General features: G+C 45.4%; 71 protein-coding genes, 2 tRNA genes and 1 pseudogene. 27 read left to right on the forward strand and 47 right to left on the reverse strand.

The window, feature by feature from the left end:
- The coding region (locus QUA77_RS05870; protein WP_333449535.1) for a hypothetical protein at nucleotides 1-272 on the forward strand (272 nt) is incomplete at its 5' end.
- On the opposite strand, the gene urtE is transcribed toward QUA77_RS05870, so the two are convergent.
- The 6 genes from urtE to urtA form a co-directional block, all read right to left on the reverse strand.
- Nucleotides 251-949: an urea ABC transporter ATP-binding subunit UrtE gene (gene urtE, locus QUA77_RS05875; protein WP_333449582.1), complete on the reverse strand. Its 699-nt coding sequence runs from the start codon at nucleotides 947-949 to the stop codon at nucleotides 251-253. The two genes, QUA77_RS05870 and urtE, sit on opposite strands and share 22 nt — an antisense overlap.
- Before the next feature lie 206 nt (nucleotides 950-1,155).
- Nucleotides 1,156-1,902: an urea ABC transporter ATP-binding protein UrtD gene (gene urtD, locus QUA77_RS05880; protein ID WP_333449536.1), complete on the reverse strand. Its 747-nt coding sequence runs from the start codon at nucleotides 1,900-1,902 to the stop codon at nucleotides 1,156-1,158.
- A gap of 134 nt (nucleotides 1,903-2,036) precedes the next feature.
- Entirely contained in the window at nucleotides 2,037-2,759 is a 723-nt protein-coding gene (locus QUA77_RS05885; RefSeq protein WP_333449537.1) for a TIGR00266 family protein, read from the reverse strand.
- A 186-nt stretch (nucleotides 2,760-2,945) separates the two neighbouring features.
- Entirely contained in the window at nucleotides 2,946-4,088 is a 1,143-nt protein-coding gene (gene urtC, locus QUA77_RS05890) for an urea ABC transporter permease subunit UrtC (RefSeq protein WP_333449538.1), read from the reverse strand.
- A gap of 27 nt (nucleotides 4,089-4,115) precedes the next feature.
- Entirely contained in the window at nucleotides 4,116-5,270 is a 1,155-nt protein-coding gene (locus QUA77_RS05895) for an ABC transporter permease subunit (RefSeq protein ID WP_333449539.1), read from the reverse strand.
- A gap of 291 nt (nucleotides 5,271-5,561) precedes the next feature.
- Nucleotides 5,562-6,881: an urea ABC transporter substrate-binding protein gene (gene urtA, locus QUA77_RS05900; RefSeq protein ID WP_333140595.1), complete on the reverse strand. Its 1,320-nt coding sequence runs from the start codon at nucleotides 6,879-6,881 to the stop codon at nucleotides 5,562-5,564.
- A gap of 329 nt (nucleotides 6,882-7,210) precedes the next feature.
- On the opposite strand from urtA, the gene QUA77_RS05905 reads away from it, so the two are divergent.
- Nucleotides 7,211-7,390, forward strand: coding sequence for a hypothetical protein (locus QUA77_RS05905; RefSeq protein ID WP_333449540.1), 180 nt, complete (start codon nucleotides 7,211-7,213; stop codon nucleotides 7,388-7,390).
- A 16-nt stretch (nucleotides 7,391-7,406) separates the two neighbouring features.
- Here the strand turns inward: QUA77_RS05905 and QUA77_RS05910 are convergent.
- From QUA77_RS05910 to QUA77_RS05970, 13 genes are all read right to left on the reverse strand, one after another.
- Nucleotides 7,407-7,479, reverse strand: a tRNA-Ala gene (locus QUA77_RS05910).
- A gap of 120 nt (nucleotides 7,480-7,599) precedes the next feature.
- Nucleotides 7,600-8,328, reverse strand: coding sequence for an HAD family phosphatase (locus QUA77_RS05915; protein ID WP_333449541.1), 729 nt, complete (start codon nucleotides 8,326-8,328; stop codon nucleotides 7,600-7,602).
- 116 nt (nucleotides 8,329-8,444) lie between these two features.
- Nucleotides 8,445-9,344 (reverse strand): class I SAM-dependent methyltransferase, encoded by a 900-nt coding sequence (locus tag QUA77_RS05920; RefSeq protein ID WP_333449542.1) that lies wholly within the window; start codon nucleotides 9,342-9,344, stop codon nucleotides 8,445-8,447.
- Nucleotides 9,345-9,591: 247 nt separating this feature from the next.
- Nucleotides 9,592-12,150: an ATP-binding protein gene (locus tag QUA77_RS05925; RefSeq protein ID WP_333036468.1), complete on the reverse strand. Its 2,559-nt coding sequence runs from the start codon at nucleotides 12,148-12,150 to the stop codon at nucleotides 9,592-9,594.
- 301 nt (nucleotides 12,151-12,451) lie between these two features.
- Entirely contained in the window at nucleotides 12,452-13,177 is a 726-nt protein-coding gene (locus QUA77_RS05930) for a TVP38/TMEM64 family protein (RefSeq protein WP_333036470.1), read from the reverse strand.
- A 97-nt stretch (nucleotides 13,178-13,274) separates the two neighbouring features.
- Nucleotides 13,275-14,261, reverse strand: coding sequence for an arsenosugar biosynthesis radical SAM (seleno)protein ArsS (gene arsS, locus QUA77_RS05935; protein ID WP_333036472.1), 987 nt, complete (start codon nucleotides 14,259-14,261; stop codon nucleotides 13,275-13,277).
- Between the two features lie 201 nt (nucleotides 14,262-14,462).
- Entirely contained in the window at nucleotides 14,463-14,858 is a 396-nt protein-coding gene (gene arsC, locus QUA77_RS05940; protein WP_333036474.1) for an arsenate reductase, glutathione/glutaredoxin type, read from the reverse strand.
- Between the two features lie 64 nt (nucleotides 14,859-14,922).
- Nucleotides 14,923-15,582 carry an arsenical resistance protein ArsH gene (gene arsH, locus QUA77_RS05945; protein ID WP_333449543.1) on the reverse strand — a complete coding sequence of 220 codons (660 nt, stop codon included), beginning with the start codon at nucleotides 15,580-15,582 and terminating at the stop codon, nucleotides 14,923-14,925.
- Between the two features lie 7 nt (nucleotides 15,583-15,589).
- Entirely contained in the window at nucleotides 15,590-16,294 is a 705-nt protein-coding gene (locus QUA77_RS05950; protein WP_333449544.1) for an MIP/aquaporin family protein, read from the reverse strand.
- Between the two features lie 104 nt (nucleotides 16,295-16,398).
- On the reverse strand, nucleotides 16,399-16,740 hold the full coding sequence (locus QUA77_RS05955) for a metalloregulator ArsR/SmtB family transcription factor (protein ID WP_333449545.1): 342 nt from the start codon (nucleotides 16,738-16,740) through the stop codon (nucleotides 16,399-16,401).
- Nucleotides 16,741-16,879: 139 nt separating this feature from the next.
- The gene (locus QUA77_RS05960; protein ID WP_333449546.1) at nucleotides 16,880-17,995 is read right to left on the reverse strand and encodes an inorganic phosphate transporter; all 1,116 of its coding nucleotides are present in this window, start codon (nucleotides 17,993-17,995) and stop codon (nucleotides 16,880-16,882) included.
- Nucleotides 17,996-18,231: 236 nt separating this feature from the next.
- A complete protein-coding gene (locus QUA77_RS05965) occupies nucleotides 18,232-18,486 on the reverse strand; it encodes a hypothetical protein (protein ID WP_333330615.1) in 255 nt (84 codons plus the stop codon).
- Between the two features lie 177 nt (nucleotides 18,487-18,663).
- Nucleotides 18,664-19,338: a HEAT repeat domain-containing protein gene (locus QUA77_RS05970; RefSeq protein ID WP_333062888.1), complete on the reverse strand. Its 675-nt coding sequence runs from the start codon at nucleotides 19,336-19,338 to the stop codon at nucleotides 18,664-18,666.
- A gap of 259 nt (nucleotides 19,339-19,597) precedes the next feature.
- Here QUA77_RS05970 and QUA77_RS05975 point away from each other — a divergent pair, with 259 nt between their 5' ends.
- Nucleotides 19,598-22,057 carry a CBS domain-containing protein gene (locus tag QUA77_RS05975; protein ID WP_333449547.1) on the forward strand — a complete coding sequence of 820 codons (2,460 nt, stop codon included), beginning with the start codon at nucleotides 19,598-19,600 and terminating at the stop codon, nucleotides 22,055-22,057.
- A 224-nt stretch (nucleotides 22,058-22,281) separates the two neighbouring features.
- On the opposite strand, the gene QUA77_RS05980 is transcribed toward QUA77_RS05975, so the two are convergent.
- From QUA77_RS05980 to QUA77_RS06000, 5 genes are all read right to left on the reverse strand, one after another.
- Nucleotides 22,282-24,639 carry a polysaccharide biosynthesis tyrosine autokinase gene (locus tag QUA77_RS05980; RefSeq protein ID WP_333036492.1) on the reverse strand — a complete coding sequence of 786 codons (2,358 nt, stop codon included), beginning with the start codon at nucleotides 24,637-24,639 and terminating at the stop codon, nucleotides 22,282-22,284.
- Between the two features lie 1,040 nt (nucleotides 24,640-25,679).
- The gene (locus QUA77_RS05985; protein ID WP_333062894.1) at nucleotides 25,680-27,110 is read right to left on the reverse strand and encodes an MFS transporter; all 1,431 of its coding nucleotides are present in this window, start codon (nucleotides 27,108-27,110) and stop codon (nucleotides 25,680-25,682) included.
- Between the two features lie 213 nt (nucleotides 27,111-27,323).
- Entirely contained in the window at nucleotides 27,324-27,881 is a 558-nt protein-coding gene (locus tag QUA77_RS05990; protein ID WP_333449548.1) for a Uma2 family endonuclease, read from the reverse strand.
- A 59-nt stretch (nucleotides 27,882-27,940) separates the two neighbouring features.
- Nucleotides 27,941-28,495, reverse strand: coding sequence for a hypothetical protein (locus QUA77_RS05995; RefSeq protein WP_333449549.1), 555 nt, complete (start codon nucleotides 28,493-28,495; stop codon nucleotides 27,941-27,943).
- 115 nt (nucleotides 28,496-28,610) lie between these two features.
- A complete protein-coding gene (locus QUA77_RS06000) occupies nucleotides 28,611-29,288 on the reverse strand; it encodes an ATP-dependent Zn protease (protein ID WP_333449550.1) in 678 nt (225 codons plus the stop codon).
- Nucleotides 29,289-29,542: 254 nt separating this feature from the next.
- Here QUA77_RS06000 and rseP point away from each other — a divergent pair, with 254 nt between their 5' ends.
- The 3 genes from rseP to rpsN all read left to right on the forward strand — a co-directional run bounded on the left by rseP (nucleotide 29,543) and on the right by rpsN (nucleotide 31,947).
- A complete protein-coding gene (gene rseP / locus QUA77_RS06005) occupies nucleotides 29,543-30,643 on the forward strand; it encodes an RIP metalloprotease RseP (protein ID WP_333449551.1) in 1,101 nt (366 codons plus the stop codon).
- 177 nt (nucleotides 30,644-30,820) lie between these two features.
- Nucleotides 30,821-31,471, forward strand: coding sequence for an endonuclease III (gene nth / locus QUA77_RS06010; RefSeq protein ID WP_333449552.1), 651 nt, complete (start codon nucleotides 30,821-30,823; stop codon nucleotides 31,469-31,471).
- A gap of 173 nt (nucleotides 31,472-31,644) precedes the next feature.
- Nucleotides 31,645-31,947: a 30S ribosomal protein S14 gene (gene rpsN / locus QUA77_RS06015; RefSeq protein ID WP_006633844.1), complete on the forward strand. Its 303-nt coding sequence runs from the start codon at nucleotides 31,645-31,647 to the stop codon at nucleotides 31,945-31,947.
- A 132-nt stretch (nucleotides 31,948-32,079) separates the two neighbouring features.
- On the opposite strand, the gene QUA77_RS06020 is transcribed toward rpsN, so the two are convergent.
- The gene (locus QUA77_RS06020) at nucleotides 32,080-32,409 is read right to left on the reverse strand and encodes a hypothetical protein (RefSeq protein ID WP_333049991.1); all 330 of its coding nucleotides are present in this window, start codon (nucleotides 32,407-32,409) and stop codon (nucleotides 32,080-32,082) included.
- Nucleotides 32,410-32,455: 46 nt separating this feature from the next.
- Here QUA77_RS06020 and aat point away from each other — a divergent pair, with 46 nt between their 5' ends.
- From aat to leuS, 4 genes are all read left to right on the forward strand, one after another.
- Entirely contained in the window at nucleotides 32,456-33,052 is a 597-nt protein-coding gene (gene aat / locus QUA77_RS06025; RefSeq protein WP_445242200.1) for a leucyl/phenylalanyl-tRNA--protein transferase, read from the forward strand.
- A gap of 100 nt (nucleotides 33,053-33,152) precedes the next feature.
- The gene (locus QUA77_RS06030) at nucleotides 33,153-33,875 is read left to right on the forward strand and encodes a Uma2 family endonuclease (protein WP_333449553.1); all 723 of its coding nucleotides are present in this window, start codon (nucleotides 33,153-33,155) and stop codon (nucleotides 33,873-33,875) included.
- A 59-nt stretch (nucleotides 33,876-33,934) separates the two neighbouring features.
- Nucleotides 33,935-35,089, forward strand: coding sequence for an ISL3 family transposase (locus tag QUA77_RS06035; protein ID WP_333449554.1), 1,155 nt, complete (start codon nucleotides 33,935-33,937; stop codon nucleotides 35,087-35,089).
- Nucleotides 35,090-35,369: 280 nt separating this feature from the next.
- Nucleotides 35,370-37,928, forward strand: coding sequence for a leucine--tRNA ligase (gene leuS / locus QUA77_RS06040; protein ID WP_333449555.1), 2,559 nt, complete (start codon nucleotides 35,370-35,372; stop codon nucleotides 37,926-37,928).
- Between the two features lie 207 nt (nucleotides 37,929-38,135).
- Here leuS and QUA77_RS06045 read toward each other — a convergent pair whose 3' ends face one another.
- The gene (locus tag QUA77_RS06045; RefSeq protein WP_333449556.1) at nucleotides 38,136-38,945 is read right to left on the reverse strand and encodes an SAM-dependent chlorinase/fluorinase; all 810 of its coding nucleotides are present in this window, start codon (nucleotides 38,943-38,945) and stop codon (nucleotides 38,136-38,138) included.
- An 18-nt stretch (nucleotides 38,946-38,963) separates the two neighbouring features.
- On the opposite strand from QUA77_RS06045, the gene QUA77_RS06050 reads away from it, so the two are divergent.
- Nucleotides 38,964-39,812 (forward strand): DUF3598 family protein, encoded by an 849-nt coding sequence (locus tag QUA77_RS06050; protein ID WP_333449557.1) that lies wholly within the window; start codon nucleotides 38,964-38,966, stop codon nucleotides 39,810-39,812.
- A 100-nt stretch (nucleotides 39,813-39,912) separates the two neighbouring features.
- Here QUA77_RS06050 and QUA77_RS06055 read toward each other — a convergent pair whose 3' ends face one another.
- From QUA77_RS06055 to QUA77_RS06065, 3 genes are all read right to left on the reverse strand, one after another.
- Nucleotides 39,913-40,590, reverse strand: coding sequence for a GIY-YIG nuclease family protein (locus QUA77_RS06055; RefSeq protein ID WP_333036516.1), 678 nt, complete (start codon nucleotides 40,588-40,590; stop codon nucleotides 39,913-39,915).
- 142 nt (nucleotides 40,591-40,732) lie between these two features.
- Complete coding sequence (locus tag QUA77_RS06060) at nucleotides 40,733-41,596, reverse strand: aldo/keto reductase (RefSeq protein ID WP_333036518.1); 864 nt, start codon at nucleotides 41,594-41,596, stop codon at nucleotides 40,733-40,735.
- A 225-nt stretch (nucleotides 41,597-41,821) separates the two neighbouring features.
- Nucleotides 41,822-42,616 (reverse strand): ABC transporter permease, encoded by a 795-nt coding sequence (locus QUA77_RS06065; RefSeq protein ID WP_445242199.1) that lies wholly within the window; start codon nucleotides 42,614-42,616, stop codon nucleotides 41,822-41,824.
- 448 nt (nucleotides 42,617-43,064) lie between these two features.
- Here QUA77_RS06065 and QUA77_RS06070 point away from each other — a divergent pair, with 448 nt between their 5' ends.
- Nucleotides 43,065-44,138 (forward strand): radical SAM protein, encoded by a 1,074-nt coding sequence (locus QUA77_RS06070; protein ID WP_333036520.1) that lies wholly within the window; start codon nucleotides 43,065-43,067, stop codon nucleotides 44,136-44,138.
- Nucleotides 44,139-45,002: 864 nt separating this feature from the next.
- On the opposite strand, the gene QUA77_RS06075 is transcribed toward QUA77_RS06070, so the two are convergent.
- The 3 genes from QUA77_RS06075 to QUA77_RS06085 form a co-directional block, all read right to left on the reverse strand.
- A complete protein-coding gene (locus QUA77_RS06075; RefSeq protein ID WP_333036521.1) occupies nucleotides 45,003-46,592 on the reverse strand; it encodes a glycoside hydrolase family 57 protein in 1,590 nt (529 codons plus the stop codon).
- A gap of 540 nt (nucleotides 46,593-47,132) precedes the next feature.
- The gene (locus tag QUA77_RS06080; RefSeq protein ID WP_333449558.1) at nucleotides 47,133-50,306 is read right to left on the reverse strand and encodes an EAL domain-containing protein; all 3,174 of its coding nucleotides are present in this window, start codon (nucleotides 50,304-50,306) and stop codon (nucleotides 47,133-47,135) included.
- 407 nt (nucleotides 50,307-50,713) lie between these two features.
- Nucleotides 50,714-53,989 carry a PAS domain S-box protein gene (locus QUA77_RS06085; protein ID WP_333449559.1) on the reverse strand — a complete coding sequence of 1,092 codons (3,276 nt, stop codon included), beginning with the start codon at nucleotides 53,987-53,989 and terminating at the stop codon, nucleotides 50,714-50,716.
- A gap of 542 nt (nucleotides 53,990-54,531) precedes the next feature.
- Here QUA77_RS06085 and gatB point away from each other — a divergent pair.
- The 5 genes from gatB to QUA77_RS06110 all read left to right on the forward strand — a co-directional run bounded on the left by gatB (nucleotide 54,532) and on the right by QUA77_RS06110 (nucleotide 60,238).
- Nucleotides 54,532-56,034, forward strand: a complete 1,503-nt coding sequence (gatB, locus tag QUA77_RS06090) for an Asp-tRNA(Asn)/Glu-tRNA(Gln) amidotransferase subunit GatB (RefSeq protein ID WP_333449560.1) — start codon at nucleotides 54,532-54,534, stop codon at nucleotides 56,032-56,034.
- A gap of 359 nt (nucleotides 56,035-56,393) precedes the next feature.
- Nucleotides 56,394-57,560 carry a pentapeptide repeat-containing protein gene (locus QUA77_RS06095; RefSeq protein WP_333449561.1) on the forward strand — a complete coding sequence of 389 codons (1,167 nt, stop codon included), beginning with the start codon at nucleotides 56,394-56,396 and terminating at the stop codon, nucleotides 57,558-57,560.
- A gap of 43 nt (nucleotides 57,561-57,603) precedes the next feature.
- Nucleotides 57,604-58,179, forward strand: a complete 576-nt coding sequence (locus tag QUA77_RS06100; RefSeq protein WP_333449562.1) for a Uma2 family endonuclease — start codon at nucleotides 57,604-57,606, stop codon at nucleotides 58,177-58,179.
- An 80-nt stretch (nucleotides 58,180-58,259) separates the two neighbouring features.
- A complete protein-coding gene (locus QUA77_RS06105) occupies nucleotides 58,260-58,898 on the forward strand; it encodes a Uma2 family endonuclease (RefSeq protein ID WP_333449564.1) in 639 nt (212 codons plus the stop codon).
- Between the two features lie 107 nt (nucleotides 58,899-59,005).
- The gene (locus QUA77_RS06110) at nucleotides 59,006-60,238 is read left to right on the forward strand and encodes a pentapeptide repeat-containing protein (protein WP_333449565.1); all 1,233 of its coding nucleotides are present in this window, start codon (nucleotides 59,006-59,008) and stop codon (nucleotides 60,236-60,238) included.
- 79 nt (nucleotides 60,239-60,317) lie between these two features.
- Here QUA77_RS06110 and QUA77_RS06115 read toward each other — a convergent pair whose 3' ends face one another.
- The 12 genes from QUA77_RS06115 to QUA77_RS06170 all read right to left on the reverse strand — a co-directional run bounded on the left by QUA77_RS06115 (nucleotide 60,318) and on the right by QUA77_RS06170 (nucleotide 74,389).
- The gene (locus tag QUA77_RS06115) at nucleotides 60,318-60,509 is read right to left on the reverse strand and encodes a hypothetical protein (RefSeq protein ID WP_333449566.1); all 192 of its coding nucleotides are present in this window, start codon (nucleotides 60,507-60,509) and stop codon (nucleotides 60,318-60,320) included.
- A gap of 337 nt (nucleotides 60,510-60,846) precedes the next feature.
- Complete coding sequence (locus QUA77_RS06120; RefSeq protein WP_333449567.1) at nucleotides 60,847-61,116, reverse strand: response regulator; 270 nt, start codon at nucleotides 61,114-61,116, stop codon at nucleotides 60,847-60,849.
- A gap of 173 nt (nucleotides 61,117-61,289) precedes the next feature.
- Nucleotides 61,290-61,670, reverse strand: coding sequence for a response regulator (locus tag QUA77_RS06125; RefSeq protein WP_333449583.1), 381 nt, complete (start codon nucleotides 61,668-61,670; stop codon nucleotides 61,290-61,292).
- A 127-nt stretch (nucleotides 61,671-61,797) separates the two neighbouring features.
- Nucleotides 61,798-62,232 carry a hypothetical protein gene (locus QUA77_RS06130; RefSeq protein WP_333036536.1) on the reverse strand — a complete coding sequence of 145 codons (435 nt, stop codon included), beginning with the start codon at nucleotides 62,230-62,232 and terminating at the stop codon, nucleotides 61,798-61,800.
- A 116-nt stretch (nucleotides 62,233-62,348) separates the two neighbouring features.
- A complete protein-coding gene (locus tag QUA77_RS06135; RefSeq protein WP_333449568.1) occupies nucleotides 62,349-62,729 on the reverse strand; it encodes a response regulator in 381 nt (126 codons plus the stop codon).
- Between the two features lie 57 nt (nucleotides 62,730-62,786).
- Nucleotides 62,787-66,221, reverse strand: a complete 3,435-nt coding sequence (locus tag QUA77_RS06140) for a PAS domain S-box protein (protein WP_333449569.1) — start codon at nucleotides 66,219-66,221, stop codon at nucleotides 62,787-62,789.
- 74 nt (nucleotides 66,222-66,295) lie between these two features.
- Nucleotides 66,296-68,200 (reverse strand): response regulator, encoded by a 1,905-nt coding sequence (locus QUA77_RS06145; RefSeq protein WP_333449570.1) that lies wholly within the window; start codon nucleotides 68,198-68,200, stop codon nucleotides 66,296-66,298.
- A 269-nt stretch (nucleotides 68,201-68,469) separates the two neighbouring features.
- Nucleotides 68,470-71,805 carry a protein DpdE gene (gene dpdE / locus QUA77_RS06150; RefSeq protein WP_333449571.1) on the reverse strand — a complete coding sequence of 1,112 codons (3,336 nt, stop codon included), beginning with the start codon at nucleotides 71,803-71,805 and terminating at the stop codon, nucleotides 68,470-68,472.
- A gap of 195 nt (nucleotides 71,806-72,000) precedes the next feature.
- A complete protein-coding gene (locus QUA77_RS06155; RefSeq protein WP_333036544.1) occupies nucleotides 72,001-72,657 on the reverse strand; it encodes a glutathione S-transferase in 657 nt (218 codons plus the stop codon).
- 230 nt (nucleotides 72,658-72,887) lie between these two features.
- The gene (gene trhO / locus QUA77_RS06160; protein WP_333449572.1) at nucleotides 72,888-73,835 is read right to left on the reverse strand and encodes an oxygen-dependent tRNA uridine(34) hydroxylase TrhO; all 948 of its coding nucleotides are present in this window, start codon (nucleotides 73,833-73,835) and stop codon (nucleotides 72,888-72,890) included.
- A gap of 54 nt (nucleotides 73,836-73,889) precedes the next feature.
- Nucleotides 73,890-73,961 (reverse strand) — tRNA-Gly (locus QUA77_RS06165).
- 200 nt (nucleotides 73,962-74,161) lie between these two features.
- Entirely contained in the window at nucleotides 74,162-74,389 is a 228-nt protein-coding gene (locus tag QUA77_RS06170) for a hypothetical protein (RefSeq protein ID WP_333449573.1), read from the reverse strand.
- 882 nt (nucleotides 74,390-75,271) lie between these two features.
- Between QUA77_RS06170 and QUA77_RS06175 the strand changes: the two genes are divergently transcribed.
- Nucleotides 75,272-79,009, forward strand: a complete 3,738-nt coding sequence (locus QUA77_RS06175; protein WP_333449574.1) for a chemotaxis protein CheB — start codon at nucleotides 75,272-75,274, stop codon at nucleotides 79,007-79,009.
- Between the two features lie 423 nt (nucleotides 79,010-79,432).
- Here the strand turns inward: QUA77_RS06175 and QUA77_RS06180 are convergent, their stop codons facing one another.
- On the reverse strand, nucleotides 79,433-81,220 hold the full coding sequence (locus tag QUA77_RS06180; protein WP_333449575.1) for an efflux RND transporter periplasmic adaptor subunit: 1,788 nt from the start codon (nucleotides 81,218-81,220) through the stop codon (nucleotides 79,433-79,435).
- Between the two features lie 143 nt (nucleotides 81,221-81,363).
- On the opposite strand from QUA77_RS06180, the gene QUA77_RS06185 reads away from it, so the two are divergent.
- The 3 genes from QUA77_RS06185 (at nucleotide 81,364) to QUA77_RS06195 (ending at nucleotide 83,995) form a co-directional block, all read left to right on the forward strand.
- Nucleotides 81,364-81,531, forward strand: coding sequence for a hypothetical protein (locus QUA77_RS06185; protein ID WP_333449576.1), 168 nt, complete (start codon nucleotides 81,364-81,366; stop codon nucleotides 81,529-81,531).
- Nucleotides 81,532-81,631: 100 nt separating this feature from the next.
- Nucleotides 81,632-82,765: an AI-2E family transporter gene (locus tag QUA77_RS06190; RefSeq protein WP_333036556.1), complete on the forward strand. Its 1,134-nt coding sequence runs from the start codon at nucleotides 81,632-81,634 to the stop codon at nucleotides 82,763-82,765.
- A 162-nt stretch (nucleotides 82,766-82,927) separates the two neighbouring features.
- The gene (locus QUA77_RS06195) at nucleotides 82,928-83,995 is read left to right on the forward strand and encodes an ABC transporter permease (protein ID WP_333036558.1); all 1,068 of its coding nucleotides are present in this window, start codon (nucleotides 82,928-82,930) and stop codon (nucleotides 83,993-83,995) included.
- A 55-nt stretch (nucleotides 83,996-84,050) separates the two neighbouring features.
- Here QUA77_RS06195 and QUA77_RS06200 read toward each other — a convergent pair.
- A pseudogene (locus QUA77_RS06200) lies at nucleotides 84,051-84,242 on the reverse strand (ATP-binding protein); the annotation flags it as partial.
- A gap of 79 nt (nucleotides 84,243-84,321) precedes the next feature.
- Between QUA77_RS06200 and QUA77_RS06205 the strand changes: the two are divergent.
- A complete protein-coding gene (locus tag QUA77_RS06205; RefSeq protein ID WP_333449577.1) occupies nucleotides 84,322-85,662 on the forward strand; it encodes a tetratricopeptide repeat protein in 1,341 nt (446 codons plus the stop codon).
- A gap of 243 nt (nucleotides 85,663-85,905) precedes the next feature.
- Here QUA77_RS06205 and QUA77_RS06210 read toward each other — a convergent pair whose 3' ends face one another.
- On the reverse strand, nucleotides 85,906-89,319 hold the full coding sequence (locus QUA77_RS06210; protein WP_333449578.1) for a PAS domain S-box protein: 3,414 nt from the start codon (nucleotides 89,317-89,319) through the stop codon (nucleotides 85,906-85,908).
- A gap of 99 nt (nucleotides 89,320-89,418) precedes the next feature.
- Here QUA77_RS06210 and QUA77_RS06215 point away from each other — a divergent pair, with 99 nt between their 5' ends.
- The 5 genes from QUA77_RS06215 to QUA77_RS06235 all read left to right on the forward strand — a co-directional run bounded on the left by QUA77_RS06215 (nucleotide 89,419) and on the right by QUA77_RS06235 (nucleotide 92,563).
- Nucleotides 89,419-89,592, forward strand: coding sequence for a hypothetical protein (locus QUA77_RS06215; protein WP_333449579.1), 174 nt, complete (start codon nucleotides 89,419-89,421; stop codon nucleotides 89,590-89,592).
- A gap of 350 nt (nucleotides 89,593-89,942) precedes the next feature.
- Nucleotides 89,943-90,287: a hypothetical protein gene (locus QUA77_RS06220; protein WP_242721486.1), complete on the forward strand. Its 345-nt coding sequence runs from the start codon at nucleotides 89,943-89,945 to the stop codon at nucleotides 90,285-90,287.
- Between the two features lie 220 nt (nucleotides 90,288-90,507).
- Entirely contained in the window at nucleotides 90,508-91,533 is a 1,026-nt protein-coding gene (locus tag QUA77_RS06225) for an ABC transporter permease (RefSeq protein WP_333078405.1), read from the forward strand.
- On the forward strand, nucleotides 91,502-91,639 hold the full coding sequence (locus QUA77_RS06230; protein ID WP_333449580.1) for a hypothetical protein: 138 nt from the start codon (nucleotides 91,502-91,504) through the stop codon (nucleotides 91,637-91,639). The genes QUA77_RS06225 and QUA77_RS06230 overlap by 32 nt, the downstream gene beginning before the upstream one ends.
- Nucleotides 91,640-91,741: 102 nt before the next feature.
- Nucleotides 91,742-92,563, forward strand: a complete 822-nt coding sequence (locus tag QUA77_RS06235) for a hypothetical protein (RefSeq protein ID WP_333449581.1) — start codon at nucleotides 91,742-91,744, stop codon at nucleotides 92,561-92,563.
- Nucleotides 92,564-92,754 lie beyond the last annotated feature (191 nt).

Here is a 92,754-nt window from a genome sequence, read left to right on the forward strand (position 1 = left end):
AGCTTTTATCAACAAGGTATGCGGGCCGCAACCCTTATACAGTCTATCTCGTAGACCTCTTTGTCACCCCCCCAGCTCGAAATCAGAACAAGCAAATGTGTCCGCCGAGGAAATCCAAACTGCGATCGCAGAATACCAAGCGAACCCAGACGAATAAGCCATTTTTCAAATCTAAACGCTTGCCCTTCTTGCTCTTTGAGGCGATCGCTGTCATCGTCAAAATCCGTATCGTGCCTTCCTTCAATTCTATTCAAACAGCCAAAAACCTCTGAATCACCTCATCACTTAACTCGCTAGTGCTTCCAGAAGCCACAATTCCGCCTTTTTGCATAGCATAATACCAGTCAGCTTGCCGCACAAAATGCAAATGTTGCTCCACCAACAAAACAGCAATTCCCCTAGTCGCAACCACACGGCGCACCGCAGCTTCAATATCTAAAATAATCGATGGTTGAATCCCCTCCGTAGGTTCATCCAAAACCAGCAACTGCGGCTCACCCATCAAAGCCCTAGCAATAGCTAACTGCTGCTGCTGTCCCCCGCTCAAATCACCCCCCAGGCGATCGAGCATAGTTTTCAAAACAGGAAATAAATCAAAAATTTCATCAGGAACTTCAGGATTTTTGATTTTGGTTGGTTTCGCTTCCAAACCTAACAATAAATTTTCTTTAACCGTCAAACGTGGAATAATTTCACGCCCTTGAGGCACATAACCAATGCCTAATCTAGCCCGCTGGTGAGTCAACTTAGAAGCAATAGATTCTCCCCCAAAAGCAATAGTGCCACTGCGCGGTTGCAGCAACCCCATAATCGTTTTTAGCATAGTAGTTTTGCCCACACCGTTGCGGCCGATCAAGCAAACCATTTGCCCCGACATGACGCTTAAATCGACATCGCGCAAAATGTGACTTTCGCCGTAATAAACATTCAAATTAGAGACTTGTAGCATAGTTTTTAATTGGTAATTGTGCCTGAAATTAGTAGCAACTAACAAATAACTTCTTCCTTCTTCCTTCTTCCTGATATCCCTTACATCCGTTACATCCGTTACATCCGTTACATCCGTTACACAATCCGTTGCCGAACTTCCTTCTTCCTGATATCCCTTACATCCGTTACATCCGTTACACAATCCGTTGCCGAACTTCCTTCTTCTTACTCCTCCGGTTTTCCCAAATATACCTCAATTACCCGATCGTCATTTTGCACCTCATCCATAGTTCCCTCACACAAAACCGCACCCTGATGCAAAACCGTAACCTGCCGCGCAATTTGCCGCACAAACTCCATATCGTGTTCAATTACCAACACCGAATGACTTTCCGCCAACGAAATCAGCAACTCTCCAGTTAACATCGTTTCCTCATCCGTCAAACCAGCCACAGGTTCATCTACCAACAACAAATCAGGAGATTGAGCCACCAACATTCCTATTTCCAACCATTGCTTTTCCCCGTGAGAAAGCAAACCCGCCGAAATATCAGCTTTAGCAACTAAACCAATTGTTTCTAACAAACCGGAAACCGTGCGTTTTTCAGCAGCAGAAGCAGGCTTGAACAAAGTCGAAAAAACATTTTTATGGCGGCTGCAAGACAATTCCAAATTTTCGCGTGGCGTTAAATTCAAGTAAACTCGCGGCGTCTGAAACTTGCGACCAATTCCCAAGCGCGAAATCCTATCTTCGGACAGCTTACATAAATTCTGTCCCTTAAATAACACCCGGCCCTCTGTCGGCTGCACTTTCCCGGTAATCGAATCGAGAAAAGTTGTTTTGCCCGCACCATTGGGTCCAATAATAACTCGTAGTTCGCCCGCATCCATGCTGAAATTTAAACCGTTAATGGCTTTAAAACCATCAAAACTAACAGTCAAGTTTTCTATTTCTAATACTTTGCCATTCATAATTAGCAATTAACTCACTAATGGATAACAACTGATACCTTTTGTAGGTACGGAGAGAAAATTTCTCCTTGGTTTAGCAGATTTTATACCCTGCCGTAGCACCATACTTTATACTTTTTTTTAGCAGTTTCTTCTCAACTAAAACTGCTAGAACTGCTCGAAATAGGAGGTGGAGCAGCAGCTAAAATCCGTTCAGCTAACTTCGAGAGTGGCAAACTTTGCACATATACTTTTCCCGGCCCAGTCATCTTTGCCAAAAACAAGCCTTCACCTCCAAACAAAGCATTCTTAAACCCGCCAACAAACTGAATATCGTAATCTACACTCGCTGCAAAAGCTACTAAACAGCCGGTGTCTACTCGCAACACTTCGCCAACTCCCAAATTTTTCTCAACTATTGTTCCTCCCGCATGAACAAAAGCTAGCCCGTCACCCTGCAATTTTTGCAGAATAAAACCTTCTCCGCCAAAGAAACCGGCACCGAGTCGCTTGGTGAAAGCTACCTCAATTTCAATCCCGTTGGCCGCACAGAGAAATGAGTCTTTTTGACACAAAAATTTACCGCCAAGTTGGCCTAAATCGAGGGGAATTACTTTACCCGGATAGGGGGCGGCAAAAGCGACGCGGGCCTTGCGATTTCCGGCGTTGACAAAGGTGGTAATGAAAAAACCCGCTCCTGTCAGCATCCGTTTGAAACCTTGAAATAAGCCCCCGCCTGTGGATGTTTGCATTTGGATGTCGCCTTCCATGTATGTCATGGTTCCAGCTTCAGCCCTGACGCCTTCTTTGGGGTCGAGTTCAATCTCGATGAGTTGCAAATCGTCGCCGTAGATTTTGTAGTCAATAATATCTGCCATATGTTTCCCCTTAAGTTAAAAAACGAAGCTGTTTGCTAGGGATATCTAAGTAGGTGGATATATATATTGCGTCTCCTCCGATAGAAACGCAGCTTTTCCCCAGTCTATTGTGATTGCTTTGTTTGTCTCTTGCAAGTGAAATTAATTTATTTCCACCTACTTATAAAGTACACGATATTTTGGCACTCAATGTTCAAGTTCTTCTTTTTCGAGCTGCACTTGGGGGTCTTGTTCCAGGCTGGGGTAAGTAGATACGTACTTCGGTTTTCTGAACAAGCTGCGGATTTGGTCGAAACTTTGATCTTGCAGCCATCCGACTATGCCGTCGGGCAGGACTGTTACTACTATTAAAAATAGCGCGCCTTGGAAAAATAGCCACACTTCGGGAAATTGTTCGCTCAAAAAACTCTTGCCAAAGTTGACTAGCAGCGCTCCTAATATTGCTCCCGATAATGTGGCGCGACCTCCCACTGCGACCCAGATTACCATTTCAATTGAAAAGGCAATATCCATTGCTTTTGGTGAAATAATTCCGGTTTGTACGGTAAATAATGCGCCTGCAATCCCGGCTAAACCGGCAGAAATAGCAAAGACTAAAACTTTGTAGCCTGTGGGATTGTAACCTGAGAAACGCAGGCGCACTTCGTCGTCGCGAATGGCTACTAGCAGGCGGCCGAAACGCCCGCTGGTCAGCCATCTGCAGAGGGCGTAAGTTGCTGCTAGAAAGAGTATGGTGAGAATGTAGAAAATATATTGAGTATCTCGGTCATTTACTGTGGCTCCGAACAGGGTTTTAAAGTCGGTGAGTCCGTTGGTGCCGTTAATCAGTTTTTGCTGGCCGTTAAAGAAGTTGAAAAATACAATGGTTGCTGCTTGAGTGAGAATTGAAAAGTAAACGCCTCGAATTCGATTGCGGAAGACTAAATAACCTAAAAGTGCGCCCAAGATGGCGGGGATGAGAACTACTGCTAATGCTGAGAAAGGAAATGAATAAAATGGTTGCCAAAACCAGGGGAGTTCGGTAACGCCGTAGAGGTTCATAAATTCTGGCAATTGACTGCTGGCGGTTGGGGGAATTTGCAATTTTAGGTACATGGCGAAAGCGTAACCGCCGATCGCAAAAAACACTCCATGCCCTAAACTAAGCAAACCCGTGTATCCCCAAATCAAGTCTATGCCGAGGGCGGCAATTGCTAGTGCTAAAAATCGCCCCAATTGATTGAGCCGAACGTCGGGGAGTATTCCTGGGATGAGTAAGATGAATGTGAGGGCGATCGCGCTGACAATTATCGCTTCTTTTAGCCAGGGTTTTTGATGTGTTTTCTGCATTTTTCGGTACACTCGCAGTTGTAATTTTTAATTTTCTACCGTCCGCCCTTTTTGCGGGAAAATCCCTCCCGGCTTCACTTGCAGAAAAGCCATAATTAAGGCGAATACCATTACTTTTGCCATGCTGGTTGTGGCGAAAAATGTGAAGAAGTCGGCTAAAGGCTTGACGGGAGCGAACATTAATGCTAAGGTTCCCGAACCGATCAGGTAATTTGCAGTGCCGATCGCGATCGCAGCAACTACACTCCCCACAATCTTGCCGACACCGCCCACAACCACCACCATAAACGTATCGACTATATAATTTTGTCCGGTATTTGACCCTACCGAACCAATCAAACTAATCGCGCACCCAGCCACACCTGCCAACCCCGAACCCAAAGCAAAAGTCAGCGCGTCTACTTGTTCGGTAGGAATTCCCAAACACGCACTCATGCTGCGATTTTGTGTCACGGATCTAATCCGCAATCCCCACACAGACTTTTGCAAAAATAGGTAAATTCCCGCCAAACAAATTCCTGTCAGCACAATAATAAAAATTCGGGCGTAGGGCAACTGAAAATTGCCCAGCGGTATGCCGCCCCGCAACCATTGCGGTGCAGTTACATCCACGTTTTGAGCGCCAAACCAAGGTTGAGTTACTGCCAGTTTGTAAGTTTGCCCTAAAAAGGCGCTCACCGCCCAGGAAATACCCAAAGATAAAGGCAAAATTAGGGCGATAATTTTGCTGCGAATGCGATCGAAATCCAGGCGAGATTTCAGCAACCGCAAACCGCCAAAAAACAGCAAACAAAACACCGCAATCCCAATTACCAACACCCAACTAACGCTGCGGACAAACTGCTGCAAAATTAAACTTACACCCCAAGTTGCCAGCAGAGTTTCTAGCGGCCGCCCGTAAAGATAGCGAATCACTCCGCGTTCGAGAATTAATCCTACTAATGCAGCTACTAAAAAAGCTAGGGGAATTGCAAATAAAATATAGGTTTCAAAAGCAAATCCTCCGATACCTTTGAATACATTTTGCACCACGAAAGTTGTATAAGCCCCCAGCATCATCAACTCGCCATGAGCCATATTAATTACGCCCATCAGCCCGAAAATAATCGCTAATCCCAGGGCTGCAATTAGTAAAACTGCGCCGATGCTAATACCGTTAAATAAACCATCTAATATCGCCACTTTTGTTACTCCTGCATCAAGTGGGTTAACTTTGTTCGCGGATAATTAGGGGCGGATTTTACCCCGTTGGTGTCAACTTAAGCGTCAAGTTTTCTATAAATTATGCTTAGAGTGAGTCTCTCGATACCCCTAAATCTCCCTTAATTAGGGGGACTTTGAAGACTCCAGTTCCCCCTGATTAAGGGGAATAGGGGGTGACGCAAGAACGCTCTTTTCCCCCCCTTATTAAGGGGGGCTAGGGGGGATCGAAGATACGTTACCAACGTTAAAAAAATTGGTATTACCTACTTATCAAGCTTTGAATTTGCCACCTTTTGCGGGGTCTGACCAATCGCAAGCAAAGCCTTTTGTTTCAGCGACAAATTGATTCCAAGGCACCGGCTTCACTGCTTCTGGTGTAGCAAAAGCGATGTTAAATAAACCGTCGTCTCTCACTTCGCCCAAGCGCACAAATTTAGAAAGGTGATGGTTAACATCCATCGTTACTGTGCCCCCCGGTGCATCAAAGGTTTGACCCAAAGCTGCTGCCCGCACTTTTTCCAAATCGTCGGCTGTCCCTGCTTTTTCGACGGCTTGCTTCCACAGGTAAACCATGATATAAGCTGCTTCCATCGGGTCGTTAGTCACTCTATCGTTGCCGTATTTTGCTTTGAAAGCTTGCACAAATTTTGTATTAGCCGGAGATTCCACAGTCATGAAGTAATTCCAGGCGGCGTAATGGCCTTTAAGATATTCTACGCCGATCGCCTTTACTTCTTCTTCAGCAATACTGACGGACATTGACGGATATTTGTCCGGCCCCAAACCTGCACCCTGCAACTGTTTGAAAAATGCTACGTTGCTGTCGCCGTTGAGGGAATTGAAAATGACGCCGCCGTCTGGTAAAGCTGCCTTAATTTTAGTAATAATTGGCGTGACTTCTGTCCCGCCCAAAGGAATGTAATCTTCCCCAACTAATTCGCCGCCTTTGGCTGCTAGCTGTGCCTTGATAATGGTATTTGCCGTGCGGGGGAAAACGTAGTCAGACCCGACTAAGAAGAATTTTTTCCCTTTATTTTCTAGCAGCCAGTCAACTGCTGGTTCGATTTGCTGGTTGGGCGCCGCCCCGGTATAAAAGATGTTCTTGGAACACTCTTGACCCTCGTATTGTACGGGGTACCAGAGCATATGATTTTTTTCTTCAAATACCGGTAATACTGCTTTGCGACTAGCGGAAGTCCAGCATCCGAAGACGGTGACAACTTTATCTTGGTCGATCAATTTTTTTGCTTTTTCGGCAAAAGTCGGCCAGTCTGAGTTGCCATCTTCTACGACTGCTTCGATTTGTTTTCCGAGGACGCCACCAGCTTTATTAATTTCTTCGATCGCTAATTGTTCGGCATCGACAACGCTTTTTTCGCTGATTGACATCGTGCCGCTCAAGGAATGTAAAATTCCTACTTTGATCGTGTTTCCGCCCCCGGCTGCTGCTGGTGTAGTTCCTGTTGATGTGGGAGAAGCGGCGGGAGTTGCTGTTGGAGTTGGAGTTCTACAAGCTTTGAGAAATAAACTTGATGTTAGGGTAGCAGAACTGTATAAAATAAATTTCCGCCGATCGAATCGCTTTGTCATTTTTTCTTGTTACTCTTGAATAGATGAGTCAGATGATTGAGAATAATAACACATAGCGACTTGATATTAAGACTCGCTTCAGCAGACTGTTGTATTTTTAGCTACAAAACTTATTGTTTTTGAGAAAATGAATGTTTTGTGGGGATTGAGGGCAACTGCGGCCGAAACCGGAGTGATACCTTGTTAGATTTTAGATTGACTGATGACATCAGGGTGGGGATCACGGGCTTACCGGATTTTTTTGGGAAACCGGGTTTAGACACCAAAATACGTCTTTTCAGCAATTAGTGTGTAATTAGAAACTCGGTTTCTTTACATAAATTATCTTATTGATGCTACCAGTTAGGCAGCAACCGGGTCGATCGCACAAAATAGAAAGCGGGTTTCTCGCTCTCCACAGGTTATTGATGCTAAAACTTAGGCAGCAACTGAGTCGATCGCACACTCATAGGCGAGTATCAAAGCAGGTGACGATCGCACTTCGCTTTGAGTACGATCGTCACCTGTAGTAATGCCCCTGATTTATGGAGAATAGCGGACTCGAACCGCTGGCCTCTGCGGTGCGATCGCAGCGCTCTACCAACTGAGCTAATTCCCCTGATTGAGTTTTAATTTAGCATTTTAGATGCCGGATTGCCGAATCTAAAAGGCTTACAGGTCTTGCTGGCTCTCACGTTCGCAGACCGTCACTTACACTAGCACGTAACTGCTAAAAAGGTCAAGAGTTTTCTGCGGCCGGCTCAGTGGGGGCGATCGAGCAAAGTGCCGCCACTCTATCCAACTCTAAATCAGCAAAATAGTCCACCGTCCAATTAGCTTGGCGCTGGATCATGTGAAACGGGTAAGTGTGAGTCACACCCGCAACCTGAATCCCCGCTTTTTTCGCTGCTTCAATCCCCGCAAAAGTATCTTCCACCGCCAAACACTCCATCGGTTGCAGGTTAAAGTCGGGATATTTCTGGTTGAGAAGTTCCACAGCCAATAAATAGCAATCCGGTGCTGGTTTGCTCGCCGTCAAGTCGTCGCCTGCGACAATTAACTCAAAGTTTGCTGCCAAACCGGCCCGATCTAACACCAATTCTATATCGGATCGCATTGCCCCGCTAACTACGGCCATTTTCAGTCCGGCAACCCGAATTTTATCAATAAATTCTGCCAAACCGGGATAAATCGGCAGTTTCTCCAAAGTATCTATTTGAGCTTTGTAAGCTTCTGCCTTGCGCTGCAGCAGTCGATCGAGATATGTTTCTGTTAGATATCGTCCTCGGCGCTTGAGCAGTTCGGTAATGCAAGCGCGATCACTCCTTCCCAAACAAACTTCTCGAAACTCCCCACGTTTGAGCTGGAGATTTTCATCGAGCATCAATTGAGCGATGATTTTCTCGTGAATCGGCTCGTCATTAACAATCACGCCATTAAAATCAAATAAAACAGCTTTTAGAGTCATTAGTTAGGAGTTAGGAGTTAGGAGTTATTAGTTATTAGTTATTAGTTATTATTCAGTCCGCGAAGGCGGACTTTATTTGTGTAGCCCCGACTTCCAGTCGGTGGTTATTCTGTAAATCAAGCGGGAGCTGGAATGCCCGGTAAATCGCCATCAAAATCAGGAGTTCGATCGCCCCAATTCCACCCCCTCGCCACATTTGCCTGTTCCAAATCTTCCCCAGGCAAAGGTTTCACGCCCTGCGTCACCTGATTTACCCACCAGTGTTCGTGAGTTTGCACCGCCGCGAATCCAGCCGCCCCCGCCCAAGCATCGAGGCTGCCAGCCGCGTAAGACTTAATATAAGGCTCTTCAAAGATATCAGTCAGCCACTCTGTTTGCCGCAAAGTTTTTTGATTTCCGTCCAAAATTGCCACTTGTCCCCCAACCTTCAGCAGTCGGAAGCTTTCTCGCAAAATTGCCCGCGATACAGCAGGTGGCGTCTCGTGAAATAGCAAGGAAGCTGCGACTAAATCGAAGCTGGCATCGGGGAAAGCAACGCTTTCGGCATTTCCGTGCAACCACTGGATATTTAAGCCGGCTTTTTGCGCTTTCATGTCGGCAACTACCAGCATATAAGGCGACAAATCCAGCCCGACAACTTCCGCTGCGGGAAAAGCCTGCTTGAGCATGAGCGTTGTCGAACCGGTGCCGCATCCCAAATCGATAATTCGGCGCGGTTTCACCCGCACAGCGTCAATTAAGCCTTGCCTGACGACTGTTTCATGGGGAGGCAAAATATATTGCGTGATGGGATCGTAGGAAACGGCGGCACTGGGGTTGAGGTAGCCACGTTTAATGCCGTGAAAGTTTTGGCTGGTGTAATATTCGGGATAAACTAAATCGGGTTGTCGGTAGCGATCGCCCGCTGTTTCCCAGTCGATACCTTCGTATAGTCGTTTCAGTGCTTCTTCGTCGATCGCCAGTCGAACCAGGGGCGACAAAAAGCGCTCGAAAATTGTATCCTTGCCAACAGCCATAAAACACCTTTAACAAAAACTCTTCTAATTTTAGCCAACGGCCGTCAACTTAGCATTAATTAAAACTGTTTACCCCCTCTTCCCTCTTCCTTCTAGCCCTTACCTCCGTTACAAAATCCGTGGGCTTCCTTTCCACTTCCTTCTTATACCAGTTTTTCCAAAAAATGCAACTATATACCAGCTTAAAAAGATTGTTTGATCGGGCATTTTAAAATCTCAAATCTCAAATCTCCAATCTCAAATTGTATTACTTCTCGTTAGTAATAGGAATTTTTACCAAACACTCCGTACCCCCGCCAGGAGGTCGAGAAATTGTGATGCTGCCACCGTGTCCATCTACTACAATTTTGTAGCTAATTGCCAACCCCAAACCCGTGCCTTTGCCCACCTCTTTAGTAGTAAAAAATGGGTTAAAAATTTGGTCTTTAACGCTGTCGGGAATGCCGGGGCCGTTGTCGGCGATCGCCACTTTCAGAAATTTAGCGCCATGTTCCCGAACTACTCCCGTGGAAATAGTAATAATTTTATCCAGGCGATCGATCTCGTTCAAGGCATCGATCGCATTACTCAGCAAGTTCATAAACACCTGATTGAGCTGAGAGGGATAGCACTCGACTGAAGGCACTTTTCCGTATTTCTTGACTATATAAATTCTATTTTTAATGCGGTTGGAGAGCAGCAGCAAGGTATTTTCTATACCTTCGTGAATGTCCGCTAGCTTTTTGTCAGATTCATCCAGGCGAGAAAAGTTTCGTAAAGAAAGAACTATGCTGCGAATGCGTTCGGTTCCTATTTTCATAGAATTCAATATATGCGGCAAATCTTCCTCGATAAATTCTAACTCGATTTCTTCGCTAAAATCTGCGATTTCCTGGGGAACCTCTGGGAAGGCTTCTTTGTATAAACTCACCAACTCTAATAAATCTTTAGTATATTTGCTGGTGTGAGGCAAATTAGCTGAAATGAAGTTAACGGGGTTGTTGATTTCGTGCGCTATCCCAGCCACCATTTGACCGAGGGATGACATTTTTTCGTTCTGCACTAAATGAGTTTGAGTTTTTTTCAGTTCATTTAAGGCACTATTAAGCAGTTTTACTTGGTCTTGGGTTTGACTGTAAAGGTGAGCTTGAGTAATTGCGATCGCCAATTGGTCTGCTACAGCTTTTAACAGTTGGATTTCCTCCCGGCTCCAAAGCCAATGAGTAGCGTGGCTACAAATTAAATAACCCTGCGGTTGATTCTGAGTCTGGACAGGTACGGCTAAATAGCTATTAGCTTTAAGTTCGGGCGGTTGAGTTACACCCTTCGCCCAAGTGTCCATCGAAAGAATAATTGGTTCGCCTTGACCACTCCGTACTAACACATTTTCGAGAAAGTAAGGCTCAAACTTTATGCCTTGTGTGGGAGAATCAGATGGGCAACATTCCCATAGGATTTGTAACGTTTTTTCTTGCGGTTTATACCAACCAAAAGCCGCCAGTTCTAGGTGCAGCAAACTTACTATTTCTTCGACTGTACTTTGCACAATTTGGTCTAATTCTAGGGAAGCGCGAATGCGTCCGGCAATCCGGTTGAGCATGGCTTCTCGCTCCGCTTGAGCGCGATTGTTTTCGGACGAGTAAATTAGCCAAATTGCTGCTAGCATTGCCGGGATGAGCAGTCCGGCTACTACGGAGGTCAGCAAATTTAATGCTTGCAGTTGGGATTCAATATTTTCACGGGGAATTACTAAAGCCATTGACCAGTTAACTTCCTTGAGTGGAGCATAGGCCACATACACCCATTTGTTATCTATTTTTACCAGTTTGATGTTCGTCTGGCGGTCGATCATCTGCCGCGCAATTGTGGAGAGAGCGGGGTCTTTTGACTGTAAAAAGCTTGGGGCCTCCTGGTCGATATTTCCGATTAAGTTATTGTTGGGATGAACAATTGGCACTCCTTGTGAATTGAGCGCAAAAGCATAACTGTCGGAACCGTACAGCAAGCTGTTAGCGACAGATGTTACTCGGTCTAATTTAATGCTGCCTGAGAGGACTCCAATTACTTGATTGGGAGCGGGAGGTAAGGCCCAAATAGGAGCTGAAATAATAATCGTAGAAACTTTTGTACTGCGGCCGATCAGCGGATCGGAAACGTTGAGCTGCCCGGCCATTGCTTTTTGAAAGTGTTGGCGGTCTTTGCTGTTCGCGCGGTGGCCTAAAGTGTTGATAAATAAGCCGTCGGGTTGAGTTAATGACAGGACGAAATACTCTTTTAATCTGTATATTTCTCCTTGTAACCGGGGCTCGACTAATTGCCAATTGAGAGTGCCAACCGTAGGATCGTAAGCAATGGTTTCTATTTCTGCTTTGCGGCTGCTGAGCCAGCGGTCGATTTCATCGGTGCCTTTTTCTAGTTTTAATAGTGCTATTTGCTTTAAATTGTCCAGGATTAGTCCGCGTACAAAAAAATAGCTGATGCAAGCAGTTGTGCTAATGGTTAAAGCGGTGGTGCCCAGAATTAGCAGGGTCAGCAAATGGCGGCGCTGCCGTCTGTGCTGCCAAAGACTGTGCGCTTGCTGCCACTGCGATTGAGCAGAATTGCAGATGTTGTCCCAAAAGTGGCGCAGCTTTTTTGTTTGGTGTGGCGGCGGCGCAGACACAGATCCGGCTTGATTTGCTGGGTTTTGCATCATCAAATGTTCTCTCCGAATCAAATTCATCAAACGGTAATGGTCATTCGGCAGAATTAATATCAGCCAAGTCGTGAGAGCAGTTTCAGAAAAATAATGCAATTGTAGGGCGGTGTTCCCAACCCTGGTAGGCATCAGTCATTCCAATCTCAAATCTCAAATCTTACATTTAGAATGGTATGACTTGCATTCCTGACTGCAAACAATTCTTATTCCGATCGCACGCTTGCCTTCTATTTTGGCATCAGCTTTATATTTTGACCTTCGGTTTACCTAATTGAGGTAACAGCTTTACGATATCTTTAATATCTATCTCGTTTGTATAACAAAATAATTATAAATAACACAGAGAAAACACGGAGTTTTTTAAATTAGCCATGTATTATAAGGTAGAGGTAAATACTTATTGACAATTTTACTAATTTGCGCTGTGGTTTCAAGGGGAAATTTTTTCGTCTAAAGCTTTTTTTGCCAAGCGGGTTGCATAAACGGTGAGGGCGATCGTTGCTACCAAACCAATGCCGTAGAGAGTCCACTCAGCAGTAGTGCGCGATCGCCCGCTAGATCCGAGTGCAGCCAAACTCCCGGCCAGGGAACCGATATAAACATACATCACAGTTCCAGGAATCATGCCGATCCAAGATGCCAAAAAATAATCTTTTAAAGATACCTGGGTGACTCCAAAAGCATAGTTAAGCAAATTAAACGGAAAAATGGGAGAAAGTCGCGTCAGCAGCACAATTTTCCATCCTTCAGAAGCAACTGCGGAGTCGATCGCCTTAAATTTTTGATTGCCCTCTATCTGTTTGGAAACCCAGTCGCGCGTTAAATACCGCCCTACCAAAAAAGCGCAAGTTGCGCCTAAAATCGAGCCGATGGAAACACAAACAGAACCGCCAACGACTCCAAACAAAACGCCAGAACCGAGAGTCAGCAAAGAACCGGGGATAAATAGAACCGTTGCGACAATGTAAATTAGAATAAAAGCTGCCGGGCCCCAAGGGCCGAGACTCGCGATCGACTCCAAGGCATTTTTCAGAATTCCTTGAAAGTTAAAAAACCTGGTAGCTGCAATTAAAGCCACAGCTAAACCAATCCCTAAAATCAGCTTCCACCTGTTTGATGCTGGCGGGTTTTCACCGGGCGATCGCGAATCATTCATTACCTAAACTCCCCAGTCTAAATTGCATACACCCTAAGCTTGGCAGTTGCGCTTTAGCGCTGCAATACTCTGTAATAAAGCGCAACTTTCCCTTAAATTAAATCAAACTACCGCCGCAGCTAGAACCGCAACCTGCCGTACATCCATAACAATAAGCAGCAGTTTGCACCTCTTGAATCAAATCTAAACTCCCAGATTCGAGCAATTTAGCAGCCGTTATCTTTTCTCCGCGGCCAGTTTTCGCCGGCAGATTTTCCATTTGGTTAAAATCGCAGTCGTAGACATTGCCCAAATAGTCGATCGACAATTCGTTGCGACACATTAAATGTTCCAGAGTACCGGGATTAAAATTATCCTCCAAAAACCCCAGATAAGGCTTGTGGAGTTTCTTATGTTCCAAATGAAACTTAGTCCGTCCCACCGGCAAATTAGTAATCGCGAACAATTGATTAAAAAAAATCCCAAAATGTTCGGCTAAATAAATCTTGTAATCTTCCTCTAACTTGCCTTGTTCCGGTGTTAGCGAAAACTTCTCTGTTGCCGGCACTTGTGGATTGTACACCAAATCCAGAGTTAAATTTGGGTTTTTCCCGTATCCCAACTGATTTAGCTTTTGCAGCGCCCGAATCGAACTGTCAAAAACACCGTTGCCGCGCATTTTGTCCACATTGTCAGCTTGGTAGCAGGGAAGCGACGCCACAATTCTGACTTGTTGCTGCGCGCAATATTCGGGAATATCTTCAAAACCTTTTTCAAAGTAAATCGTCAAATTAGAACGAACAATTACCTCTTTACCTGCCGCCCTGGCAGCTTCCGCTAGCGGTTTAAAACCGTAAAGCATTTCGGGAGCACCGCCGGTGAGGTCAACAGTTTTAATTTGAGGAAAGCGGCGAATAATTTCAATTAATTGGTCGCAAATTTCCGGGGCAAGTTCTTCTGTTCGTTTCGGGCTAGCTTCTACGTGGCAGTGAGTGCAAGCGAGGTTGCAGCGTTTGCCGAGATTAATTTGTAAAACTGTAATCTGCTTTTTAGTTAAAGCTGAGTTAATTTTGTTTTTGAAAGGCGTGACTGCTGTCTGAATCATGTGCTCACCTTTTGGTCTGTGCTCGCAACGAATGTACAGGCGTTCCGGCGGAACGCCTCTCATAATTTAGCACTAATTCCCATAGTTCTGGACGCATCAAAACCCACGAAACCGGGTTTTGTGCCGTTTTTGCGGGATGTAAAGCGTCTTCTTAGAAAAAAACCCGATTTCTGACCACTCGTGCGTGTAGGACTATTAATCTTACTTTAGAGAGTCAACTAATGTTTCAACTCGTGCTTTAATTTCATCTCGAACGCGGTGAAAAGTTTCGAGGGGTTGTCCGTCGGGGTCGTCGAGTTGCCAATCTTCAAACAATTCTCGCAATACCCACGCTTCGGGTAAATTCACACCGCAGCCGCACAAAGAAATTACTGCATCGTAGTCTTCTGCATTGAATTCGCTTAATGGGTTTGATGTTTGATCTGTGATATCAATGCCGATTTCTGACATGACTTGAATTGCTGTCGGATGAACTCTGCTTGATTCTAACCCGGAACTGGTGACTCCAATCTTGCCGACTCCGATGGTTTTAGCAAATCCTTCTGCCATTTGCGATCGGCAGGAGTTTCTTTTGCAAACAAACATTACTTTTTTCATGGTTTTTGTTGGTTGTTAGTTGTTAGTTGTTGGTTATGGGTTGTTGTCGGGGTGTCGGCGGTTTCTAAGCGCCCGGTAATTCAAGGGCGCGATTTGCTAGGGCGATCGCCTCTTTAGCTGCTTGTTCCTTGCGTTCGCTGTAGCGATCGGTCAAATAGTCGGTTTGCTCCCGCAACAGCAAGGTAAACTTGTACAGTTCCTCCATCACGTCGATCGCGCGATCGCGATAAGGCGAATCCTTCATCGTCCCATCTTCATTAAATTCCTGATAAGCTTTCGCAACCGAAGACTGGTTCGGAATCGTAAACATCCGCATCCAGCGGCCCAAAATTCTCAAAGTATTGACAGCATTAAAAGACTGGGAACCGCCGCTGACTTGCATCACCGCCAAAGTTCTGCCTTGAGTCGGTCTGACAGCCCCAATGCTTAAAGGAATCCAGTCAATTTGATTTTTCATAATGCCGGTAATATTGCCGTGCATTTCTGGACTCGACCACACTTGACCCTCAGACCACAGGCTTAATTCCCGCAATTCCTGAACCTTCGGATGCGTATCGGGAACGCTGCCGTAAATCGGTAATTCTAGAGGATTAAAGAACCTAACATCTGCACCGAAATCCTCAATAATTCTCGCTGCTTCTTCCGCCAACAAGCGGCTGTAAGAACGCTCTCTTAACGAGCCGTATAGAAACAAAATTCTCGGTTTGTGCGTAAAATTTGCCATAATGCTTTCACTTAAAATCCCGAAATCCGTTAGATATTTCCCGATAAACTGCGACTGCTAATTGTGCCCCCCAAATAGGAGCAACCCAGTAAACCCAGTGGTGTTCCCAAATTCCGCCAACTAAAGCCGGGCCGAGAGAGCGTGCCGGATTCATACTCGCTCCGGTAATCGGCCCCATAAATGCAGCTTCTAAGCCTACAGTTAAGCCTATTGCTATCCCTGCAAACCCGATGTGAGCGCGCCTGTCAAGTCCTGAACCGAGGATAACAAACATTAAGATAAAGGTCAAAACTGTTTCTAAAATTAGAGACTGCAACCAGTTACCGTTGAGAGGGATAGTTGCACCGAGATTTGCTACTTTTCCTAGGGTAATTAGCAGCACTTGAGAAGCTGCGATTGCACCCGCACACTGCCCTAAAACGTAAGGTAAAACTTTATATTTTGGGAAAAAACCGCTCGCCCAAAACCCTAAAGTTACGGCCGGATTAAAGTGTGCACCGCTGATGTGTCCTAGGGCGTAAATCATGGCACATACTACTGCACCAAATACAAAACTGACGCCTAAATGAGTTACGGAACCAGCGCTAGTTTTGTTAACCATCACCGCACCGGTGCCTGCAAAAACCAAAATAAATGTACCTAGAAATTCCGCGATCGCCTCTCGCCTACAATCGGGGCGAGCACAAGCTAACCTCTGAGCTGTTGCATCCATCGCTCTCAACTAATTTGTTCCATTCCATCATATCAAGAAAACTTGATATGTCAATCTTCAAACAAGCGATATCAGTATTTGAGTGATTAAGAAATGTTGATGGGTTAACCCGCCTCGGAACAGGGGCGCGCCGGCAGGATCTGGCTGAAACGGCGGTATTCGGCGAGGTACTGTTCGAGGGCGACAAACTGAGCTAAATTGAGACTGTAGTAGATCCAGCGCCCTTCTTGGCGGCTGCGAACTAAACCGGCTTCTTTTAGGGTTTTGAGGTGGAAAGAAAGTTTAGGCTGAGGGACAGAAAGTCGATCGCACAAATCGCACACGCACAACTCCTGTTCCCGCAGCAACCCCAAAATCTGAAGCCGCAAAGGATCGGAAAGAGCGTGAAAGCCAGCAGCGATCGATTTATCTGCAACAGGCGGCGCGATCGTAGAATTTTTAACCATAAATTACCCTTAAATTTTTATTCAACAACTCCCGGCGCGATTTCTTGTTATTACCGTTAGATTTGATATGGTTATCCTTTGATGGCCATCCCAAATCAACTGCGAACTCTTTATCTTCTAGGACTAACGATTAATTCTCTTAGCGATGCAACACCCAGTAAGCACAGCCGCTGATTGCCGCAGCAATGGGCAAGGTCAAAATCCATGATAGTAGAATCTGATAGAAAACGCGCACATTAGCTTTTTTTGAAATCAATCCAACACCAAAAATTGAACCTACCGAAACATGGGTAGTAGAAACTGGAAGCCCATAACGACTGGCAACAATAACTAAAAATCCAGTCACTAAGTTTGCCACCAGCCCTTGACCAGTATTCATTGCTGTTAGCTTTTTGCTCATGGTTTCTGCAACTTTTTTAGCATTCAATAAACCGCCGATCGCCATTCCCAAAGCTACTGCCAAACTTCCCCACTGAACTGATATTGATTGACCGACTAACATCAGCGAAACAATTTTCGGCGTATCGTTCAATCCTCTGGCAAAACTGACGATTCCCGCACTCATAAAATGGCAAACATCCACTAACTTTTGGCTGGGGATTTGTAAGAAATTCCCCAGGTACCTTTGCGTGCATTTATCTAAAGAATCTACCGCGACATCAGCGGTTGTGATGCACTTGAGTATGTTAGTTGCATCGGGCTGGGGAATGGGAATAATTTCTTGAGTTTGACCAGCGCAAATACACCATTCTTTCTGGATTCCTAAATAAACTCGCAGGTAGCGAGACAGCCCATAAATTAAAGATCCTAATAAAATCGCAATCATGGGACTCAGCAACAAAGGCATTAGAAAATTTTTCTGCAAAGCAGTAAAATTAACTTGATTACCAATTGCTACTAAACCTGCACCAACAAGAGCACCTGTAAGACCGTGAGTTGTGGAAATAGGGAATCCAGTTAAGGTAGCAAGAATAACGGTTAAACCCGCAGCGATCGCGACTGCCAAATGAAAATCTGAGCCATTGGCGATCTCGTCTGGAACTAGCCCTTTTCCCGAAAAGCTTTTTACCAGCGTTTCTGCTAAAAAAATAGAAAATACTGAACCTGCAAAAGTTGTGATCGTTGCCCAACCAATTGCTGTTTTATAGTTCGTCGTCTGACTGCCAAACAGTGTCGCCACGCCTTTAAAATTATCATTAGCACCATTGGAGTATGCTAAAAAAAACGTGGCGATAAATAGGGCAATAAGTAACATTCTCTTACTCAGAATAAGTGTGGTTTATTTAAAACTGTTTTAGACCCGGGCCGCTACAGCACCGAATTTGATTGTATAGACACAGTTGCATCAAAAAAAATAAGGAAAATATTAAGATTTCTTTGGGACTAGGCGAGCGATCGCATCTTAATTTCGCGCCAGCAACATGGGCACGATATTGAACGATACTATAATTAAGGCTCGGCGATCGCTTCCGGTACGCTCAAGCAAGCGATTCACTTCGGAGTCTGTACCCTTGCCGGCACATCTGTCAGTCCCGCCTTCTGCATCAGCGAAATCACCCCTATAGATAGAATTCCCCCAATAATTGCCCCAACAACTACCAGGATGATAAAGACTTTTTGCAGAGTTTTTTTAGTTGCCGGGTGGTACTGTTTCGGCAATGCTTCACCTTGTTCGTCAACTTCTTGCTCCAAGGGGTCTAGCGGATTGGAGGGATTTGAGTTAAAGGGATTGGGCGCTTGATTCATGATTAGTTTGGGTTAAAGGAGATCGACAACTATTTTAACTTGCGATTTAGCCTCGCGGCTTAAATAATACATTCTGGTTTTACTGAATACTCTATAAATTTTATTAAGATTGCTAAAATACGGATTAACCCGGTTTATTGAATAAACCGGGTTTTTCAACATACTAAAAGTTTGAGGTCACGCTTCTGCTTTTGACAGGCGATCGAGAGAAATTGTTGCCGCCTTAGATACTTGAGAATTACTATCTTTTTCTAAGTATTTTAAAGCCGAAACGCTCTTAACACTCGGCAAATTGCCCAAAGCTTCAGCCAGCCTCTGGCGGATCAGCCAATCTTCTGACTGAGCAAAATTGAGGATGCGATCGATCGCCCCAATATCTTTAATTTCCCCCAAAGCCGAAATTGCCGCCTGCTGGATCACCACTTGCTCGCTGTCGAGAGCTTTCAGCAGCACATCGCGGGCCCGGGGATCTTTGAGATTTCCCAAAGAAACAGCAGCACTGAAGCGCACCAGCCATTGAGTATCTTCGTAAAAAGCCCGCACCAAAGCATCAAAAGCTCTGATATCTTCCAGATAGCCCAAAGCGCCGGCAGCGTCAGCGCGAATGCCGTAATCCGGGTCTGTTTCTAGCAATTTGACTAGAATGGGATAGCACTCTGCTGTCGGTTTTACCCCGAGAGCAAACACAGCCATCGATCGCACCTGCAAACTTTCGTCGTTCAACACCTTTTTAATCAAAGGCACCGCCTCTGCAGCAGGCACATTCCGCAAGTTGGCCAAAGCCACCATTCGATCGGCGGAATTTTGGCTTTCTAACTTGGCTGCAATTTGCTCTAAGCTTAAAGTTGTCATTATGGATAAATCTTGTAGTAAAACTTTACATTCGGGTTATTTTGATTATAGGCGAGTCTCAGGGGAAAAGCAGGCAGTAAAAACCGCCCAAGGATTTGAGGTTCCGGATTAGTGACACCATTAATCTAAAGCTCAGATTGTATAGAAATAATCAATTAGAAAGTCTATTATTTAAATCCCAAGCACAGGCGAGGTGTTTCTGCCGTTCCCTAAGGCTTTGCCCGATAGTTAGCCGCCCTCTGACAACCTGCAATCAACTATGCCGTTTTACCACCCGCCCTTTTACTCCTCAGCCTTAGAACAAGCGATCGATCGCTACCCCCTCACTGCCGGGCCAGAAACTTCCTTAGCAGCGGCGATCGCCCTGATGAGTCAGTTGCAAAACAGTTGTCCCCTAGTCAAAACACCTGTACCCTCAGACCGGGCGGCGATGACCGAAACATCCGCGCCGGAAAAGGTGCGGGCCCGCTGCGTGTTCGTCGTAGAGAACCAGCAGACTATTACCACAGGCAACTTATCCGACAACCCCAGCCGCGGACTGTTAATCGGCATATTAACCCCCGCCGACCTAGTGAGGCTGATAGCTTCTGGCACAATAGACAACCAGCACAAAGTAGCCCTGCACAAAATACCAATTTCCGAAGTGATGTCCCCGGTGTCGGTCTCCCTCACAGAATCCGATGACCAAGACGTGTTTACCGCCTTATCCTTATTTCGCCAGCACAAGATTCGCTATTTGCCGATCGTCAATCAATTTCGCCACTTGGTAGGAGTGCTGACACGGGAAAGAATTCGCCAAGTATTGCAGCCTTCAAACATTCTTAAATTGCGGCGGGTAGCAGAATTAATGACTACGCCAATTACAGCGCCCCACACCGCCTCGCTGCTGACCATAACCGAACTGATGTCAGAGCATCAAGTCAGTTGCGTAGTGATTACAAAAAACAAAGAATTAACAATGGAGAAGCCCAAAGATGACTATACCTCCATTTTTCACTATTCCTTTCACCAACCCCTGGGAATTATTACCGAATATGACATTGTGCAGGCACAGTTTCTCGAACTAAATTTCGAGCAAACCCCAGCTCAAAAAGTCATGAGAACTCCCCTGCAATTTCTTCAACCCTCCGATTCCCTATGGACGGCGCACAAAGAAATGCAGCAGCAACAAGTGCAGCGGTTGGTCGTGTGCGGGGGGCGCGGAGAACTGTTGGGAATTATTACTCAGACCAGCTTGCTCAGAGTCCTCGATCCCACCGAAATGTACCGAGTTGTCAAACAGTTGCAGCAGTCGGTTTATCAATTGCAAGCCGAAAAAGTGGAACTGCTGCAAAGCCGCAACGCCAAACTGGAACAGCAGGTGCGGGAACGGACTGCAAAACTCCACGAACAATTGCAGCGCGATCGGCTGTTAACTCACATTTCCTTGCGGATTCACCAATCCTTAAACCTCGAAGAAATTCTCAACGCCAGCGTTGATGAAGTCCGCCAGGTTTTGCAAGCTGACCGAGTAGCAATCCTGCATTTAGAGTCCAGCAATTACGGCATTGTAGTGGCAGAATCCGTTGCCGATAATTGGCCTTCAATATTGGGAGAAATCATGCCGGATAATATTTGGCAAGAATCTGCTTCCGTGATCGAACAGGAAATTTATGCGGTTCCAGACCTCGACCAAGCCTGTTTGAGCGCCGAAAAATATGCCCGGTTCCAGCAAGCGCAAATCAAAGCTTATTTGATTGTACCAATTTTGCAAGACGGCAATTTGTGGGGGATGATGTGTGTCCATCAGTGTTCCCAATCCCGTCAGTGGCAACCTTCGGAAGTGGATTTGCTACTGCAACTGGCAACTCAAATCGCGATCGCCATTCAGCAAGCTCAACTCTATCAGCAAGTCCAAAATCTCAACACCGACCTCGAACGCCAAGTCCAAGAACGCACCGCCGAATTGCAGCAAAAAGTTCACGAGCTCCAGCATTTAAACGTCCTCAAAGATGAATTTCTCAGCACCGTTTCTCACGAACTGCGGACGCCTTTAGCTAATATAAAAATGGCTATTCATATGCTGAGAATTTCTCCCACACTAGATCGGCGCCAGATTTATCTAGAAATTTTAGAAACAGAATGTACTAGAGAAACTGATTTGATTAATGCTTTGCTAGATTTGCAGCGGCTCGAAGCAGCAACTTGTCCGATCGACCTCGAACCAGTAAACTTAGAAGTCTGGCTGCCTACTATTATCGACCCGTTTTACACCCGAGCCCACGACCGCCACCAAGATTTGCGAGTAGAGTGCGATCGCCACCTCCCCACGATCAGTTCCAACCGCGCTAGTTTGGGACGAATTTTAGCCGAGCTCCTCAACAATGCCTGCAAATATACTGCCAATGACGGCGAAATTTTTCTGAAAGTTGAGTGCAAAAACGGAGACTGGGAACAAGAAGGACAAAGGACAAATTCGCGACAAGCAAGTGCTGTGGCTTCAGAAATCCAATTTACACTCAGCAATCAATCGTCCATTTCCATAGAGGAATTGCCTCGAATTTTTGAGAAATTTTATCGCGTTCCCAACGCCGATCCTTGGAAACAAGGAGGTACAGGTTTGGGTTTAGCTTTGGTTCAAAAACTTGTCGAACAGTTGCAAGGAAAAATTGAGGTTGAAAGCAGGAATGGCTGGACTAATTTTATCGTCACATTTCCTACCAACCCGGATGGAAATTAATCCGCCATCAGTCAATTTTAGATTTTAGATTTTAGATTTTAGACTTCGGCCTGAGAGGTTCGACTGAGCGCGAGGGTCAAGTCGCGCTCAGTCGAACGATTTTAGATTTTCGATTTACTCCACAGACGAATTTAGGAGATTGAACAAGAGTCTAAAATTTTGGGAGTTCCATGACTCCTGTCGGGAGCTGGTATCCTTTTTTTGGGGGTCATCTTTGTTGGGTCTCACTCTTTTTTGGGAGCTAGTTTGCGGATACGAGACGGTGCTGGTGTCAAATTCAAATATTCATTTTTATCTTCAACAACTGATGATCTTGATGCTGGATACTTCTTGCGTTTAGGGGCATGATTCGCAACTGTACCCAAGCATGGTATACCAAAATTTTCTAATTGACTGAAAACTTTTTTGACTTCAGAAAAAGGGACTTGGTGAATTGCTACAACCATCAGTATGCCATCGGTGCGCGCCGCTAAAAAATTCGTATCTTTACTGTCCGCCAGCGGCGGCGTATCGTAGATAACTAAGTCAAATTTTGCCTGAAGTTCTTCCATTAAATACTGCATCTGAGATGATGCCAGCCGTCTGGCAGTACCAGGATTCGGGAGACCGGCAGTTAATACAAAAAGATTATCTGCTAGATGCGATCGTTGGATAATTTCATTGGGTTCGTTTTTATTGTCGAGCAAGTTGCTCAATCCCTTGACATTAGGCAGTTCCAAGAGCAAGTGCAGGCTGGGCGAATGTAAATTCCCGTCTACTAGCAGCACTCGCTGACCCGCCAGCGCTGCCACGTGAGCTAAGTTTAAAGCAACAGTAGATTTGCCTTCGCCAACTGTAGCCGAACCAATTGCCAAAGAGCTAATCGTTCGATTTGAAGAAAGAAAGCGGATATTAGTATAAAGAGAGTCAAAAGCTTCTATAAATTCCGCAGCATTTTTCTTATTACCCTCTTTTCCTTCAAGATAAGCATAGGCATTAGCAATAGAAGGCGGCAATTTTCTAGCATTTTTGTCAAGAGGAATTGCTCCCAATAAAGGTGCATCAACCGCATCTTTAACGTCATCAGCACAGTAGAAAATATTGCGGAACTTTTCAATGAGGATAGCAGCTCCCAGACCCAAAACTAGCGCTCCAACAACTGCCATCACTAATTTGTTTTTAGCTTTCGATGGAACTGTCATCAGCTCGCCCTTCTCATCTCGCGGTATCCGTGGTTCAGAAATTATTTCCCAAGGTACTTGGCTTTGAGCGGCTTGGACGCGCAGAGTTTCCCGCTGGCTTAAAAGTTGATCGCGGGTGCGGGCGGCTACTTCTAATTGCTGTTGCAGTTCGTTGTAGCGGCGGGCTATGGTGGGGAATTCAGTTGCTTGCCTGTTTAAATTGTTTTTAGTTTGGCTGATTGCCTGAAGGCGAGCTTCTAAGACTTCAACTTGGTTAGCAGTATCAACCAATTGTTTAATCAAGCCTATGCGAATAGAATTTTGAAAATTTTGAACTTTAGAATTAGCTTGGGTGCCTACTAAATTTTGCCCCAAAATTCGATCAGTTTGCTGGTTGAGCAAAGCGACTAAATTTGCCCGCTTGCGCTCTAAAGCTTCCACTATAGGGTTAGCAGATTTAAAACGAGCTGTTTCTACAGCAATCTGACCTTCTACTTCCTTAACCTTGGTCAGCAACTCTTTATATTGAGGTTCTTCGCTTAAAGCGGAAGCGGCAATAGCTTCATTTGGTGTAAAATCTAATTGTTTTTGCAAGTTAGCGTACAGCGTTTTCTGTTCTTGCAGTAGCCTTTGAGTTTCTAACTCTAAAGTTTCTACGGTACGAACTTGCTCCATTAATTGCGCGCCTTGTTCTTGAGGATTGGTAATCTTTTGCTGCTCCTGTATCACCTGTAACTCGGATTTCAGCTTGTTTACGCGCTTATTGAGTCCCGGAAGCTGGTCTTCAATAAATTTAACACCTTCACCAATCCGAGTCTTGCGTTCATCAAGACTGTACTTTAAATATTTCTTTTTAGTTTCTTGTAAAACGAACTCAACTAATTTAGGATCATTCCCCATGAAGCGCACTTCCAAAATTTTAGTCAGCGTCCTCTCATCTTCTCCTATCCGCAAAACGACTAATTCTTTTTGAAGAATTTTCTCGGTAACTTCTGGATATCGTTTTTGGACTTGTTTAACAATAGCCGACAGCATCTGAGGACTCTGGAGAATTTGAAGTTGAGTTGCGTAGTCTAAACTAAAAAAATCTCGATTAGGTACTCCTCCCCCCTCGCTGCGATTTGCTAGGGCAGAGGGGTCAGCAATTCTTGCCTCCGTTGTCACAGGTTCCACTAGCATCCGAAAATCGCCTTGATATGTTTTCTTGCCTCCCTTGATCTGATAAACAGCTCCAGCGCCTACTATACCTATAATCCCAATAATGATTAGGGCTTGTCGCTGAAAAGTCCTCAACAACGGCTTGAGATTCAATCCTTTCTGAGGCTGCGCGCTTAACTCTTCTCCCTCGTCAACGGAAAATTGCTGCACCTGTCGGCTCTGGTTGCTAATGGGTACGATATGAGCGTCCTGTTCTCTTTCCATGTTGACCTCTTTGATATTTTGTGGGTAAAATCAGCTTTCTTCTGCGAGCCTTCAGGTTGATACTTTAAGCATTGGCTTAAGGATATCACACGAAATTATTGGTTGGTCGAGCCCACTTCCTTCTAATAGTTCTCACTACTTTGACATAGTATACAAAAATAACTAAATCCCTATGCCATGCCGGCAGCAAAAGTTCTTTTACAACTGCTGGAGAGTTATATCAGACTGCATTTGGCTCTGCTGCGTTGTGCTTGTATTTCGGGTTTCCGGGCGACGAAGCCAACTTTTTGAGGTGTTGCTCCGCTTCGCGACAGGCGGTGCAATAACTTTACCAAACTTTTACAATTGACCGTAACACCTCAGCCGCCGCTTGCGCTGGTATTGGTTTGTCCTCTATGCCTTTTTTCGGTTCAGAGTCAACTGCAGAAGCACTTGTTAACTTACGTGCTAACTGACCGGCTAAAAAGTTTTGCATTTCCCATGTAGATATAATTAGCCACCTTCTGCAGATTTTTTGGAACGGCAACTAATCGAATCAATTTCCGAGAAAAATCTGTTTCTTCTTTTAATTATAAACTTTTTGAGGAGTTGGATGAGTGAGCAAGTTTATATACTTAGTTTATCGTCGTAATTATATCACAAACTCATCTCTTTAGTGCGCGACAGACATAAAATTTAATAATTTGTGTTCTCAAGCTCGATCGACATCTCGAACAACTCAAGCATTCGGGGTTTGTCTACCGGGGCGGATGGCGCGGCGCGATTTATGTATTTTCGTAAAAAAAACTAGGTTTCTGCGTTCCGAGGCTATTACCCAAACTATAGCTTTGAGTTGCTCTCCGAGCAAACTATAGCAATCCTTTCGGGAAACGCGCAACGGGCTTTTTTTGAATTAACTGATGCAATCAGAAGATGACACATTGTTAAATAAAAAAAGAGTTCGCACAAGAGGGGAGGATTGCTATTAATCTCGCTCGACTCAGCTATTGGTAGTGGTTATTTTTCGAGTTGACTAATGACCAACTACTCCTTATTAAGGCTTACTGATTTTGTGCTTTTCTTTCTCGCAGTTTTAACAATATTTCTGCATGAACTTCGCGGGTTATAGGATAAAAATATGTAAGAATCATGCCAGCAATTAAAGCAATTGTGGGCAGTGGCCCGATCGCAACTCGAATCGCAAACAGTGCAGACTCTGGCTGTACGGGTGCCGGCTGTCCCGGAACTGTAGATAGAAATCCAGCTCCTTCTAATGCTTGGCCTACCAACCACAAACCCCCTGCCAATCCGATTTTTTGCAGCAGTACCATAAATGAATAGAAAACGCCTTCGCGTCTTTCTCCTGTTTGCAGTTCGTCGAGTTCGATCACATCCGGTATCATCGACCAAGGTATTAGATAAGCCGTGGAAACTCCGACACCTGCCATGACTGCTAATAGGTACATCTGCAATACTTGTCCGGGTTGGAGGAAAAACAGTCCAGCTTGGGCAATAATCCACAAACTCATGCCCATAAAATATACGGCTTTTTTGCCATATCTCTCGCTGACTTTACTCCAAACAAATAGCATGATTAATGCAGTGCCTTGAACTGCGATCGCCACCAAGCTAAAAACGTACTGTGGCTGTTGCATCCAGTTAACAACAAAATAGGGAATAATAGTAGCAGTCAACTGCACTCCCAGCCAAGAAAAAAGATAAATTCCAATAACGTACAAAAAAGGGCGATTGCTAAATGCAATCTGCAACTGTTCTTTCAGTGGCAACGATGTAGAATTATCTAGTTCTGCGTTTTCTAATAGTTGGGCTGCGACGTGCTTGCGAGTTCCCAAAACGCACCAGTACAAAGGCAAGACAGAGATAACTGCACAGATTGCACCTAATACTAAATATTGTTGATTCGGGTTCTTGTCAAATACAGCAAAGATAATTAGAGCTAAAATTAATGAAAAGATGCTGCCGCCAATTGAGAAAGCAAACCGAAAACTATTAAGGCTAGTGCGTTCGTTGTAGTCTTGAGTAAGTTCTGGAGTCAGGGCAGTGTAGGGAAGATTGACAGCCGTGTAGGCGGTGTTGAACAAAATGCTGATCGCAACATAGTACCAAAATAACACTGTGTGATCGGTGCTAGGTACAATCCACTGCAATAAGAAGAATATACCGAAGGGAATTCCACCATATATTATCCAAGGATATCGGCGGCCCCAAGGGTGAGAAGTGCGATCGCTCAAAACCCCCACAATCGGGTCATTTATGGCATCCCAAACCTTGCCAACTACCAAAATATTGCTGGCTAAGCCGGCAGGTAAACCAGCGACATTGGTAAAGAAAACTAGGAGGTAAAATGCCAAAACATTAGCGGTAATTGCCGGGCCGAGGTCGCCGGCACCGTAAGCTAATTTTGTCGAGAGGCTGAGTTTTTGTGTCGCGGGATTGTTGGCGGCTGGTTGAGGCGGGGAAGTGTTGCTCATAAACTTTGATTTCGGGATTTTTTGGCAGTCACAGTCTTTCCAGTAGGAGTATAACTCATGCTACGCTCTAATACTAAGTTTTTTGTAGCGATCGGGACGACCCAGAAGATTTGGTAATTTATAATTGGGTAATTGGTAATTGATAGGTTGGTGGGGAAAGGTTTAGGCGATTATTTGTCTTAGGCAATTATTCTTAGTAAAACCTGCCCCTACTTAAGGAAAAAGTTGCGAAATCTGAACTTTTATTTCTGGAAATGCCAGCATTGACAAAACATCATCTTCATTAAATACTGTTTCTTGTAGGTAGTTTGCCTCGCCCGGTTCGCGAAAAACATAAACTTGCCGCCTGTTAACATCAAGTATCCAATAATCAGTAATTCCCGCCTTAGCATAAGCCGGTGCTTTTCGCTTGCGGTCTGTTTCTAAGGTGGTATCAGCTATTTCTACTAATAAGAAAATGTTGGCGGGTGCGGGATGAAAATATTGGTACAGCCGGGGGTCGATTTGCACTACAGCAATATCCGGTTCTGGTTCTGAATTATAACTTAGAGCGATCGGGTCTTGAATGCGAATTAAAGCAAGTCTTGCCAGCAGATTTCTGAGATAGTCGGCTGCACAGAGGTTAGTGGCTGCGTGGGGAGGATTTTTTGCACTTATTGAGATAATTTGCCCGTCAATTAATTCGACTCGTTCATCGGGATTGAGAATGCCTGTTTCGGTCATGCGGCGATATTCCTCTACAGTCCACAAGCGTAAATCTGTTACAGTCATGGCACAATTTCCTGGGGCGATATTATCTATTATCAATTCACATTCTAGTTTTTATTGAATTACTCGGTCAACAATCTAGATTTAGCTGTAATTGCTCCCACACACCACAAAATAGCATTGATAATTTCCGATCGCTGAATATCTTCTGCGTCTAAAAAACTTGCAAACTCTTCCTCAATATTCAAATGGTCTGCAAAATCATAAAGTATGCGCTTGTATTCCGTTGGCATCGGTATTAAAGTAGCTTTCACTAAATCGAAAAGCGCGTTCAAACAGTTGAGGATAGTAGCTGACTCGTCAAAATCTTCGGCATCGAGCAAGTACAGCGTTTCTGCAATGTCGCAAATAGCGTCTATTTGTGTGGGTGGCTTTCCCACTTCACTGACATCGATATTGCACAATTGGAGAGCGTTAATCGCTAGTTCTGGACGGGTAAAAAATACAAGTTGACCGCCGGCTACTAAGGGCGGCTCTTGTTCTCCATAGACAATTAGAGTATATAGATTTGGTGTTTCGGTGCCGGGGTCGATCCGGAAACCGAACAGCCACAACAATTTTTCTGTATAGGGGTTTGCTGTTTGCAGTGTTGTTGGGAAAATTTTGGGTTCTGACATAAATTTTTAATCCTTATAATACGCTGTTAAACTCGGTTTATAGGCAAAATCTGGGTTTTAGTGATAAATCTATAAATAAACCGGGTTGATCAAGGTAAGAAGGCGTAACTTTTGTTTATAAATTTTGCTGGATTATCTCGCAGCACTCAGCGACGGTTGCTCTTTTTTCCATTGCTGCTACTAGGGCTTCGTAAGCTGATTGGTGGCTTTCGATCAGGTTTTTGGCTCGCAGCAAGCCCCAGTTTTGTTTGAGTTGAATTTCGGAACTTGGACGGCGCAGTTGTGTTAAAATAGCGCTAATTTTTGTGCGGTCTTCTGCTCCTCCTTGTGCGCTGCCGTAAACAAATTTTTCGGCGACTATTCCGGCCATCCACACGGTGCAGTATTGATCTAAAAGTTGGGCGGAAAGAGTGCCGCTTTGGAGTTGAGATGCTAATTGTTCGTCTTCAAATCGGACGCCGCCTTGGGCTGTTTGACCTTGTTTAAATGCTTCCCAAGCGTTGAGGGCGTAGCTGGTTACGGGAATTCCCAACAGGTGGGCGACTAGGAAGTGTCCGGCTTCGTGGTGAAGGATACGATCGCGCTTTTGTTTGGAAGTTCCCCCCAGCCAATCTAATAAAATAGTCCCGCCTTGACCTTGCCACTGGAAACTGTCAAGGGTGGCTAGCCCCAATAGGCAAAAAGTGGCGATCGCAGGTACGGCTTCTGGCAAGTTGAATAGGGGGCCTAACAATATTGAAACGGTGATGGCAAAGATAGAAATAGCGATAATATTCAAAGAAGTGTCTTTCATAATGGGGAATGGGTAACTGGGAATTGGTAATGGAAAATTTGTAATAGAGAATTGGTAATGGGAATTGGTTTTAGAGGTAAACTCAGGTACGATCGCGCGATCGGTTTGGCAGCGTCGGGTCGATCTCCGCGCCCCCGACTTCCGACAAAAACTCCACCTTCCAGTTTGACTGAAAAATGTCGCTCCCAAGCCACCGATCTTAAAAAGATATTAAAATAAATCAAAGTCAAGTAAAAGTGTTAGTGGAATCCTTCATGTCAGTTTTGGCAGCGATCGCAGTTTTAGGTATCTTGATTGTCGTTCACGAACTCGGCCACTTCCTGGCGGCGAGACTTCAACACATCCACGTCAACCGGTTCTCTATCGGTTTCGGGCCTATCCTCTGGAAGTACCAAGGTCCGGAAACTGAATATGCCCTCCGCGCCTTTCCCCTGGGAGGTTTCGTGGGTTTCCCGGACGACGATCCAGACAGTACAATTCCCCCAAATGACCCGAATTTGCTCAAAAATCGCCCCGTGCTTGATCGGGCGATCGTCATTAGTGCAGGGGTAATTGCCAACTTAATTTTTGCTTATTTCCTGCTGGTGGTGCAATTGACAACTGTCGGCGCGGCAGAAATGAACTACCTACCGGGAGTTAAAGTCCCGGAAGTCGCCGCAGAAGTCAGTTCGGCGGCGAAACAAGCGGGAATTCGATCGGGCGACGTTGTTCTGTCTGTTGACGGCAAGGAATTGGGCGCTTCCCGCGAAGCAATCAAATTATTGGTAACAGAAATCCAAGATCATCCCAACCAACCCCTAGCGTTGGAAATTCAGCGCCAAGAACAAAAATTTGTGGTGACAGTCACTCCTGAAGAGTCGCCCGACGGCAAAGGTCGCATTGGCGTGCAGCTAACTTCTAACGGCACTGTCGTGCGGCAGAGGGCAGGAATTGTAGAGGCGTTTAGCAAGGCCGCCAAAGAATTTGAGCGGATTGTGCTGCTGACTGTTCAAGGTTTTGGGCAGTTACTTAGCAATTTCAGCCAAACTGCCGACAAGTTGTCCGGGCCGGTGGCGATTGTGGCGATTGGTGCAGGGATTGCCAAATCGGATGCTGCGAGTTTGTTTCAGTATGCTGTGCTAATTAGCATCAATTTGGCTGTGATTAATATCTTGCCTTTACCTGCTTTGGACGGCGGCCAGCTAGCTTTTTTGTTAATCGAGGGACTCCGGGGTAAACCTTTACCGAACCGGATTCAGGAAAATGTGATGCAGACTGGTTTGGTGTTGTTGCTGGGTTTGGGAATTTTCTTGATTATTAGGGATACAGCTAATTTGGCTGGGTTCGATTTGATGGGCAATTTTCGGCAACAGTAAATTAAGGAATTGGGAATTGGGGAAAATTTAAAAGTATTAATTTTTTCTAATTCTCCGCCTTTTTTATTCTCGTATTTACCCAATGGGTAAGGTGCGCACTGCGCACCCTACATTTAGATTATGTGTGCAGTTTTCCCAATGGGTAAGATGTACAGTGCCAGCCCTTGATTTACATTAATGACTCGAAATAAGTTAAGTTTAAAACAACGATCGCTAGAAATTCTGATTCGCCTCAAACGCCTCTATCCAGAAGCTCCTTGTACTCTCAACTACGAAACTCCCGTGCAGTTGCTGGTGGCGACGATTCTCTCGGCTCAGTGTACGGACGATCGAGTAAATCTGGTAACGCCGGCTTTGTTTAAGCGTTTTCCCGATGCGGTTGCTTTGGCAAATGCTGATATAGAAGAACTCGAAAGTCTCGTGCGATCGACTGGTTTCTACCACAATAAGTCTAAAAATATTAAAGGTGCTTGTCAGGCGATCGTCAATAAATTTAACAATCAAGTGCCGCAGCGGATGGAACTGCTGCTAGAATTGCCCGGAGTTGCCCGCAAAACAGCTAATGTCGTTCTCGCTCACGCTTTTGGTATTAATATGGGCGTGACGGTAGACACTCACGTCAAACGTTTGACTCAGCGGTTGGGATTGACCGAACATACCGATCCTACAAGGATCGAGCGGGATTTGATGATATTGTTGCCGCAGCCGGATTGGGAAAATTGGTCGATTCGGTTGGTTTATCACGGCAGGGCAGTTTGTAATGCGAGAAATCCGGTTTGCAATATTTGCGAACTTGCAGATTTGTGCCCTTCTGCTAATATTTCCTAGGGTGCGTCAGCTCGAATTAGAGCAACTGTCGATCGCACAATATGAACTTACGGACTCTACAAATCAGATCAGTTGTTGTGTGTAAATAAAAATATTTAAAACTAAAGTTATCCAAAAAGACAAAAATATAGTAAAATAGTAGATTGTGATTTATCTAAGGATATCAACAGATTATGGCTAAGAAGAGCATGGTCGAGCGCGAGAAAAAGCGCCAGAGACTCGTAGACAAGTACGCCGACAAGCGGGAAGACCTGAAAGACCAGTTTGACCAAGCTAACAATCAGATGGACAAAATGGCGATTCACCGCCAACTGCAACAGCTACCCCGCAGCAGTTCGCGGACTCGCTTGCGGAACCGCTGCTGGGCAACTGGACGGCCCAGAGGTTACTATCGTGACTTCGGACTGTCTCGCAACATGATGCGAGAAATGGCTCACGAAGGTCTTTTGCCCGGTGTTGTGAAGTCTAGCTGGTAGCACGAAGGAAGAAGGAAGAAGGGAGAAGGAAGAAGGAAGAAAGAAGGAAAAAACTCACAATTAATCGGCAGGATTAGGTTTGGGGTTGATTTTTGTTTCAGACTTATGAGTTAAATTTTCCTCCTTCTTGCTTCACTGGCCGCAGCATTTATCGATGCCGAGACTTTCGAGTAACAAGTCGCTGACGGCATTGGCGATCGCAAATTCGCCGTAGAAGCTTTTAGAAAAATCATAGGCCTGCATTTCGGTGACGATCGCAATTACGAGGCTGCCCAAGTCGTTTTCGCCTTCCATACGCTGGCGGACATAGATTTGGGCAGCTCTTTTAGCTATTTGCTGGTTGGCTGCTTCTGGGATAAACTCGGAGTCTAGCCAGGCCAGCAGCGTTTGTTGGAGCCATTGGCCTTCTTGTTCGGGGTTTTTGGCGGGGGGTAAGGTAATAGGTTCAATGATTTCAGACATGATTATTCCTAATTGCTAATGTTGACTTTGAAAAGTTAACTGAGAAATGACAACTGATAAATATATGCAATATGATATACCGACAATTATACAAGGATACGCGCAAGGCTATTTCTTGATGGCCAATGACGGGGAGGAGAGTTTGGGGTGGTATTCGAGCCGGCAGCGGGCGCTGATTCCCCTGGATGAAAGATTTACCTATCCGAAATCCCTGCGTCGCCAAATCAATCAAAATCGATTTTCCGTGGCTGTGAACCGCGATTTTGGGGCAGTGGTTGAGGGTTGTGCCGATCGCGAAACGACTTGGATTTCTAAGGAGCTCAAGAAGATTTACTGGGCTTTGTATGAGGCCGGTTGGGCTTACAGCTTCGAGACTTGGTGCGGGGACGAATTGGCGGGCGGTATTTTAGGATTGTCGATCGGCGGTGCGTTTATTGGGGAGTCGATGTTTTACCGAATTCCCGAGGGTTCTAAGGTGGCGATGGTGAAGTTGGTGGAGAGATTGCGCGATCGATCTTATCTGCTTTTCGACGCTCAAATGAACAATCCACACTTGGAAAGATTCGGCGCTTATACTGTCAAGGAAAAACTGTACAACACTCTTTTGCAAGCAGCTTTGAAGCGCCGCTGCTCGCTATTTTGAATATTCGGTCAGTAGGGAAATGGCAATGTCATTTTCGGCTCGAATTGTTGCTTCAAACAATAGTATAATTAAGCTCAGATACTTCTCGGAGACAACCACAATGCAAGTCACAACCGAAGAAATTATTTATCCATCCAGCGACGGTCAACCAATGGCAGACAGCACAATACAATACAAATTAATTGTCACAATCAAAGAAGGTTGCGAATCGCTGTTTGAAGATGACCCCAACGTGTTTGTAGCCGCCGATTTACTGTGGTATCCGGTTGAAGGTAGACCAGATATTTCTCAAGCGCCGGATACGATGGTGGTATTTGGTAGACCAAAAGGCGATCGACGTTCCTACATACAGTCTCGCGAAGATAATATTGCTCCCCAAGTCGTCTTTGAAATTCGCTCCCACAACGATAATAACACAAAAATGAACAAGAAACTTTCATTTTACTATCGTTATGGAGTCGAGGAGTATTACCTTTACGATCCAGAAAGAAATCAGTTAGAAGGTTGGCAAAGAATTGAAGGAATCTTAGAACCCATTGAACCGATGGAGGGATGGATAAGTCCCAGACTGGGAGTGCGGTTTGAGTTACCAGAAGAAGGGTTAGAAATCTATCGCCCTGATGGAGAAAAGTTTCTTTCCTATTCCGAAATAAATGCAGAGCGGCTATTAGAGCGACGGCGCGCAGAACAAGAATTTCAGCGTGCCGAAGAAGCCTCGCACCGCGCAGAAGAAGCCTCGCAGCGGGCCGAACAAGAAGCTCAAAAAGCCGAACGTTTAGCAGCCAAACTGCGCGAATTGAACATCGATCCTGATAGCATCTAAGCTCGAACGGCTCTCCTGAGTTTATGGTGTAAAATGTACCTACTAATACATTTACTGTTATGAGCTTCCATCTAGACTATCTATTAGCCTTGCCTGGAGTCAGGGTTGAAACTTGTACTCAAGTTGAGGGAAAAATTTTCTTGGGACTGAGCATTTCATCAGAAGGAATTGTTTGTCATCATTGTAACAATCCTACCGAAAAACTGCATCAAAATCGACCAATTTTAGTAAGAGATTTGTCTGTTTTTGGTCGTCCTGTATATCTAAAAATCCCACGACGGCAGTTTTACTGTCCTTTTTGTCAACGGTATCCCACAGAAAAATTAGATTTTTTGGACGTTAAAAGACGGCATACTCAACGATATGAACAAGATATTTATGAGCGTGTAAAACAATCGAGCATGGAGCAAATTGGACGAGAAGAAGGACTGAGTTATGACGAAATAAAAGGAATATTTGAGCAGGTAAACACCCTCAAAATAAAACCGAATTGGCAACGGGTTAAACGAATTGGTCTCGACGAGATAAGTATGCGCTCATGTCAAGGAAATTTTGTGACTGTTGTGAGTGACCTGGGCGAAGGTAATTTAATTGAGATGATTGATTCTCATCGCTGTGAAGAAATCATTGAAGTCCTTATAGAACAACCAATTGAAGTTCGTAAACAAGTTGAGGAAGTCAGTGTTGATATGTGGGGAGGATTCCCTAAAGTTATCAAAAAAGTATTCCCAAATGCCAAAGTTATTATTGATCGTTTTCATGTTATGAAAGTAGTTAATAAAGACTTAAATAAGTTACGTAGAGCAGCCGGAATAACAGATAGGCAAAGTAAATATTTATTATTAAGTAATCGAGTAAATTTGAATCAAGACCAGATTGATAAATTAGAAGTGACACTAGGAAAATCCGGATGTTTGCGAATTGCGTATGAGATGAAAGAAAAATTTAGAGAAATATATGAGACTAATTTGACGATCCAAAAAGGGCAGAATAAAATCAAAGAATGGCTAAATCATGCACAAGTATTTTTTAGAGAAGCTGCATCAACAATTGAGAATCATTTTGAGGGTATTTGCAACTACTTTCTTCATCGCACAACAAGTGGAGTCATGGAAGGAATCAACAATCGAATTAAGTTGATAATGCGACAAGGGTATGGTTTTTCTAATTTTAATAATTTTAGGAATCGCGTATTAGCTTGCTTTTCTGATTAGATAAACTTATAACCATAAGTTCAGGAGAGCCGCTCGAACTAGGAGAATAAACCCGGTTTGTCAAAGAAATCGGGTTTCTGGGGATTGCAGTTATTTACTTTTTTCAGGGCGAACGGGAGTATTTGGTCGATCGCCCCCAGCTCAAATTACATATACTACAATATATAATACAGATATTCGAGCCAAAATCCTTGGAGCTCAGAAAAATCCTAATCGAGGCCCCTTGAATGTGCAAAAATATTCAAGCAAACATTAGTAAATTATACAAGGAGAAATTGTTGTGGATTCCAGATATAACCCCCAATCCATAGAAGAAAAATGGCAGCAGACATGGGCTGAGCAAAACTTAGACCAGATGCCAGAAGATACGCAAAAGCCTAAATTTTATGCCTTATCCATGTTCCCCTATCCATCGGGAAACCTGCACATGGGCCACGTCCGCAACTACACAATCATCGATGTAATTGCCAGACTCAAGCGAATGCAAGGTTATCGGGTATTGAATCCGATGGGATGGGACGCTTTTGGTTTGCCCGCAGAAAATGCAGCCATCGAGCGAGGAATTCCTCCTGCACAATGGACTTATCAAAACATTGCCCAAATGAAAGGCTTATTTCGCCGCTTGGGTATTTCTTTCGACTGGACAAAAGAAGTTACAACTTGTTCTCCCGATTATTATCGGTGGACTCAATGGATTTTCTTGCAATTTTTAGAAGCCGGATTAGCATATCAAAAAGAAGCCGCTGTTAATTGGGACCCCATAGACCAAACAGTTTTAGCAAACGAACAAGTAGATAACGAAGGTCGTTCCTGGCGTTCCGGTGCCAAAGTCGAGCGCAAATTATTGCGGCAGTGGTTCCTCAAAATTACCGATTACGCCGAACAGTTATTAAACGACTTAGAAAAATTGCCCGATTGGCCAGAAAGAGTCAAATTAATGCAAGCCAACTGGATCGGAAAATCAGTCGGCGCTTACTTAGAATTTCCGATTGTCGGAATGGATGAAAAAATCGCCGTTTTTACCACACGTCCCGATACAGTTTACGGCGTCAGTTACGTTGTTTTAGCACCGGAACATCCACTAACTAAGCGCGTAACAACCGAAGATAGAAAAACCGCCGTAGAAACCTTCATCAAAGAAGTTGCCGCCCAAAGCGAGATCGATCGCACAGCCGAAGACAAACCCAAGCGCGGCATCCCCACAGGCGGCAAAGCAATCAATCCTTTCAACGGCGAAGAAATCCCCATTTGGATTGCCGATTATGTGCTGTACGAATACGGCACCGGCGCAGTCATGGGAGTACCAGCCCACGACACGCGAGATTTCAAATTTGCCAATCAATATCAACTGCCAATTAAAGTAGTAATTGTGGATGATGATGAAGTTCCGCTGACGGAAGCTTACACAGAACCCGGGATTATGATTAATTCCGAAAGCTTCAACGGCATGGATTCAGTTAAAGGCAAAGCAGCGATTATTCACCATGCCGAAAATGCAGGTTATGGCAAAGCCCGAATCCAATACCGCTTGAGAGATTGGTTGATTTCTAGACAGCGTTATTGGGGCGCTCCGATTCCCGTAATTCACTGTCCCACCTGCGGCACAGTACCCGTACCCCAATCGGATTTGCCCGTATTGTTGCCGGAAAATGTAAAATTTACAGGCAAAGGTTCGCCATTGGCAAAGATGGAAGAATGGGTAAACGTTCCTTGTCCGACTTGTGGCACTCCGGCGAAGCGAGAAACAGATACGATGGATACTTTTATCGATTCCTCGTGGTATTTCTTGCGCTATCCCGATGCTCAAAATCAAGAGCAAGTCTTCGATACGGCGAAGACAAATGATTGGATGCCCGTAGACCAATATGTGGGCGGCATCGAACACGCCATCTTGCACTTACTGTATTCGCGGTTCTTTACCAAGGTTTTGCGCGATCGGGGTTTAATCAATTGTGACGAACCATTTAAACGCCTGTTAACTCAAGGCATGGTGCAAGCAATGGCATACAAAAACCCCGTTACTGGCAAATACGCTCCCCCAGCAGATATAGACCCCGCAAATCCAAAAGATCCTCAAACTGGCGAAGCTTTGGAAGTCTTCTACGAGAAGATGTCCAAATCAAAATATAACGGTGTTGACCCCTTGGAAGTTATGGGCAAATATGGGGTAGATACGGCGCGGATGTTTATTTTATTCAAAGCGCCGCCAGAGAAGGATTTGGAGTGGGACGACGCCGATGTGGAAGGGCAATTTCGCTTTTTAAATCGCGTTTGGCGCGTGGTGACAGAGTTTGCTGCCCGCCCCCCTGCTACCCCCGATCAAGGGGTAGAAAATGCTGAATTAAGTAAAATTGAGAAGGATTTACGGCGGGCAATTCACACTGCAATTAAGGACGTGAGCGAAGATTTGGAGGGCGATTATCAGTTCAACACTGCTGTTTCTGAAATGATGAAACTCAGCAATGCTTTGAATGATACTAAGTGTAAAGATTCGCCAATTTATGCAGAAGGAATCAACACTTTGATTCGCTTGTTAGCGCCTTTTGCACCGCATATTGCTGATGAATTGTGGCACAATACTGGTAACAGTGAATCGGTGCATACGCAAACTTGGCCGACTGTCGATCCATCTGCATTAGTTACCGATGAAATTACGCTGGTAATTCAAGTTATGGGCAAGACTCGCGGCACAATTCAAGTGCCTTCTGGTGCTGATAAAGCTGCTTTGGAAAAGTTTGCTCGGGAGTCGGAATTGGCTAAGCGTCACCTGGAAGGTAAGGAGATTAAAAAGGTAATTGTGGTGCCTGGGAAGTTGGTTAATTTCGTGGTAGCTGGATAAAGATGAGAAACCCGGTTTATTGAAGAAACCGGGTTTTTAATACTTGCATTTAAAAATTAGCCAGTCCAAAAATGAGTTATCTAAAAAATTCCCGACTATGACTTACGCACTCCGCCAAAGAAACCTGGTTTTTTACGGAATCTCCTGATTCCCACAAAGTATTTTCGTAAAAAACCAGGTTTCTGAGTACCCATTCGTAAGTCCTATCTAATTGTTAGTTTCATAAAGCAATTGCACGATCGCTCCGCATTCCAATTTTAAAACAGATTGAGCGCTGCCGCCATTAGCGGCAATTTCTACCCAACCGTCAGAACCAGTTATGGCAATTAAATCGCCCGGTTCGCTGTCGCTGTAGGTTTTACCACTGGGGATGCGAATTGCATCAGAACTCTTGCTAATTGTTACTGACCAATTGTTACCTATAATGCAATTATTGGGGATATTAGTAATTAGATTGCCGAAGCGATCGACATATTGAATGCAGCCCGCTGCACCTGTGGCTGTAACGGCAAAATTTGGTATCTCTAACTGCACTAAACTTGCAGGGTCGAGCTCCTCTCCCAAGTCTTCCAACGCCACCCCGTTGGCCAAGTGAGCGCCCACAGCAGCGAAAATATCGCGACCGTGAAAAGTGCTGCTGGGTTGAGGATCTCGCCAGTATTGAGAATTCGTGAGTTCGACACAGGCGATCGCACTTTCCCGACTCAACACCCCGCTAAACAAGCCGTTATCCGGCCCGACAAGAAAGCAATTAGCACATTGAATCGCAACTCCGCGTCTCTTGCTTCCCACCCCCGGATCGACGACAGCAACGTGTACGGTTTCCGGCGGAAAATAAGCAAAAGCCGTCATCAAACAAAACCTCGCCGCTGCAATATTTTGAGAAGGTATTTGGTGCGTAATGTCAATGACTTTTAACTGCGGGTTAATTTGGGCGATCGTACCTTTCATCACTCCTGCATAAACATCGCTTAATCCAAAATCCGTCAGTAGAGTTATAATTCTATTTTTAGACATATATCGAAAGGTAAGAATATGGTAGGGCAGTGGGAAAATTTTCTGCAAAACTTGGGAGAATGGCACGGTTCCTTCACTCAGCTATCAACGCGAGGAGAGGTACTTAAAGATATTCCTAGCATTCTTTCTCTCGAAGGTTTTAATGACAACAAAACTGTGCGATTGAATCTCCGTCGGTTTTACCCAAATTCTAGCGGTGTCGGCGAACCGGAAGTCAACGAACTTGTTCTAGAAATTCAAGCTTTAGGACGAGATACCCTATTTTTTGAGAATGGAGCTTTTTCTCTGGGTACTATTCAACTAGCGCCTTTTTCTGAGTGCGGTGCCGAGTTGGGTTTTATCTACAATTATCGCCGGTTGCGCTTCCCTATGATCTACAATACCGACGGCAATTTATCCAAAATTACCTTAATTCGGGAAAAGCAGCTTGATAAAAATGTCCCCGAACGTCCGCATTTAACTGTTGAGGATTTGCTGGGAGAGTGGCAGGGCGAAGCCGTGACAATGTATCCAGATGGGCGTTCTCCTGACATTTATTCAAGCAAAATGCAATTGCATTTAGAAAGTAGCGATCGCCTAGTGTATAAAATTATTTTTGGCAGTAATGCTACCGTTATCAGTTCTAGCGGCAGGATTGACGGTTCAGTTCTGCACTTTAACGAAGGTGCTTCACCCGTGCAAGTTTTGCTCCTTCCTGACGGCGGTTCTTGCACTTTACCTGTCAAGATTGAATTGGGAAAACCTATATTTTTCGAGGCAGGTTGGTTGGTAGAACCTGACTTGCGGTTTCGGATGATTCGCAGTTACAATGAGCGGGGTGAATGGGTAAGTTTGACTTTAGTTACTGAACGCAAAGTTAGTCATTAATTAGTAGGGGCTGGTTCACCAACACTCTTTAATTTCCACCAATAATCTACATAAACCCGCCCCCATTTATGGCGGACGAAAGTTTATGTAGCAGCAAATTTTATTCGCCGGACTTTGTTTCCTGGGTTTGCGATTGAATCACGGCACTCCAGTCATCATTGTTAACAGCCGCTTCCAAATCCTTAGCCCGATCGCCATCACTTTTGGTAGCGGTTTCTAACTCTTTGGTAAGAGTGGAATCAGCCATTGCTTTGCGTAATTTTAGCTTCTTTTCTTCATAAGCTTTTTGTTCCTCAGCAGACATTGCCGATCGCGCTGCTTGGCCTACCGTAGCCGCCCACATTTCGCTGTCAGCACTGTTTCCAGGCGGAATGCTGCCGAGTTCTGCTATCCAAGCATCCCGCAAACTTTCCATTTCTTCCCGCTTCGGGAATTTGAAAGTTTGCACGCGCAGGAAAGCACAATTTTCTGCGCCATTTTGGGCGATGTGACCGTTGATTGAAAGCAGGATATTTCGCGAATAACCGATAAACTGAGTGTTGCGGGAAGTGTCCATTACAGCGTAAACGCCGGCGACTTTCGCGTTAGTTGCCAAATCGCGCCATGTATCGATCGACATTACTTGCGTGCCGTCATTTTCTAATTCAGAAATAGCGGCTGCTGCGCTGTGTTCTGAGTCTGAACTGTATAAAAAGTTGTGCAGTCCTTCATGGGCGACTGGTACGTTTTGATGTTCAATTGCTACGTCTCGATCGGCATTCACTTGATTAGCTTCCATTAAATTCAATTCCTCAAAAAATGTCAACTTTACTCATTAAATCCCACTTTCCGGGGCGGGCTTTTCGGCCCACCCCACAATAAGTTCTCTTTGTGGAACAGGCCGGAAAGCCTGTTCTATTGTTGTTTTTGCCCTTATATACTTAACTTACGGCAATTTGTTGCAATTCCTCGTCAGTCAATTTAACTTCGAGCGCCTGCACCGAGTCCTCAATACTCGATACTTTGGTCGCACCGGGAATCGGAACGATGCAGGGCGATTGTGCCATCAACCAAGCTAATACTATACAGTAAACTGAAACGTTTTTTTCTGCTGCTAATTTGGCGATCGCGGGCATATCTTGCAAGCTTGTGGCGCGGCGGCTTCCTCCTAAAGGGCTCCAAGGAAAAAATGTCAGTTTTTCGGTTTCGCAATATTCCAGAACGCCGTCTGATTCCGGCTGTCTGTGCCACGGATTATACTGATTCTGTACAGAGACAATTTCTACTGTATCGCGGGCGCGTTTGATCTGCTCTACAGAAAAGTTGGAAACTCCAATAAATCGAATCATTCCTGCTTCTACTGCTTCTTTTGCGGGTGCTAGGGCTGCTTCGATGGTATAAGCGGGATCGGGCGAGTGATATTGCCAAAGGTCGATCGGTTTCTCGCCGCCCAACGCTTCAAAACTTTCGCGAATTGTCTGGCGCAAATGATGGGGATTGCCGTTGCGCGTCCATGCACCTTGAGGCCGCATTAAGCCGCCTTTAGTGGCGACAGTAACGGCCCGAGTATCTCCGGTGTACTGTTCCAAAGCTTTGGCAATCAGTTGCTCGTTGTGGTGTTTGTCGGATTCATCTTGGCAGTAGGAATCTGCGGTGTCAATTAGGGTGACACCCAAATCGAGGGCGCGGTGAATTACCGCAATTGATTGCGATTCTGGCGGCCGGCCGCTTAAGGACATTGGCATACCTCCAAGACCGATCGCGCTGATAGTAAAATTACTGTTACCCAGTTTTTTTCTTTTCATTGGTTTGCCTTCGTTTGCGTAGTTTATTTCCTGTTTACATTTCCAGGATAGGTTGAAATCTTACATTTTTTTACCTATCTAAGTAAATAGAAAAAAATATTTTTTAGATAAGCTGTTTTGCCTTGAAAGTGTATATTTCAATTCCCTATTCCCCACGTGTCAAATCCTCTCCCTCTCAAACATAATAGACAATCTAGATGTGCATCAGCTTACCTACCTACTTAACTAGCTGGAAGCGCTGGTGTAAAAGCGGAGTGCAAAGTGCCAGAAGTAGCGGGAGAAAAATAACAGCCCGATCGCCAATATTCCCGCCCCTGCGATCCAAACGATTTCACCTCTCCCCAGCATGGCTTCTGCAGGCACAGTCGTCAAGAAGGCAACGGGAACTACGAAAGTGAAGAAAAATCGATAAGCTGCGGGATAAGCTGCCATTGGAAACCTACCGGCTTCTAACAATCCTTCGAGAACTTCGGTAACATTGTAAATTTTGACAAACCAAATGCTGGTTGCCCCTAACATAAACCATATACTGTAAAGAGTAATAGTTCCGAATAATAGCGGTATTGCTGTTAAAAAATAGTTGCCGATTGCTACTCCCAATTTGTTAGCAGCATACAGCAGCAATACGGTGCCCAAGATTAAATCTGGGATTCCCCAAGGCGAAACTGTGTTTGCAGATAGCCAGAATTGGGAACTGATGGGTTTGAGGAGTACGAAATCGAGAGTACCTTGCTGCACTCGATCGACAATACGGCTGAGATTAGGTGCTAGAAACGTTGACGAAAACCCCTGCAAAATCGTGAAAATACCGAGTACAACTAAAGCCTCTTCCCATTTCCACCCAGAAAACGTGTAACCGGTACGGTAGAACAAAAACAGCCCAAACAAGCTGCCCGCAAGATTTCCGAGGCTGCTGATGGCCGCGAGGACAAAGTTGATTCGGTATTCTAGTTCCGCTGCGATCGCCGCACCCCAGAACAATTTCAGTACGTGCAAATATCGTCCCATGTTTGTCGCCATTTTTTGCCGTTGAAATATTTAGATTTCATCCTATTGTAAAGCTTGTGTGAAGTTAACTGCTGTACAGCTACTTATTTCACTATAATTTTAAATTATTTAGACCGCTTATTTAAGTAGTTTTATTGACAGACAGTATTAAGTTATTTAACAACTTTTAAACAAAAAGTACAATTCTTAAATTAAGTCAATCTTAAGCCCATATATTTGGGGAATTATTAATCCGGGTTCATGTTTTTACACAAAGCATCGCTTGATTGATTAGAAATCTTAATGTGTTACAATTCTTAATAATATAAATATTTGACAAACATCTAGCCATACCTAAACGCAACACTTAGGATGGGGCATACGTATTCAAAAGCAATACGTAATCAGCAATGCGTAATTATACGTACAAAAGAGGGATCGAGAAATTGACCTAGCTAACAACACGTAAGGAAAAAAAGACATGGATGCTTTAACATTATCGAGACTGGGCGTCAAGCACACCAAAAGTGCAGTGGCCGAATCGCTGCGAATCAATACAGGATACGACGTGACAAGCCCCGTCACTTTTTACGGGATTGTCAACGAGCGCTGCAATGTAAAATGCCGGCAGTGCGAGTATTGGCGGCTCAAAGAATATAAAGACGAAATGACGATCGAAGAATGGCAAAATGCCCTCTTGAGCGTCAAAGAATTTGTGGGCGAATTTTCAATCAACTTTAGTGGCGGCGAACCTTATATTAAAAAAGGTTTTCTAGACTTGCTGGCCTTTGCAAATAAAAATGGCATTCACGCCGGCGTCACCACAAACGGCTATTGCATGACCAGAGAAAACGCAGCCAAAACTGTGGCTGCTCGTCCTTTTAATGTGAATATCTCAGTTGACGGGCCGAATGCAGAACTGCACGATTATTTGCGAGGTCAACCGGGATTATTTGATCGGCTTTCTAAAGGAATCGGTTATCTGCGCGAAGAACAAGAAAAACAGAACGTCCTGTTTCCGATCAACATCAAACCGACAATGAACCGACTAAATTTCCGCCACCTCCCGGAAATAGTCACCTGGGCTCAGGGAATTGGCGCGACGACGGTGAACTTCCAACCAGTCAACCGCTGGACGCCAGAAACATACGAGGAATTGTGGATTGAAAAAGAAGACATCGAGGAATTTGCACAAGTAATCGAACGCCTAATTGAAATGAAGAACAACGGTGCTCCGATTATGAACAGCGATGAAGTGTTGCGATTGATGATTCCTCACTTTGCCGAAGAAAAAGCTCCTGATTCAACTCGTCCTTGTCGCGTGGGACTCCGCAATTACTGGATTGATACGCGCGGTGATGTGAAATTGTGCGATGAGTTCCCGGTAATTGGTAATGTAAAAAATGCCAGCGCCCGCGAAATTTGGTACGGCGAAAAAGCTCAGGAAGTCCGTCGCGATACCTTGAATTGCGGCAAGCTTTGTCTGATTACTTGTGTCTCACAAAAGACTATTTTGGACAAGGTGAAAATGGGGATGAAGTTATTAAAAAATTGAGGTTTTAGCCGTGTTAACATTGCTTGTTTTCATGGTTGGTGACCGGGTTTGAGCAGAAACCCGGTTTTTTGTTTGATTAATTGTATTCCCTTCGGTTTTGCTAAAGGACATGGCAATGCTGTTTATTTACGAATACAATGTTTTGTATCAGTCTTGGCTAAATATATTATTGCCCCTTAAACAATAACCGATTGGTTGACGATACCTTATGTCAAGAATATTATAAATCTGTTGGAGCTTTAAGTGGGTTCTCAAACGAACTCAAATGAGGGACAATTATTAAAATTAAAAATTTCCCCCTATTCAATAAATTAAATTATTTCGCGTACTTGTCAAAAAATGGATAGGTCGCAACTACGGACAAGAATCAATCTACAACAAGTGATGTACACAAAGTGTCTGCCATTCGTTAGAATAACAACTAATTTCAGAGAGCTCAAGCAATTAACAAGGATATAGTCTTGGCAGTTTCGTAAAGCTCGGATTAAAATAAATCATGTTGCTTCTTGCGCTTTACTCGTGTAGGCTTTGCGCTAACAAGTTTAGCCGGTCAATCGGGTCAAACAATTTATCAAATTAAACACTCTAGTGCTGTCAAGTTATTTAATTTGTTAACTAAAACGTCCCAATGCTCATATGTTTATGTTTAATGGTTTGGTGCATGGTGCGAGGCTCACTTGGGACAGTTGCCTAAGTCCTGAATAGGTTTGACGCGCTACTTATCGGGGTAAGGCGCCCACTGCAAACCTGCAATATAGATGTTCTGCCCAAGTCTTGAACAACTGTATGAAAAAAAACCCGCGTAGGCGGGTTTTTTTTGTGTCGCAAGTGGTTTGAAACTGTCGGGATTTGCTCGCAGTTTGCTTAAAGCGATCGATAAACGCGATAGTTAATTTCAGGGAAAATATTATCAATCTCCTCAACCTTCTCCAACCAACCTGAATCAACTTTCCCTTCTTTCACTTCATCGTACAGCTTGTGAAAGCGCATTAAGTGCGATCGAGTCCGCCGCACTGCATAGGGCACCATCGTCCCTGTACGCATGATAAATGCCCAGTCAGAAGATTGAGCTAGCAGCACTTCCCGCGCCGCCTGGTTCAAAGCTCGCCACTGCAATTCATCCGCAGGTTCCATGCTTCCCAACTCAATCATCCGTTCCGCAGCTTTGTGCAAGTGCGGGTAAATCCAAGCATTGGTATCGTTGAGCCAATACTCGTGGAAACCCCGGAAACCCCAGCTAGACTGAGACGGGCGGCACACTTGCTGAGTCGGATTTCCCCGCAAATAATCGGCTAAGTGCGTCATCTCGTAGGTATTTTGGTCGTACCAACTCTTGCGGAACAGGTAATCTAAGAACCAAGGCCCTTCGTACCACCAGTGACCGAAAAGTTCGGCGTCGTAAGGTGAAACAATAATCGGTGGACGCTGCATAATGCCGTTGAGGTGTTCGACTTGGCGTTCCCGGTTAAAAGCAAAGTTGCTGGCGTGTTCGGCTGCTTTTTCTCTTGCCCAGTAAGGATCGTACAACTGTTTATCGCCTAAACCCAATCCGCGACCGGTGATTTTGTGATATTTAATCCCGGTATTTTTCCGCTGGCCGTTGGGCATGATGTAGGGCTTAATGTAATCGTAGTCAGCTTCCCAGCCCAAATCTTTGTAGAATTCGCGGTATTCGGCAGCGCCTGGATAGCCGACTTCGGAAGACCAAACCTGCTGCGAGGATTCGTGATCCCGGCCGAAGGCTGCGACTCCGCATTCGGTAAAAATGGGGGCGTAGCTGCCGTAGCGGGGACGCGGGCGGGCGTAGAGGATGCCGTGACCGTCTGTGAGAAAGTAGCGGAGGCCTGCGTCGGCTAACATCCGTTCTAAGCCTTCGTAGTAGGCGCATTCGGGCAGCCAAATGCCTTTTGGTCGGCGGCCGAAGTTTGCTTCGTAGTTGTCGCAAGCTACTTGAATTTGTGCCCAAACTGCTTCGGGGTACATTTTCATCAGCGGTAGGTAGCCGTGGGTGGCACCGCAGGTGATGATTTCGAGGTTGTTGGTATCTTGGTGTTCTTTGAAGGCTTTGACTAAATCTCGATCGTACTTTTCCCAAAAGTTGCGGACTTGAGAGAAATGGGCGGCGTAATGTTCGGCTAAATAGCGGAGGTGGCCGTTGCCGCTGTTGTGTTCGATTTCGAGATCGGCTAATTCTTCGAGTTTAGCCAAGTGGTCGTCGAAGCGGTCTTGCAGCAAGGGGTCGCGCAGCATGGCCACTAAGGGCGGCGTCATGCTCATGGTAATTTTAAAGTCGATGCCGTCGCGCTTGAGCCCTTCAAAGACTTGCAGCAGGGGAATATAGGTTTCCGCGATCGCCTCAAACAGCCATTCTTCTTCTAAAACGTAGTCGCTTTCGGGGTGGCGGACGAAAGGCAAGTGGGCGTGGAGAACGAGGGCGAGGTAGCCAATAGTCATAAAAAAATTCGGTAAGTGGGAAACTCAGCGTCTTTAGGGCTGAGAGGGAAACGGGTCGGCGGTTTGAACCGCCGTGAATTTTTCCATTACACGAGGATTGCTAGATGGGAGTGTACTTTTGTAATGTACTTTCAGTGGGACAATTACCACTTCCAACCTCGCAACCCGCGATCGTATAATGTTCGCTCCATAAGGAGCCTCTATGAGAGGGGTAATGTTAGCTTGCGCCTTAGTTAAGGGCCGATACTATATTTAGGACACTGATTTAACCCAATAAGTCTATTTAATCCTAAATTTCGCTTGGCAAGGAACTAGCTTCGCACTCCCTGGTAGGTCTTTAACTCTTACCGTTAACGTAGTACGCAGCTACACATCTGGTCAACTATCGTTTAAGTCTGAGGCTGAAAGCCCAGTATCTTTAGACATGGGTTGTTGACAGTGATTTGGATGCCGTAGTTATTAACTGACGCCAGTTAGGGACTGTTTTAAAATATTTTAAGATTTTATGCTGAAACGGGACTCACAAAATGCCGTGTTTTTTTAATGGCCTTTCTCTAACAAACTAAATGTCAGCAAATTCTGATTTTCTGCTTGCTGTCGGATTAGGGTTGCTGCTGTTTGAGAGTCTACTGCCTTTGAGAAAAAGAATCCCTGGGCGTACTCACATTTTAACCCTTTGAGTATAGATAGTTGCGAGGCTTCTTCGACTCCTTCGGCTACTACATCCATGCCTAAATTGTGGGACAAAGTAACGATCGACCGCACAATTTCGGTCGGGTCAATCCCTCCTTTACTGAAATCGAACTCCCCTCCCATCCTGCTAACAAAAGAACGGTCTATTTTTAAGGTATTGGTGGGGAAGCGGTGCAGGTAGGAAAGCGATGAATAGCCGGTACCGAAGTCGTCAATACACAAGTGTATGTTTCGGGTTCTGAGCTGTACCAGCATTGCTGTTACTGATTCGGAATTTTCTATGAGTACGCTTTCGGTAATTTCTAGTTTTAAACTGCTGCCGTCGAGGTGAGTTTCTGCGAGAACTTGATCGATGTATTCGATTAAATCTGGCTGAGAAAACTGTTTGACAGAAATGTTGACGCTAACGCTTAAGGGGGGATTGCTGGGAAATAGCTGCTGCCACTGGCGGATTTGGTGGCAAGCTGTGCGGAGTACCCAGCGGCCCAGGGGTACGATCAAGCCGGTTTCTTCGGCGATGGTGATGAATTCACCGGGGGAAACTAAGCCGCGTTCTGGATGCTGCCAGCGCACTAGGGCCTCAAAACTGGTAATTGTGTTACTGGCGATCGACACGATCGGCTGGTAGTGAATAATAAACTGGGGCGCTGCGGATAAGGGAGGTAAGGCTGATTCGGGGGATGAGGGAAAGTCTTCTTCTCTGACCGACTCTCTAATTGATTCGATCGCCCGCCGTAGGTCGTTTTCTAGCTGCAACAGGCGCAAAGCGTGGGCGTGCATGGAACTGTTGAAAACTTCGTGTCGGGCTCTGCCAAGTTCTTTGGCGCGGTACATTGCTGTGTCGGCGTCGCGCAGCAGGGTTGTCGGTTCCAGGTATTCGCCAGAACTCAAAGCTATGCCGATGCTGGCGGTGATAAATACTTCGTGTCCGTCTAGAAGGAGAGGGGAGGTGATTTTCTTTTGCAGGCGGTTGACAATGGTGGTAGCTTCATTGATGCCCTCGATGTCTTCTAGCAACAGCACAAACTCGTCACCTCCGAGGCGGGCCACTGTATCTCCGACCCTCAGACAAGCTTCCAGACGCCGCGCGATCGAGACTAGCAGTTGATCGCCGATGGCGTGGCCGAGGGAATCGTTGACTACTTTAAATCTATCTAAATCGAGAAACAGCACCGCAAACAAGTAGTCTTTGCGCCGTTTTGCCATCCTCAGAGCGTGTTCCAGCCGATCGGTCAATAGCGATCGGTTGGGCAATCCGGTGAGGGCGTCGTGAAAAGCATCGTGCAGCAGTTGTTCTTCGGCGAGTTTGCGCTGAGTGATGTCGTGACAGTTAATCACGATTCCCTCGACTGCGGGATCGTACAGCAAGTTGGTGGCTACAGCTTCTACATAACACCAGGAACCGTTGCGGTGGCGGACTCGGTACTCAACTGGGCACTGGCTTCTTTTGGGGTTTTTAATGGCTTTGTGGAGGGTTTCGGCGATCGTGGCGCAGTCGTCGGGGTGAACTATTTCTAAGGCGCTGCGCCCGATCGCCTGGTGGGGCGCGTATCCTAAAATTCGCTTGACGGAAGGGCTGATGTAGCGGAAGATTCCTTCGGCGTCGAGAATGATCGTGATGTCTGTGGCGTTTTCAATCAGCGAGCGAAATCGCTGTTCGCTTTGGCGCAGGGCTGATTCTGCTTGTTTGCGATCGCTGATGTCGAGGGCTACTCCGTCTATAATTACGTCGCCGTTTTCGTTTTTGGAAAATTTAGCGCTGTCTTGCACCCACTTGATCTCCCCAGATCTCAGAACGATGCGGTACTGGCGATCGCACGGCAAAAGACTCGCTCTCGATGCTGCTACGTGGCTGTCAGACGAGCTTTTGTCCTCTGGATGGATGATTTCGGTCAAGAGTTCTGGGTGCGAAATCACTTCTTCGGCCCCGAACCCAGTAACTTCGCGCACGCCCGGACTGATGTAGGGCAGGGACATTGTGCCATCTGGATGCAGCACGGTGCGGTAGACTGAGCCGGGAATGTTGGCTGCCATTGTGGCTAGCTGCTGCTGGATGCCGCAGACTGCTGCTTCGGCGCGCTTGCGTTCTGCAAGCTCGGTTTGGGCTTGTTGGTAGAGTTCGGCTTGGTGGATCGCGATCGCGCACTGATCGGCTATGGCTTTGAGTAGCGACAGTTCTTCTGCGCTCCAAGAGCGCGCCCGATCGCACTGATAGAGGCTAATTCCTCCCAAAAATGACTGCTGGTAGAGCAGTGGCGCGATCGCGACGGAGCGAAACCCTACCAACCCTGCTGATTCTTGCAGGGACGGGGACAGTGTCGATAACTCGTTGATAATCAGGGTTTCCCCGGCCGCGAGCCCCGATCTGTAGTGCTCGGCTACTTTGCAATTTAGCCCAACAAACCCTTCTCGGTCGGATGCTTTGCTGATGTAGCGAACTCTGATGCCGCCTTCAGCATCTGGCTGCAAGATGGCGCAGGCGCTGATGTCTAGAGCTTCGTGCAGTTGATCTGCGGTGGTTTGCAGCACTTCGTCGAGTACAAGGGTGAAGCGCATGGCTTGGAGGATGCGGTTGATGATCGCTTCTCGCTGAGCTTGCCGCTGAATTTGGGCGATCGCTTCTTGTTGCTGGCGCCGCATTTTGTATTCTTGGAGCGATCGTTCTAAGACTGTTGGCAACCTAAACAGTCGCCCTTTTAATACGTAATCGGTCATTCCGGCTTTGAGGCACTCAACTGCCGCTTCTTCTCCCAAACTTCCCGTTACTAAAATCAAGGGTATGTCTTGCCCTAATTCCTGCATTAATTTCAACACTTCTAAACCGTTGAAGCCGGGGAGGCGGTAATCTGAGAGTACAGCATCGTACTTGTAATTTTCGAGCAGTTTTCTGCACTCTGTTGCTGTTTCGGCAGTGTCGCACTTAAAATTTACCCCCCCCGATTCTAAGGCGAGCACTATTAATTCCATATCTTCTGCCATGTCTTCGATAATCAACAAGTTTAATGTTGATTCCGCAACCATTTTTAGTAGATAGTTAGTCTGATTTATATCTAACATAATGTATTTGGGAGGTTTTCAATTGGTTATTCGTGTTTTTGCTAGTAATTTTTTAGACTGAGTTTTGTTGTTAATTTTATCTCTATATTTTTAGTTATTTTTAGCAAAATCAATTATCTACTCTACTCGCCAGACCTTGATTTAGCACCGGCAGTCGAGGGCTGACCGAACCGATTGGGGATCATCCCCATTTTTAAAAGAGCGTTTTTTAGGAGTAGGAGCATCTTGGACAGCCTAGCCTAGATCTTTCGCTTCCATCCCTAACAGTGAACACTCCTGTCATACCAAAATTCTGATGCTCTCACCGATTGTGACTTATTTAAGTGTATAAGAGTTTTAAATTTTGAATTTAAAACTCTTATACACTTAATTTACGAATCTATACTACCGTTTGAGATTGTTTGCCCTAGTTTAAAGTAAAACGTGGCTCCTTGACTAGGTAGGCTTTCGGCCCAAACCGTGCCGCCGTGGCGGTGAATAATCCGCTGGACGATCGCCAAACCGATGCCCGTACCTTCAAATTCTCTCTGGGAGTGCAGCCTCTGAAAGGCTCCAAACAGGCGATCGGCATATTCCATTGGAAAACCCACCCCGTTATCCTTGACAAAAATCGTCCCATCCGGTAAACCCTCAATAACTATTGTAGCTGGAGTGCGTCGGCGACTGAACTTGACGGCGTTGCTAATCAAGTTGCTGAACACCTGTTGCAGCAAGGTTGGATCTCCCATTACAGTTGGCAAATCTCCGACGGTAAATTCAACGCTGTGGGGAGTTTGGGCCGGATCTGCGACAGTTGGTGGTTTAGTCAATTTAATCGCATTTTGTACCAAACGGCTCAGATCGATCGGAATTTGCCTCAACTCGGTGCGAGTCACCCGCGATAGGGCGAGCAAACCGTCAATCAACAGGCTCATTTTTTGGCTGCTTTCTTCAATTACTTCCATATAGTGAACTATTTTGCGATCGCTCAAAGCCTCAGTTAATTCTAGCCGCTGCTTCAACGCTTCTACAAAACCTGAAATGTGTCGCAAAGGTGCGCGCAAGTCGTGGGAAACTGAGTAAGAAAAAGATTCTAATTCTTGATTGGCAGCTTCTAATTGCTCTGTGCGTTCTGACAAAGCTTGTTTTGTCTCTACCAACTCAGTGATATCGCGAGCAGTGCCAATTAAAGCATAAACCTCGCCGTTGAGATTTCTCAGCGGAATTTTAAACGTGTCGAAGTAAGCATTGCCACCCGGCCTCACAAATTTTTCCTGGTAGTGCAGAGTTTTGCCCGATTCAAATATGTGCAAATTTTCCTGCCTAAATCGTTCTGTGAGTTCGCGGGGATAGCACTCAAAAATAGTTTTGCCCTGCATCTGCTGCCTGCTGTAGAAGCCGGAAAATTCTGCAAGGGGATGGTTGACAAAAGACAAGCGCATATTGTCCCGTTCTACAACATAAATGTAGTCCGGCAAAGCATCAAAAAAAGTCTCTAATTCTGCGGTACGCTGGGCAACTTGAGCTTCTAAAGTTTCGTTGAGTTCTTTAAGTTCAGATTCTACTCGTTTGCGTTCGGTGATATCTTGACCAATGCCGATACACCTGCCGTCCGAAAGACGAACATTTGCCCAAGAAGTGTCGATAATTCGCCCGTCTCTAACTTGTGTTTTGAAGTCGCTCCAGTTCTGATTTGCTGCTTGGATTTCCTCCAAAACGTATTGACGGTATTCTGGCTGCGGATAAAATTCCGCCAAGATATCGCGGTCTTTGGTTTCCGCCAAACTCCAGCCGAGCACTTGTTCCCAGTGGCGGTTTACCCAGTTTACTTCACCGCTGCTTCCCAAGAATGCGAGCATGACAGGCACGTTGTCGAATATAGTTTGCAGCAGTTCTTTTTGCTGTTTTAATGATTCTTCGGCTTGTTTGCGATCGCTGATATCGAGTACGGAACCGATAAATTGTACAATTTGTCCGTCTGGGGTTCTTTTAAAAATTTTAGAGCGATCGTGCACCCAGCGCCATTCCCCATTTTTGTGTTTTATTCTGTAGTCTATGTCATGCGTTTCATGGGTATTGCTGCTGTGTTTGAGCCGCTCCCTACCTGTAATTAGCTCTAACAAATCATCGGGATGAACCAACTTAGCCACAGCGTCTGTACCCAAATCTTGCAATTCTTGGGGAGTGTATCCCAGCATGGCTGTGACCGATTCATTGGCATAAATATTTTTGTTTTCTACTGCATCGTAAATGTAGAGAAAGTTAGGTATAGTTGTAACAATACTCTCTAAAAGTTGCTGATGTTTTTGCAGTTCCAATTCTGCCTGCTTGCGATCGCTTAAATCCAGCACAAAACTGACTCCTAACTGCTGCGTTCGTTCTAAAAATGTGCTGCCCAGCATCACCGGAGCGCGGCTCCCATCGGAGCGCATAAATTCTTTTTCAAAGGGAATAACGGTATTTCTAGCCCTCAGTTCGGCAACTTTTTCTGTGTCTAAACGCACGTATTCTGGCGGTGTCATTTCTTGCCAGTTAATTCTTCCGGCAAGCAAATCGTCCCGCGTATATTTTACCGTGTTTAAAAAAGCGGCGTTGGCATCTATAATGGGACCATTAATGTCCCAAAAGATTAGACCGATCATGTTAGAATCAACTATTGTTCTAAATTTAAATTCGCTTTGTCGCAACTGGGATTCCACTTGTTTTAGTTCAGTAATATCCCGGGCTATGGATAAAACTGTTTCTACTGAATTATCTTCAGTAAACTCGGGAATAACTCGACAGTGGTAATGTTTTATGCCCTCGGGAGTGGGAAACTCAAATTCTATGGTTTCTTGTTTTCCGGTGCCAAAAACTTTCAAAAAAGTGTCCTCCCACAGGTCGCACAAGTGTGGTGGCATTCCTGATTCTCTGTTGCTCTTGCCAATTAATTCGGCGGGGGTTTTTCCGGTTGCTAATTCTACTGCGTGGTTGATGTAAAGGTGGCGGAATTCTCTATCAAACCTGGCGATGATATCGGTCGCATTTTCCGCTAGGGTGCTGAAAGCTTGTTCGCGCCGGTGCAGTTCTTCTTGAATGCGGTGGCAATCGGTTATGTCTCTGCCAAAAGAGAGAATAGAAACTACTCTTCCCGATTCATCTTGGAGTGCAGAATTGTACCATTCGCAGTAAATTACCGAGCCATCTTTGGTATAGTTGCGGTTGCGGCAAATGTTGCGGGTTTCTCTGCTGTGTAACAGTTGATTTGTGACGCCGCACACTTGCTCGAAGTCTTCTTGATGAACTATTGACCATTCGTGCCAGTATTTGCCGATTACTTCTGCTGCACTCCAGCCAAATAGTTGTTCTGCCATTGGCGACCACCGCATTACCCGAAATTCGCTGTCCCACTCTACAACTGCCAGGGGCGAGTTTTCTAGATGAAATTCCCGCCGCGAGTTGGCTTTTTTTATTTGAGTTTGAAGTTGCTGCCGGAGTTGCTTCGCGCCGGCCAAGCGATCGCTAATTTCCTGTGTGTTTGCTGAGCCGGCTTTGGCAATGTCAGCAATGGTTTCTGCTGTTTGTTTTTCGAGTTCGTTCCAAGCGAGTTCGAGGGCTGATTCCGCCTGCTCTAGCTCAGTGATGCTGTTCTGAAACAGTGTGGCACTTTCTACTGGAATTTCAGGCATAGGTTTTACACTTAGGCAAGTGTTACTTTTAGAATTCAAAATTAAAGCTTAAAAATTAAAAATATGTAATTTCCTGTTAAATTATACATTTTTAATTTTTAGTCTGTGCGTGGAGCAGATCGTTGGAGGCGGCGGGCGTTATTAAATACTGCCAGTAAAAGGATTTGGGGTGTACATTGATCAGCAATTGTGGTGGATGGATCTAAAACTCTCCTGGGTAAGGGAAGGGTGCGGGCAGGAGCAGGCGGTAAGTATATTTTTGCACAGAGTTGTTGTTTGGGGGCGCTCAAAAGGAGATCGGCGTGGCTGCGGGCTTGGGTCGATCGCGAATCTGTAGCACGGCGTTGCCTATGCAGATCCCCATTTGTCTCAACTAAACACGCTTTATCCAAGTCCGGCAGGGGTTTAAACCTGCTGAACTCAGGGTTTGACGCGCTTGTAGACACCAATGAAACCGCCCCTACCTACAAATACTCTCCAATCACTTTGGTCAATAAAAAGCTAAAATAAAATCTAAAGTTATTCAGTCTTTTAAATCGCTTATGACTGCTGCTGCACCCTCTTCGATAAAAAACCAAACTCAGTACGAAGCCATTATCGGTCTCGAAACTCATTGTCAATTGAGTACGAATACTAAAATTTTCTCCAGTTCTTCTACAGAATTTGGCAATGCCCCAAATACTAACATTGACCCAATTTGTATGGGAATGCCGGGAGTATTGCCAGTATTAAATCAAAAAGTGCTGGAGTATGCGGTGAAAGCAGGGCTGGCTCTCAACTGCGAAATCGCACCTTACAGTAAGTTTGACCGCAAGCAATATTTCTATCCCGATTTGCCTAAAAATTATCAAATTTCTCAGTTCGATTTGCCGATCGCTACTAACGGTTGGCTAGAAATTGAACTGGTGGATGAGACTGGAAATTCTACTAGAAAAAAAATCGGTATCACTCGCTTGCACATGGAGGAAGATGCCGGAAAATTGGTTCACGGCGGCAGCGATAGGCTCAGCGGTTCAACTTATTCAATGGTGGATTACAACCGCGCCGGTGTGCCTCTAATCGAAATTGTTTCGGAACCGGATTTGCGATCGGGCGCGGAAGCTGCCGAATACGGTCAAGAATTGCGCCGGATCGTGCGCTACATCGGTGTTGGCGACGGGAATATGCAGGAAGGTTCGCTCCGGTGCGACGTGAATATTTCGGTGCGCCCCGTGGGCAGAAAAGAGTTCGGCACGAAGGTGGAAATTAAAAATATGAACTCTTTTAATGCGATCGAACGGGCGATCGATTATGAGATCGAGCGGCAAATTCAAGCTGTGGAAAATGGCGAAACCATCGTCCAAGAAACGCGGCTTTGGGATGAAAACAAGCAGTGTACTTTCAGTATGCGGGTTAAGGAAGGCGCAAGCGATTACCGGTATTTCCCGGAACCAGATTTGCCTCCGATCAAAGTTTCGGCCGAGCAATTGCAGGATTGGAAAGCTCAACTGCCGGAATTGCCAGCCCAAAAGCGCAATCGCTACGAAACTGAGCTCGGTCTTTCTCCTTACGACGCGCGGGTGCTGACTGACGACAAAGCGGTGGCGGAGTATTTTGAAAAATCGATCGCCGCCGGTGCTGTGGCTAAACAAGCTGCGAATTGGGTGATGGGCGATATTACTGCTTATCTGAAAAATGAAAAACTGGCGATCGCAGAAATTCCTTTCCAACCGCAGGATTTAGCCGAACTGCTGGGGCTAATTGAGGCCGGTACGATCAGTGGCAAAATCGCTAAGGATATTTTGCCGGAGTTGCTGGCAAACGGTGGTTCGCCTCAGAAGTTCGTTGAGAGTAAGGGTTTGATTCAAATTTCGGATACTGGGGCGATCGATCGAGCGATTGATGCGGTGTTGGCAGCCAATCCCAAGGAGCTCGAACAGTACCGAGCCGGTAAAACTAAGCTGCTGGGCTTTTTTGTCGGCAAGGTGATGAAGGAAACGGGCGGCCGGGCCGATCCCAAACTGACCAATGAGCTGCTGGCGGCGAAGCTTAACGGCGCAGGCTAAGCAGTTGTTAAGGGGGTCGTGTAGCGGATACAGCGGCGGGCGATCGGTTTTTCCTGAGCTCGCCGCGATCCCTGGATCGTAACTTTATAATTAATCTACATTTCTTTACAACATCTTCACGTTTGGGGGTGACACCCCTCATCCCGACCGTGTTATATTGTGTTATGTAGATGCACCCTGATGGCAGAGAGAGTTACTTAGGTAGCTCTCTCTTTTTTTGTCTTTTTTTTTGCACGGACGTGAAAATACGGATGGGGGAGGGGATTAACCATACCGATCCCCGATTCCCGATTACCGATTAGCAATTACCGCTTTGAGTCGATTAATATCAATTTTAGTTATTAACTAATTTTGACATTATGAGCGAACAAGCTAGCGAGCTAATCAAGCAGGGGATTTCGCAATATCAGGCGCGTCAATTTGAGGCGGCGCTGAATTCTTGGCAGGAAGCGCTGGCGCTGTATCGCTCAATGGACGATAAGCGGCGATCGGGTGCGGCGCTGGGTAATATGGGCGTAGCTTACGAAGCGCTGGGAAATTATGCTCAGGCGATCGACTGCTACCAGCAGCATTTGGTGTTAGCGCGGGAAATTCGCGATCGCCGGGGCGAGGCTAATGCTTTGGGAAATCTGGGCAATGCTTGCTGTGCTCTGGAGGATTTTTCTGGTGCTATTGATTACCAGCAGCAGCGTTTGGCGATCGCGCGGGACACTGGCGACGGGCGCTCTGAATTGGAAACTTTGGGCAATTTGGCGCTAGCTTACGATGCTAAGGGAGATTTGCCTGGTGCGATCGAATGCTATCACCAGCAGTTGTCGATCGCGCGCACCAGCAAGGACGATCGCATTGAGCGCAATGCTCTCAAGTATTTGAAGCTGGGTTACAAGTATTTAGCCGATTACGAGAAGGCTAACCAGTACCGACAGGAGCAATTGGCGATCGTCCGGGAACTGTTTTTAATTGATAAAAATAAGAGTTTTTTACAACTTGCAGAAACAGTTGGTTTGAATCCGATTGAGGATTTTGCTGGGGCTAATTTAAGCGGTTTTGACTTGCACTACACTGATTTTAACGGTGCGGATTTGCGCGAAACCAACCTCCGAGGCGCAGATTTGACTTTGGCAGATCTCAGCGGTGCTTTGCTGAGCGCTGCTATTTTAATTGATGCTAATTTGTGCAATGCTAATTTGCGGGATGCTGAACTCAGCAGCGCCAATTTGAGCGGTGCTGATTTGCGGACAAAGCTGCCCCGGGCGAATTTGAGCGGTGCAAATTTAACCGGCGCCAATTTGAGCAGTGCTTATTTACCGAATGCGATTTTAGTAAATGCAAATTTGACAAATACTGATTTCAAGAATGCTGATTTAAGCGGTGTTAATTTGAGTGGAGCGAATTTAAACGGTGCTGATTTGAGTCGCGCTGATTTGACAAATACAGTAGTAAAAAATGCAAAGTTTTTTTGTTGTTTGGGAATTTCGGATGCCCTGAAGGTTGAATTGACGGCACGGGGCGGGATTTTTGAGTAGAATTAATTGGAAAGGTTGGTAATTGTAGAGGGTAAGAAAAGCTATGACTGCCGTAACTGCAAAACGATTCTCGATCGCAGAATATCACCGTTTGGAAGAACTGGGATTTTTCGCCCCCGATGAACGAGTTGAATTGATTCGCGGAGAAATTATCCTCAAGGCTACTAAAAGTACGTTTCACTCTGTTTGTAATTCGCTACTGTTAGGAGAATTGTACCCGCTGCTGCGAAAAAGAGCGATCGTGCGCGGTCAAGAGCCAATTATTTTGTCTGAGGATAGCGAACCAGAGCCTGATGTTGTGATTGCCCGCAATCGAGCCGAGCGTTATTTATCTTCTCACCCGCAGCCTGCGGATATTTTGTTGGTAATTGAGGTTTCTGATTCTACTTTAAAGTACGATCGGATAACCAAGTTGTCTCTCTATGCTGAGACTGGGATTTCTAATTATTGGATATTTAATTTGGTTGATAATGAACTGGAAATGCACAGCGAACCTTATCGGAAACAAAACGGAAGTTATAGTTATCAATTGCAACGAGTTGTTTTGCCAAATCAGACGGTGGTAATTCCTGATTTTTTCGAGTTATCTCTGGATTTGTCTTCGGTATTTCCAGTCTAGGCTTCCTTCGATGATATAATGCAAAAGTGCGATGGCTACGCCCCAGCTTGCGCCTACGAACTCTTCACCAAAGTAGCACTATGACAGCTAAAACTCTCGCTCCACCCGAACAAATTGTCGAGCTATCGGGTATCAGTTGGCAAACCTACGAAACTTTGCTTGCCGAAATCGGCGATCGGCAAATTCGACTGACATATAATCGCGGCAATTTGAAAATTATGGTACCTTCTCCCGAACACGAACGTTTCAAAACAATAATGGGTCGATTTGTTGAAACCTTAGCGGAAGAATTAGAGGTGAGAATTGAGCCTCTTGGTTCCACAACTTTCAAGCGTCCTGAACTTAGCGGTGTAGAACCTGATGAATGTTTTTACATCCAAAATGTTAGTGCAGTTAAAGGCAAAAAAAGAATCGACATGAATCAAGATCCGCCGCCCGATTTAGTGGTAGAAATTGATATTACCAGCCGTTCGGAAAATAGCTTGCAGGTTTATGCGGATCTGGGAGTGCCGGAAGTTTGGATTTATAATGGATCGCGGCTCAGAATCAACAGATTAGAAAATGGAGAATACGTTGAGGGCGAGATCAGTTTAGCATTTCCCAGCTTACCGATATTAGAGATTGTTAGATTTTTGGAACAAGCAGAAACAATGGACTATTTGGAATTAGTGAAAGCATTTCGGAATTGGGTGAAAAGCCAAATCCAGCAAAACCAATGAGTTGCGGATCGAATTAAACAAAATTTACAATCTTGTCCACAAAAAAAAGCTGTATTGTGATAAAATAGAAATAATAAACTAATTTAAATATCAATTACAGGCTGGTAGTGCCAGCAATTCTACCCGATATGCGATCGCTAGAGTCTCAAAACAAATACCCAGATTGCTTGTGGATGCAATTAGAAGCAATTCCACTTCCATCGGTTGCAGCCCAAACCCAGCAGCTAGACATTCACTTGAGCCTAAATTTTAACGAGCATTGGGAACCGCTGCTCGGCGGTCGCGTCAAATTTGGTCTGCAAGGCGGAATCCTCAAACTCCATCTAGAAAACTGCAAGATTCCCGTAGCATCTCGTCAGTTAGTCGGTTCTTTTAAGCTTTTGCCAATTGAAGAAACCCTGGCTATTCAAAGCAGTGCAGAAAATTTAGTAACCGAAACTCAGCGGGGAGTTCAGGGCGGGGAGAAGGCGGAAAAAATTAAGGAGACAGAGAGCATATTTTGTCACGTTTCCACAATCAGCGATGATACAACGCCAGCTTGGATTTTTTCAGTAGAACAGGGCAAATCAGTATTAAAAGGTTTGCTAAAAAATGCTAAGCTGGGAGAAATTTCTGGCAAAGAATTTCGGGTGGCAGCCGCTTTTGAGGTTGCTAAAGAAGATATTAATCTCACAGATGCGGAGGGTTTGTGGCCGCACGAGATCACGCCAAATCAACATTCTATTTTAGAAAGAATCCTGACTGTATACCTACAAAAACATAAACTCCAACCTGCCCTCAGTTGGGCGCTATTGTCCTACAATTTACCTCCGGTTGAACCGCGCGAACTGAAAATTGTCCCGGAAGCTGAATCGGAATTGCAGGAAATGGTCGATCGCATTATCTCGGCTGAAACCGACAATTTTGTGGAGTTGGCAAAAATCGCCAATCTCAATCCAGCACTAGATTTCGCGGGTAGCAGCTTGCGCGGAACGACTTTAAGTGCAGTGGATTTTAGCAGCGCAAATCTCGATCGGGTAAATTTCCGGGGTGCAACCTTAAACGATGCCGATTTCAGCGACGCCAGCCTGCAAAATGCCAAATTCGGCGGGGCAGATTTGAGCGGCGCTTTCTTAGGAAATGCCGATCTAAGCGGTGCAGATTTGCACAAAGCAAGTCTAGCTTTAGCTAACCTCAGCGGTGCCAATTTGAGCGGCGCAAATCTGCTGGAAGTGAACTTAACAAATACTAATTTCAGCGGTGCGAATGTCGAGTCAGCGAGGTTTGGGAACAATTCAGGAATGGAGGAGGAGATGCAGGTGAATCTACAGCAGCGAGGCGCAATTTTTGAAGAGGTTTAGCCCGTAAGTGCGAGATCCCTTTTATTCATCCGCCTCAATTGTGGCACGGGTGTCACGCCTGTGCGATGGAATTTAACCTTTAAACTATCGCCTCTGAAGAAAATTGCTTCTTAATCCTTAACTCTCTAACTACATTTATAGAGCTCGATGAACCGTAGCTGTTAAGACTGTAAACAGGCATTTCTTGCCAACACTGACGGCAAAACCAGTATAATTGAGCTTGGCGAATGTGACGCAGCAGTTGATTCGTGCAGCAAGGACAGCTTGTCATAAAAACCTCTTTTTTATCGAAAGTGTATTAGTCTCTTGTTGCCAAGCGCTGTAAGCTGGCTGGAAGCAGCCACTCTATGAATGTAGAGGTAAGAAGTAAAGATTTGGTAAAGAATACAAGCTTGTTAAGGAATTGATGCAAATCGAAATATTTCGTAAAAGTAGCAATAACTGAGAGAAATTGTATCCAACAACCCCCAGATTCCCACAGAGGATACTCAGTCTAAATCCCAACCCAAAACCTTCGCTATCTCAACGGTAAGCATAGTTGGCTTGAGAGAATTGACGATCGCTGCTGCAAGTTGAGATTTGTGTAACCAACTCTGTTGTAAATCGGATCATTTGGCTTTGAGAGTTACCAGCAGAACCGGAATTCCTTGGGTTTCTGGTTGGGTTTTTAGTTGTTTGAGAAATAGCAAGGCATCAATTTCGCCGATAGCAACATCCAAAATAATCGCCTCTGGCTGATAGAAACTTGCTTGTCGCAAGCATTCTTCACTCGAACTAGCAACTTCCACGTTCCAACCTACCAAATCAGTCAAGCAAGCCTGGATTACCTCGCCTATATTCTGATTTTTGTGAATTACTAAAAGTATGTTTGTAGTCATACAGATACCTTGCAAATGCTTCATGTTTTATTAAACAAAAGCCTGTAAAATAGTAGCCATGTCTGGGTTTTTGGCGGGGTAGTCACGCCCTAGGGTGAGTTTGGCAAGCCTATCAATAGGGATATTAAGATTGTAAAGTCTTAAGAATCCTGCGTCTGCCATACCGGGAAGTGTCAATCATCCCATCCCAAAATCTCTGCCACTTTTCCCGGCAGGGTAGTGACTTCAAATGGTTTGCGAATTACCCCAGCAACACCCATTTCGGCAAATTGAGCCATATCGGTTGACAAAACTCTTGCTGTCACCAGAATCACTGGAATTGATCGAGTAATGGGATTGGATTGGAGACGATCGTACACAGCAAACCCATCCATTCCCGGCATTGATACATCCAGCAAAATAGCGTTAGGTCGTTCGGTTTGTAGGATTTGTAAACATTCTTGTCCTGATTCGGCCACCAGGGTGTTCCATCCCGCGAGGTCTTCCAGGCACAACTGTACCAGTTCACGGAGGTGTTCTTGGTCATCAACGATGAGAATTTGTTTCCCTATCATCTTGCTTTCTGGCAGGAGACTGCCCTCATAATTAGCTAGTTGCAAAGTGTTCATTTTATTTGGGTTGATTAGAAATCAATTGTTCGGTTGCCAATTTGGCCTTAAATACACATTTTTAAGCAATTGCTTAAAAATGTGTATTTAAGACTTGAATCCGAACTTGGGATGGCGGAGTTCTCAACTTTTTAGCAAGCTGAATGGTTAAACCATCCGAGTGTATTTCAGTCCCATAAATTTCAGGATGTACGGGGTGGGGCAACGGGATGAGACTTTGAAATTGACTAGGAAGGAAATAACCTTCTACTCCAGCAGCTTCGGTAGGTTGACCTTGAATTAAAACAGTTTCTGGAGTGATGTGGAGATTCAATTTGACAAGATGAATGTCAGAAATGTGAACTTTAAGGATAAGAGTCATATCCTTTTCTTGAATTGTAATACCTGCGATCGGTGTTTCCTCTGTATGATCAATCCAAAGTGTGGATTGCTGACAACCAGTGGGCAAACCGGAAAATGAAACTGCGAGATCCTGATTTATATCATTCAAAGCCTGAAAAGCATTCATTTAGTCTCCTCCTAATGCAAAGAACTTTTAGCTGCATAACAGGAGACTAAATAACAACGGTAAGGAATTGGTAAAGATTCGGTTATTGTTACAAAACTTCACAAAAATGGTGAAAGTTATTCATCCCATCCCAAAATCTCTGCTACTTCTTCCGTCAGGGTGATGGGTTCGATCGGTTTGGCAATTACTCCAGCTACCGCCATCTGGGCAAATTTAGCCCGATCGCTGGGCAAAACTTTCGCTGTCAGCAGAATCACTGGAATCGATCGGGTAATCGGATCGGACTGCAGGAGCTCGTACACAGCAAACCCATCCATTCCCGGCATAGATACATCCAGCAAAATAGCGTTGGGTTGTTCTATTTGCAGTATTTGTAAACATTCCTCTCCCGATCCTGCCCCCACTGTTTCCCATCCGCCTAAATCTTCTAAGCAAGCCTGCACAAGTTCCCGAAGGTGTTCTTCATCGTCAACAACTAGAATTTGTCTGTCTGTCATGGCATTTTGGATTGGAGATTGTGAATTCGGGATTTATGGTACAGATTAATCTCAGCGTTATTCAACGGTGGCTAAGGGTAGGGTGAAGCAAAATGTGCTGCCTTCACCTAAGATACTTTCCGCCCAGATTTTGCCGCCATGCTGCTCAACAATACTACGACAAATTGCTAAACCTAAACCGGTGCCTCCTTTTTCGCGGGAGTCAGAAGCATCCACTTGCTGAAATCGCCCAAAAATGAGTTCTAGTTTATCTGCTGGAATGCCTCGCCCGCCATCGCTAACTTGGAACAGTACAAAGTCTGTCTGGTTTTCGGCACTCAGATGAATTGTGGAATCGGCAGGTGAGAATTTAATCGCATTACTGAGCAAATTTGTTAAGGTTTGGACGATCGCATCTCTTGTTGCCCCGACTTCTGCATCTGTGGGGTTAACGATTAATGAGATTTGCTGTTGAGTAGCGATCGCCTGCATGCTATCTACTGCTTGCTGCATCAAATCGGCAGCTTTGCAAACGGTTTTCTCAACAATTGTCCGCCCGGAGTCTAGGCGCTCCAAATCTAAAATATCATTAACCAGGTGGACTAATCGATTGGTATCGAGGAGGGCAATTTCAATCATGCGTTTAGATTTTTCGGGCTTTTTATCATAAACCCCACTTTTTATTAGTCCTAATGACATTTGAATTCCTGCCAAAGGAGTGCGAAGTTCATGGCTGACAATACCAATGAACTCATTTTTAATGTGTTCTAGCTTTTGTCTATCGGTAATATCTTCCCCAATGCTGATAGTTCCAATGATGTTTCCCTCTGAATCTTGCAGCATGGTATTGTTCCAGGCAATAAATCGTTCCTCCCCCGATTTGGTTAAGATAAAATTTTGATAATAGGGATGATAGTTATGGGCTAAAACTTCCGAAAAAACCACTTGAACCGATTGTTGATTAGAAGGGGGTAAAAAGTTTTCAAACCAATTCTTTCCCATAACTTCTGGGTGAGTATATCCTGTAATTTTTAAGAAGAAAGGATTAACATAATTAATATTTGCATCGAGATCAAGTCCGACAACAATCAACTGCACGTTATCCAAGAGCGATCGCCAGCGTCGTTCGGCTTCTCGGATCGTGGCTTCGGCTTGCTGACGTTCTTGCAGTTCGACCTGAAGTTGTCGGTAGAGTTGGGATTGCTGAATGGCGATCGACAATTGGCTGGCAATCTGTTCAAGTAATTCTATTTCCCACGATTGCCATTGACGAGGTGCCGTATTTTGGTAAATAGCTAACAAACCCCAGAGAGTTTCTCTCAAAAAGATCGGGAAAACTGCATAACTTTTTGCTTGTAAGTGTTCCAGTAGCTCGATATGACAGGGTTGAAGTTCAGCGCTGTAAATATTGTTAACAACAAAATTTTCATGATTGCGGAATCGACCGCCGTGAGTTTCTTGCAAATAGGTATCTGCACAATTTTGTTGAATATCGCTCCCTATCAGTTTTACCCAACCCTCACCAACTGACTCCACGAGAAAATCACCACTCCAATCAGGATTAAAGCGGTAAATGGCAGTGCGATCTGTTTGTAATGTCTCACTAATTTCAGTAACAGCAGTATTTAGAACGGCATTCAGATCCAAAGATTGGCGAATTCCTTGAGTAATCCTCCAGAGCAAATTTTCCTTTCTAGATTTTTGTAGTAAGGCTGCTTCCGTCTCTTGTCTAACTTCTTCGAGGTGCTTCGCTACGGTGATATCTTGCTGAACAGCCACTAGAACATCGCCATACTCGGAATGATTGAATACAGAGCAAGTGGCACTGCACCAAAATGGAGTCCCATCTTTCTTGACATTCTGAACTTCATAGCTGAATTCACTGTTTTGTAAAACAGCAGACCGAATGGCTTGATTTACATCTTCAGGACTGACCGATTCGGTGGCATAGTTGAGAATCGAAACGTGCTGACCGTTGAGTTCGCCAAAGTCATAGCCAAACATCTGCTCAAATTTAGGATTGGCATAGACAATGGCTGCATTATCTGCTCTTACTAAACAAATGCCTTCTGCCATGTTGCGGGTAATGACAGCCTGAAGATCCAGCATTTGTTCTTTTTGTTTGAGTTGAGTCAGATCCCGTAGACTGACGAGGACGCCGGAAATATTTTCACCTGCATCACGGAAAGGCGTATAGGTAACGCTCAAAAATTGCCGTACTAAATTGGGAGAGTCAAACCACTTTTCATACTGAATTGTTTCTCCCGCCAAACATCTATCTAAGCGAGGCTTGATGAAGTTATCAAACAACTCTGCACCCAGGATATTCCTAACAGAATTTCCTACAACTTCGCTTTCAGTTTTGTTGCACCAAGTCAAATAACCTTGATTGGCTATTTGATAAATATAGTTAATATTCATCAGCGCAATTCCATCTCTTGTATTGAATATGATGCGTTCATATTGGCGGAATGCTGCTTCAGTACATTTGCGATCGGTGATATCAAATACGCTAGAACGACTCATTATGAAGTTACCTGCTTCATCATAAATTGCTGTAGCATTTAAGTTTATCCAAATGATTTTTCCGTTTTTATTTAAAATCTGAAGTTCTAAATTGTTAATCCAGCCTTGTTGTTTAAATAAGGGAAAGTTTTGATAAAAAATATTTTTAGTTTCAATGGTCATTAAATCAACAAATTTCTTTTGGTGGACAATTTCATCGCGGGTATAGCCTAACCACTTCAGTTCCGTATCATTAATCATAATTATTGTTCCTGCTGCATCTAGGGAATGATAGCCACAGGGAGCATTATTATAGAGGTCTTCAACTTGATTGATATAGGGTGGCAAGCTATGGTTGACTTCACTGAGTTCTGCTGTCCGTTCTATGACTTGTTGTTCGAGTTCAGTATGGAGTTGTTGTAAGGAAATTCCTGCTTGTTGGCGCTCCCTCTGTTCCGTTTGTACTTGAGGAAATAAATCAGATTTCTGAATAGCAATTCCAGCTTGAGTTGCTAGCTGTCGCATGAGTTCAATTTCTGAGGCTTGCCATTCGCGAGGTTCTGCACACTGATGGGCAATCAATAATCCCCAAAGTTCTTCTCCCTCAAGGATAGGAACAAGCAGGTTAGCTCTAACTTGAAAAGTGGCCAGGAATTCCCGGTGACAAGTATCAATTCCGGCAGTATAAATATCAGATTTAGAGGTGAATAAGCCTTGTTTGAAGGGTTCGATATAGCTTTCACCCAAGCAAGGATCGTGTATCTGAGTGGATAAGATTGCTGTCCATTCTGAACCAACTGACTCTACCACCACATTTCCGCTCCAGTCTGGAGCAAATTGCAAGATAATTACGCGATCGCATTGCAGAATGTTTCTGAGATCCGTGACCGTAGTGTTGAGAATATCTTCTAGTTTGAGGGATGCGGAGAGAGAAAGTGCTGTTTTAGCCAGGACTTGCTGTGGCTGTTGTTGCCATTTCCCATAATTTTCATCAGTATGTTCTATCATTAATCTACTTACTTAATTACATTTTTTAGATTGAGGCAGAAACCGGGTTCTTAGCCCTCCTGCGTAAGTTCTATTTAAGTATTCCCAGGCTTCAGTAAAGGACGAGAGCGCTTGATTCGGCTGAGTACCCGCGTGATTAATTCAGGCCCTAGTATCGGCTTGGTAATAAAATCATCGGCTCCGGCTGCAAAGGCTTGTTGGAGAGATTCTGGATCGGTATGGGCTGTCACCACCAAAATCGGTAAATTTTCCCATTGGATATCCTGTCGGACAACCTGACACAATTCTAAGCCGCTGACGATCGGCATTTCTAGATCCAGCAATACTAAATCGGGTTCAGTGCTAATTAACACCTCCCAAAATTGCTGTGGTTCTTTGAGATTTGTCACCTCAAGTCCCCAAGGAGTCAGCAACCCTGATAATTTAATCAGCATCACAGGGTCATCATCTACGATTAAGACTTTGGCTTCTGAAGTTTTGGGACTGGGTAGAACACGGGTGATGGCTCGAAAAATTTGCTCGGTGGTTGCAGGTTTGTGGAGAAATTGCTTAGCACCTAAGCGCGATACAGCCAAGCGATCGGCAAGACTATCTCGTCCGGTAAAAACGATTATAGGAAGAGTAGGCGATCGCTCGGTCAGTTCTCGCAATAGCGTTAATCCATCTTCCTCTGTCTCTGCAAAGCTTAAATCCAGTAACATCACATCGGGCATTGACAAAGCAAGACGCGATCGGGCAGCAGTAATATTCGGCGCAATTTTCATCCGAAATCCCCAAGCTTCCGATTCTACTTTCAATCGCTCCGTTAATGCAGCATCATCATCAACTACCAAAACCCGATAGTTGAAATTTGAAATAGTAGAAACTGGTGCAGCCGTTGATGTAATCGGTGTTTTGTCTAACTCCTGATGTAATCCTGTCACCAATTCCGAAAAGCGGGTAATTTCCTCAGCAGTCAAAGAGCGATCGTTTATTAGTAAATGCTCTGCTGAGCGTGCCAATTTCGAGCCTTCGGGATAACCAAAAGATCCGAGAGATCCTGCCAATTTATGAGCTTCATGTTTGGCCGCTTGCTGTAATTCTGTTTCTAAATTTCCTGCTAAAAAAGCAGTTTTTGCCTGTTCCAATACAGCAATTTGTTGGTTGAATACTCCCCGAAACCGCTCTAAAACTTTGTCGCTCTCAGACTTATCTATCCCGCGAGATTGAGGTTTTTGGGGGCGCTGAATCCCAGGATTATTTGAACTAGATGACGCAGATTGGGGGTACGGTTTCAGTCGATAGCCCATGCCATAAATTGTTTCGATAATTTCTTCAGTTAAGCCGCCTGCCTTCAGTTTCTTCCTGACATCCTTAATATGAGTGATAATAGCGCGATCGGTTGGTGCGTCGTCAAATCCCCACAGACGATCCAAAATAGCACTGCGGCTAAAAATGCGATCGGGATTTCGCAGTAATAATTCCAGCAGATTATATTCTGTCGCTGTCAGTGAAATTATTTGTTCGCAAAATGTCACTCTACCAGAATCCAAATCTAAACAAAGATCTCCCCAAGTCAATGTATTAGCCGGTGAATTCTGAGTAGAACCTCCTGGGGAAAGTGCTTTACTGCGTCGCAATAAAGTTCTGATTCTTGCCAGTAATACTTCCGTAGCAAAAGGCTTGCTGATGTAATCATCGGCTCCCGCATCAAAAAGAGCCACCACCTCCGCATCTGAATCCTTTGCAGTCATTAACAGGATCGGTTTGCAGTAGCCTTGCGATCGCAGTTGCCGACATAGACTAATTCCATCTAGTTTGGCAACCTGCACGTCTAACAAAATCAGGTCATACTCAATTGCTGCTGCCAAGTCTAGGCCCGCTTGTCCATCATTTGCCCGATCGAACCCGTAATGATTTGCTTCCAACACATTGGTCAGTGTTGCACTCAGCCCTCCATCGTCCTCTACGAGCAGAATTTTTATCGGAGACTTCTTCATTTTGGCTGTGCGGTTCAATTTCCATGCGATCGACGCACTTTGATGTCAGGCCGAACCGTGGCTTTTAACTAAATCACTGCTACTCATTACTACTGCTTTTATCTTACCATTTTTGCAGTCCCATAATCTAAAAATAGCTGTCACTTCCGCAGTTTAGATAAGACTCATCCCCCATCCATCCATCTGCGTCCATCCCCGTTTATCCGCCTGCATCTGCGGTTCAAAAAGAGCGATCGCCCTCAAAAAGAGCGATCGCCCTCCCAAACAAATTATCCTTCATCCTCCGACTTTACAGGAGGACGCCCAGAAATCACAATAAATCCCACAGATTCGAGAGTCAGGTTTGGGCGGCGAATACCAGCTAAAACCGCTTCACTCAACATACTTTCCGTACTGATTTCCTCACCCAAAACCGATTCTAAAAGTTGTTCTGATTTAGAAAGTCGATTCAACCGCAATTGCAATTGATTCACCCGGTTTTCGAGTTGGATTGCAGCAGTGACAGCAGATCGATCGCACATTTCCACAAAAGCCGATCGCCCGCGCAGCAATTCCTCCGATACCACCCGTCCCTTTTGACAAAAATCATCCCATTCTAGCGGATCGACAAAACTGTCAATCAGCGACGTGCGATTTTTCGACAAATTGTAATCCCGATTCGGCCCGCCTTTCCCCTTATAAGCCCGCTGCAAAATCGCCAGAAGTTCCGCATCCTCCACCAGTGACATTTCTTCGCTGCGAGCATCTACAAACACAGTTTCAAAAATTGGCAGAAACAGAGAATCAGCGCGGCGCTGCAAAGCTTTTAAGTTGTAATTTTCGATGTTTTGTGCTTGCAACACTTGCTCGGCAGGCTGCACATCAGTCTGGATTGAATAATTAAACTGAAAGCCGAACCACTCCTTCCCAGGCGCAGCATCCCAACTTTCATCATGCCGCCACATGGCAAAAGCTTGACCGCGATCGTCCCAGCGAATATAAGAGCCAAGTGCATCGATCAATCCCTCACCAATTCGGTAAAGAGCGACATCCGCATTCTGATAAGCAATGCGGCGATTGTAACTGCCATATTGCTGGCAATAAGGAATCAATCTGGTTCTCAAATCGTTCGACGGAATCAACGTTTTTTGAGTAGGTTGATAGCGCAGCAACCCCGATATACTCGGATGTTCGATTTGTTTGAAGTGAAGAGCTTGACACAACCAACCTTCAGTAGCCCGCTGCATTTCTTTATGCTTAGCATCGCAGTTGTCGAGAGCTTCAAAATACTGAGATGCGCTGTCATCAAGAGTATCAATTTCATCGAGAACGTACTGTTCGTCTATTTTGATTTTCTCTTGTTCGATTTCAGTTTTAATCGCTTCAATTTCGCTGGATAAGCCCTTGCCTCCCTCAGCAAACAACTTTTCTTCAAGTTGGAGAAGTTTTTCCTCAGCATAAAACTGAAGGCTGGCAATAGATTTGTTGAAGATATCAAACCCATCTTTTAAAACTTGAAACCAAGCTTCGTGGGGACTCTCCGGCAAATCCGGGCCTGCAAACAAACAAAATTGGACTCCCATTTTGCTGCCAATGCGATCGACTCTGCCGAGTCTTTGTTCTAACTGATGGGGAAACCACGGCAAATCGAAGTGAACTAACCAATCTGTCACTTGTAGATTTACCCCTACTTCCGCCGATCGATCGCACACTAAGATAAAACAATGCGGTTCAGTCTTAAACCGCTTGAGACTAGCCTCAACATCATCAGCCGATTTGCTCGTCTCATGGCTGGCGATCGCATTTTTACCAAAGATTTTCGCTAAATTTTCCGCAATCTCTTTACAAGTTGCCGTAAAACTGGTAAAAATCACAATTTTCGGGAAACGCTCGCCGGGAATCGGCCGTTTAATTTGCTGTTGAATTCTCGACAGCAAATCGCGAGGTTTGCTGTGATACTCGCGCGGAACCTTCAAAGCAACTGCCAGAAATCGGAGAATCGCGATTCGTAACAAACTCAGTCGATCGAGTCCTTCCTGGGGCTTTTCCAGGGTGTTGAGCAAGGTTTCCAGTATTTCCCTTTCTTCGGGAAACAGCGCCGTTTTTGTCAAGATTGCCGTGTCATTTTGTCCAAATTCGCGATCGAGTTCTGGAGTCGATTTTTTCTGCAAACGAGCTTTGACAACCCGTTCTAAAACATTCAGCCAAGTACCGGAAGCGCGGAAAAACAGCAGGAAAATTCTCTGATATTCGCTCGACTTGGGAGCGACTGTGCGCCATTTATCGAGTACGGTTTGAATTTCAGACCACTGTTCATCATTCAGATCGTACTCAGTTTTAGGAACAGCATCTCGATCGAAAATCACATCTTCAACTGCATCGCGGCGGTTGCGAAGGATGCGGCGGTGCAGGCGGTAGGTATCGCTAACGTGAGTGCGAATAATTCGGACAAGCCGAGCCTGTTCTGCGGTTTGTTTAGTTTTCAAACAACTTTCTAACTCTGTTGCTAATCCGATTAAATAATCATCTTTGGCAAAAATAGTGCGAAGTTGAGCGAGTTTTGTTTTCAAAACAGCAGGCTTGGCATTTTCTCGGAAATCCAGCAAAGCGCCACCGATTTCTTGACGGTTTCGCACCTGTTCTTTGAAGCTTTCCAGGTCATCAAGACGGTAAGTTGTGGGATCTAGCAAGTGCAGCATTGTTAGAAAATCTTGCTCGCGGCCGAGAACTGGCGTTGCAGATAATAACAATACATTTTTGCTTTTCTGAGCTAGTTTCTGACAGAGTTCAAAGGACTGCTGCTGAGCGCGATCGCTCGAATTTGCCATTGCTGCCACATCATGCGCTTCATCCACAATCAGAAAATCTAGGTTGGCGTTGCGGCTAATTTGATTGATGTCGCTAACAGCCACAAGCTGCACTCGGTCAGCGAAATGAGACAAATAGAATTTATTTTCCAACTCCTGCCGCCACTGTTCGAGCAGGTATTTCGGAACAATTACCACAGCGCGTCCGTTGGGTTCATCTAGCAGGAATTGGCGGAGAATTGTGCCGGCTTCTACTGTTTTTCCGAGCCCTGGTTCGTCGGCTAATAAATAGCGCACGATAGGGTCTTCTAGGACGCGCCGGACGACTTCAACTTGGTGCGGATAGAGGTCTATGTTAGCAGAAATTAAACCCGTCATGCCGCGGCTGACGGCCCGCTGTTCGATCGCAGATTGAACGAATGCCAATCGGCGATCGTGAAAATACGGCGTTTCTTGGCCTTTGACTGCTAAAATGTCGATCGGATCGGCGATCGGGATATTGCAGCGAACGTAAAGTTCGCTTTCGACAGCTTGCAAACTTTGGCTGTCGGGCAGGTCAATTTCGTACTCTAATTTATCTTCATCCCAGTCATAAACTCGACCGATAATCCATCTTTCCTGAGTTGTACTCCAGAGGTAGCAGCGGGTTTGGCGCTGAAGTCTGGCTTCTTGCAGCAAGCCCAAAGGCACAGTTTTGCGGATGCGGTTTTTAACTGAGCAAAAATATTCAACTACGGCATCAGTACGCGATACCTCAACAACTTTTCCGACTCCCAAATCGTTTCTGGGCGATCGAACTAACGAACCAACATCAATCATAATTTCAGCCTGACAATACTTACTAGAATACAGTAACGCCTGAGCAACTAGAATAACATTGCATCTTAGACTTCTTACATAAATCTTTGATTGATACGTCAACCGCAGATGTCAGGCAGATTAACACAGATAAACGCAGATATTTTTAAGAACTGAGAGCGAATGAAAGCAATCTTGTCTCTTGATTGCGAACAATTACGAGCGCCCAAAAACAACGCCTGCATTGCCCGATTCCCATTTCGCGTATTTCTGCATAACACTAGCGTAAATTTCTGAGTCTGTAAACCCTGTTAACCAAGCTTGTAGCTGTGGCCAAGGCTGTTCGTTAAACCAAGTTTGATCTGTATGAGCGAATTGACGAACAAAAGGTGCGATCGCCATATCAGCCAATGCTACATTGTTACCAAATAAATATTTAGTGGCGTTTAACTGTGAGTTGAGTTTTTCCAGCAATAAAGAACCTTCATAACGATGTACTTGGGCATCAACACCGGGATATCGATCGGGGTACTTATAACGGTCAAGATGATATTTAAATCTATCATCAAATAGAGCGATTAGTTCCAGCATTTCTGCAACAGAACCTTGCTGTGGCATCAACCATTTTTCAGGATCATTTTGCCTCAATGCCCACAACATGATATCGATACTTTGATCGAGTACGCGCCCATCAACATCAATCAATATTGGTACTGTACCTTTGGCAGATACCTCCAACATCTCTTGTGGTTTGTCTCGTAAAACAACTTCCCGCAACTCACACACCCGATTGCTAACCATTAAGGCCAAGCGCGCGCGCATAGCATAGGGACAGCGGCGGAAGGAATACAAAATCGGGTATGTTGCTGACATATAATATCAATTCCGGTTGCACCGTCCGTGATAGTTGACTGTTGACTGTTGACTGTTGACTGTTGAGTGTTGACTCGATTTTATTATTCAGATGCAACCGGAAACGATATAATTAGTCGATCGCGCGATCGGGTTTTTCGGGTCAGAAACCCCGTTCCTTCGTCGATTTCTCGTCGCTAAACAAGATTTTTCGTAGAAACGGGGTTCTTTAAGCTTAGTGAATAATAATATTAGTCGATCGCACCATCTACTTTTTCCTTCGCATCGTAACGCGCGCCTATATGTACTTGATTGCGACGCTTAGCAAGCTCAATCTGACGTTGACGTTCAGATAAGGCTTGTTTTTTTGTTTCAGTTTTTGAGTCATGACAATGAGGACAACTCACACCCAGTACAAATAATTCAGAAGCCTTATCTTCCTGACTAATCGGGTGACGACAACCGCGACAAAGTTCATAGTTTCCCGGCTTTAACCCCTGACCAACAGAAACCCGTTCATCAAAGACAAAACATTCGCCTTCCCAACGACTTTCTGCTTCCGGCACCGTTTCCAAATATTTTAAAATTCCGCCTTCGAGATGATAGACTTCATCAAAACCTTGAGTTCGCAAAAAAGCAGTAGATTTCTCGCAGCGAATACCACCCGTGCAAAACATTGCCACCTTGGGTTTAGTGCGTAAAGCAGTTTCCCGCAGCGCCCATTCAGGTAACTCAGAAAAGCTTTTTGTTTTTGGATTAATAGCACCTTCAAAAGTACCCATAGATACCTCGAAGTCATTACGCACATCAACCACGACAACATCGGGATCGTCAAGCAGCTTATTCCACTCCTCCGGCTTAACATATTTGCCAGCCATGAGGCGGGGATTAATGTCCGGTACTCCCATCGTGACGATTTCGCGCTTCAAGCGTATTTTCAGGCGGTAAAAAGGTGCTTTTTCCGAGAAAGATTCCTTGTGCACGAGATCGGCAAAACGCGGGTCACTACGCAAGAATGCCAGCACTGCGTGTACGCCCTCGGAGGAGCCGGCAATCGTGCCATTGATGCCTTCTTGGGCCAGCAAGATAGTGCCTTTGACGTTGTTGTTGTTGCAACAATCGAGTAGCGGTGCTTTCAGCTCAGCAAAATCCGGTAGTTCAACGAACTTATATAAAGCAGCGGTTAAGAAAGAAGCCATAGATTGAATTTATAGCACTAATTAATTTTCATACAAGTATGAAAATTCAGTCAAAGCGGACGGTGGGACTCGAACCCACGACGTTCAGCATGGGAAGCTGACATTCTACCACTGAATTACGCCCGCGCTTAGTGTTTTTTACCTGTTTTCACCTTCTTTGACTTTGGAGACGCAGCGGTAAAAAATGACTAGAAAAACATTGTACAACTATTTTCTGATTTTGAGTATAGCATGGGGACAATCAATTTTGGCCGATCGCCGATCGCACAACTGAGCCATGATACTGCGGCAGACGAGCCAATTGTCATCGCGGTCAAAAGCTGCCACTAAACGAGCAATCGCCTCGGTTCCGAACCTTGACAAAGACTTAGCGGCTTCGGATCGCACGTTCCGATCGCGCGATCGAACTGCATCATTTTTAACAGCGCCGCCATTGAGTCGGCTGTTTGGCTGTGCCGCCATCCCATCGCCACGAACGATCGCACCATAAACTCGCGATCGTCCACTTTCCTCAGCAACATCGGTAGCGCCACCGCAGAATAGCCCTTTCTCACAGCCGTTACCCCCCGCAGCCTGTCTTGAGAATCAGAACTTTGCCGTGCTGCTGGGAGTTCCCTAATTTCCCGAAGCCAATTAAAATATATTTTTGTTACTTTTCTTTACAATTTTAGCTAGGATTGCCGGACTTTGGGAAGATTAAAAAAATTCACTTATTAGATTCTCTCGGCCAATTAACAGCTTCAAACTTCAAAACCAGAAGAAGTTCATGAGGTATTTGGTGAATTTGAGCAATATTGGCAACGACCGATCGACGATACCCTGGAAATGACTAAAAAGGTAAAAATGCCTCAATAAGTCGTGATGAGACACTTATAAAATCATCCAGAGATAGTTTACATCGACGGGGCACTAGCGAATTTGGGATGCCACAACCTGCCTAAAAACGAAATTAATTGCCGTTCTGTAGGGTGTTCTGTTTTCTTAAGTTTATCTACTTAATTGTACAGTTTTCCCGCCGCTTCTCCCTAGCCCCACTGCTTGAGAAGGGCGGACAAGAGTTCGGTTGGAAGTTTTTTGATGAGTTGGCGGATTTAGGGGAACTGGACTCTCGGGAAAACCTTCATAGAATTGCTACGATCGCAGAATGTGGAAAATTTACTTTTTATCAAATTTTCAGAGTACATTTAGTAAAATTTATGACAAACTTCAACCATCACGATTGTCCCCGTTTAACCTGGCAGTATAGTTCTCAATAATAATAATAATAATAATAATAATAATAATAATAATAATTTGAAAATCGCACGCGTAGACTGCGCCTCAATATATCCGCAGGTAGATCGCTAATCCTTCATTTTAGAAATACCTATGATATATTTTAAAAATAAAAACGCACCATAATACTTAGTTAAAAATCCTAAAATAGGGTATAAAAAATGACTGAAAAAAAGAAGTCAAAGAAATCTCAACCTCAAGCTGGTATGAAAGCTGAAGGAAAGCAACAGAACAATCAAAATGAGTTATTTCCAGTCGTCGGAATAGGAGCCTCTGCCGGTGGATTGGAAGCCTTTACCCAATTACTCAGGCATTTGCCGATCGATACCGGCATGGCGTTTGTAATAATTCAGCATATGTTGCCGACTCAGGAAAGTGTGTTGAATGAGATTCTGGCTCGATCGACCCAGATGCCCGTGCATGAGGTAACAGAGGGGATGGCCATAGAACCAAATCAGGTCTACGTCATCCCCCCGAATTTCAGCATGACCATCGATCGAGGGGTGCTGAAGCTAAGGCCTCGCGGCAGAGTACGCGGGATGTTTATGTCCGTCGATATTTTTCTGCTTTCCCTCGCCGCAGAACGCGGGAACCAAGCCATCGGCGTCGTTTTGTCCGGGGGCGACAGCGATGGTGCCCAAGGATTAAAAGCGATTAAGGCTGCAGGCGGTATTACTTTTGCCCAATGTGAAGGATCGGCACAAGTCAGCAGTATGCCGAACACTGCGGTGGCTACGGGTCAAGTAGACTTTATCTTGACACCGGAAAAAATTGCCGAGAAAATAGCAGAGATCAGCCGTCATCCCTACATGGCCGATCAACCTGCGACAGAATCGACCACCAGTGAAGATGCAATTGAAAATAAAGATGCGATCGCCAGGATCTACAGTTTGCTGCGCGCCGCTACAGGAGTTGATTTTACTCACTACAAACAAACCACCTTGAAGCGACGGATGCAGCGGCGGATGTTGCTGTACAAGCTGGAACGGATCGAGGATTATGCCGAATATCTCCAAAACACCCCCACAGAAGTAACGGCGCTTTATCACGATGTTTTCATTCATGTCACCAGCTTTTTCCGTGACCCCGAAAGCTTTGAGGCTTTAAGCAGCAAAGTTTTTCCCGAAATCGTTAAAGATAAATCACCGAAAACACCGATCCGAATTTGGATTGCCGGCTGTTCAACCGGCGAAGAAGCTTACTCGATCGCCATCTGCTTGTTAGAGTTTTTAGCAGATCGAGGTACGGATCTGCCGATTCAGCTTTATGCGACCGACATCAGCGAAAATGCGATCGCCCATGCGCGCCGTGGCTTTTATACGCCAGCCCAAGTCGCCGATATTTCACCCCAACGCCTGCATCGATTCTTTGTGCAAGTCGAGGGCGGATACCAAATCGCTCAGTCGGTGCGCGAACTCTGCGTCTTTGCTAAACAAAACCTGATCAGCGATCCGCCGTTTTCCCGGATGGATTTGATAAGCTGTCGGAACGTGCTGATCTATCTGGGCCCGCCGTTGCAGAAAAAGCTGCTGCCAATTTTCCACTATGGGCTTCGGCCCGCGGGCTTTTTGCTGTTAGGCACTTCGGAAACGGTTGGTGACTTTTCAGAATTGTTTGCGCTATTAGACAAAAAGAACAAAATTTATACTAAAAAACCGTTGTCGCATTGGCTCAGCATGGATTTAACTGCTAGCAACTATCCTGCGACACTCCTCAACCCTCTACCGCTGCTGACGGAAAGCTTAAACGAAATCGAAATCGAGAAACAGGCCGATCGCATTGTTTTGAATCACTATGCGCCTGTCGGCGTCGTAATTAACACCGCCAGGGAGATTCTGCAATTTCGAGGACAGACTAATGCCTACCTAGAACCGTCTCCCGGTAGGGCTAGCTTGAATTTGCTGAGAATGGCAAAAGAAGGATTGCGCGTCGAACTCCGCACTGCAATTGAACAGGCCTCCAAGCAGCAGTTGCCGATCGCGCGCGAAGGCTTGCAAATTAGAGAAAGGGATCGTATCCGCCAGGTCAAAATTAATGTGATTCCATTCCCAACAGGCGCTGCCACAAAAAACTATTTTTTAGTTTTGTTTCAAGACGAGCCGCCGATCCCTGCAATGCCTGCTGCTGTAAACAATGGTAGAGTCAACTCCGATGCTTTAGAGGGTGAAACTTTGGAGATTGCGAGGCTGCAACAAGAACTCAAAACCACAAAAGACCACCTGCAATCGATGGTCCAAGAACATCAAGCCGCTAACCAAGATTTGAGAGCCGCCAACGAGGAGATTTTGTCGAACAACGAAGAGTTGCAAAGTACAAATGAGGAACTCGAAACCGCAAAAGAAGAGATTCAAGCAACCAATGAAGAACTGAACACGATTAATGACGAATTGCAGCGGCGCAATGTTGAATCGACTCAGGTGAGTAACGATTTACAGAATCTGCTCAGCACCATCAATATTCCGATTCTGATGCTGGGAGGCGACCTGCGAATCCGCCGATTTACTCCCGCAATCGAAGGCATCTTCAACTTGATTTCTAGCGATGTCGGGCGCTGTTTGAGCGACATCACTCACAAGTTGATACTGCCGGAGTTAGAGCCAATGATTTTAGAGGTGATTCGCACGCTCAATTTGAAAGTTCAGGAGGTTCAAGATCGAGAGGGTCATTGGTACGATCTGCATATTCGACCGTATAGGACGATCGATCACAAGATTGATGGGGCTGTGGTGATGTTGGTAGATATCCACGATCTCAAAGTCAGCGCCCAGCAGTTGATGGAAGCGAAAAACTACGCCGAAACGATCGTGGAAACCGTGCGGGAACCGTTGCTAGTGTTAGATCTCGACCTGCGGGCGCTCACCGCCAACCGTTCTTTCTACGAGACGTTTCAGGTGCTGCCGAACCAAACTGAGCAGCGCTCATTGTTCGATCTAGGTAATGGACAATGGAATATTCCCAAGTTGCGATCGCTCCTAACAGAAATTCTGGCAGGAAATCCCGAGTTTCAAGATTTTGAGGTCGAGCATGACTTTGAGCAGATCGGGCAAAAAATAATGCTGCTCAATGCCCGCAAAATGCCTCCCATCGGCGATACACAGATGATTCTGTTGGCGATGGAGGATATCACAGAGCAAAAACAGTTAGAGACAGAACGCAGCCTTCGGATTCAAGAACAATCGGCTCGTGTGGCTGCTGAGGATACCAACCGCATCAAAGATGAGTTTTTGTCCGTCCTCTCTCACGAACTGCGGACGCCGCTCAATGCGATGATTGGCTGGGCACAGTTGCTGCGCCTGAAAAAATTTGACCAGGCTAAAACTGAGGAGGCGCTAAAAACGATCGAGCGCAGCGCCAAAGCACAAAACCAGCTCATTGATGACATATTAGACGTGTCGCGGATTAGCACAGGCCAATTTCGGCTCAATCCTTCTCAACTTGAGCTGAATCCTCTGCTTGAAAATGCGATCGGGGTGATTCGTTTCGCAGCAGAAGCCAAAAATATTCAAATTGAATCTAAGCTAAGTCCTTTAAAACCAAAGATTTTGGGCGATCCAAGTCGCTTACAACAAGTGGTGTGGAATCTACTTTCAAACGCGATTAAATTCACCCCAGCCGGAGGCAGAATTGACATCGCATTAGACTACATCGATGGCATGGCTCAAATCCAAGTTAGCGATACTGGTAAGGGTATTCACGCTGATTTTCTCCCCTATGTGTTCGATCGCTTCCGTCAGGCGGATAGTAGCTTCTCTCGCAGAGACTCAGGATTGGGGCTAGGACTCTCGATCGTCCGTCATTTAGTAGAACTCCACGGCGGTACTGTTACTGCAACAAGTCCGGGTGAGGGACAAGGGGCAACGTTTACCGTGAGGTTGCCGGTACGAACAGATATCCCATGATTGTTGACTGTTGATTGTTGACTGTTGAGGGTTGATTGTGAGTCAAAAAACTTAAAATAGGGCGCTATATTTGTTGGCAGCTTGATTCGACTTTATCAGGACGATGAAGCGCGGATTTGATATCATTCCCGCGCAGCCGGAATTAATATTATTTCTAATCTTCTCTCCTGATCTGATATCGTTTCCGGTTGCCTCACAATAATAAAATCGAGTCAACAGTTAACACTCAACCATTGAGTTTTTCCACCCCTCCTTCTACTACAGTCAACAGTCAAAAATAATTGATATTATTTCTAATCTTATCTCCTGATCTGATATCGTTTCCGCTTGCATCACAATAATAAAATCGAGTCAACAGTCAACAGTCAACAGTCAACAATCAACAGTTAACCATGATAAGGAGTGCAACCGGAAGCGATATAACTATTTAGCAACCTTAACCTCAGCGCCATCCTTAAGAAAACCAGTCCCAGTAACAACCACCCGATCGCCCGCCTTCAAACCCTTTTTAACCACCACCTTAGCAGCAGTCAAATCGTTCACCGCACCCCCGGAAATTTCCCCAAGTTCCACCGGTTGAGCTTGCACCTTGTCCTGCCCGACAAGTTTATAAACAATAGAACTGCCGTCAGGTTGCGGCAAAATAGCTTTAGCGGGGACTTTCAAACCTTGAGCCATTGCCGTCGAAATGGATGCGCGCAAAAACATTCCCGATCGCAAAAACTCGCTTGCCGGCAAATCAATCTTCACCGTAGCTTGCCGATTTTGCGGGTCAACTACCGGCGAAATCTCTCGCACAGTTCCTGACAACTTAATCCGCTTGTCAGAATCCGAAGAAATTTGCACTGCTGTTCCCGGCCGCACTTGCGAAACCTGAGTTTCCGGTACTTTCAATTGCAGTTCCAGCTTGTTGCCGCGAATAATCGAAAAGAGTTTTTGACTTCCCGAAGAAACATCGCCAACTCGACCAATTCTTTCAGCCACAGTGCCACTATCCGGCGCTCGAACAATTGTTTGTTCGAGTTGAGTTTGTAACTGTTTGACTTGTGCATCATTGCTGCGGACACTTGCTGCGTTATTTCCGACATTTGCTCTCGCACTGCTGATACTCGCTCCGGCCGTATTCACTTTAGCACGAGCGCTGGCGAGGGCTGCTCTAGCCGTACTGATATTAGCTTCAGCAGTAGCTACTTTAGCAATAGAAGATTGCACTTCTTCCGCTGCTTTATTCTGTTCTTCCAAAGCTGTATTCAAGTCAGCTTTAGCTTTGTTCAAGTCTTGAACAGCAGTCTGCCGTTCCGTCTTTCGCCTTTCCAAATCTTGCTGACTAATTACTCCCTGAGTCGCCAAATCTTGGGTGCGGTTTACTTCTCTTTGAGCTTGATCTAATTTTGCCTGGGCGGAGGCAATGCCTGCTTTAGCTTGAGTGACACCGGCTTTAGCTTGTTCCACACCAGCCCTTGCCTGCCCGACGCCTGTTCTGGCTTGCGCTGCGTCAGCGATGGCTTTTTCAACGCCAGCTTGGGCTTGAGCAACGCCGGCTTGGGCTTCTTGTTGGGCTGACTCGGCTTGCTCTACCTGAGCTTGGGCTTGTTCTACCGTAGAATTGGCCGATTGTACTCCCGCAAGCGCTTCGGCAATTTGCGATCGTAGCACCGAATCGTCCAAAACCGCCATCGTCTGACCTTTTTCTACGGCATCCCCTTCATTCACCAACACCTGCTTGATTTGCAAACCGTTGGCCTGTGGCAGCACTGGCAGCAAGTCATAGGCTGCCACGGTGCCCGTCGCTTCCACAGTTTCACCCACCTGGGCAGATTCCACAGGCGCCACTGTCACAGCCTGAGCCGTCGCCTGCTGAGTTGCCGACGGAATGGGAGCTGCGGGACGCGAACTCTGATTTCCCCCAGTCAAGTTGACTGCTAGCAACGTTGCAGCAACACCCATCCCTGCGCCCGCCAACAAGGCAGGCCACCTGATTTCTTTGCGGGGTCCAACTTCAGTTGCTTCTGGTTCCCAAACTTGTTCCTCCTCGATATCTGGAACTTCCAGCGCCACTTCTCGTTCATCATCCTCACCGGAGAATTGCCAGCGAGAGTTGTCTGAGACTTCACTTTCAGCTACATCCACTGCTGAGTTCCTGTCGCGCCCGCTCTCCACGGGGGGAAGGGGTTGCTTTTCTTCCGCTTCTGAAAAAACTTGATTGGTCACGGTAGTTCCTCTCGCCGCTATTAGCCTTTGGTTTTTTTATTGTAAAGAAAGATTGCGGTTTTTATATTTGATTCATTTTAGCGGATAGCCTCAGCAATCCCGCGTCCCCCTTTTGGGTGAGTGTGGCGTCGTTTCACCTTACAATGGCGAATAGATCGGAGTTTGTGCGATCGACATTTAATTTGATCTGCGTGCGGGGCATACTGAATATTAGCGCGATGGGCGATCGTGGGGTCGATCGGGCTGTCATTGTCTCTCCCCAAGTGGTTTGGCCCTCACCAACCTATCAATGCGGAGAAAAGTCTGTCTAATCTTGAACTGATTCTTCCTAACTTATACTCTAATGTGTTTATTGTATAATACGGCACATCTGCTAAAAAACTTGTGCCACTTTATTTAAAAAAAATCAAAATGAATAGTCTCTTTTCTCCCCTCCAACAGTTTCTAATTACTTGGCTGCTACTGCTAGTGACGGGATGGTTTACCCTGACTGCTGTCAGTTATGTTGGGGAACTGGTCAGCATTTTAGTAACCGCGGGACTCGTTGCATTTTTATTAAATTATGCAGTAAAAAGACTGCAAGTATTTTTGCCCCGGGGAGTCGCTGCGGGGCTGGTTTATTTAACTGCGGGTGTGATAGTAGTAGTAATCGGTTTAACTATAGTGCCGCCGGTGTTGGGCCAAGCGAGCCAGTTGGGGGTGAGGTTGCCGGAATTGCTGGAGTCGGGGCGGCTGCAGCTAGGTGAATTTCAAGCCTGGAGTGCCGAGCGCAATTTACCGTTTGACGTGCAAATATTGGAGCAGCAACTGTCAGCTAGAGTCCAGGGACAAGTCCAGGCGATCGCCGGTACGGGTTTAGGCTTAGTTGTAGGTACTGTTAACTGGTTTGTGGACTTAATTTTTATTGTGGTGATTTCCTTTTATATGCTCCTAGACGGGCAAAGAGTGTGGCAGGGTTTGACCAGCATTTTTTCCCCAGAAATTCGCTATGTTTTAACAGAAACTTTGGAGCGAAACCTCCAGCGGTTTGTATCGGGACAGTTATTGCTGGGACTATTTATGGCCATCTCGCTAACTTTGGCTTTTTGGTGGCTGCGAGTTCCGTTTTTTCTGTTGTTTGCCGTGTTTATAGGATTGACGGAAATAATTCCGTTTATTGGAGCAACTTTGGGAATTGGCACTGTTAGTATAATTGTAGCGTTTATTGATTGGTGGCTGGCGCTGCAAGTCTTGGTAGTGGCGATCGGTCTCCAGCAAATCAAGGATAATTTAGTAGCTCCCCGAATCATGGGCAATCTTACCGGATTGAGCCCGGTAGTTATTTTCACAGCTTTGCTGTTAGGAGGTAGAGTGGGAGGATTGTTGGGAGTTATCCTGGCAATTCCGCTCACTGGGGTTGTAAAAAGTATAGTAGAAATTGTACTCAATCCCAAATTGCCGCCCCAAACAGGCTCGTTTTTCTACAATCCTTTTAGCGGCGAGGAATTGGGGAAAATAGCAGAAGATGAAAGCAGAATAATCTTGGTCGGAGATGAACAAAAGTAGTTTAATTGTTGTAGTAAGTAATTCAGTTATGAAAACTTTTATAAGTCAGGAATTAACTTTTTGCTGCTGAGTCCATCAAGAAAAAACTAAAGTCTCTACAAAGAAATTTAAGAACTTTAGTCTTGATTACTAACCCACTTAAAATCTCAACCCTAAAAACTTATGAAATGGTGGCAAAATCTTAGAAAAAATCCTCTAGCTCGGTTAGGAGCAGTGCTACTGTTAATTTTTTATACAGTCGCACTTTTAGCCGAATTTGTGGCACCTTACGACCCCTATGACTCTCAATTAAACGGTTCATTGCTGCCGCCGACTCAGATTTATTTAAGCACCCAAGACGGGCGATTTATCGGGCCCCACGTTTATCCTACTACTCAGGGCCCAGTGGATGCGAATACCGGCGCTCGCGAGGTAATTGTAGACTTGCAAAAACCCTCTGCTGTCGGTTTGTTTGTCAAAGGTTCCCCCTATAAATTTTTAGGATTTTTGCCTTTTGACAGACACCTGTTTGGCACTACAGGAGAAGGTCAAATTAACCTTTTAGGAACGGATGAACAAGCGCGCGATCAATTCAGTCGCTTAGTACACGGCAGCAGAATTAGCCTCAGCATCGGTTTAGTGGGCATAGCCATTTCTTTTCCCTTGGGATTGTTTATCGGAGGCATATCGGGTTATTTCGGCAGTTGGATTGATAGTATTTTAATGCGCTTCGCCGAAGTATTGATGACGATTCCCGGTCTTTATTTATTAGTAGCGCTAGCAGCAGTGTTGCCCCCGGGATTAACCAGCGCCCAGCGATTTATATTGATTGTGCTCATTACTTCATTTATCAATTGGGCGGGTTTGGCGCGGGTAATTCGCGGTCAGGTACTGTCAATTAAACAGCTAGAATTCGTGCAAGCGGCGCGGGCAATGGGCGCCAACCCAATTTATATCATTGTCCGCCACGTTTTGCCACAAACTGCTACTTATGTAATTATTTCTGCTACTTTGTCTGTTCCGGGTTTTATTGTAGCCGAGTCGGTTTTGAGTTTAATTGGCTTGGGAATTCAACAGCCCGATCCTTCTTGGGGGAATTTACTATCCCTGTCTACTAATGCTTCGATTTTAGTGTTGCAGCCTTGGTTGGTTTGGCCTCCGGCGATACTGATTATTTTGACTGTTTTGGCGTTTAATTTATTGGGGGATGGGTTGCGGGATGCTCTCGATCCGAGAAGCATTCAAAGGTAATTTGGAGTTAGTAATTTCTAGTTTCCAGGCAGAGCAGATGTAACAGTTACGCCCTCTAATTTGGCGGATTAATCGGCAAGCGAATGGTAAAAGTAGAACCAACACCCTCCTGACTTTTTACGGAAATATTGCCGCCCATCATGAGGCAAAAACGCTGGCTGATTGCTAGTCCCAAACCGGTGCCGCCGTACTTGCGGGTGGTGGAAGCGTCTGCTTGGGTAAAGGGTTGGAAAATGTGCTGCAACTGTGGGCTACAATTATCTTCAAGTATATACCTGCAATTTGCTGTAAAATTTTTTCAGTAATCTAATTATTCCAGTCGGCTCGTGAAATTAGAACAGGCCTTAGCTCAATATACTGATGCTCTCACTAACCTAAAATTGGCCAAGTCTGAACCCTCAGAAATAAAAGTTCTCCAGATTTTAGTTGCTCGCGATGCCATCAAAGAAGCACTCAGCGATAAAACCCAGATTTCTTTGGAAAGTTTGGCTAAACTACTCGAATTGGACAACTTCCTGAAACAACAAGCCGATGCGATCGCCAGAGGAGCAAAATTAGCAGAATGGCGATCGACATTTCACCCCTCCCCAGAAGCTTGGTGGTGGTTCCTCGAACCGACTTCCGACGAAAAAGTTTCCCAATCACATCCCCTCGATCCGTTGTTCAACGGGCTGACAATCGCTGGATTGACGGCGGTAGGGGCCTATATGACAACCTTCATCCAACTCTTTTCCACGGGAGGTTTCGGTATCGCTGAAACCTTTGGCCTGCTGGGACAAGGAGGGTTACTTCTCACGCTAATCCGCACCTTGCAGAACACAGGACAAGATAAGATTAAAAACATCCTCAAAAAACTTAATATTTCTCCCCAGTTTCACAGTCAAGCAACCTTGGGAATTACCGCAATGTTATTGTTGGCTTCTGTGGGAGTCTATAACTTTTTGCCTCGGATTGGGGAGTGGAACTCTCAAGAGGGAGACAAACTGTACAAAAAAGGTTTACTGGTAAAAGCCAAAGCGAAATACGAGCAAGCGGTCAAAATAACTCCCGAGAATTCTGACATTCTAATTGCCTTGGGAAAAATCTCCGAATCTTTGGGATATCTAGATCAAGCTCAAAAGCATTATCAGATAGTTTTAGAGCGAGGAGATGCCCGCGCCTTTAATAATTTAGGTCGCGTTTATATTAGCCAAGGAAAACTGAGTTCCGCTGAATCTTTACTGCGAATTGGATTACAACAAGCGTTGCCTAAAGGACCTAGAAAAAAAGATGACAATCATCAACTCAACTATGAACTGCGTCTAAACTTGGGCTGGGTACTGCTCGAACAAAAACTTTACGACGAGGCTGAAAAAGAACTCCGAAAAGCAGTTGATCTAGACGAAAAAATTATAGAACAACAGCTCGGTGGAGGCATGGCTTATTGCTTACTCGCAGAGGTTAGGAAAAAGGTTATGGAAGGGAGAAAAGATAAAACAAACGACAAACAGCGAGCGGACGATAAAAAAAATAAATTGGACTGGGAAAAAAAGTGTATGAGCAAGGCTCGTCCCGAAACGCTAGCTCAGTATAAATGGTTTATTGATAAGGGAAAACGAGATATGGCTGAAAACATAAATACGAGTGGGGTGGTGGATGGAGAATCTAACCCAAGTACACAGCCGTGATGACTAAGATAAAAGTAAAAAATAAAACCTAAACAGAATGTTCTTTTTACTTTTAGTTTCCCTACTTCGTTTAAAGTCCCCATTTTGTAGGGGAACTTCTTTTGTAAGGTGCGCCAGCATTCTTTTTTTCTCAAATTGAATGCTGCGTGTGCCATCCTATCATTTCCGGTTACACCGGAATGATGTTGACGGTTGACGGTTGACAGTGAACAGTGAACAGTGAACTCGGATTTACTATCAACCCTAATTTGGCGGATTAACAGGTAAGCGGATGCTGAAAGTAGAACCAACACCCTCCTGACTTTTTACTGAAATATTGCCACCCATCATTAGGCAAAAACGCTGGCTTATTGCTAGTCCCAGACCAGTGCCGCCGTACTTGCGGGTGGTGGAAGCGTCTGCTTGGGTAAAGGGTTGGAAAATGTGCTGCAACTGGTCGGGAGTCATCCCAATTCCTGTATCTGTACAATTAACAACTAAAAATTCTTTAGTAGCAATTGAAGATTGAGAACTTGCCGCAGGTTCAGAAGTGTTTTCAGGTTTTGCTTCGCTGCTGTCGTCCGCAAATTTTTCTCGGCTGGCTGTGAGGGTAATTGTACCGTTTTGAGTGAATTTGGCGGCATTGCTCAGCAAATTTAATAAAATCTGCTGCACTTTGGTAATGTCACCGTGCATAGTGCCGATATTCGTAATTTGGTGCAGGTTTAGAGTGTTGCCGTTTTTCTCAATTAGCGGCGCGGCGGTGGATGCTACTTCTTCAATTAAGGCGGCGATGTCGAAGGTTTCTAAGTAAAGATCCATGCGACCGGCTTCGATTTTAGAAATGTCGAGAATGTCGTTAATTAGCGATAGCAAGTGTCTGCCGGAAGTGCGAATTTTGTCTAAATCTGGGGTGAGTTCATCGTAACCCAATTCTGCGGTTTCTTCTTGGAGCATTTCGCTGTAGCCGATGATGGCATTCAGAGGTGTTCGCAGTTCGTGGCTCATGTTTGCTAAAAATGCGCTTTTTGCGGTGGAAGCGGCTTCGGCTGCTTCTAGGGCGAGTTGCAAGGCGGATTCAAAGACTTTGCGATCGCTAATATCCTCGACGCTGCCTTCATAGTAGAGTACCTCGCCGTTGGCGTCGCACACTGCACGCGCGCTTTCGGAAATCCAAATTACCTTGCCGTCAACGCGGTAAACTTGTGACTCAAACCCCGAAACTTCTCCGAATTGTTCCATCACCCGCATAAACTTGTCGCCCTGCTGAGGATTGACGTAAGCTTGCTGCCTGATGTTTGTGAGATTTGATGTCAATTCTTCGGGAGTGGCGTAGCCATAGATGCGGGCTAAAGCTGGATTTACGCTCAAAAAGTGGCCTTCGGGGGTTCTTTGAAAAATCCCTTCGACGGCATTTTCAAAGATGCTACGATATTTTTGTTCTGCTTGACGCAAAGCGCTTTGTGTACGATCGCGCTCGCTGGCTTCGATCGCCAATGATACTAAATCTGCGAGGGAAGCAGCAAAATTTTGTTCTTCTAATGTCCAGTTGCGAGTAGTTCCCACTTGTTCGATACAGATGACTCCCACTGTTTGTCCGCCGAGGCGCACTGGCGCGTCTAAGGTAGAAGTAGTGCCAGCTTGTGAAAAGTAAGATTCGGCAAATTCTCTAGTTCTAATATCTGAGAGAGCGTCCTCGGCTGCGATCGTCCGGTGTTCTTCCAAAGCTTTAAAATAAGCTGGATAGTCTGCTGCTGCGAGTTCATTACCTTGGGAATGCTGGTGGTTGCTGCGGCTAAATTGGTCGAGACATTGCAGTTTCGATCGGCTTTCATCGTACAACCATGCTCCGGCTCGTTCTGCATCTAGGGTATGAGCCGCCGCTTCGGTGATTTGCCTCAAAGCTACTTGCAAATCGCCTCGATACAGCGCTTTATTTCTTGCCAATTCTACCAAAACCGTATTTTGTTTGAGCAATTGTTTTTGCCTTTGGCGTCGCGCCGATTCGGCTCGCTTCTGTTCGGTAATATCGCGGGCTACCATAATGACGGATTGTTCGGAAAGCGGTGAAATGCTGGCTGCAAAACAAACTTCGCGGTCGTCAATGGTTAAATCGTACTCGATGCTGACAGTTTGCTGAGTATCTAAAGCTCCTCTGATGTGGTTGAGAAAATTGTCCGCTGTAGCTTGCGGCAACACCTCTCCGACTGTTTTGCCAAGTAATTCTTCGATTGGTTTGTAGAGCAGAGAAAGATTTGTGGGCGCGATTTTTAAATAGCGACCGCTAGCGTCTAGAACTATAATTAATTCATTCATAGCTGCAAACAAAGCCCGCAATTCTGCTTCTGCGGCTTCGAGTTCGGCAGTCCGCTCTGCTACTCGCTGTTCTAAACTAGAGTTGGTTTGTTCTAAGGCAACAAAAGACGATCGCAATTGTCTCGCCATTTGGTTGAAAGACTGAGCCAGGAGACCGAGTTCTTTGACTCCTTGAACTTCGACTTGGCCGTCTAATTCTGGGGAGGTGAAGTCGGATGATTCCGACATTTTTGTTAAAGCTTTGGAAGCTTGCAACAATCGGGTAATCGGTTTGACAACCCAGCGAGTGGTGAAAATTCCGAGTGCGCTCGCCAGTACGAAGGCAAAAAAGCACAATAAGATAGTTGTCCGAGTGTTGGCGTTAATTTGCTCCATAAAATCTGCTTCCGGGATTGCAACTACAATCAGCCAATCGAGGCCGCGACCGTCTTGCAGGGGAACAACGGTAATAAATTGACGTTTGCCGTCTATCTCGAAGGTAAACTGTCCTTGGCTGTCAATTTTTTCAAAACTACCAAATCGTTGTTGCAAGTATGTGGAGGCCGATCGAATTAGCAAATTTTTGCTCTGTGTCGCCAACAGCCGTTTTTGTCCGTCTTTGTCGGTGACAAAGGGCAGTTCGTCTGTGGAACTGGCGACTATTTCCCCGCTGCGTTCGATCGCAAAGACTTGTCCCGACGGGCTAATTTTGATGCTTTTAAGAAAATCGCTGATTTGAGAAAGAGTTAGGTCAATTGCCAGTACCCCCTGCAGGCTACCCGTTTGGTTGTAGATGGGCATCACCGGCGTAATCCCCAGCACTGGCGGTGCTGCGAAGGTGTAGATGGGAGACCAAGTGGCTTTGCCTGACTGTTTGGCAGCTTTGTACCACGGTCTAGTACGGGGGTCATAGGGGAAGGTTTTGATTAGCTCAGTGCGATTTCCTTGGCTATCTAGGCGATAAATTTGGCGGTTTGGAGCGGTTGATTCATCTCTGATGTATACTAAATGTTCTGCTTCTCGCTTGAGCAAGAGGAATCTGCCCTGTTCGTCGCCGTAGTAGATGGTTGTATTTCGATCGCTCAGCTTGGTCTGGTTCCACAAATAGCGCTCTAAGTTGGGGAAGTCTTCCGGATCTAAGTTTCCAGAGGCGATCGCAGCAGTATTCATTTGCAGAAATAAATGAGACACATCCCCAAAACTGCGGAAATTTTCTTTCGTCCTCGCTGCAACTTCCAAGCTTAACCTAGTAGCAAGGTCATTGACGGCTTTCTGGCCGTTGCGAAACGACAGCCATCCAGTCACGCCGACTGCTACGGAGATTTGCACCACCAGCGGTATCAACAAAACTAGGCTCAGTGACATCTTGGGCGAGCTTTTCATCACACAACTGCTCAGACTTTTCAATAACATCAATATTCTGACACCTACCTGGTTTGCCTATCGTTTGTCGCTTCAAAGGGCGCCTCGATATAAGTTACAATGTTGTACACAAATAGTGAAGTGCAGTCGCTGGTCGCTCAAAACGGGGCTGAGGTTTCCACCACTACGGTAAAAAATTGTAATATTAATCATGCCACTACTTGTCTGAATGTGGCGATCGCTCTGGGGACTCCCGGTCAAAAAGTCACACTCCATAAAAAAAAGCAACTTTAGGCCCGTAATCCACACCCTGCTTGTCATCAGTCATTGCCAATTATTTAATTTTTTAATCTAAACTTTTAAATCTAAAATAACCTAACTTTCTCCGGGTGGGCATTGTCTTCCTTACGCCTGGTTAATAAAATTTTAATTTTAATTTTTTCTACAGTGCCAGGACAAATGTAAATTCTGTGACAATCTGGTGTTAAAAAATTTGCTATTAATAAGATAAGCCGCCAAAATCCTGAGCGACTACAAAGAGGATAATTGAAGCATCTGCATTTCATCAACGCCAGCAAAGTAAAGCGTTTTTGGCTTTTTGGGACGCTCGACATTTTGGCAAAATAATACTTCTGGAGGATGACATGAACTATACATTTGAAATCCTAGGCGTATCTCCAACTTTAACATTTTTTAACCAGCAGCAGGAATTGCTGCAACAACAGCAGCCGTCCGGTGTAGAATACTTGGCAAACCGCAAGTGCACTCTCGATGCGTTTGTGGCATCCGTAGAGACAGTTTCTCCTAACCGCGGCTGGGATGTCGATCGAGTTGTAGACACCGTGATTAGTTTCTGGATGAACAATTCCGATAGCATCCAGTATTGGAGACACAGGCTCCAGGATGCCGGCAGCGAAAACTTGTTAGTAGCCAGAGTAGGCGATATCAAGTCTTTGCAAGCTGCATTTGAATCGCTGCTGGGGGAATAAGAAAATCGGGAATTGCGAAAAAGTCGATCGACAATCGCTAAAACTGAGATCTTGCGCCATTCTCAATCATCCTTTCAGGGCTGGCTAGGAGCAACGGTTCAAAATAAAATTTATCTGTTGTGGAACAGGCATCTTTCCTGTTCTTGAGAATAGTGCAAGATGTAAGTAAAATCCACTCAACTGTCTATTTTCAATTTCCAATTCGCAATTCCCAAATATTATGTCTCGTTCCAAAGCCCTGCAATCTTATATTTTTCTCCGCTTGCTTCTCGCACCCCTAATGTTGTGGACAATCACCACAGCAGTATTTTTATTGTTGCGGGCCACTCCGGGCGACCCCATAGATGCCATTCTCGGCTCACGAGCTCCCGCAGCAGCCAAAGAAGCAATGCGAACTCAACTCGGCCTGGACGCACCCCTGTGGCAGCAATATCTCAAATACATGAAAGACTTGTTGAGCTTCGACTTGGGAACCTCCATCACCACTCGCGGACAAACCGTGTGGCAAATTATCGGAGATTATTTCCCCGCTACAGTGGAATTAGCAGTTTGTAGCATGGCCATAGCTTTAATTGTCGGCATCAGTATCGGTTCCCTGGCAGCATCCCGCCCCAACACTATTTTCGATGCTGCGGGCCGTTTGTTTGGCATTATTACTTACTCGCTGCCCGCTTTTTGGGCCGGCATGGTTTTGCAATTAATTTTCGCGGTGCAGTTGGGATGGTTTCCCTTGGGAACTCGCTTTCCCGTGACATTCCCCGCCCCCGAAGGCTACACAGGACTATACACGATTGACAGTCTCCTGAGCGCTAACCCTGGTCAGTTTCTCACATCTTTGCATTATTTGGCACTTCCAAGTTTGACGTTGGGGATTCTTTTGAGCGGCATTTTCGAGCGCATTGTCAGAGTGAATCTCAAGCAAACTTTGCAAGCAGATTATGTCGAAGCAGCTAGAGCTAGAGGTATTCCCGAATTCCAGATTTTATGGGCTCACGCTCTGAAAAATGCACTAATTCCGGTGATTACTGTCTTAGGATTGACTTTTGCTGCACTGTTGGGCGGTGCTATTTTAACAGAGGTTACTTTTTCTTGGCCCGGGTTGGCAAATCGCCTTTACGAAGCGATTAGCTTGCGGGATTATCCAACTGTTCAAGGTATTGTGGTGTTTTTTGCGGCAATTGTCGTAATTGCCAGCATTGTAATTGATATTTTGAATGCTTACGTTGACCCGCGAATTCGGTACTAAAAATATCAAGGAAGAAGGGCAACGGATGGGCGACAGTGGCACTATTGGCTTTTTCTACCTGTACTTTCTGCGTTCGCCAGATGTTGCAGCCAGCGGTGGCCCATAAGAAGCAGTTGTCAAAAAGATCGATCGGCTTTTAGAGTGACGACACTTGGCAATTTATGGGCAATACTGGAGAAAATAAAATTATACATTTGAGGAAACGCTGATGAGATTATTGCGAACAATCGCCGCTCTATCGGCGGTCTTGACCCCATTGATGGCTGAAGCTGCCTTTAGCCGTCCCATGCCGGAAATAGCCGATTTTCCCAGAGCCTCAAACCCCCAAGTAAATGTGCCTGTTTGTTTGATCGAAACTCCAGGCGGCACAACTTTTGATTTAGTCAGCTTGTGCGGCAGCAATGCTGCTCCCCAAAACACTGCTCCGGTTGCGGGCAACCCCGCCAATGCTCCTGCAAATAACCCCAATGGGGCTGCTCCGCCTCCTCCCCCGAACCCCAACGCCCTCACCAGAGATGCTGTCGGCACCCCGATAACTACTCCAACAGGCACGGCAAATCCCAACAATCAGAATAATCAGAATCCGGGAACTTCGCCCGCAGGTACTCCCAACAATGCAAATCCGGGAACTTCGCCCGCAGGTACTCCCAATGCCAATCCGGGAACTTCGCCCGCAGGTACTCCCAATGCCAATCCGGGAACTTCACCGAGTACCAATCCCAATGCCAATCCGGGAACTTCACCGAGTACCAATCCCAATAATCTCAATCCGGGAAGTTCGCCCTATATCACTCCCAATAATCCCACTCCGGGAACTTCGCCGAATACCAATCAGAATAATCTCAATCCGGGAAGTTCACCGAGTACCAGTCCCAATAATAGTGCGTCTCCCACGGGTGGAACTGCTGGCGGCGGCAACGGCGATTTAGTTCCCAATCCCAATATCAATCTTCCGAGAGTACCGCCGAGTTCCTTTGGCCCTGGAGGTGTGGCACCGACTAGAGATGCGATTGATGGCCCCCGCCAGTAATAGGCGAAGTGTCAGAACTTTTACAGAAACCGGGTTTCTCGGAAACGTTCTCTTTTTAAGGGATATTTCACCCGCGAGAAAGCCGGAATATTTATTTTCCTGCGTAATATTGATGTAAGGATTCAGGTAAAAAATAGTTCCGCAGAGAGCCGAAAAATATGGTAATGTAGTCAGATGAGCGAAAAGCCAGA

Origin of the sequence: Microcoleus sp. K5-D4, assembly GCF_036704575.1 — a bacterium.
GTDB lineage: Bacteria > Cyanobacteriota > Cyanobacteriia > Cyanobacteriales > Microcoleaceae > Microcoleus.

Coding starts and splice junctions, on each gene's coding strand:
- nth (WP_333449552.1), top strand. CDS start 30,821: ATGACTCGAAATAAGTTAAGTTTAAAACAACGATCGCTAGAAATTCTG.
- QUA77_RS05990 (WP_333449548.1), bottom strand. CDS start 27,881: ATGACTGTAACAGATTTACGCTTGTGGACTGTAGAGGAATATCGCCGC.
- QUA77_RS05960 (WP_333449546.1), bottom strand. CDS start 17,995: ATGTTACTTATTGCCCTATTTATCGCCACGTTTTTTTTAGCATACTCC.
- gatB (WP_333449560.1), top strand. CDS start 54,532: ATGACTGCTGCTGCACCCTCTTCGATAAAAAACCAAACTCAGTACGAA.
- QUA77_RS06050 (WP_333449557.1), top strand. CDS start 38,964: ATGGTAGGGCAGTGGGAAAATTTTCTGCAAAACTTGGGAGAATGGCAC.
- QUA77_RS06190 (WP_333036556.1), top strand. CDS start 81,632: ATGAATAGTCTCTTTTCTCCCCTCCAACAGTTTCTAATTACTTGGCTG.
- QUA77_RS05930 (WP_333036470.1), bottom strand. CDS start 13,177: ATGAATGATTCGCGATCGCCCGGTGAAAACCCGCCAGCATCAAACAGG.
- QUA77_RS05985 (WP_333062894.1), bottom strand. CDS start 27,110: ATGAGCAACACTTCCCCGCCTCAACCAGCCGCCAACAATCCCGCGACA.
- QUA77_RS06115 (WP_333449566.1), bottom strand. CDS start 60,509: ATGACAAGCTGTCCTTGCTGCACGAATCAACTGCTGCGTCACATTCGC.
- arsS (WP_333036472.1), bottom strand. CDS start 14,261: ATGATTCAGACAGCAGTCACGCCTTTCAAAAACAAAATTAACTCAGCT.
- QUA77_RS05955 (WP_333449545.1), bottom strand. CDS start 16,740: ATGGTTAAAAATTCTACGATCGCGCCGCCTGTTGCAGATAAATCGATC.
- QUA77_RS06185 (WP_333449576.1), top strand. CDS start 81,364: ATGGCGAATAGATCGGAGTTTGTGCGATCGACATTTAATTTGATCTGC.
- urtE (WP_333449582.1), bottom strand. CDS start 949: ATGCTACAAGTCTCTAATTTGAATGTTTATTACGGCGAAAGTCACATT.
- QUA77_RS05920 (WP_333449542.1), bottom strand. CDS start 9,344: ATGGCTGTTGGCAAGGATACAATTTTCGAGCGCTTTTTGTCGCCCCTG.
- urtC (WP_333449538.1), bottom strand. CDS start 4,088: ATGCAGAAAACACATCAAAAACCCTGGCTAAAAGAAGCGATAATTGTC.
- QUA77_RS06195 (WP_333036558.1), top strand. CDS start 82,928: ATGAAATGGTGGCAAAATCTTAGAAAAAATCCTCTAGCTCGGTTAGGA.
- QUA77_RS05915 (WP_333449541.1), bottom strand. CDS start 8,328: ATGACTCTAAAAGCTGTTTTATTTGATTTTAATGGCGTGATTGTTAAT.
- QUA77_RS06220 (WP_242721486.1), top strand. CDS start 89,943: ATGAACTATACATTTGAAATCCTAGGCGTATCTCCAACTTTAACATTT.
- QUA77_RS06000 (WP_333449550.1), bottom strand. CDS start 29,288: ATGAAAGACACTTCTTTGAATATTATCGCTATTTCTATCTTTGCCATC.
- arsC (WP_333036474.1), bottom strand. CDS start 14,858: ATGAAAAAAGTAATGTTTGTTTGCAAAAGAAACTCCTGCCGATCGCAA.
- QUA77_RS06140 (WP_333449569.1), bottom strand. CDS start 66,221: ATGATAGAACATACTGATGAAAATTATGGGAAATGGCAACAACAGCCA.
- QUA77_RS06030 (WP_333449553.1), top strand. CDS start 33,153: ATGCAAGTCACAACCGAAGAAATTATTTATCCATCCAGCGACGGTCAA.
- QUA77_RS06070 (WP_333036520.1), top strand. CDS start 43,065: ATGGATGCTTTAACATTATCGAGACTGGGCGTCAAGCACACCAAAAGT.
- QUA77_RS06175 (WP_333449574.1), top strand. CDS start 75,272: ATGACTGAAAAAAAGAAGTCAAAGAAATCTCAACCTCAAGCTGGTATG.
- urtD (WP_333449536.1), bottom strand. CDS start 1,902: ATGAATGGCAAAGTATTAGAAATAGAAAACTTGACTGTTAGTTTTGAT.
- QUA77_RS06155 (WP_333036544.1), bottom strand. CDS start 72,657: ATGTCAGCAACATACCCGATTTTGTATTCCTTCCGCCGCTGTCCCTAT.
- QUA77_RS05980 (WP_333036492.1), bottom strand. CDS start 24,639: ATGGAAAGAGAACAGGACGCTCATATCGTACCCATTAGCAACCAGAGC.
- QUA77_RS06080 (WP_333449558.1), bottom strand. CDS start 50,306: ATGGTTGCGGAATCAACATTAAACTTGTTGATTATCGAAGACATGGCA.
- QUA77_RS06095 (WP_333449561.1), top strand. CDS start 56,394: ATGAGCGAACAAGCTAGCGAGCTAATCAAGCAGGGGATTTCGCAATAT.
- QUA77_RS06100 (WP_333449562.1), top strand. CDS start 57,604: ATGACTGCCGTAACTGCAAAACGATTCTCGATCGCAGAATATCACCGT.
- QUA77_RS06230 (WP_333449580.1), top strand. CDS start 91,502: ATGCTTACGTTGACCCGCGAATTCGGTACTAAAAATATCAAGGAAGAA.
- QUA77_RS06065 (WP_445242199.1), bottom strand. CDS start 42,616: ATGGCGACAAACATGGGACGATATTTGCACGTACTGAAATTGTTCTGG.
- QUA77_RS06215 (WP_333449579.1), top strand. CDS start 89,419: ATGTTGTACACAAATAGTGAAGTGCAGTCGCTGGTCGCTCAAAACGGG.
- arsH (WP_333449543.1), bottom strand. CDS start 15,582: ATGGCAAATTTTACGCACAAACCGAGAATTTTGTTTCTATACGGCTCG.
- QUA77_RS05970 (WP_333062888.1), bottom strand. CDS start 19,338: ATGACAACTTTAAGCTTAGAGCAAATTGCAGCCAAGTTAGAAAGCCAA.
- QUA77_RS05975 (WP_333449547.1), top strand. CDS start 19,598: ATGCCGTTTTACCACCCGCCCTTTTACTCCTCAGCCTTAGAACAAGCG.
- QUA77_RS06045 (WP_333449556.1), bottom strand. CDS start 38,945: ATGTCTAAAAATAGAATTATAACTCTACTGACGGATTTTGGATTAAGC.
- QUA77_RS06145 (WP_333449570.1), bottom strand. CDS start 68,200: ATGAAGAAGTCTCCGATAAAAATTCTGCTCGTAGAGGACGATGGAGGG.
- QUA77_RS06125 (WP_333449583.1), bottom strand. CDS start 61,670: ATGATAGGGAAACAAATTCTCATCGTTGATGACCAAGAACACCTCCGT.
- QUA77_RS05925 (WP_333036468.1), bottom strand. CDS start 12,150: ATGCCTACCAGGGTTGGGAACACCGCCCTACAATTGCATTATTTTTCT.
- QUA77_RS06035 (WP_333449554.1), top strand. CDS start 33,935: ATGAGCTTCCATCTAGACTATCTATTAGCCTTGCCTGGAGTCAGGGTT.
- QUA77_RS05885 (WP_333449537.1), bottom strand. CDS start 2,759: ATGGCAGATATTATTGACTACAAAATCTACGGCGACGATTTGCAACTC.
- QUA77_RS06210 (WP_333449578.1), bottom strand. CDS start 89,319: ATGAAAAGCTCGCCCAAGATGTCACTGAGCCTAGTTTTGTTGATACCG.
- urtA (WP_333140595.1), bottom strand. CDS start 6,881: ATGACAAAGCGATTCGATCGGCGGAAATTTATTTTATACAGTTCTGCT.
- QUA77_RS06075 (WP_333036521.1), bottom strand. CDS start 46,592: ATGACTATTGGCTACCTCGCCCTCGTTCTCCACGCCCACTTGCCTTTC.
- QUA77_RS06060 (WP_333036518.1), bottom strand. CDS start 41,596: ATGAAAAGAAAAAAACTGGGTAACAGTAATTTTACTATCAGCGCGATC.
- QUA77_RS06105 (WP_333449564.1), top strand. CDS start 58,260: ATGACAGCTAAAACTCTCGCTCCACCCGAACAAATTGTCGAGCTATCG.
- rpsN (WP_006633844.1), top strand. CDS start 31,645: ATGGCTAAGAAGAGCATGGTCGAGCGCGAGAAAAAGCGCCAGAGACTC.
- dpdE (WP_333449571.1), bottom strand. CDS start 71,805: ATGATTGATGTTGGTTCGTTAGTTCGATCGCCCAGAAACGATTTGGGA.
- QUA77_RS06235 (WP_333449581.1), top strand. CDS start 91,742: ATGAGATTATTGCGAACAATCGCCGCTCTATCGGCGGTCTTGACCCCA.
- QUA77_RS06135 (WP_333449568.1), bottom strand. CDS start 62,729: ATGACAGACAGACAAATTCTAGTTGTTGACGATGAAGAACACCTTCGG.
- QUA77_RS05965 (WP_333330615.1), bottom strand. CDS start 18,486: ATGAATCAAGCGCCCAATCCCTTTAACTCAAATCCCTCCAATCCGCTA.
- QUA77_RS06020 (WP_333049991.1), bottom strand. CDS start 32,409: ATGTCTGAAATCATTGAACCTATTACCTTACCCCCCGCCAAAAACCCC.
- QUA77_RS05995 (WP_333449549.1), bottom strand. CDS start 28,495: ATGTCAGAACCCAAAATTTTCCCAACAACACTGCAAACAGCAAACCCC.
- rseP (WP_333449551.1), top strand. CDS start 29,543: ATGTCAGTTTTGGCAGCGATCGCAGTTTTAGGTATCTTGATTGTCGTT.
- QUA77_RS06225 (WP_333078405.1), top strand. CDS start 90,508: ATGTCTCGTTCCAAAGCCCTGCAATCTTATATTTTTCTCCGCTTGCTT.
- QUA77_RS06120 (WP_333449567.1), bottom strand. CDS start 61,116: ATGACTACAAACATACTTTTAGTAATTCACAAAAATCAGAATATAGGC.
- QUA77_RS06130 (WP_333036536.1), bottom strand. CDS start 62,232: ATGAATGCTTTTCAGGCTTTGAATGATATAAATCAGGATCTCGCAGTT.
- trhO (WP_333449572.1), bottom strand. CDS start 73,835: ATGGCTTCTTTCTTAACCGCTGCTTTATATAAGTTCGTTGAACTACCG.
- QUA77_RS06055 (WP_333036516.1), bottom strand. CDS start 40,590: ATGGAAGCTAATCAAGTGAATGCCGATCGAGACGTAGCAATTGAACAT.
- QUA77_RS05950 (WP_333449544.1), bottom strand. CDS start 16,294: ATGGATGCAACAGCTCAGAGGTTAGCTTGTGCTCGCCCCGATTGTAGG.
- QUA77_RS06085 (WP_333449559.1), bottom strand. CDS start 53,989: ATGCCTGAAATTCCAGTAGAAAGTGCCACACTGTTTCAGAACAGCATC.
- aat (WP_445242200.1), top strand. CDS start 32,456: ATGACAACTGATAAATATATGCAATATGATATACCGACAATTATACAA.